At 70.3% G+C, this 115,092-nt stretch carries 106 protein-coding genes, 1 tRNA gene and 2 riboswitches (1 of these 109 only partly in view); of the genes, 50 read left to right on the top strand and 57 right to left on the bottom strand.

All coding sequences use genetic code 11. The features are described 5' to 3' along the window. On the bottom strand, window positions 1-869 hold the 5' portion of the coding sequence (locus ALI22I_RS37115) for an A/G-specific adenine glycosylase (RefSeq protein ID WP_077010279.1). 1 nt of this gene lie to the left of the window's left edge; 869 of the gene's 870 nt are visible here — the first part of the coding sequence; it begins with the start codon at window positions 867-869; only part of the stop codon is in view: it crosses the left edge, with 2 bases visible at window positions 1-2. A gap of 30 nt (window positions 870-899) precedes the next feature. After that, window positions 900-1,391 carry a beta-class carbonic anhydrase gene (locus ALI22I_RS37110; RefSeq protein ID WP_077010278.1) on the bottom strand — a complete coding sequence of 164 codons (492 nt, stop codon included), beginning with the start codon at window positions 1,389-1,391 and terminating at the stop codon, window positions 900-902. Window positions 1,392-1,529: 138 nt separating this feature from the next. On the opposite strand from ALI22I_RS37110, the gene ALI22I_RS37105 reads away from it, so the two are divergent. Further along, complete coding sequence (locus ALI22I_RS37105; RefSeq protein WP_143532639.1) at window positions 1,530-2,186, top strand: hypothetical protein; 657 nt, start codon at window positions 1,530-1,532, stop codon at window positions 2,184-2,186. 4 nt (window positions 2,187-2,190) lie between these two features. Here the strand turns inward: ALI22I_RS37105 and ALI22I_RS37100 are convergent, their stop codons facing one another. The 4 genes from ALI22I_RS37100 to ALI22I_RS37085 all read right to left on the bottom strand — a co-directional run bounded on the left by ALI22I_RS37100 (window position 2,191) and on the right by ALI22I_RS37085 (window position 6,191). Continuing rightward, window positions 2,191-2,811 carry an LLM class flavin-dependent oxidoreductase gene (locus ALI22I_RS37100; RefSeq protein ID WP_077010276.1) on the bottom strand — a complete coding sequence of 207 codons (621 nt, stop codon included), beginning with the start codon at window positions 2,809-2,811 and terminating at the stop codon, window positions 2,191-2,193. A gap of 57 nt (window positions 2,812-2,868) precedes the next feature. After that, window positions 2,869-3,753 carry an aminoglycoside phosphotransferase family protein gene (locus ALI22I_RS37095; protein ID WP_077010275.1) on the bottom strand — a complete coding sequence of 295 codons (885 nt, stop codon included), beginning with the start codon at window positions 3,751-3,753 and terminating at the stop codon, window positions 2,869-2,871. Window positions 3,754-3,930: 177 nt separating this feature from the next. Then, window positions 3,931-5,034 carry a LacI family DNA-binding transcriptional regulator gene (locus ALI22I_RS37090; RefSeq protein ID WP_077010274.1) on the bottom strand — a complete coding sequence of 368 codons (1,104 nt, stop codon included), beginning with the start codon at window positions 5,032-5,034 and terminating at the stop codon, window positions 3,931-3,933. A 107-nt stretch (window positions 5,035-5,141) separates the two neighbouring features. Next, window positions 5,142-6,191 carry a LacI family DNA-binding transcriptional regulator gene (locus tag ALI22I_RS37085; RefSeq protein ID WP_077010273.1) on the bottom strand — a complete coding sequence of 350 codons (1,050 nt, stop codon included), beginning with the start codon at window positions 6,189-6,191 and terminating at the stop codon, window positions 5,142-5,144. 224 nt (window positions 6,192-6,415) lie between these two features. Here ALI22I_RS37085 and ALI22I_RS37080 point away from each other — a divergent pair, with 224 nt between their 5' ends. From ALI22I_RS37080 to ALI22I_RS37070, 3 genes are read left to right on the top strand one after another with little or no spacing between them, the layout of a single operon-like run. Then, window positions 6,416-7,687 (top strand): extracellular solute-binding protein, encoded by a 1,272-nt coding sequence (locus ALI22I_RS37080; protein WP_077010272.1) that lies wholly within the window; start codon window positions 6,416-6,418, stop codon window positions 7,685-7,687. Beyond that, on the top strand, window positions 7,684-8,670 hold the full coding sequence (locus tag ALI22I_RS37075) for a carbohydrate ABC transporter permease (RefSeq protein WP_077011112.1): 987 nt from the start codon (window positions 7,684-7,686) through the stop codon (window positions 8,668-8,670). Before ALI22I_RS37080 ends, ALI22I_RS37075 begins: the two co-directional genes overlap by 4 nt. Beyond that, a complete protein-coding gene (locus tag ALI22I_RS37070) occupies window positions 8,670-9,572 on the top strand; it encodes a sugar ABC transporter permease (protein ID WP_077010271.1) in 903 nt (300 codons plus the stop codon). Before ALI22I_RS37075 ends, ALI22I_RS37070 begins: the two co-directional genes overlap by 1 nt. A gap of 34 nt (window positions 9,573-9,606) precedes the next feature. Here the strand turns inward: ALI22I_RS37070 and ALI22I_RS37065 are convergent, their stop codons facing one another. The 3 genes from ALI22I_RS37065 to ALI22I_RS37055 form a co-directional block, all read right to left on the bottom strand. Continuing rightward, complete coding sequence (locus ALI22I_RS37065) at window positions 9,607-10,011, bottom strand: type II toxin-antitoxin system VapC family toxin (RefSeq protein ID WP_077010270.1); 405 nt, start codon at window positions 10,009-10,011, stop codon at window positions 9,607-9,609. Then, the gene (locus ALI22I_RS37060; protein ID WP_077010269.1) at window positions 10,004-10,282 is read right to left on the bottom strand and encodes a type II toxin-antitoxin system Phd/YefM family antitoxin; all 279 of its coding nucleotides are present in this window, start codon (window positions 10,280-10,282) and stop codon (window positions 10,004-10,006) included. Before ALI22I_RS37060 ends, ALI22I_RS37065 begins: the two co-directional genes overlap by 8 nt. A 108-nt stretch (window positions 10,283-10,390) precedes the next feature. Next, window positions 10,391-11,107, bottom strand: coding sequence for a histidine phosphatase family protein (locus ALI22I_RS37055; RefSeq protein WP_077010268.1), 717 nt, complete (start codon window positions 11,105-11,107; stop codon window positions 10,391-10,393). A gap of 128 nt (window positions 11,108-11,235) precedes the next feature. Between ALI22I_RS37055 and ALI22I_RS37050 the strand changes: the two genes are divergently transcribed. From ALI22I_RS37050 to ALI22I_RS37035, 4 genes are all read left to right on the top strand, one after another. Next, on the top strand, window positions 11,236-12,336 hold the full coding sequence (locus ALI22I_RS37050; RefSeq protein WP_077010267.1) for an ABC transporter ATP-binding protein: 1,101 nt from the start codon (window positions 11,236-11,238) through the stop codon (window positions 12,334-12,336). A 172-nt stretch (window positions 12,337-12,508) separates the two neighbouring features. Further along, the gene (locus tag ALI22I_RS37045; protein ID WP_077010266.1) at window positions 12,509-13,453 is read left to right on the top strand and encodes a metal ABC transporter solute-binding protein, Zn/Mn family; all 945 of its coding nucleotides are present in this window, start codon (window positions 12,509-12,511) and stop codon (window positions 13,451-13,453) included. Continuing rightward, window positions 13,450-14,283 carry a metal ABC transporter ATP-binding protein gene (locus ALI22I_RS37040; RefSeq protein ID WP_077010265.1) on the top strand — a complete coding sequence of 278 codons (834 nt, stop codon included), beginning with the start codon at window positions 13,450-13,452 and terminating at the stop codon, window positions 14,281-14,283. Before ALI22I_RS37045 ends, ALI22I_RS37040 begins: the two co-directional genes overlap by 4 nt. Beyond that, the gene (locus ALI22I_RS37035; RefSeq protein ID WP_077010264.1) at window positions 14,283-15,113 is read left to right on the top strand and encodes a metal ABC transporter permease; all 831 of its coding nucleotides are present in this window, start codon (window positions 14,283-14,285) and stop codon (window positions 15,111-15,113) included. The genes ALI22I_RS37040 and ALI22I_RS37035 overlap by 1 nt, the downstream gene beginning before the upstream one ends. Window positions 15,114-15,317: 204 nt before the next feature. Here the strand turns inward: ALI22I_RS37035 and ALI22I_RS37030 are convergent, their stop codons facing one another. From ALI22I_RS37030 to ALI22I_RS36985, 10 genes are all read right to left on the bottom strand, one after another. After that, window positions 15,318-16,745, bottom strand: coding sequence for a GGDEF domain-containing protein (locus tag ALI22I_RS37030; protein WP_238598757.1), 1,428 nt, complete (start codon window positions 16,743-16,745; stop codon window positions 15,318-15,320). Window positions 16,746-17,038: 293 nt separating this feature from the next. Then, on the bottom strand, window positions 17,039-18,262 hold the full coding sequence (locus tag ALI22I_RS37025; RefSeq protein WP_077010263.1) for an MFS transporter: 1,224 nt from the start codon (window positions 18,260-18,262) through the stop codon (window positions 17,039-17,041). 364 nt (window positions 18,263-18,626) lie between these two features. After that, window positions 18,627-20,048, bottom strand: a complete 1,422-nt coding sequence (locus ALI22I_RS37020; protein ID WP_077010262.1) for an MBOAT family O-acyltransferase — start codon at window positions 20,046-20,048, stop codon at window positions 18,627-18,629. Between the two features lie 299 nt (window positions 20,049-20,347). Beyond that, on the bottom strand, window positions 20,348-21,319 hold the full coding sequence (rlmB, locus tag ALI22I_RS37015; protein ID WP_077010261.1) for a 23S rRNA (guanosine(2251)-2'-O)-methyltransferase RlmB: 972 nt from the start codon (window positions 21,317-21,319) through the stop codon (window positions 20,348-20,350). 4 nt (window positions 21,320-21,323) lie between these two features. Next, window positions 21,324-22,715: a cysteine--tRNA ligase gene (gene cysS, locus ALI22I_RS37010; RefSeq protein WP_077010260.1), complete on the bottom strand. Its 1,392-nt coding sequence runs from the start codon at window positions 22,713-22,715 to the stop codon at window positions 21,324-21,326. A 45-nt stretch (window positions 22,716-22,760) separates the two neighbouring features. Further along, entirely contained in the window at window positions 22,761-23,372 is a 612-nt protein-coding gene (locus ALI22I_RS37005; RefSeq protein WP_077011110.1) for an HAD family hydrolase, read from the bottom strand. A 165-nt stretch (window positions 23,373-23,537) separates the two neighbouring features. Further along, window positions 23,538-23,933: a PPOX class F420-dependent oxidoreductase gene (locus ALI22I_RS37000; protein ID WP_077010259.1), complete on the bottom strand. Its 396-nt coding sequence runs from the start codon at window positions 23,931-23,933 to the stop codon at window positions 23,538-23,540. A 5-nt stretch (window positions 23,934-23,938) separates the two neighbouring features. Continuing rightward, complete coding sequence (gene ispF / locus ALI22I_RS36995; protein ID WP_238598756.1) at window positions 23,939-24,412, bottom strand: 2-C-methyl-D-erythritol 2,4-cyclodiphosphate synthase; 474 nt, start codon at window positions 24,410-24,412, stop codon at window positions 23,939-23,941. Beyond that, window positions 24,409-25,125, bottom strand: coding sequence for a 2-C-methyl-D-erythritol 4-phosphate cytidylyltransferase (gene ispD, locus ALI22I_RS36990; protein WP_077010258.1), 717 nt, complete (start codon window positions 25,123-25,125; stop codon window positions 24,409-24,411). The genes ispF and ispD overlap by 4 nt, the downstream gene beginning before the upstream one ends. A gap of 30 nt (window positions 25,126-25,155) precedes the next feature. After that, window positions 25,156-25,644, bottom strand: coding sequence for a CarD family transcriptional regulator (locus tag ALI22I_RS36985; RefSeq protein ID WP_012782996.1), 489 nt, complete (start codon window positions 25,642-25,644; stop codon window positions 25,156-25,158). A 324-nt stretch (window positions 25,645-25,968) separates the two neighbouring features. On the opposite strand from ALI22I_RS36985, the gene ALI22I_RS36980 reads away from it, so the two are divergent. Continuing rightward, window positions 25,969-26,721, top strand: a complete 753-nt coding sequence (locus ALI22I_RS36980; RefSeq protein ID WP_077010257.1) for a hypothetical protein — start codon at window positions 25,969-25,971, stop codon at window positions 26,719-26,721. Window positions 26,722-26,995: 274 nt separating this feature from the next. Further along, the gene (radA, locus tag ALI22I_RS36975) at window positions 26,996-28,360 is read left to right on the top strand and encodes a DNA repair protein RadA (RefSeq protein ID WP_443216999.1); all 1,365 of its coding nucleotides are present in this window, start codon (window positions 26,996-26,998) and stop codon (window positions 28,358-28,360) included. A gap of 62 nt (window positions 28,361-28,422) precedes the next feature. On the opposite strand, the gene otsB is transcribed toward radA, so the two are convergent. The 3 genes from otsB to ALI22I_RS36960 form a co-directional block, all read right to left on the bottom strand. Further along, window positions 28,423-30,957 carry a trehalose-phosphatase gene (otsB, locus tag ALI22I_RS36970; RefSeq protein WP_077010255.1) on the bottom strand — a complete coding sequence of 845 codons (2,535 nt, stop codon included), beginning with the start codon at window positions 30,955-30,957 and terminating at the stop codon, window positions 28,423-28,425. Between the two features lie 66 nt (window positions 30,958-31,023). Beyond that, window positions 31,024-32,460 carry an alpha,alpha-trehalose-phosphate synthase (UDP-forming) gene (locus ALI22I_RS36965; RefSeq protein WP_077010254.1) on the bottom strand — a complete coding sequence of 479 codons (1,437 nt, stop codon included), beginning with the start codon at window positions 32,458-32,460 and terminating at the stop codon, window positions 31,024-31,026. Window positions 32,461-32,614: 154 nt separating this feature from the next. Beyond that, window positions 32,615-33,952, bottom strand: coding sequence for a threonine/serine ThrE exporter family protein (locus ALI22I_RS36960; RefSeq protein ID WP_077010253.1), 1,338 nt, complete (start codon window positions 33,950-33,952; stop codon window positions 32,615-32,617). 281 nt (window positions 33,953-34,233) lie between these two features. On the opposite strand from ALI22I_RS36960, the gene ALI22I_RS36955 reads away from it, so the two are divergent. The 3 genes from ALI22I_RS36955 to ALI22I_RS36945 all read left to right on the top strand — a co-directional run bounded on the left by ALI22I_RS36955 (window position 34,234) and on the right by ALI22I_RS36945 (window position 36,089). Next, a tRNA-Thr gene (locus ALI22I_RS36955) sits at window positions 34,234-34,309 on the top strand. 187 nt (window positions 34,310-34,496) lie between these two features. Continuing rightward, complete coding sequence (locus tag ALI22I_RS36950; RefSeq protein ID WP_077010252.1) at window positions 34,497-34,814, top strand: YciI family protein; 318 nt, start codon at window positions 34,497-34,499, stop codon at window positions 34,812-34,814. Between the two features lie 21 nt (window positions 34,815-34,835). Further along, window positions 34,836-36,089 carry an RNA polymerase sigma factor gene (locus ALI22I_RS36945; RefSeq protein WP_077010251.1) on the top strand — a complete coding sequence of 418 codons (1,254 nt, stop codon included), beginning with the start codon at window positions 34,836-34,838 and terminating at the stop codon, window positions 36,087-36,089. Window positions 36,090-36,195: 106 nt separating this feature from the next. On the opposite strand, the gene ALI22I_RS36940 is transcribed toward ALI22I_RS36945, so the two are convergent. From ALI22I_RS36940 to ALI22I_RS36930, 3 genes are all read right to left on the bottom strand, one after another. Beyond that, the gene (locus ALI22I_RS36940) at window positions 36,196-37,815 is read right to left on the bottom strand and encodes a vWA domain-containing protein (RefSeq protein WP_077010250.1); all 1,620 of its coding nucleotides are present in this window, start codon (window positions 37,813-37,815) and stop codon (window positions 36,196-36,198) included. 236 nt (window positions 37,816-38,051) lie between these two features. Beyond that, entirely contained in the window at window positions 38,052-39,449 is a 1,398-nt protein-coding gene (locus tag ALI22I_RS36935) for a sensor histidine kinase (protein ID WP_077010249.1), read from the bottom strand. After that, window positions 39,446-40,144 carry a response regulator transcription factor gene (locus ALI22I_RS36930; RefSeq protein ID WP_077010248.1) on the bottom strand — a complete coding sequence of 233 codons (699 nt, stop codon included), beginning with the start codon at window positions 40,142-40,144 and terminating at the stop codon, window positions 39,446-39,448. Before ALI22I_RS36930 ends, ALI22I_RS36935 begins: the two co-directional genes overlap by 4 nt. A gap of 169 nt (window positions 40,145-40,313) precedes the next feature. On the opposite strand from ALI22I_RS36930, the gene ALI22I_RS36925 reads away from it, so the two are divergent. From ALI22I_RS36925 to ALI22I_RS36915, 3 genes are read left to right on the top strand one after another with little or no spacing between them, the layout of a single operon-like run. Beyond that, entirely contained in the window at window positions 40,314-41,660 is a 1,347-nt protein-coding gene (locus ALI22I_RS36925) for a ferredoxin reductase family protein (RefSeq protein WP_077010247.1), read from the top strand. A 10-nt stretch (window positions 41,661-41,670) separates the two neighbouring features. Continuing rightward, window positions 41,671-42,114: an FMN-binding protein gene (locus tag ALI22I_RS36920; RefSeq protein ID WP_077011108.1), complete on the top strand. Its 444-nt coding sequence runs from the start codon at window positions 41,671-41,673 to the stop codon at window positions 42,112-42,114. After that, on the top strand, window positions 42,114-42,845 hold the full coding sequence (locus tag ALI22I_RS36915; RefSeq protein ID WP_077010246.1) for an FAD:protein FMN transferase: 732 nt from the start codon (window positions 42,114-42,116) through the stop codon (window positions 42,843-42,845). The genes ALI22I_RS36920 and ALI22I_RS36915 overlap by 1 nt, the downstream gene beginning before the upstream one ends. Before the next feature lie 105 nt (window positions 42,846-42,950). Here the strand turns inward: ALI22I_RS36915 and ALI22I_RS36910 are convergent, their stop codons facing one another. Together ALI22I_RS36910 and ALI22I_RS36905 are read right to left on the bottom strand one after the other, a co-directional pair. After that, window positions 42,951-43,721 carry a hypothetical protein gene (locus tag ALI22I_RS36910; protein ID WP_077010245.1) on the bottom strand — a complete coding sequence of 257 codons (771 nt, stop codon included), beginning with the start codon at window positions 43,719-43,721 and terminating at the stop codon, window positions 42,951-42,953. A gap of 337 nt (window positions 43,722-44,058) precedes the next feature. Continuing rightward, window positions 44,059-45,099: an ADP-ribosylglycohydrolase family protein gene (locus tag ALI22I_RS36905; RefSeq protein ID WP_077010244.1), complete on the bottom strand. Its 1,041-nt coding sequence runs from the start codon at window positions 45,097-45,099 to the stop codon at window positions 44,059-44,061. 202 nt (window positions 45,100-45,301) lie between these two features. On the opposite strand from ALI22I_RS36905, the gene ALI22I_RS36900 reads away from it, so the two are divergent. Next, window positions 45,302-48,100 (top strand): AfsR/SARP family transcriptional regulator, encoded by a 2,799-nt coding sequence (locus ALI22I_RS36900; RefSeq protein ID WP_077010243.1) that lies wholly within the window; start codon window positions 45,302-45,304, stop codon window positions 48,098-48,100. A gap of 342 nt (window positions 48,101-48,442) precedes the next feature. Here the strand turns inward: ALI22I_RS36900 and ALI22I_RS36895 are convergent, their stop codons facing one another. The 7 genes from ALI22I_RS36895 to ALI22I_RS36865 all read right to left on the bottom strand — a co-directional run bounded on the left by ALI22I_RS36895 (window position 48,443) and on the right by ALI22I_RS36865 (window position 56,207). Beyond that, on the bottom strand, window positions 48,443-49,213 hold the full coding sequence (locus ALI22I_RS36895; protein WP_077010242.1) for an SGNH/GDSL hydrolase family protein: 771 nt from the start codon (window positions 49,211-49,213) through the stop codon (window positions 48,443-48,445). Window positions 49,214-49,491: 278 nt separating this feature from the next. Beyond that, a complete protein-coding gene (locus ALI22I_RS36890) occupies window positions 49,492-50,487 on the bottom strand; it encodes an N-acetylglucosamine kinase (protein WP_143532636.1) in 996 nt (331 codons plus the stop codon). Beyond that, window positions 50,484-51,755, bottom strand: a complete 1,272-nt coding sequence (locus ALI22I_RS36885) for a 6-phospho-beta-glucosidase (protein ID WP_077010241.1) — start codon at window positions 51,753-51,755, stop codon at window positions 50,484-50,486. Before ALI22I_RS36885 ends, ALI22I_RS36890 begins: the two co-directional genes overlap by 4 nt. Further along, a complete protein-coding gene (locus tag ALI22I_RS36880; RefSeq protein ID WP_077010240.1) occupies window positions 51,752-52,642 on the bottom strand; it encodes a carbohydrate ABC transporter permease in 891 nt (296 codons plus the stop codon). The genes ALI22I_RS36885 and ALI22I_RS36880 overlap by 4 nt, the downstream gene beginning before the upstream one ends. Further along, window positions 52,639-53,631 carry a carbohydrate ABC transporter permease gene (locus ALI22I_RS36875; protein ID WP_077010239.1) on the bottom strand — a complete coding sequence of 331 codons (993 nt, stop codon included), beginning with the start codon at window positions 53,629-53,631 and terminating at the stop codon, window positions 52,639-52,641. Before ALI22I_RS36875 ends, ALI22I_RS36880 begins: the two co-directional genes overlap by 4 nt. A 2-nt stretch (window positions 53,632-53,633) precedes the next feature. Next, window positions 53,634-54,962: an ABC transporter substrate-binding protein gene (locus ALI22I_RS36870; protein ID WP_077010238.1), complete on the bottom strand. Its 1,329-nt coding sequence runs from the start codon at window positions 54,960-54,962 to the stop codon at window positions 53,634-53,636. Between the two features lie 15 nt (window positions 54,963-54,977). Continuing rightward, window positions 54,978-56,207, bottom strand: coding sequence for an ROK family transcriptional regulator (locus ALI22I_RS36865; RefSeq protein ID WP_077011106.1), 1,230 nt, complete (start codon window positions 56,205-56,207; stop codon window positions 54,978-54,980). Between the two features lie 134 nt (window positions 56,208-56,341). On the opposite strand from ALI22I_RS36865, the gene ALI22I_RS36860 reads away from it, so the two are divergent. Beyond that, complete coding sequence (locus ALI22I_RS36860) at window positions 56,342-56,974, top strand: DUF3159 domain-containing protein (RefSeq protein ID WP_077010237.1); 633 nt, start codon at window positions 56,342-56,344, stop codon at window positions 56,972-56,974. 198 nt (window positions 56,975-57,172) lie between these two features. On the opposite strand, the gene ALI22I_RS36855 is transcribed toward ALI22I_RS36860, so the two are convergent. Both ALI22I_RS36855 and ALI22I_RS36850 read right to left on the bottom strand, forming a co-directional pair. Further along, on the bottom strand, window positions 57,173-58,102 hold the full coding sequence (locus ALI22I_RS36855; RefSeq protein ID WP_077010236.1) for an N-acetylglucosamine kinase: 930 nt from the start codon (window positions 58,100-58,102) through the stop codon (window positions 57,173-57,175). Between the two features lie 135 nt (window positions 58,103-58,237). Continuing rightward, window positions 58,238-61,567: a S8 family peptidase gene (locus ALI22I_RS36850; protein WP_077010235.1), complete on the bottom strand. Its 3,330-nt coding sequence runs from the start codon at window positions 61,565-61,567 to the stop codon at window positions 58,238-58,240. A 115-nt stretch (window positions 61,568-61,682) separates the two neighbouring features. Between ALI22I_RS36850 and ALI22I_RS36845 the strand changes: the two genes are divergently transcribed. The 11 genes from ALI22I_RS36845 to ALI22I_RS36795 all read left to right on the top strand — a co-directional run bounded on the left by ALI22I_RS36845 (window position 61,683) and on the right by ALI22I_RS36795 (window position 71,393). Next, entirely contained in the window at window positions 61,683-62,537 is an 855-nt protein-coding gene (locus ALI22I_RS36845; RefSeq protein ID WP_077010234.1) for a fumarylacetoacetate hydrolase family protein, read from the top strand. Continuing rightward, window positions 62,537-63,886, top strand: a complete 1,350-nt coding sequence (locus tag ALI22I_RS36840) for an enolase C-terminal domain-like protein (RefSeq protein ID WP_077010233.1) — start codon at window positions 62,537-62,539, stop codon at window positions 63,884-63,886. The genes ALI22I_RS36845 and ALI22I_RS36840 overlap by 1 nt, the downstream gene beginning before the upstream one ends. Beyond that, on the top strand, window positions 63,883-64,635 hold the full coding sequence (locus ALI22I_RS36835) for an SDR family NAD(P)-dependent oxidoreductase (RefSeq protein WP_077010232.1): 753 nt from the start codon (window positions 63,883-63,885) through the stop codon (window positions 64,633-64,635). The genes ALI22I_RS36840 and ALI22I_RS36835 overlap by 4 nt, the downstream gene beginning before the upstream one ends. A gap of 23 nt (window positions 64,636-64,658) precedes the next feature. After that, on the top strand, window positions 64,659-65,693 hold the full coding sequence (locus ALI22I_RS36830) for a sugar ABC transporter substrate-binding protein (protein ID WP_077010231.1): 1,035 nt from the start codon (window positions 64,659-64,661) through the stop codon (window positions 65,691-65,693). Beyond that, window positions 65,693-67,147: a sugar ABC transporter ATP-binding protein gene (locus tag ALI22I_RS36825; protein ID WP_077010230.1), complete on the top strand. Its 1,455-nt coding sequence runs from the start codon at window positions 65,693-65,695 to the stop codon at window positions 67,145-67,147. Before ALI22I_RS36830 ends, ALI22I_RS36825 begins: the two co-directional genes overlap by 1 nt. Beyond that, entirely contained in the window at window positions 67,144-68,154 is a 1,011-nt protein-coding gene (locus tag ALI22I_RS36820) for an ABC transporter permease (RefSeq protein ID WP_077010229.1), read from the top strand. Before ALI22I_RS36825 ends, ALI22I_RS36820 begins: the two co-directional genes overlap by 4 nt. Further along, entirely contained in the window at window positions 68,151-69,077 is a 927-nt protein-coding gene (locus tag ALI22I_RS36815) for an aldo/keto reductase (RefSeq protein WP_077010228.1), read from the top strand. Before ALI22I_RS36820 ends, ALI22I_RS36815 begins: the two co-directional genes overlap by 4 nt. Next, window positions 69,074-69,304, top strand: coding sequence for a hypothetical protein (locus ALI22I_RS55185; protein ID WP_077010227.1), 231 nt, complete (start codon window positions 69,074-69,076; stop codon window positions 69,302-69,304). The genes ALI22I_RS36815 and ALI22I_RS55185 overlap by 4 nt, the downstream gene beginning before the upstream one ends. Further along, the gene (locus ALI22I_RS55180; protein ID WP_077010226.1) at window positions 69,274-69,567 is read left to right on the top strand and encodes an amidohydrolase family protein; all 294 of its coding nucleotides are present in this window, start codon (window positions 69,274-69,276) and stop codon (window positions 69,565-69,567) included. Before ALI22I_RS55185 ends, ALI22I_RS55180 begins: the two co-directional genes overlap by 31 nt. A gap of 92 nt (window positions 69,568-69,659) precedes the next feature. Further along, window positions 69,660-70,241, top strand: coding sequence for an L-2-amino-thiazoline-4-carboxylic acid hydrolase (locus tag ALI22I_RS36800; RefSeq protein WP_077010225.1), 582 nt, complete (start codon window positions 69,660-69,662; stop codon window positions 70,239-70,241). Window positions 70,242-70,265: 24 nt separating this feature from the next. Beyond that, on the top strand, window positions 70,266-71,393 hold the full coding sequence (locus ALI22I_RS36795; protein WP_077010224.1) for a serine hydrolase domain-containing protein: 1,128 nt from the start codon (window positions 70,266-70,268) through the stop codon (window positions 71,391-71,393). A gap of 255 nt (window positions 71,394-71,648) precedes the next feature. Here the strand turns inward: ALI22I_RS36795 and ALI22I_RS36790 are convergent, their stop codons facing one another. Further along, window positions 71,649-72,323 carry a FadR/GntR family transcriptional regulator gene (locus ALI22I_RS36790; protein ID WP_077010223.1) on the bottom strand — a complete coding sequence of 225 codons (675 nt, stop codon included), beginning with the start codon at window positions 72,321-72,323 and terminating at the stop codon, window positions 71,649-71,651. A gap of 191 nt (window positions 72,324-72,514) precedes the next feature. On the opposite strand from ALI22I_RS36790, the gene nagA reads away from it, so the two are divergent. After that, window positions 72,515-73,714, top strand: a complete 1,200-nt coding sequence (gene nagA / locus ALI22I_RS36785) for an N-acetylglucosamine-6-phosphate deacetylase (protein WP_077010222.1) — start codon at window positions 72,515-72,517, stop codon at window positions 73,712-73,714. Window positions 73,715-73,954: 240 nt separating this feature from the next. Here the strand turns inward: nagA and ALI22I_RS36780 are convergent, their stop codons facing one another. The 5 genes from ALI22I_RS36780 to ALI22I_RS36760 are packed head-to-tail and all read right to left on the bottom strand — an operon-like array spanning window position 73,955 to window position 79,532. Continuing rightward, window positions 73,955-74,998 carry an SIS domain-containing protein gene (locus ALI22I_RS36780; RefSeq protein ID WP_077010221.1) on the bottom strand — a complete coding sequence of 348 codons (1,044 nt, stop codon included), beginning with the start codon at window positions 74,996-74,998 and terminating at the stop codon, window positions 73,955-73,957. Window positions 74,999-75,011: 13 nt separating this feature from the next. Next, window positions 75,012-76,427 carry a glycoside hydrolase family 3 protein gene (locus tag ALI22I_RS36775; protein ID WP_077010220.1) on the bottom strand — a complete coding sequence of 472 codons (1,416 nt, stop codon included), beginning with the start codon at window positions 76,425-76,427 and terminating at the stop codon, window positions 75,012-75,014. Window positions 76,428-76,433: 6 nt separating this feature from the next. Beyond that, complete coding sequence (locus ALI22I_RS36770) at window positions 76,434-77,255, bottom strand: carbohydrate ABC transporter permease (RefSeq protein WP_077010219.1); 822 nt, start codon at window positions 77,253-77,255, stop codon at window positions 76,434-76,436. Further along, window positions 77,252-78,241 (bottom strand): carbohydrate ABC transporter permease, encoded by a 990-nt coding sequence (locus ALI22I_RS36765; protein ID WP_083752289.1) that lies wholly within the window; start codon window positions 78,239-78,241, stop codon window positions 77,252-77,254. Before ALI22I_RS36765 ends, ALI22I_RS36770 begins: the two co-directional genes overlap by 4 nt. A gap of 7 nt (window positions 78,242-78,248) precedes the next feature. Continuing rightward, the gene (locus ALI22I_RS36760; protein WP_077010218.1) at window positions 78,249-79,532 is read right to left on the bottom strand and encodes a sugar ABC transporter substrate-binding protein; all 1,284 of its coding nucleotides are present in this window, start codon (window positions 79,530-79,532) and stop codon (window positions 78,249-78,251) included. A gap of 226 nt (window positions 79,533-79,758) precedes the next feature. Between ALI22I_RS36760 and ALI22I_RS36755 the strand changes: the two genes are divergently transcribed. Together ALI22I_RS36755 and ALI22I_RS36750 are read left to right on the top strand one after the other, a co-directional pair. Next, complete coding sequence (locus ALI22I_RS36755; protein ID WP_077011104.1) at window positions 79,759-80,517, top strand: GntR family transcriptional regulator; 759 nt, start codon at window positions 79,759-79,761, stop codon at window positions 80,515-80,517. A 325-nt stretch (window positions 80,518-80,842) separates the two neighbouring features. After that, entirely contained in the window at window positions 80,843-82,228 is a 1,386-nt protein-coding gene (locus ALI22I_RS36750; RefSeq protein WP_443217016.1) for an MFS transporter, read from the top strand. Here the strand turns inward: ALI22I_RS36750 and ALI22I_RS36745 are convergent. Then, complete coding sequence (locus ALI22I_RS36745) at window positions 82,225-83,160, bottom strand: threonine ammonia-lyase (RefSeq protein WP_077010216.1); 936 nt, start codon at window positions 83,158-83,160, stop codon at window positions 82,225-82,227. The genes ALI22I_RS36750 and ALI22I_RS36745 overlap by 4 nt on opposite strands. A gap of 526 nt (window positions 83,161-83,686) precedes the next feature. Between ALI22I_RS36745 and ALI22I_RS49920 the strand changes: the two genes are divergently transcribed. Further along, window positions 83,687-84,025: a hypothetical protein gene (locus tag ALI22I_RS49920; protein WP_143532635.1), complete on the top strand. Its 339-nt coding sequence runs from the start codon at window positions 83,687-83,689 to the stop codon at window positions 84,023-84,025. A 161-nt stretch (window positions 84,026-84,186) separates the two neighbouring features. On the opposite strand, the gene thiE is transcribed toward ALI22I_RS49920, so the two are convergent. Next, the gene (gene thiE / locus ALI22I_RS36735) at window positions 84,187-84,846 is read right to left on the bottom strand and encodes a thiamine phosphate synthase (RefSeq protein ID WP_077011103.1); all 660 of its coding nucleotides are present in this window, start codon (window positions 84,844-84,846) and stop codon (window positions 84,187-84,189) included. Window positions 84,847-84,890: 44 nt separating this feature from the next. Continuing rightward, window positions 84,891-85,001, top strand: a riboswitch (TPP riboswitch). On the opposite strand from thiE, the gene thiO reads away from it, so the two are divergent. The 4 genes from thiO to ALI22I_RS36715 are packed head-to-tail and all read left to right on the top strand — an operon-like array spanning window position 85,002 to window position 87,438. After that, the gene (gene thiO, locus ALI22I_RS36730) at window positions 85,002-85,994 is read left to right on the top strand and encodes a glycine oxidase ThiO (protein ID WP_077010214.1); all 993 of its coding nucleotides are present in this window, start codon (window positions 85,002-85,004) and stop codon (window positions 85,992-85,994) included. It abuts the riboswitch before it with no gap. Then, window positions 85,991-86,191: a sulfur carrier protein ThiS gene (gene thiS / locus ALI22I_RS36725; protein WP_077010213.1), complete on the top strand. Its 201-nt coding sequence runs from the start codon at window positions 85,991-85,993 to the stop codon at window positions 86,189-86,191. Before thiO ends, thiS begins: the two co-directional genes overlap by 4 nt. 1 nt (window position 86,192) lies before the next feature. Then, window positions 86,193-86,948: a thiazole synthase gene (locus ALI22I_RS36720; RefSeq protein WP_077010212.1), complete on the top strand. Its 756-nt coding sequence runs from the start codon at window positions 86,193-86,195 to the stop codon at window positions 86,946-86,948. 58 nt (window positions 86,949-87,006) lie between these two features. Continuing rightward, window positions 87,007-87,438, top strand: a complete 432-nt coding sequence (locus ALI22I_RS36715) for a MarR family winged helix-turn-helix transcriptional regulator (protein ID WP_077010211.1) — start codon at window positions 87,007-87,009, stop codon at window positions 87,436-87,438. Window positions 87,439-87,706: 268 nt separating this feature from the next. Here ALI22I_RS36715 and ALI22I_RS36710 read toward each other — a convergent pair whose 3' ends face one another. From ALI22I_RS36710 to thiC, 4 genes are all read right to left on the bottom strand, one after another. Beyond that, entirely contained in the window at window positions 87,707-88,162 is a 456-nt protein-coding gene (locus ALI22I_RS36710; protein ID WP_077010210.1) for a VanZ family protein, read from the bottom strand. A 56-nt stretch (window positions 88,163-88,218) separates the two neighbouring features. Then, on the bottom strand, window positions 88,219-89,028 hold the full coding sequence (locus tag ALI22I_RS36705; protein WP_077010209.1) for a class I SAM-dependent methyltransferase: 810 nt from the start codon (window positions 89,026-89,028) through the stop codon (window positions 88,219-88,221). 10 nt (window positions 89,029-89,038) lie between these two features. Beyond that, window positions 89,039-89,842 (bottom strand): bifunctional hydroxymethylpyrimidine kinase/phosphomethylpyrimidine kinase, encoded by an 804-nt coding sequence (thiD, locus tag ALI22I_RS36700; RefSeq protein WP_077010208.1) that lies wholly within the window; start codon window positions 89,840-89,842, stop codon window positions 89,039-89,041. A gap of 13 nt (window positions 89,843-89,855) precedes the next feature. Next, window positions 89,856-91,505 carry a phosphomethylpyrimidine synthase ThiC gene (gene thiC / locus ALI22I_RS36695; protein ID WP_077010207.1) on the bottom strand — a complete coding sequence of 550 codons (1,650 nt, stop codon included), beginning with the start codon at window positions 91,503-91,505 and terminating at the stop codon, window positions 89,856-89,858. Continuing rightward, window positions 91,496-91,622, bottom strand: a riboswitch (TPP riboswitch). Its footprint overlaps the gene before it by 10 nt. 85 nt (window positions 91,623-91,707) lie before the next feature. On the opposite strand from thiC, the gene ALI22I_RS36690 reads away from it, so the two are divergent. Next, entirely contained in the window at window positions 91,708-92,469 is a 762-nt protein-coding gene (locus ALI22I_RS36690; protein ID WP_179118488.1) for a hypothetical protein, read from the top strand. A gap of 335 nt (window positions 92,470-92,804) precedes the next feature. On the opposite strand, the gene ALI22I_RS36685 is transcribed toward ALI22I_RS36690, so the two are convergent. Then, the gene (locus tag ALI22I_RS36685; protein WP_077010205.1) at window positions 92,805-93,392 is read right to left on the bottom strand and encodes a peptide deformylase; all 588 of its coding nucleotides are present in this window, start codon (window positions 93,390-93,392) and stop codon (window positions 92,805-92,807) included. Between the two features lie 111 nt (window positions 93,393-93,503). On the opposite strand from ALI22I_RS36685, the gene ALI22I_RS36680 reads away from it, so the two are divergent. Both ALI22I_RS36680 and ALI22I_RS36675 read left to right on the top strand, forming a co-directional pair. After that, entirely contained in the window at window positions 93,504-93,800 is a 297-nt protein-coding gene (locus ALI22I_RS36680) for a DUF3263 domain-containing protein (RefSeq protein ID WP_083752288.1), read from the top strand. Further along, the gene (locus tag ALI22I_RS36675; protein ID WP_077010203.1) at window positions 93,797-94,426 is read left to right on the top strand and encodes a LytR C-terminal domain-containing protein; all 630 of its coding nucleotides are present in this window, start codon (window positions 93,797-93,799) and stop codon (window positions 94,424-94,426) included. Before ALI22I_RS36680 ends, ALI22I_RS36675 begins: the two co-directional genes overlap by 4 nt. A gap of 13 nt (window positions 94,427-94,439) precedes the next feature. Here the strand turns inward: ALI22I_RS36675 and ALI22I_RS36670 are convergent, their stop codons facing one another. From ALI22I_RS36670 to moeA, 4 genes are all read right to left on the bottom strand, one after another. Then, window positions 94,440-96,782, bottom strand: coding sequence for an AAA family ATPase (locus ALI22I_RS36670; RefSeq protein ID WP_077010202.1), 2,343 nt, complete (start codon window positions 96,780-96,782; stop codon window positions 94,440-94,442). 182 nt (window positions 96,783-96,964) lie between these two features. Continuing rightward, the gene (gene pssA / locus ALI22I_RS36665; RefSeq protein WP_077010201.1) at window positions 96,965-97,936 is read right to left on the bottom strand and encodes a CDP-diacylglycerol--serine O-phosphatidyltransferase; all 972 of its coding nucleotides are present in this window, start codon (window positions 97,934-97,936) and stop codon (window positions 96,965-96,967) included. A 4-nt stretch (window positions 97,937-97,940) separates the two neighbouring features. Further along, window positions 97,941-98,651 (bottom strand): phosphatidylserine decarboxylase, encoded by a 711-nt coding sequence (locus ALI22I_RS36660; RefSeq protein ID WP_077010200.1) that lies wholly within the window; start codon window positions 98,649-98,651, stop codon window positions 97,941-97,943. A 176-nt stretch (window positions 98,652-98,827) separates the two neighbouring features. Next, window positions 98,828-100,060 (bottom strand): molybdopterin molybdotransferase MoeA, encoded by a 1,233-nt coding sequence (moeA, locus tag ALI22I_RS36655; RefSeq protein WP_077010199.1) that lies wholly within the window; start codon window positions 100,058-100,060, stop codon window positions 98,828-98,830. 54 nt (window positions 100,061-100,114) lie between these two features. Between moeA and ALI22I_RS36650 the strand changes: the two genes are divergently transcribed. The 5 genes from ALI22I_RS36650 to ALI22I_RS36630 all read left to right on the top strand — a co-directional run bounded on the left by ALI22I_RS36650 (window position 100,115) and on the right by ALI22I_RS36630 (window position 105,427). After that, the gene (locus tag ALI22I_RS36650; RefSeq protein WP_077010198.1) at window positions 100,115-100,759 is read left to right on the top strand and encodes an AIM24 family protein; all 645 of its coding nucleotides are present in this window, start codon (window positions 100,115-100,117) and stop codon (window positions 100,757-100,759) included. Window positions 100,760-100,850: 91 nt separating this feature from the next. After that, window positions 100,851-101,057, top strand: coding sequence for a cold-shock protein (locus ALI22I_RS36645; RefSeq protein ID WP_033432301.1), 207 nt, complete (start codon window positions 100,851-100,853; stop codon window positions 101,055-101,057). Window positions 101,058-101,171: 114 nt separating this feature from the next. Next, complete coding sequence (locus ALI22I_RS36640) at window positions 101,172-102,398, top strand: serine/threonine-protein kinase (RefSeq protein ID WP_077010197.1); 1,227 nt, start codon at window positions 101,172-101,174, stop codon at window positions 102,396-102,398. A gap of 216 nt (window positions 102,399-102,614) precedes the next feature. Then, on the top strand, window positions 102,615-104,237 hold the full coding sequence (groL, locus tag ALI22I_RS36635; protein WP_077010196.1) for a chaperonin GroEL: 1,623 nt from the start codon (window positions 102,615-102,617) through the stop codon (window positions 104,235-104,237). 410 nt (window positions 104,238-104,647) lie between these two features. Beyond that, the gene (locus ALI22I_RS36630; protein ID WP_077010195.1) at window positions 104,648-105,427 is read left to right on the top strand and encodes a phosphodiesterase; all 780 of its coding nucleotides are present in this window, start codon (window positions 104,648-104,650) and stop codon (window positions 105,425-105,427) included. Between the two features lie 359 nt (window positions 105,428-105,786). Here the strand turns inward: ALI22I_RS36630 and ALI22I_RS36625 are convergent, their stop codons facing one another. The 4 genes from ALI22I_RS36625 to ALI22I_RS36610 all read right to left on the bottom strand — a co-directional run bounded on the left by ALI22I_RS36625 (window position 105,787) and on the right by ALI22I_RS36610 (window position 110,067). Beyond that, window positions 105,787-108,375 carry a CHAT domain-containing protein gene (locus tag ALI22I_RS36625; RefSeq protein WP_238598754.1) on the bottom strand — a complete coding sequence of 863 codons (2,589 nt, stop codon included), beginning with the start codon at window positions 108,373-108,375 and terminating at the stop codon, window positions 105,787-105,789. 236 nt (window positions 108,376-108,611) lie between these two features. Next, a complete protein-coding gene (locus ALI22I_RS36620; RefSeq protein WP_443217015.1) occupies window positions 108,612-109,034 on the bottom strand; it encodes a carboxypeptidase regulatory-like domain-containing protein in 423 nt (140 codons plus the stop codon). Between the two features lie 59 nt (window positions 109,035-109,093). Further along, entirely contained in the window at window positions 109,094-109,699 is a 606-nt protein-coding gene (locus ALI22I_RS36615) for an RNA polymerase sigma factor (RefSeq protein WP_077010193.1), read from the bottom strand. A 173-nt stretch (window positions 109,700-109,872) separates the two neighbouring features. Further along, on the bottom strand, window positions 109,873-110,067 hold the full coding sequence (locus ALI22I_RS36610; protein ID WP_077010192.1) for a hypothetical protein: 195 nt from the start codon (window positions 110,065-110,067) through the stop codon (window positions 109,873-109,875). A gap of 288 nt (window positions 110,068-110,355) precedes the next feature. Between ALI22I_RS36610 and ALI22I_RS36605 the strand changes: the two genes are divergently transcribed. The 5 genes from ALI22I_RS36605 to ALI22I_RS36585 all read left to right on the top strand — a co-directional run. Continuing rightward, window positions 110,356-111,009 (top strand): copper homeostasis protein CutC, encoded by a 654-nt coding sequence (locus tag ALI22I_RS36605; RefSeq protein WP_077010191.1) that lies wholly within the window; start codon window positions 110,356-110,358, stop codon window positions 111,007-111,009. A gap of 120 nt (window positions 111,010-111,129) precedes the next feature. Further along, complete coding sequence (locus tag ALI22I_RS36600) at window positions 111,130-112,407, top strand: extracellular solute-binding protein (RefSeq protein ID WP_077010190.1); 1,278 nt, start codon at window positions 111,130-111,132, stop codon at window positions 112,405-112,407. Further along, entirely contained in the window at window positions 112,407-113,294 is an 888-nt protein-coding gene (locus ALI22I_RS36595) for a carbohydrate ABC transporter permease (RefSeq protein ID WP_077011101.1), read from the top strand. Before ALI22I_RS36600 ends, ALI22I_RS36595 begins: the two co-directional genes overlap by 1 nt. Continuing rightward, window positions 113,291-114,136, top strand: a complete 846-nt coding sequence (locus ALI22I_RS36590) for a carbohydrate ABC transporter permease (RefSeq protein ID WP_077005635.1) — start codon at window positions 113,291-113,293, stop codon at window positions 114,134-114,136. Before ALI22I_RS36595 ends, ALI22I_RS36590 begins: the two co-directional genes overlap by 4 nt. Further along, a partial coding sequence (locus ALI22I_RS36585) for a family 20 glycosylhydrolase (RefSeq protein WP_143532633.1) occupies window positions 114,133-115,092 on the top strand: 960 nt, incomplete at its 3' end. The genes ALI22I_RS36590 and ALI22I_RS36585, both read left to right, overlap by 4 nt.

Genomic DNA, 115,092 nt, shown 5'->3' with positions numbered 1-115,092 from the left:
CAGTGCTCCCCGGGCAGCGCGAACAGGCCTTCCCGCGTCTGCTCGACCAGGCCGTCGACCAGCAGCGAGTGCAGGCACCGGTCCCGCTGGCCCGCGTCCGACCAGACCAGGTCGAGCCGGGTCTTGGCCACCGGCTCGTCGGTGCCGCGCAGCACGTCCAGCAGCAGGCCACGCACCTGGCGGTCGGTGCCCGCGAACTTCTGGACCGCCTTGGCCGGGCCGTCGTAGGCGGGACGGCCGTTGAGCTGCCACGCGCACGCGTCGAACACCGGGCAGTCGGCGCACTTCGGTGCGCGGGCCGTGCAGACCAGGGCGCCCAGTTCCATCAACGCGGCCGAGTAGACAGCGGCGTCGTCGTCGGGGAGCAGGACTTCGACGTCGCGGAGGTCTTTCGTCGTGGACGGCGGGCCTGCGTCGCCCGCGCCGTGCACGGCCCGTGCCACGACCCGGCGGACGTTCGTGTCGACCACCGGGCACTTCTGGCCGTAGGCGAACGCCGCGACCGCCCGTGCCGTGTACGCGCCGATACCCGGCAGGGTGAGCAACGTGTCCACGTCCTGTGGGACGACGTCGTCGTGCTGCTCGGCGATGGCCTGCGCGGCGGCGTGCAGCCGGAGCGCGCGGCGCGGGTAGCCCAGCTTGCCCCAGGCGCGCAGGACATCGCCCTGGCTCGCCTCGGCCATCGCCGACGGGGTGGGCCAGCGGGCCAGCCACTCGTGCCAGATCGGCTCGACGCGGGCGACGGGGGTCTGCTGCAACATGATCTCGCTGACCAGCACACCCCACGCCGTGCACTCCGGCCGTCGCCAGGGCAGGTCGCGGGCGGTGTCGGCGAACCAGTCGAGGAGGAGCTCGGCGTCCAGACTCATAGCGCCGCACAGTGTCCCACGACCGAGCGGTCAGACGACCTCGGTCAGCTGTCCCGTGTGCACGTCGTAGACGAAACCGCGGACGTTGTCGCGGTGCGGCAGGAAGGCGCTGTGCCGGACCCGGTTCATCGAGCCGCGCACGCTGTCCTTGGCTTCGCGGAACGCCTCGACCGACCACGTCGGGCGCAGGCCGGAGTCCTGCTCCAACTCGTCCTTGAAAGCGTCCTCGGTGACCAGTTCGAGGCCGCAGTTGGTGTGGTGCACCAGCAGCACCTCGCGGGTGCCGAGCTTGCGCTGGCTCAACGCCAGCGAGCGGATCACGTCGTCGGTGACGACGCCGCCCGCGTTGCGCAGCACGTGCGCCTCACCCTGCTTGAGGCCGAAGATCTCGAACACCCGGATGCGCGAGTCCATGCAGGTCAGGATTGTCACGCTCATCGAGGGGCGGGGTGAGGAACGATCACCGGGGACGATGTTGCCCAGTTCGGCGTTACGGCGCAGCAGTTCGTCGATCGCGGTCATCGCGCACCTCCTGTGTCCCTGGGATTGGAACCCGCGTCCCGCATGTCGGGCAAGAGATTCCGGCGAGCATCACGTTCACCGCATCGGGCGAGGGGTGCCTGACTGGCGATGTGTGCCGACCCGGCTACCTTCTGTCACGTGATCGAGCCCACAGGCATGCACCCGTCGTCGGTGTACTGGCGACGGCGTGCCCTGGCCATGGGCGGGTCGTTGATCGCTTTAGTGCTGGCCGTGTGGCTGGTCGGCGCCCTGATCGGCCGCGGCGACCCCGTACCGGTCGCACCGCAGGCGGCGACTTCCAGCCCGCCCCCGCCGCGGGAGACGCCGGTCGTCTCGTCGTCCTCCTCGACCACGCCCCCTCCCGCGCCTGAGCCGCCGAAACCGACGTTGCCGCCCGGTCCGCCGCCGCCGTGCGACGACGCGCAGGTGGCCGTGGTGGCCGAGGTGGACCAGCCCTCGACGCCCGCCGGCCAACCGGTGGGGTTCACCATCGTCGTGTCCAACACCGGTCCGCTGCCGTGCGCCAAGGAGATCGGCCGCAAGGTGCGCGAACTGGTCGTGACGACCGCCGACGGCGCGACCCCGCTGTGGTCGAGCAACGACTGCTTCGCCACGGAGGGCTCGGAGGTGCGCGTGATGCAGCCGGCCGAGCGGTTCACCTACGGCCTGCGGTGGCCGGGCAGCACGTCGGAACCGGGCTGCGCGAAGCACACCCGGCTCGGCGCGGGCGACTACCTGCTGACCGCGCGGGTGGCGGGCAAGGCGAGCGACCCCGTGGTCTTCCGGCTGACGTGACCCGTCACGGCCGCCAGCCGAGCGCCGGGCCGAGGGCGGTGGCGATGTCGGTGAGGATCTGCACGTAGTCGTCGTGCTCGAACGTGAACGGCAGGGCGAACGCGACCTCGTCGACCTCGCGGAACGCGGCGTGGTCGTAGAGGCGTTCGGCGATCTCGTTCGCGGTGCCGACGAAATCGGGGGAGAAGAGCAGGCCGGCCGGTCCCTGCGGGGTGGTGGTGCGGGGCAGCCGCTTGGCCGCGTACTCCTCGTACCGCGCGCGTTGGTCGGCGGTGGCCGAGTCGGTCGGGATGACGACCAGGCCCTGGGATACGCGGGCGCGTTCGCCGTCGGGGTGGGCGGCGCGGAAGGCGTGGATGTGCGACTGCTGGATATCGGCGAAGTCGGTGCCGCCCTCGGCCTTCACGACGCTGCTGATCAGGAAGTTCATCCCGTGCTCGCCGGCCCACCGGGCGGAGCCGAGGCTGCCGCCGCCGTACCAGAGGCGTTCGCCGGGGCCTTCGGAGTGCTCGCCGAGCTGGATGATCTCCAACGTCGACTCGTGCCCGCGCCGGGGGTCGGTCTCGTCGAACAGTCCGATGGTCAGGAAGCCCAGCTTGCGCAGTGGCGCGGAGGGCAGCGGCATATCCCGATCCTCCCAGCCCGGAGCCGTTGATCCACCTGCTGGAACGCGGGTGCCGCCTCAGGTCAGCAGGGCGGCCAGGGCGTCGACGACCGCGGTGATCGGCTTCGGTTCGTGCAGGCTGCGTGACCACAGCGCGGACTCGGCCGCCCTGGCCTGCGTCCAGCGGCGGACCCGTTCCCGGTCCACCTCCGCAGCCTCGGCGAACTCCGCGATCCGCCGGTCCACCGCTCGACGCGGGTCCGGTTCGGCGGTGACGGCGGGCCAGTCGCCGCGCAGCAGCGGGAGCAGTTCGTAGGCCGGGTCACCGGTCAGCCCGGTCGGATCGACGACCCGCAGCCCTTCGTCGTCGCACATGATGTTGCCGAAGTGCAAGTCGCCGTGCACCAGGACGGCCGGCTGATCGACTGCCAGGTCACGCGCGTTGGCGACGGCGGCGTCGACCACCCGTGCCGGCAACGGTGAGCCGAGCCGTGCGGCGTGTGGGGGCATGTCCACCGCCCATCCGAGCGCCTTGTCGGCCAGCGTGGGCACTTCGGGCGGCGCGGTGATGGCGAGTCGACGGACGAGTCGGCCGACCGCGGTGAACGGCGCCGACTCGGGCTTGTCCAAGGGCCGCAAGCGTTCCAGCAGCATGGCGAACCGGCTGTCGTCGCGCTCCAGCAGACGCACCGCGCCGTTGCCGTTCCACGCCGCCAGCGCCGTTGGCTCCGCGGTGTTGTACGACAACGGAAACCCGAGCTTCAGCACCACCCGCGTCCCGTCCGCGCGGACCGCCGGGATCACCACCCCGACAAAGCCGTGCGCCACCGGTCCCGACACGGTGCAGGACCACCGGTCCAGGAACTCGGTGGCCAACGCGGGCAGCGACTCGACCCACCGCCTGCCCGCTTCACCCTCGCGACGGATCGTGGCCTCGGCGAACGCCGGCGGAACGGTCAACACACGGAACCCCTTGTGCTTGTGGCCCGCCCTACCGGTTGTCCACAGGTGTCGGGTCCGCCTGCCGGTTGTCCACAGGTGCCGAGTCTGGCGGCCGGGATTGTCAGACCGTTGTGGCAGGGTAAAAGCAGGGGTCCCCTTGGCGGGGACCCCCGCGCAGCGTTCGCGGTCAGTGCGCGGTCACGGGCCGAACCAGCGTTCCTCCGCCGTGCCGCGGGGCGGGGCGGCGGTGGAGCCGAGGACGAGTTCGGTGGACAGGGTCACGGCTCGGGGGCGGGTGCGTTCGGCCGAGTCGAGCAGGAGTTTGCCCGCGGCGCGGCCCTTTTCCAGGACCGGCTGCCGCACCGTCGTCAGGCCGGCCTGCTCGGCCTCGCGGATGCCGTCGAAACCGGTGACCGTGATGTCGGCCGGCACGCGCAGGCCGCGCTTCTGCACCTCGGCGAGAGCGCCCAGAGCCAGTATGTCCGACGTGCAGATCAACGCCGTGATCTCCGGGTCGCGCTCCAGCACCTGCGCCGCCGCCGACGCGCCCGACGCCATGGTGTGGTCGAACCGCTCCGCCACCGGCACGGTGACCCACTCCACGCCGACCGACGCGAACGCCTGCGCGAGCCCCGCCAACCGGGCCCGCTGCACGTGGAAGTGCGCCGCCTGCTGCCGTTCCGGCGTCACGAAATCGTCATTGCGATCACGGGCCAACCGCATGCACACCACGCCGATCCGCCGGTGCCCCAACGAGATCAGGTGCTGTGCCAACGAGTGCATGGCCGCCTGGTCGTCGATGCCGACGCGGTCGACGTTGTCGAGGTCGGGCTGGTCGCACACGACGGTCGGCACGGGCCGCTCCAGCACGGCGGCCAGGTGCGGGTCGTCGTCTGGCACCGAATACACCACGAACCCGTCCACCCCCGCCCGGTGCACGGCCGCCACGTCCTCGCGCTCCGGGTTCGCCGGCACGAGCAGCAGCCCGGTCCCGGCGTCCTCGCACGCGAGCGCCAACCCTTCGAGGAACCCGATCGCAGCCGGGTCGCGGAACGCGTAGGACAGGTTCTCGGTGAGCAACAGGCCCACCGCACCGGCCTTCCTGGTCCGCAGGGAGCGGGCAACCGGGTCGGGCCCCGGGTACCCGAGTCGTCTAGCTGTCTCCAACACCCGGCGTCGCAGCTCTGGCGAGAGCTGGTCGGGACGGTTGTACGCGTTGGACACCGTTGTCCGGGAAACACCCAGCTCCGCCGCCAATGAAGCCAGCGTTGCGGGGCGTCGCACATGCATCGACCGCGCCATGAAGTGACCGTAACGGTTCAGAACCAATTACAGAAGTGGGGGTGACAGGCATCCCTCTAAATCTCCATCAGTGCAGCTAGGACTACGTTACCTCGGGGTACATTGGTCTAAACCAATACGGGTGGCGCGGACGACTCGCGCACCACCAGCCTGGGTCGGAAAACGCGCGTGTAATTGCCGGCGGGACGCCTTCGCCGATCGGGGTCGAGGCGGTGCACCAACTCGTCCACGGCCGCCGCCGACATCTCCTCGATCGGCTGGGCCAACGTGGTCAACGACGGCGAGCAGTAGGACGCCAGCGGGATGTCGTCGAACCCCACCACCGACAGGTCGCCCGGCACGGACAGCCCGCGCCGGTGCGCCTCCCGCAGCACGCCGATCGCCATGTGGTCGGACGAGCAGATCACCGCCGAAGGCCGCACGGTGTCCAGCAACGCCGACACCGCCTCCGCTCCACCCTCGGGCCCGAACGGCGCGTGCGCCACGAAATCGGACGACGCCGGCAGTCCGTCCTCCTCCAACGCCGCCGCCCACCCGGCCCGCTTGAGCCGCGACGGCAACGACCGCGCCGGCCCCGACACGAACCCGACCCGCCGATGCCCCAACTCGACCAGGTGCCTGGTCGCCGCGTACCCCGCGTGCTGCTCGTCCACGGTCACGTCCGGCACGTCCAGCGACGGCGTGGCCCCGTTGAGGAACACCATGTGCACGCCGTCGGCCAGCAGTTTCGCGTAGTACGACGGCCGTGGCGCCTGGCCGAGCGGCACCTCGACGTTGGTGATCTCCGGTGACACGAACACCATGCCCTCGACGCCGCGCGCGAGGAGCATCCGCACGTACTCCTCCTCGCCCATCGCGCCCGCGCCGGTGGCCCGCGTGTTGCACAGCAACGACGAGTACCCCAGCCGCGCGGCCCGCACCTCCAGCGCCTCGGCGAACGCCGGGAACACCGGGTTGGACAGCTCCGGCACGAGCAGGCCGATCACACCGGTCCGCTGGAGGGCGCCCAACCCGCGCGGCGTGTAAGGCATTTCCGCCAGCACCGCGAGCACGCGCTGGCGCGTCTCGTCGTTCACGCCCGCCCGGCGGTTGAGCACCCGACTGACCGTGGAGATGCTCACCCCGGCTGCCCTGGCGATCTCGGACAGACCGGACACGGTTCCTCCTCGTATCAATTGGCTGACGTGAAGCCTGCCGCCAGCGGCAAATTTTTGCAACGCCCACCGGCGTTTCCGCCAGGTGGACGCGTCCGTTACGGCTTGGTTACGGCAAGTCCCTTGACCCCGCCCTGGTCGGCGCGATGAAATTCGCAGCAACATTTTCGCAAGTTCTTGCAAGAGCCTTCATCACGGTGGAGGCCACAGGAGGGACGACAGCAACGATGCGACGTACCACCCTCGTGACCGCAGTGGCGGCAGTCGGCGCCCTCGTCCTCACCGCGTGCGGTGGCGGCGACGGCGGATCCGCGTCCGGCGACTCCGGTGAGATCACCTTCTGGGACACCAGCGGCCCGAACGAGAGCCCGGTGTTCACCAAGATCGCGAACGACTGCGCGGCCAAGGGCGGCTACAAGGTCAAGACCGAGACCGTCCCCTTCGACCTGGCCCTCAACAACTACCGGACCGCCGCGCAGGGCGGTCAGGGCCCGGACGTGTTCCGCGCCGACGTCGCCTGGGTGTCGCAGTTGGCCAAGCTGGGCTATGTAGTCGAATTAACGAGCACCGACCTGACCGGCACCGAGTTGGCCACCGGCACGGCCGACTTCCTGGAGACGCCGCTCGGCTCCACCAAGTACGACGGCAAGTCGTACGGCGTCCCCCAGGTCACCGACTCGCTGGCGCTGTTCTACAACAAGAAGCTGCTGGCCGACGCGGGTGTCGAGCCGCCGAAGACGTGGGGCGAGCTGAAGACCGCCGCCGCCAAGCTCGGCGGCGAGAAGGCCGTCTTCATCAACAACGACGCGTACTACGCGCTGCCGTTCATCTACGGCGCGGGCGGAGACCTGGTCGACGCCGACGCGAAGAAGATCGTGGTCAACTCCGCGGAGAACGTGAAGGCGCTGGAGACCGCCAAGGGCCTGCTGGACGCCAAGGCCGCCTCCACCGCGCTGGACCCGGCGAACTCCTACAACAACATGCAGGCCGCGTTCACCTCCGGCGAGGTCGCCATGGTCGTCAACGGCCCGTGGTCGGTCGCCGACTACCTCAAGGGCCCCGCGTTCACCGACCCCGCCAACCTGGGCATCGCGCCCGTCCCCGGTGAGACCGCCGGCGAGGGCTCCGCGCCGGTCGGCGGCCACGACTACGTGATCCGCCAGGGCACCAAGGCCAAGAACTCGTCCGTCAAGTTCATCGCCTGCATGAGCAGCGTCGAGTCGCAGATTCAGATCGCCAAGGAACTCGGCCTGCTGCCCACCCGCAAGTCCGCCTACGACAACGCGGACGTGAAGGCCAACGCGGTCGTCTCCGCGTTCGAGCCGGTCGTCAACGCAGCCCACCCGCGCGCGTGGATTCCCGAGGGCAGCCAGCTGTTCGACCCGCTGAAGATCGCCTACGCCGACGTGCTGGCGGGCAAGAAGGACGCCAAGACGGCACTGGACGAGGTCGCCAAGGCCTACAAGGACACCGTCGTCCCCGAGTACACCGTCGGCTGACCGTGCCCTCGCGGGGGTCTCTCGCTGGAGAGGCCCCCGCGAGGACCGCTCGAAGGGAGACTTCGGTGCGCAGGTTCCTGGACCGGCACTGGTACGCGTACGCGATGGTGCTGCCGGTCGTGGTGGTCATCGCGGTGTTGGTGCTGTTCCCGCTCGCCCAGGGCGTGTTCTTCACCTTCACCAACATCAACGAGGGCAACATCGCCAACCCGATCCTCGACCGGCCGGCGACCTACGTCTCCGTCGGCCTGGGCAACTACCTGAAGGTGCTCTCCGGCGACGCCAGCTACGGCGCGTTCTGGTCCACGCTGGTGCGCACGCTGATCTGGACGTTCGGCTGCGTGTTCTTCCACTACACGATCGGCCTGGGCCTGGCCCTGCTGCTCAACCGGCAGGTGCGCGGCCGGGCGGTGTACCGGGTGCTGCTGATCCTGCCGTGGGCGGTGCCGGCGTTCATCAGCGCGTTCGCGTGGAAGTACATGTTCAACGCGCAGTACGGGATCATCAACCAGTTCCTGCGCTTGTTCGGGCTGCCCGACCCGGTGTGGCTGGGGCAGTCGGACTGGGCGCTGGTCGCGGTGATCATCGTGAACGTGTGGCTCGGCGTGCCGTTCATGATGGTGGCGCTGCTCGGCGGCCTCCAGTCCATCCCCGGTGACCTCTACGAGGCGGCCGAGGTGGACGGTGCTTCGGCGTGGCAGCGGTTCCGCGACGTGACGCTGCCCGGCCTGCGGTCGGTGTCGAGCACGGTGGTGCTGCTGGGCATCATCTGGACGTTCAACATGTTCGCGATCATCTACCTGATCACCGGGCCGAACCCGAACACCCGGATTCTGGTGACCTACGCGTTCGAGCGGTTCTTCTCCGGCGCGTCCCGCGACTTCGCGGTGGCGTCGACCTACGGAGTACTGATCCTGTCCGTGCTGCTCGTGTTCGCGGGCGTGTACCGGCGTGCGCTGCGCAAGCAAGGCGAGGTGTGGTGATGACGGTCGAAGCCGCTTCGTTGCGAGTGGTCGAGCCGGTCCAGCCGGTCCTCGGTCGGAAGCGCTCGGAACGGTCCGTGATCGCGAGTGTCGGCCTGCACTCGGCCTTGGTCGTGGCGTCGCTGATCGCGGTGTTCCCGGTGTTCTGGGTGCTGGTGACGTCGTTCAAGCCGGACGCGAAGGCCGTGGAGACCACGCCGAAGCTGGTCAACGACTCCAGCGTGGACAACTACGTGCGGATCCTGTCGGGGGAGAAGGGCGATTTCCTGGCGTGGTTCGGCAACTCGGTGCTGATCGCGCTGATGACCACGGTCCTGGCGGTGTTCCTGTCCGCGACGGCGGGGTACGCGGCCTCGCGGTTCCGGTTCCCCGGCAAGCGGTCGCTGATGCTGTCGTTCCTGGTCGTGCAGATGTTCCCGTTCGCGGTGCTGATCGTGCCGCTGTACAACATCCTGCTGGCCCTGGGGTTGCAGGGCACGTCCCTCGGCTTGGTCCTCGTCTACTGCACGACCGCCGTGCCGTTCTGCACGTACATGCTGAAGGGCTACTTCGACACCATCCCGACCGACATCGACGAGGCCGGGCGGGTGGACGGCCTGTCACCGTTCGGCGTCTTCTGGCGCCTGGTCCTGCCACTGGCCCGGCCGGGCCTGGCCGTCACCGCGTTCTACGCGTTCCTCACGGCGTGGGGCGAGGTGGCGTTCGCGTCGGCGTTCCTGTCGGCGGCGGACGAGTCGAAGACGCTCGCGGTCGGCCTGCAGGTCTTCGTGCAGCAGAACCGCACCGAGTGGGGCCATCTGGCGGCGGCGTCGATCCTGGTCGCGATCCCGGCGATCGTGGTGTTCTACCTGGTCCAACGCTTCCTGGTGACCGGCCTGTCGTCGGGCGCGGTGAAGGGCTGAGCCACGGGGCCTCCGCCCGGCGCGGAGGCCCCGCTCAGACCGCCACGATCTCGACCATCGACTCCAGGCCGATGAAGTCCTTCGGGTTTCGCGTGTACAGCGGCGTGCTGAGTGACGAGGCGATCGCGGCGATCATCAGGTCGAGTCGGCGGGGCCTCGGGTCGCGGTTGGCCGCGAGGGTCAGTGTGACCAGCGTGCCGTAGCGGGTAGCGGCGTGGCTGTCGAACGGCAGTGGGTCGAACGACAGGATCGCGGAACCCAGCTTCTCGGTGCGCGCGGCACGCGACGCCGGGTCCTTGGCCCTTGCCAAGCCGTGGTGCAGTTCGGCCAACGTCACCGCGGTGAGTTCGGGAATCTCGGGCAGGACGGTCGGGTCCAGCAGATCCAGGTCGATGTACACACAGGTGTCCAGCACGCCGGAGGCGTGGCGCTCAGCCACGACGGCGCTCCCATGGGTCGTCGTCACCGATGCGGTCTTCGGTGCCGAAGAACTCGTCGGCTTCCCTGCGCATCTCGGCGGCGTCCACTCGCGGCAGCCGCTTGTGTATCTCGACGAGCTCATCCGCGGTCAACCGACGCCTGCGCGACAGCGGACGCACCTCGGCGATCTCCACACCGTTGCGGGTGATGTGGAACGTCTCGCCTGCCTCGACGGCATCCATGACCGCGGCGGAGTTGTTGCGGAACTCCCGCTGACTGATGACCTTCACACCTCAAGCTTAATTGCCTGTAGCACGACGAGCTACATGGTGTACCAGTGGTCCCGTCGTCACGGAAGGGTGACCACGGCCACGTGACCGGCCTGTCGTCAGGCCCGCTCAGCCGCGGCCGCGCTTCCACGGGTCGTCGTCGCCGCCGGTGCGGTCTTCGGTGCCGAAGGACTCGTCGGCTTCCGTCCGCAATTGCACGTGGTCGACCCACGACAACCGCTTGTGCTGCTCGATCAGTTCCTCGGCGGTCCTCCCTTGGCGCAGGCCAGGGCCGCGGGCGTTGGTCGGGCGGCCGTTGTGCCACCGCAGGCGGTAGACCGCCGGCATCGGCATGTCCTTCAGGAACGGCCAGTCGACGGCGTGGCCCGCCGCGAGCAGGGTGCGAGCCGCGAACGTGCCATGCGTGCCGATCACCACCACTCCGCCGTCGTGCTCCTCGGCCACCTCCGTCAACGTCCGCGTGAGTCGGGCGTCGAACCGCGCCATGCTCTCGCCACCGGGTCGGGCTTCGTCCGGGTTCTCCCAGCTGTGCGCGAAGTGCCGGGCGTAGTCCGACGTGGGCGGTATCCCGGAGTCCCACTCCCGCAGGTCCCACCAGGTGTCGACGGTCAGGCCGAGCGCTTCGGCGGTGGGGCGGACCGTCTGCACGGCCCGCAGGTAGGGGCTCGACAGGAACGCGGTCGGCCGGAGGACGGCGAGGACGTCGACCAGGTCGCGGGCCTGCGCCAACCCCTCGTCGGTCAACGGCCTGGTCAGCTCGTCGGGACCGTCCGGCGTGGGGACGACTGAACGCGCGTGGCGAACGAGCACGAGGTCGGTGGCCATGCCCTTAGGAGTACCAGGCCCGCCGAACCGGTGTGGAACTAGACCAATGCACCCGTTCCCGTAAGCGCTTGCAATCCCTAGCGTTGCGGCAAAGCTCGGGTAGTGAGGGTAGGGAAAGGTGCGTTCGCATGGCTGAGGTCGCCTACGTCAAGGCTTCGCGGATCTTCTCCGGCAACCCGCCGGTCCGCGCGGTGGACGAGCTGTCGTTGGATGTCACCGACGGTGAGTTCCTGGTACTGGTCGGTCCGTCCGGCTCCGGCAAGTCGACCGCGCTGCGGATGCTCGCGGGTCTGGAGGACGTGGACGAGGGCGCCATCCACATCGGCGGCAAGGACGTCACCAACGTTCCGCCCAAGGGCCGTGACATCGCGATGGTGTTCCAGTCCTACGCGCTCTACCCGCACATGACGGTCGCGGAGAACATGGGCTTCGCGCTCAAGCTGCGCGGCGTCAACAAGGCCGAGATCAAGGAGAAGGTCGCCGAGGCGGCCAAGATGCTCGACCTGGGCAAGTACCTGGACCGCAAGCCGAAGGCGCTGTCCGGTGGTCAGCGGCAGCGTGTCGCGATGGGTCGCGCGATCGTGCGTGAGCCGAGTGTGTTCCTCATGGACGAGCCGCTGTCCAACCTGGACGCGAAGCTGCGCGTGGAGACCCGCGCGAACATCGCCGCCCTCCAGGCGCGGCTGGGCACCACCACGATCTACGTCACGCACGACCAGGTCGAGGCCATGACCATGGGCCACCGGGTCGCCGTGCTCAAGGACGGCCTGCTCCAGCAGTGCGACACCCCGCGCGCGCTGTACGACAAGCCGGCCAACGCGTTCGTCGCCGGGTTCATGGGCTCGCCCGCGATGAACCTCAAGACCGTGCCGCTGACGTCGGAGGGCGCGAAGCTCGACGGCATCGTGGTCCCGCTGGAGCGCCGCATGATGGACAAGGCGGCGGGCGAGGGCCTGTCCGAGGTGACGTTCGGCATCCGGCCCGAGTCGCTGGCGCTGGTCCCCTCCTCCGAGGAGGGCATCGACATGACCGTCGAGCTGGTCGAGGAGCTGGGCGCGGACGCGCTCATGCACGGCTCGGTCCGCATCGGCGACGTGCCCGAGCGGTTCGTGGTCCGCGTGGACGGCCGCACGCCGCCCACCCTGGGCCAGACGGTGAAGATCGCCGTGCGCGACGCCACCGAGGTCCACCTGTTCCACCCTGAGTCGGGTCTGCGCCTCACCGACTGACGGCTGACGGCTGACGTAACACACCACAAGGGGCCACCTCCGTTCCGGCGGGAGTGGCCCCTTGTGGTGTGTGAAACACCTGGTCGGTGGACACGGCGGTAGCTGAGCGTTCTAAACTGAACTCGACAACGGTTTCCATTGCCTGTCCGTCCGCCTGTCGAGGAGTGCCCTGATGACCGTCCGCAACGCGTTGCTCGGCGCGGTGGCCGCCGCGACCGCCGTAGTCCTCACCGCCTGCGGTGCCCAGGACACCCCCGCCGCGGCCGGCGGCACGATCAAGGTCGTCGCCTCCACCAACGTCTGGGGCAGCGTGGTCAAGGCCGTCGGCGGTGACGACGTCGAGGTCACCTCGATCATCAACGACCCGTCCGGCGACCCGCACTCCTACGAGAGCAAGCCCGCCGACCTGGCCGCGGTGCGCGACGCGAAGCTCGTCATCTTCAACGGCGGCGGCTACGACGACTTCTTCTCCACCCTGCTCGGCGAGGGCGGGAGCGCCAAGCAGATCGAGACGTTCGCGGTGTCCGGCAAGGCCGCCGAGGCGGAGCCGGAGACCAGCGCCGAGCCCGAGCCCACCGGCGAAGAGGCCCACGACCACGCGGTCAACGAGCACGTCTGGTACGACTTCGAGACCGTCCGCAAGGTCGCCGACCAGGCCGCCGCCGACCTCGGCGCGATCGCGCCGGACAAGAAGGCGACCTTCGAGACCAACGCCAAGGACTTCGGCACCAAGCTGACCGAGCTGGAGCAGCGCGTCGAGGGCAAGGGCGCGGGCAAGAAGGTCGTCGCGACCGAGCCGGTGGCGCACTACCTGCTCGACACCGCGGGCGTCGAGGACGTCACCCCCGAGTCGTTCAGCGAGGCCGTGGAGAACGAGACGGACATCCCCGCCGCCGCGCTCGCCGACGTCACCCAGCTGATCGAGCAGAAGCAGATCACCGCGCTGGTCAACAACACCCAGACCGAGAACGCCGGCACGCTCCAGGTCGTCGGCCAGGCCAAGACGGCGGGCGTGCCGATCGCCGAGGTGACCGAAACGCTGCCCGAGGGCGTCACGGGTTACCTTGACTGGATGACGAAGCAGGTCGACTCGCTGGTGGGGGCCCTCGGCGCATGACCGTTTGGGGCAAGACAGCTCAGGTGACGGACAGGTCGACGCGCGCCGCGGTCGCGTTGCGCGGCGCGCGACTGTCCTACGGCGACCGGGTGCTGTGGGACGGTTTGGACCTGGACGTCGCCCCCGGCGAGTTCGTGGCCGTGCTCGGGCCCAACGGTTCGGGCAAGACCAGCCTCATCCGGGTGCTGCTCGGCCTGCAACCGCTGTCCGCCGGCACCGTGCACGTCGCCGGCGGCAACCGGCGCATCGGCTACATCCCGCAGCAGCGGGCGATCGACGTCAGCCTCACCCTGCGCGGCCGGGACCTGGTCGGCTTCGGCCTGGACGGCCACGGCTGGGGCGTCGGCTGGCGCCACCGGCGCGAACGCCGGGCCGCGGTGGACGCGGCGCTGGAGTCCGTCGGCGCGATGCGGTACGCCGACGCGCCGATCGGCCTGCTCTCCGGCGGCGAGCAGCAGCGGCTGCGGGTGGCGCAGGCCCTGGTGGGCGACCCCGAGGTGCTGCTGTGCGACGAGCCGCTGCTCTCGCTCGACCTGGCGCACCAGCGCGTGGTGAGCGATCTGATCGACGCCCGGCGCCGTGCGGCGGACACCGCCGTGCTGTTCGTGACGCACGAGATCAACCCGATCCTGCCGCTGGTCGACCGGGTGCTGTACCTGGTGGACGGTCGGTTCCGGATCGGCGCCCCGGCCGAGGTGATGACCTCGCGGACGCTGACCGAGCTGTACCGCACGAACGTCGAGGTGGTCCGGGTGCGCGACCAGATCCACGTGGTCGGCGCGCAACACGTGTGCGAGGACGAGCCGCACCACGTGGCGGATGAGGGTTGATGGAGAACTTCTTCGACTTCCAACTGACCGTCGAGCTGCTGGGATACGTCCAGCCGATGCTCATCGCGGGCGCGGTGCTCGGTCTGGTGGCCGGTCTGCTCGGCCCGCTCGTCGTCACCCGCAAGATGGCGTTCGCCGTGCACGGCACCAGCGAGTTGGCGTTCACCGGCGGCGCGGCGGCCCTGCTGATCGGGATCGGCGTCGGGTACGGCGCGCTGGCCGGCTCCGTCATCGCGGCACTGCTGCTGGGGCTGCTGAGCAGGCGTGACTCGGACCGCGACTCGGTGATCGGCGCGATCCTCGCGTTCGGACTCGGCCTGGGCGTGCTGTTCCTGGCCCTCTACAAGGGACGGGCGGCGAACAAGTTCGGCCTGCTGACCGGCCAGGTGGTGAGCGTCGGGTCGACCGACCTGTGGCTGCTGATCGGCTCGTCGGTCGCGGTGCTGGCGGTGCTGGCGGTCATCTACCGGCCGCTGCACTTCGCCAGCGTGGACGCGGCGGTGGCGGTGGCGCGCGGTGTGCCGGTGCGGACGCTGTCGGTGGTGTTCGCGGTGCTGGTGGGCGTGGCCACGGCGTTGAGCGTGCAGCTCGTCGGCGCGCTGCTGGTGCTGTCGCTGATGATCACGCCCGCGGCGGCGGCGAGCCGGGTCACCGCGAGCCCGTTGCGGGCCACCCTGCTGGCCGTGGTGTTCGCCGAGGTGTCCGTGCTGGGCGGGATGCTGCTGTCACTCGCGCCCGGTATGCCGGTGAGCGCGTTCGTCACCGCCGTCTCGTTCTTCATCTACCTCGTCTGCCGGCTGATGAGCGGCAAGCGGGAAAGAGTTCAATAACACGTTTGGCTTCCGCTGAGAACGGGTACAGCCGTGGCAAGGGGGCACCAGGCCCGGCCACGGGGTGCGGGCGCGCGGGAGACAGGTGCCATGCGACGCACGACGAGGACGCCGGGAAACCCCCGCGGAGGCGGCTCAGGCCGTGCCCGTGGTGGCCGCCGTGAGCGCCGGGTCCGTGACCGTCGTGCCCGCGAACGCGGAGTCTTATGCGGACCGCGTGATGTCGGCGGTTTTCTGCCCGACGGACTCCTCCACCGACTGGTCCACGCGGGGCGCGGGCAGCAGCCGTCGGATCTCGCCGCCGGCGACCCGCACCTGGTTGCGGCCGTTCTCCTTGGCCGCGTAGAGCGCGGCGTCCGCGCAGTGCTGCGCGTCGCTCAGGCAGTCGCCGTTGTCCGGCAGCACGGCCACGCCGATGGACGCCGAGATCGCGCGCACCTCCGGTCCGTCCGGGCTCAACGGCAGGTTCCGACCGCGCAGGGTCACCATGTTGCGGTGCTTGTCGGTGGTCACCACGGACATCTCGCCGATCGCCTCGCGCACCCGTTCCGCGATGGCGGTGCCCTGCGCCAGGCCGGTGTCGGCGAGCACCACGACGAACTCCTCGCCGCCGTCGCGCCCGGCCACGTCGCCCGGCCGCAGCTTCTCCCGCAGTATCCGACCGACCTCGGCCAGCACCGCGTTGCCCGCCGGGTGGCCCCAGGTGTCGTTGATCCGCTTGAAGTGGTCCAGGTCGATGGCCAGCACGGTGACCGGCTGCCCGTCGTGGCGGCAGCGGTCGGTGAGCCTGCCCGCGTACTCGGCCAGGCCGTTGGTGTTGAACAGGCCGGTCCGGTAGTCGGTGTGGGCGTCCTTCGTCAGCTGCAGGTGCGCCTGGTGCTGCTCGGCGATGAGCCGTTCGAGGTGGGCCTGGCGCTCCGACGCCCGGTGCAGCAGGGCGTTGACCAGGATCACCGGCACGACGAGCACGAGCGGCGCGACCCAGTGCGTCGCGATCAGCATGCCGAGCATCGCGCCCACGCCCAGCGTGGTCATCTCCAGCATGTTGTCGTTGCGGGAGCCGAGCGAATCGACGAACCGGGTGGCCGGGTTGACGATCTTCAGCGCCACGGTCATCAGGAGCACCTGGACGAACCAGTAGAGCGTCGCGACGGCGACCAGCACCGCGAGCAGACCCAGGTCGGTCGACACGTTGCCCGAGGCCGCCAGGGAGAAGCCGGACAGCTGCACGGCGCCGCCCGCGAGGATCGTGCTGGCCACGATGTGGGCGGAGGTGAAGACGAAGCGGTACGGCTGCCTGCGGGCGATCGGCCAGATGACGATCCGCAGCCACACGGCGACCAACACGGCGAGGCCTCCCGGCAGCACGATGGCGGCGGCGAAAGTCCACACCGAAGTCAGGTCGAAGTAAGGCCCTGCGGATTCGTCGCGCCGGGATTCCTCCGCACGGCGCACGATGGTCAGGTGAACGGTGATGGCCAGAACCAGTGCGGCGAAACGGAGCCAATCCGTAGCCGGAACAGAACTGACGGTAGTCAGCAGCCAAATGGCGTAAATCGCCACGACCGCTTCCACCGAAAGGATGTAGGCGATCGCCGTGCGCCGCAGCGACCACAGGTCCCAGCTGCGCATCCGGTACCCCTTGGCGACTGTCGCGGATGGCCCGTGGTCAGGCAAACTGTTCTTCACCACGTCCCCCTAGACTCATGCCGCCGCCGCGCGGCACCTCGCCGGCGCTGCGCCGGCATTGCGGACCCCATCGGTACCCACGCGCGTAGAGGAGCATCTGCCATGCGTAACCGCGAGTGGTGACCTCATCGCTACCCTAGAGCCCGACTCGAAAATCTTCACCGTCCGTGCGCACACCCTCGCGGAGAGCGCACGAACGCTTTGTCATGGGAATCGTCATTCACGATGACTCCGTTTCATGTGATCACGGCGTTCGGGTCGGTCCTGGTTCGTGCCCGGTTCCAGGCTACGGTGGCTTGCGCCGCAAGGAGCAACCCGATGCCTCCCGCGCCGGCGATCGTCGCGGTCACCGAACCCACAGCGTGCGCCACCACGCCCGCCACGGCCATCCCGCCGCCCTGGCTGGACCGTAGTGCCGTACGGGCGATCCCGTAGGCCCGACCGCGGTAGGCGTCGGGCAGGTAGCGCATCCACGCCGACCGCGCCGGCGTGTGGTACGCACCGGCCATACCGGCGATGACCAGCAGTGTGATGGTCCAGGTCAGGTTCGGGTTGAAGGCGAACATGACCAGTGGCGCCAGGGACAGTATGGCGAGCGGACCGATGAGCCGCTCACGTTTCACGGGATCGCGGACCACCCGGAAGAGTACGGCCACGCCGAGGACGTTGGCGGCGGGTTCGATGGCCAGGATCAGGCCGACCGCCCACACCGCGTCCAGGCTCGCCGCCAGGGGCACCGCGAGCCCTTCGGGGACCATGGCGAGGCCGGCCAGCAGGCGCAGGCCCATCAGGCTGCGCAGCCGGGGTTCGGTGAGCAGGAGCGCGAGGGCGCCCCTCGGGCCGTCCGGGTCGCGGTGCGCGCCGAGCGGGTCGGCGGCCGGTCGGTGCCGGACCGAGAGCTGCACCAGGATCGCCACCCACACGAACGTGGCCGCGTCGATGGCGAGCGCCACGTTCGCGCCCGCGCCGGCGACGAGGAAGCCCGCGGCGGCCAGGCCGGCCATCTGGGCGATGTCCACCGACGTGCCGAACACCGCCACACCGTCGTCGTAGCGCTTCTCCGGCAGCACGTGGGGCAGGCTGGCCTCCTGGGCCGCCAGGAACGGTGACGAGACCATCAGGACGACGACCAGCAGCACGATCATGATCCACAACGGCATGCCCGGCACCGCCATGAGAGCGACCAGGGCCGCCTGGAGCCACGCGGAGCAGACCATCACCGTGCGGCGGGGGAACCGGTCCGCGACCCAGCCCAGCAGCGGGCCCGAGATCAGCGACGGGACCAGCGTCAACGACCAGGTGAGGGCGGTCCAGGCCGGTGAACCGGTGCGCTGGAACACCAGCAGCGACAGCGCGACCGCCGCGAGCTGGTCACCGAACGTGGACACCATCGAACCGATCCACATGCCGCGGAACTCGCGGTTGCCCACGAGCGCGCGGACGGTTCCCCCGGAAGTCACAACTCCTCCAGGTCGGTCGGTCCCGATGAGTGAGTCACGTTACCCCCACCCGAAGTAACAATTCCCTCGGTTAGCACGGTAGAAGCTGCCGGATGTGCAATCTCTAGTCCTACCACAGTGTGTACCTGAACGGAGCAGGTCGGTTACCCAAAGTAGTTACAATGGCGAAAAATCACGCTACTTATTCTTGACAGTTGACGGTAGGTTACCCAGCGCGAGCAATGCTCGCCTACCCTACGTCGACCGCGGCACCCATTGCGCGCGCGGTCGCTGGTCCGACCGGGTCAGCGCGTTCCCGCCGGGCGCCGGAACGGCTGCGATGGTTGGCTGCCTAATTGTTGACCGGGCACGGACTTGTCGATCATCAGAACTGGTAGTACAAGAACGGGCTGAACGTACCGCTCGCCACCAGGATCGCGGCATAGCCGACACCCACCGTCATCAGCGAGACCCGTGCCGCGGTGGCGACCTTGTCCCGGGAAGACTCCAGGTAGGGACCGGTCGCCGGGTGGTCGGGCATGACCACGATCACCAGGGCCAGCAGCAGCAGAACAATGCGCTGATTGGTCGCGGCCGCCGTGACGGCTTCGGTCAACCCGCTGAAATCCGGCAACAGCATGTGGCCGATGATTGTGAACGCCGTACCTAGATCGGCGGACCGGAAGAACACCCAGCCGATTACCACCAGCAACATCGTCAAGATCCGCCGCGCAATTCGGGTACGCATAGTGACGGGGGTCGAATCCCACCCGAATCGGCGCTCCAGCACGAGCAGGCCGCCGTGGAACAAACCCCACACCAGGAACGTCCAGTTGGCGCCGTGCCAGAAACCGGTGAGCACGAAAACGATCGACAGGTTGCGATAGGTCTGAACCATTCCGCCGCGGTTCCCGCCAAGTGGGATGTAGACGTAGTCGCGGAACCAGCGCGACAGCGACATGTGCCAGCGGCGCCAGAACTCGGTGATGGTGACCGACGAGTAGGGGCGGGCGAAGTTCTCCGGCAGCCGGAAGCCCAGCATGCGGCCCAGGCCGATGGCCATGTCCGAGTAGCCGGAGAAGTCGAAGTACAGCTGGAGCGTGTAGCCGACCGCGCCCAGCCACGCGATCGTCGTGGTCATCTCGTCGGCAGGGGTGGCGAAGCAGGCGTCCACCATCGGTGCGAGCGAGTCGGCGATGATCACCTTCTTGCACAGGCCGAGGGCGAACCGGGGGAAGCCGGCCGCGACGTCGTCCCAGCGGTGCATGCGCGGCTGCGGCAGCTGGTCGGCGATCTCCCGGAAGCGCACGATCGGGCCCGCGACGAGCTGAGGGAACATCGCGATGTAGGTGACGAACGCGACCGGGTCGCGCAGGGCCGGGCGCTCGCCCCGGTACACGTCGACCACGTAGGAGATGTGGTGGAACGTGTAGAAGGAGATGCCGATCGGCAGCGCGAGTTCGAGCACCGGCAGGTCGGCGCCCACGACGGAGGCGATGTCGTGCAGCTGGGCGGTGGCGAACCCGGCGTACTTCCAGACGATCAGGACGCCCAGGTTCACCGCGATCGCGCCGACCAGGACCAGCCGCCGGTCGCCCGACGTGCCCGGCTCCAGCCGCCGCCCGGCCAGGAAGTTGACCACCATGCAGGCGAGCAGCAGCAACGTCGTCCCGCCCGCGCCGGAGACGTAGAACAGCAGGCTCGCCACCGCGACCACGCCGTTGCGCCAGCTCCGGGGCGCGACAAGGACGGTCGCGAGCACGACCGGCAGGAAGAACCACAGGAACAACGGGCTGGCGAAGGACATCGCCGCAGACCTTATCCGCCGCTCACGCGCCCCGGACCCGATCACCCCACAAACCGGCCCACCTCACACCCACCCACCCGCCCCAACGCCCCAACTCGCGCGTCCCCAACGCAGAACACGCGCGTTCTGAGCGTTGGACACGCCGAGTGTCGTACGTTCAGAACGCGAGAGTCGAACACTCAGGTAGGCCGAGTTCAACGCTCAGGTCGGGTGTTGAACTCAGGGGTCCTGAGCGTTCGACTCTCGGGGTCTGAGGCTTCGACTCTCGCGACTTGGAGGTTCGACTCTCGCGGTGGGGGTTAGGGGTGGGTTAGGTCTAGGCGGCGTCGGCGGGCGACCTCGGCCAGGACTACGCCGGCGGCTACGGAGGCGTTGAGGGACTCGACGCCGGCGGCCATGGGGATCGAGACGGTTTGGTCGCAGGTTTCCTTCACCAGGCGGGAGAGGCCTCGGCCTTCGGAGCCGACGACTACCACCAGAGGACCGGTGGCCAGGTCCAGGCCGTCGATGTCTACGTCGCCGTCGGCGTCCAGGCCGACGATCATCAGGCCGGCCTCGGCCCACTCCTTGAGTTGGCGGGTCAGGTTGGTCGCCACGGCGATCGGCATCCGGGCCGCGGTGCCGGCACTGGTCCGCCACGCCACCGCGGTGATGCTCGCCGAACGGCGCTGCGGCAGCACGATGCCGTGCGCACCGAAGGCCGCCGCCGACCGCACGACCGCACCCAGGTTGCGAGGGTCGGTCACCCCGTCCAACGCCACCAGCAACGGCGGCCGGCCGGACTGGTTCGCGATCTTGAGCAGCTCACGCGGCTCGGCGTACTCGTACGGCGGCACCTGGAGCCCGAGCCCCTGGTGCATCGCGCCACCGGTGATCCGGTCCAGCTCACCGCGCTGCACCTCCAGCACCGAGATGCCACGCGTGGCAGCCAGCTGCACGGCCTCGGCGACGCGGTCGTCCGCGTCGATGCCCAGCGCCACGTACAGCGCCGTCGCCGGGATACCGGCCCGCAGGCACTCGACCACCGGGTTGCGCCCGGCCACGGTCTCCGGCCCGTTCTCCGCGGCCTTGCGCCGCTGCGTCCGGGCCTGGTCGGCCTTGGCCGCCGCGTTGGCCCGCTTGTACGCGGGGTGGTGGGGTCGTTCGACCGCCTTGGGCGTCGGGCCCTTGCCGTGCAGGCCCTTCGGCTTCTGCCCGCCGGAACCGACGACCGCGCCCTTCTTGGAGCCGGGGTTGCGCATGGCGCCCCGGCGCTTGGAGTTACCAGCCACGAGCTCAGTCGTCCTTCAAAGTCCACAACGGACCGTCGGGGGTGTCCTCGACGGCGATACCGGCCAGGAGCAGGTGATCGCGCAGCGCGTCCGCGCGCGCGAAATCCCGGTCCTTTCGGGCCTGCGACCGCTCTTCCAGCAGCCGCTCCACCAGCACGCCCAGCGCGCGTCTGCCCGCGCCGCCCGCCGCGGCGTCGTGCCACCGCGGTGACAGCGGGTCCAACCCGAGCACGTCGGTCATTGCCCGCACCGACTCTGCGGCCGCACGCGCGCCCAAGTCGTCACCGGACTCCAGCGCCGTGTTGCCCTCACGCAGCCGCTTGTGGATCGCGGCCAACGCGCCCGGCGTGCCCATGTCGTCATCCATCGAGGCCACGAACACGGCCGGCAGCTCGCCGTCCGCCCCGATCGCCCCGGTGCGCTCGACCACGCGCCGCAGGAACGACTCGATCCGCCGGTACGCCGACACCGACTCGTCCAACGCCTCGGGCGAGTACTCGATGTGCGACCGGTAGTGCGGCCCCACCAGGTAGTACCGCAGCTCCGGCGCCCGCACCTGCTCCAGCATCGCCGGGATGGACACCGTGTTGCCGAGCGACTTGGCCATCTTCTCGCCGCCCATGGTCACCCAGGCGTTGTGCATCCAGTACCGGGCGAACCCGTCACCCGCGGCCCGCGACTGCGCCTGCTCGTTCTCGTGGTGCGGGAAGATCAGGTCGATGCCGCCGCCGTGGATGTCGAACGTGCTGCCCAGGTACGTGGTCGCCATCGCCGAGCACTCCAGGTGCCAGCCCGGCCGGCCCGGACCCCACGGCGTCGGCCACGACGGCTCGCCCGGCTTCGCCGCCTTCCACAGCGTGAAGTCGCGCGGGTCGCGCTTGCCGGTCGCGGCGGACTCGCCCTGGTGCACCTCGTCCAGCTTCTGCCCGGACAGCGCGCCGTACTCGGGGAACGACGTCACCGAGAAGTACACGTCACCGTCGGACGCGTAGGCGTGGCCCTTCTCGATCAGCCGGTCCATCAGCTCGACCATCTGCGTGACGTGCCCCGTCGCACGCGGCGAGTACGAGGCGGGCAGGCAGCCCAGCGCCGCGTAGGCGTCGTCGAACGCCCGCTCGTGCTGGTAGGCCCACTCCCACCACTCGGCCTTGTGCTCGGCGGCCTTGGTCAGGATCTTGTCGTCGATGTCGGTGACGTTGCGCACCAGGTGCACGGTCGAGCCGTCACGGCCCAGCCAGCGGCGCAGCACGTCGAAGTTGAGGCCGCTGCGCACGTGCCCGATGTGCGGAACGCCCTGCACGGTGGCCCCACAGACGTAGATCGACGCCGTTCCGCTGACCTGCGGGACGAACTCCCGCATGGACCGGGTCGCGGTGTCGAAGAGGTGGAGGCTCACGTGAAGATGGTACGGGCGATGACCACCCGGGGTTGAATCGCCCGGTCAAATGTGCTTACGGAGCACCTGCAGCAGAGCGTCCGGCCTACTGCTGGTGGGGTGCGGTTGCACGATCTCCACCGCGCACCCGATGGCCGCCGCGCCGCCGTCTGCCTCGGGGCTGTCGCCGATCATCAGCGCCTCGCTGGGGTCCACACCGAGCCGGTCGCAGGCGATCTGGAAGAGCTTCGGGTCCGGCTTGATGAAGCCCTCCTGGTAGGAGAGCACGTACTCGTCCACCCGGTTCTCAATGCCGTGACGTGCGAAAACCGTGCGGATGTCCCAGGCGGTGTTGCTGACGACCGCGGTCGGCAACTCGGTGCCAAGCGCTTGCGCGGTATCCGGGTAGGCCTGCCAGAACGGCGGGCTGACCAGGTCGTCGTAGAACCGCGCCGGGTCCGCTGCGCCGGCCTTCGCCAGGACGGCGAGGTGCATCTCGCGGTGCGCGTCCGGGTCGAGGTCGCGGCGTTCCCACTGTGCGGGATCGATGTCCAGCCCGTCCGCCAGGCCGACGGGTGCGGTGAGCGCGCGCAGCAGTTCGGCGTGGGCGGCCAGCGAGTCGTGCTCCAAGCGGAACAGGGTGCCGGAGAAGTCGAAGAGCACGGCGCGGATCGTCACGGAGCGCACGGTACGTGGTCCGAACATCCGAGGTCTCCGGAAGGAGGACAACCGAGACCAGACTCACGGTGTTGGATTGCCGCTCCTCCGGAGACGGCGGGCGAGGTCGCGTCGTGGTCCGGGTGGTCCAAGGGGCCAGGAGCAGGGGGCCAGGGGGTCTTGGGGCTAGGCGGCGTTGCCGGTGACCTTGGTCGGGGTCAGGCGCAGCACCACTCGGACCTGGCCGGGCGCGTCGGCCGGGAAGTCCCCGCCGTAGTACTTGTGCGAGAGGGCGTTCGCCAGCACGCGGCCGGTGTCCTCGGTGATCGTCACGGTGCCGCGGATCTCCGCGTACACCTCCGGGTCAGCGGTGTTCCACACGCTCACGCTGGCCCGCGGGTCACGTCGGAGATTGCGTTCCTTGGCCCGGTCGCGCAGCGTCGAGAAGAGCAGGTCGTCGCCGTCCCGGGCGATCCACATCACCGCCGAGTGCGGGCTGCCGTCCCGGTTGAGTGTGGCCAGCGTGGCGTAGTTCCTGCCGTCGACCAGGGCACGCGTCGCCGCGCTGAGGGTGATCGCCATGTGGATCAGGCTAGTGGGATGAGCAGCGCGGTCGCCACGGCCGCGAGGCCTTCGCCGCGCCCGGTCAGGCCCAGGCCGTCGGTGGTCGTTCCGCTGACCGAAACCGGGCCGCCGACCGCCTCGGACAGCACCTTCTGCGCCTCGTCCCGGCGTTTGCCGATCTTGGGGGCGTTGCCGATCACCTGCACGGCGGCGTTGCCGACCTGGTAGCCGGCCTCTTCGACCAGCCGACGGGCTTCGGCCAGGAATTCCACGCCGTGCCGACCGGCCCACCGCGGGTCGCTCGTGCCGAACACCGCGCCCAGGTCGCCCAGGCCGGCGGCGGACAGCAGGGCGTCGCACAGCGCGTGCGCGGCCACGTCACCGTCCGAGTGACCGGCGCAGCCGTCCGCGTCGTCCCAGCGGAGACCGGCCAGCCAGCACTCGCGGCCTTGTTCCACCTGGTGGACGTCTGTGCCGATGCCCACCCTGGGGATCACGGTGCTCCTTCTACGGCGGTCCTGACCAGCAGCGCTTCGGCTACGGCCAGGTCGAACCGAGTGGTGATCTTCATGGCGTCCGGGTGGCCGGGGATCGTGACAACCGGCACACCGAGTCGTTCCACCAGGCCTGCGTCGTCCGTCGCACCCAGGCCCGCTTCGTGTGCGGCCTCGTGCGCGCGGACCAGCACGGACGCGTCGAAACCCTGGGGAGTTTGCACGATGCGCAGCGATGCCCGATCGGGTGTGGCGACAACCACGCCGCCCGGATCGACCTGCTTCACCGTGTCCGCGACCGGCAGCACCGGGATGACCGCCGGATGACCCGCGGCAACGGCGTCCACCACGGCCTTCACCACGGACGGCGGGGTGAACGCGCGGGCCGCGTCGTGCACCAGCACGATCGACGTGTCGGGGATCTCACGCAGCGCGTAGGTCAACGCCAGGCGCACCGAATCGGATCTCTCGGCGCCACCGGCCAACACGTGCACCGCCCCGTCGGCTGGGGCCAACGGGGCGGTGACGGTGTTCACAATGTCCACATCGGAGGCAGGCGCGGCGATCACCACGTGCTGCACGCAGCCGGAGTCCAACAGGCCGCGCACCGCACGCACGAGCAGCGGAACGCCGTCGACCGGCACAAGCGCTTTGGGCATCCCGTAGCCCAACCGCTCACCCCGGCCCGCCGCGGGCACGAGCGCGACCACACTCATGTTCGCGGTTTCCGAATGTCGGGTGGACGATCAGGACGCGGTAGCCAGGACCTCGTCGAGGAGGACCTCAGCCTTGTCCTCGTCGGTGCCCTCGGCCAGCGCCAGTTCGCTAACCAGTATCTGTCGAGCCTTCGCCAGCATCCGCTTCTCACCAGCGGACAGTCCACGATCCTTCTCGCGCCGCCAGAGGTCGCGCACCACTTCGGCCACCTTGTTCACGTCACCGGACGCGAGCTTTTCCAGGTTGGCCTTGTACCGCCGGGACCAGTTGGTCGGCTCCTCCGTGTGGGGAGCACGCAAGACCTCGAAGACCTTGTCAAGACCCTCCTGGCCGACGACGTCGCGAACGCCCACGATCTCGGCGTTGTCGGCGGGGACGCGAACCGTGAGGTCGCCCTGGGCGACCTTGAGAACGAGGTACTTCTTCTCCTCGCCCTTGATCACACGGGTCTCGATTGCTTCGATGAGAGCGGCACCGTGGTGCGGGTAGACGACGGTCTCTCCGACCTTGAAAACCATGTGTCCTCTGCCCCTTTCGCTAACCCCATACTAACACGCCGAGCAATCCCCTCTTCGGCGTCCGGAGATCAGTTAGCGCTGGTCAGGGCCGCGTGGGGGGTTGACAAATCACCCGGTCGCATGCAATGCCCGAGGTCGATCTTGCTCCACTGTGGACCCGGGTGGACCGGTCGCGACCCGGCCGCGGACCGTCTTCCGGCCGCTGTGGGGCACCGCGTGCCGCAGGTCCGAGGGCACCCCGTTAGGCTCCTCGACTGGTGGTCGTACCCGCTTCTACCGGGTACGACCCGCCTCGTCAGCACACCGGGAAGGATCCGAACAGCCGTGGGTCGCGCACTCCAGAAGTCCCCAGCGCCGCGCCGCCTGGCCGTCGTGGCCGCCCTGGCGACGGGCCTCGGCTTGGTCGCCGCGGGTTGCAGCGCAGGTCAAGTCACCCAGACGGACACCCAGGTGGCCGCCGTCAACGGGGCCAGCGGGCAAGCGGGAGACATCGCCGTCCGCGATGCGCAGTTCCTGTTCCCGGTCGAGCACGGCTCCTACGAGCAGGGCGACGACGCGCCGATCATGGTCGTGATCGCCAACAACGGCACGAGCCCGGACAAGCTGCTGGCCGTGACCAGCGAGTTCTCCGAGCCCGCCGAGCTCACCGGTGACGTGGAGCTGGAGAGCTCGTCGGCCATCGTCGGCGGCGCGGACCAGGACGACGCGGGCAGCCACACCACCACGACCACCACCACGCCGTCGGCGCCCTCGGGTTCGGCGACGACCACCACCACGCCGTCCGGCGCCACCACGACCACGGGTTCGGCGACCACGACGACGGGTTCGGCGACCACGACGACGGGCGACGACACGTCCATCTCGAACCCGCCGACGACGCCGACGAAGATCCCGTCGTCGGTCGACCCGACCGAGCCGGGCGTGGTGAAGATCGTGCTGAAGGGCCTGAAGAAGCCCTTGCGGCCGGGCGAGACGATCCGGGTGACGTTCCTGTTCCAGAACGCCGGCGAGGTGACCCTGGAGCTGCCGATCGGCGCCACCACGGAACCGCGCAAGGACGAGCCCTCCGAGCACTGAGCACCGCCGACGAACGCTTCCGCAGGGGTCCCCGCCAAGGGGGCCCCTGCTTTGATTCTGCTGGCCGATACCGACAGTTCGGGGTCGTCGGGCGCGGTCTGTGGATAACTGGGCGGACCTGCGGTGAACGCCGTCTGTGGGCCTCGGGGGGCGGGTTGGGGAACACCGCCTGCGGCGAGGGAGTGCTGTCGGCCGGGCGTGTCGCGCTGCGGCGCAGGGCGGAGTGGGTGGTCTTCGGCGGGGGTTGTCGGTGGTGGCGGATAGCCTCCGGGGCGTGGCGAAGACAGCACGGGTGGTCAGGCCGACGTACCGGTGTGCCGAGTGCGGGCACGAGGTGGCGAAGTGGGTCGGGCGGTGCCCGGAGTGCCAGGCCTGGGGCACGGTGGAGGAGCGGGGGGTCTCGGCTGCCCCCAGGTTCCTCGCGGGCGCGCCGAGCAGTGAGGCGCGGCCCATCGCGCAGGTCGATGTCGAGTCGGCCCGCGCGGTCTCGACCGGTGTGGGGGAGTTGGACCGGGTCTTGGGCGGCGGGCTGGTACCCGGGGCGGTGGTGTTGCTGGCCGGTGAGCCGGGGGTGGGCAAGTCGACCCTGTTGCTGGAGGTCGCGCACCAGTGGGCGTCCACGGTGGGCCGCTGCCTCTACGTCACGGGTGAGGAATCGGCGGGTCAGGTGCGGTTGCGGGCCGACCGGACCGGCAATCTGCACGAAGAGATCTACCTGGCCGCCGAGAGCGATATCTCCGCCGTCCTCGGCCAGGTGGACGTGGTCAAGCCGAGCATGCTGATCGTCGACTCCATCCAGACCATGTCCTCACCCGCCGTCGACGGCACGCCCGGCGGGGTCAGCCAGGTCCGCGCGGTCACCTCCGGGTTGATCGCCGTCGCCAAGGAACGCGGGCTGCCGGTCGTGCTGGTCGGCCACGTGACCAAGGAGGGCTCGGTCGCGGGCCCGCGAGTGCTGGAGCACCTGGTGGACGTGGTGCTCCAGTTCGAGGGTGACCGGCACTCCAGCCTGCGCCTGCTGCGCGGCGTGAAGAACCGGTTCGGGCCGGCGGACGAGGTCGGCTGCTTCGAGTTGCGTGACGACGGCATCGCGGGCGTGCCGGACCCGTCCGGGCTGTTCCTGCACCGCCGCGACCAGGCGGTGTCCGGCACCGCCGTGACGGTCGTCGTGGAGGGCAAGCGGCCGATGTTGGGCGAGGTGCAGGCGCTGGTCGCGCACACCGCCCTGCCCGCGCCCCGGCGCGCGGTGAGCGGGCTCGACTCGGCCCGTCTCGCCATGGTGCTCGCGGTGCTGGAGAAACGCGGCAAGGTCGGGTTGGGCAACAAGGACGTGTTCACCGCCACGGTCGGCGGGATGCGGCTCACCGAGCCCGCGGTCGACCTGGCGGTGGCGTTGGCGGTCGCCTCGGCGGCCACCGACCTGCCCCTGCCGCACGACCTGGTCGTGGTGGGCGAGGTGGGCCTGTCCGGTGAGCTGCGCCGCGTCAGCGGCGTCGGCCGCCGCCTCACCGAGGCCGCCCGGCTCGGCTACACCAAAGCCCTGGTGCCGCCGGACGCCGGGCCGCTGCCGCCCGACACACGTGCGCTGGTCGCGCACGACCTGCTGGAGGCGCTGCACCTGCTCAAACTCACCAAGTAGCCCAGGCAGACGAACGGCGCCCGGTCCCCAGGACAAGGAGACCGGGCGCCGTCCCAAAGCACCTACTTGGCAGCCGCCAGCAGCTGGGCGCAGCGGATCAGGCCCAGGTGGCTGTACGCCTGCGGGTGGTTGCCCAGGGAACGCTCCGCGATCGGGTCGTACTCCTCGGGCAGCAGACCGGTGGGCCCGGCCGCGTCCACCATCTGCGCGAACAGCTCCTCGGCCTCGGTGCGCCGCCCGGTGAGCAGGTAGGCCTCGATCATCCACGCCGCGCACAGGTGGAAGCCGCCCTCATCGCCCGGCAGACCGTCGTCACGCCGGTACCGGTACACCGTGGAACCGGACCGCAGCTCGGCCTCGATCGCGGTCACCGTGGCCTGGAACCGGTCGTCGGCCGGGTCGATCAGACCCGACAGCCCGACGTGCAGCGACGCCGCGTCCAGGTCGTCACCGTCGTACGCGGTGGTGAACGACTGCGCTTCCTCGCTCCACCCGTGCTTGAGCACGTCGTTGGAGATGGTGTCGCGCAGCACCGGCCACGACGGGTCGATCTCCCGCCCGTAAGCCTCGGCCAGCTTCACCGCCCGGTCGAGGGTCACCCAACACATCACCTTCGAGTACACGTGGTGACGGGGAGCGTGCCGTTCCTCCCAGATGCCGTGGTCGGGCTCGTGCCAACGGCGGGCGACCGCCTCGGCCATCGCCTGCACCATCAGCCAGTCCTTGTCGGTCAGCGAGCCGCGCGCGGACGCCAGCTGCACGACCAGGTCCACCACGGGCCCGAACACGTCCAGCTGCACCTGCTGGTTGGCCAGGTTGCCGACGCGCACCGGACGTGACCCGGCGTACCCGGGCAGCGTGTCGATGACGGCCTCGGCGCCCAGCATGGTGCCCTGCAACGTGTACAGCGGGTGCAGCCGCTCCGGGCCGGGCAGCGTCGCCAGGACGCCGTGCACCCACCCCAGGAACGCCTCCGCCTCGCCCATCGACCCGACCGACACCAGGGCCTGGGCGGTCAGTGCCGCGTCACGCAGCCAGCAGTACCGGTAGTCCCAGTTCCGGATGCCGCCCAGTTCCTCGGGCAGCGAGGTGGTGGCGGCGGCCATGATCGCGCCGCTGTCGTGGTGCACCAGGCCCTTCAACGTCAACGCCGACCGCAGCACCAGCTCCGACTCGACCGGCGGCAGCTTCAACGTCGCCGCCCAGTCCGACCAGTACGCGCCGGCCCGCGCGCGCCGTTCCGGCTCGCCCAGGGTGGTCTCGGACAGGTCGTCCGTGCCGCAGCGCAGCTCCAGCAGGATCGGCGCGCCCTCGCGGGGACGCACCACGGCCGTCGCCGTCTCCTGGATGCCGTCGGAGGTGATCTGCCAGTCCACGCCCGGTGAGCGCAGCACCATCGGGTCCGAGGTGCCGACGACCCGCAGGCCGTCGCGCTCGCGCAGCAGCCGCACCGGCACCTGGCCGAACTCCGGCCGCGGCGCGAAGGTGATCACCGCGTTGGTCGAGCCGGAGATGCGCCGCACCAGGTCGGTGCGGTGCGAGGCCAGGTCGTGGTCCAGGTAGTCGGTCACCAGCAGCCGCGACCAGCGGGTCTCCACGATCATCGTGCCGGGCACGTACCGCTGGCCCAGGGGCAGCGAGCCGTGCTCGGGCTTGATCGAGAAGTGGCCCGCGGCCGGTCCGCCGAGCAGGTCGGCGAACACCGCCGCCGAGTCCGGCTCCGGGTGGCACAGCCAGTTCAGCCGGGCGTCGGGGGTCAGCAGCGCCACCGAGCGCTCGTTGGCCAGCATGGTGAGCCGCTCGATCGGCACGGCCTGGTCGCCGTGCAGCCACGCCCGCCGCTCCTCCAGCAGGAACGCCAGCATGGTGGCCACGTCGAGGGTGTCGCCGACGTAGTACTGGGCCAGCGTCTCGCCCTCGCCGACCTTGATGCCGACGTCCGGTCCGCTCAGCCTGGCGAACGCCTTCTCGTCGGTCACGTCGTCACCGACGAACACGGCCGCGGTGGCCGCCGCGCGGTGCCGCAGGACGTCGAGGGCGTGGCCCTTGTCCGTCTGCACCACGGCCAGCTCGATCACGGCCTTGCCCTCGGTGACCTGCACCCCGTCCCATGTCGCCGGACCGGTGCGCACCGCGTCCAGAACCCGCTCCCCCACGGCGGGGTCGGCACGGCGGACGTGCACCGCGATGCTCGCGGGTTTCACTTCGAGGCCGACGCCGGGTTGGCCGTCGACGACTCCTTCCAGTTCTACCTCCAGGCGGCGGTGCAGTTGTTTGGCGTTCGCGTCCAGCGCGTGGACGAAACCGACGTCGAACTCGGATCCGTGCGAACCCACCAGGTGCACCTCGGACGGCAGCCGCGACAGTGTCGCCAGGTCGCGCAGAGCGCGCCCGGAGATCACCGCGGCCGTCGTCTCGTGCAGACCGGCCAGGGAGCGCAACGCGCCCACCGACTCGGGCAGCGGACGGGCGTCCTCTGGGTTGGCCACGATCGGAGCCAGTGTCCCGTCGTAGTCGCAGGCGACCAGCAGGCGCGGTGTGCGTGCCAGCTGCACGATCGCACGACGAAGTTCGGCGGGGAGGGCCTCGGCGGTCAACGCCCCTCCTCAATGCTCGGTGGGACAAGGTCGGTAAACTTGTGTCTGAACTGATTCAGAAGCTGATCAGACCGTGGTCTGCGTGCCCAAGGCATCAAGAAACGATCGAGCCCAGCGGTCGACGTCGTGCGTGAGGACTTGGCGGCGCAGCGCGCGCATCCTACGGCGGCCTTCTGCCGGATCCAGCGTGAGGGCTGCATCCAAGGCGTTTTTGACGCCGTCCAGGTCGTGCGGGTTGACCAGGAACGCGCTCGTGAGTTCGGCCGCCGCGCCGGCGAACTCGGAGAGCACCAGCGCGCCGCCGAGGTCGTAGCGGGTGGCGACGTACTCCTTGCAGACCAGGTTCATCCCGTCACGCACCGGAGTCACGACCATGACGTCCGCGGCGGTCATGAACGCGGTCAGCTCGCGCCGGTTCACCGATTGGTGCAGGTAGTGCACCACGGGGTGGCCGACGGTGGAGAACTCGCCGTTGATCCGGCCGACGGCCTGCTCGATCTCGCCGCGCATCTGCTTGTAGTGCTCGACGCGTTCCCGGCTGGGTGTGGCGAGCTGGACCATGGTGACTTCGCTCGGGTCGACGCGGCCGTCGGCCAGGAGCTCGTACAGCGCGCGCAGGCGCACGTCGATGCCCTTGGTGTAGTCGAGGCGGTCCACGCCGAGCAGGATCTTCTTCGGATTCCCGAGGTCTTCGCGAATTTGTTTCGCGTGTTTTTGGACCTCTTTGTCGCGGGCCAGCGCGTCGAGGCCGGCCGAGTCGATAGAGATCGGGAATGCCCCGACGCGGACAGTCCTATCGCCGACCTGGACCACACCGGGCCGGGTGCGCACGCCGACCGCGCCGCGGCTGGGTTCCAGGCCCACCAAGCGCCGGGCCAGCCACAGGAAGTTCTGCGCGCCGCCGGGCCGGTGGAAGCCGACCAGGTCCGCGCCCAGCAGGCCGCGGATGATCTCCGTGCGCCACGGCAGCTGCATGAACAGCTCCACCGGCGGGAACGGGATGTGCAGGAAGAAGCCGATCCGCAGGTCCGGGCGCAGCTCCCGCAGCATCGCCGGGACCAGCTGCAGCTGGTAGTCCTGCACCCACACCGTGGCGCCCTGCGCGGCCACCTTCGCGGTCACGTCGGCGAAGCGCTGGTTGACCCGCACGTAGGCGTTCCACCAGCGCCGGTGGAACGCGGGCGGCGCGACCACGTCGTGGTAGAGCGGCCAGAGGGTGCCGTTGGAGAAGCCCTCGTAGTAGTCGGCGACCTCGGTGGCGCTCAACGTCACCGGGTGTAGCTGGAGGCCGTCCTCCTCGAACGCGTCCACTTCGGCGTCCGCGACGCCGGGCCAGCCGATCCACGCGCCGCTGTGCGTGCGCAGGAACGGTTCCAGAGCGGTGACCAGGCCACCGGGGCTGTGCTTCCAGCGCTGGGTGCCGTCCGGCAGGCGCTCCAGGTCAACCGGTAGGCGGTTGGCCACGACCAGGAAATCCGCGCCGTTCTCGCCAATGCTGCTCACCGGGTAGCGCCTCCTAAGGGATTCGTCTCGCCCACCGTTGAGGTTAGTGGGAAACCGCAGGTTGAATGCCCTGTCGTCGCCCCCGTCACACAGTGTTGACTTGACGAAAGCTCGTCAGGTGGGCCATCTCACGTGGAAAGCCCGTGTTCAGAGGTCACCTCCGGGAACGGGCCCTGAGGCGGCCCAGGCCGGAGCGGACCGGACGTCCCAAATGTTCACCCAGTACGACGCCGCTCGCCAGCGCGAGCGCGGTGCCGGCGGCCAGCACGAGGGTGGACAGGCCGGCGGCGTCACCCTCCGCTGTCAGCTGGTAGAGGGCCCGGTACGTGGTCCAGCCGGGCAGCAGCGGCACCATGCCGGCCACCGCGACGAGCAACGGCGGCATCCGCAGCCGGCGGGACACGATCTTGCCGCCGAAACCGACCACGGTGGCCGCGACGGCGGCGCTGGTGATGGTGTTCATGCCGACCAGCGCGAGCAGGCCGTAGCTGGTCGTGCCGACCGCGCCCGCCGCCGCGGCCATCGGCAGGGCCCGCGGCGGCGCGTAACTGGCCAGGGCGAAGAACGCGGAGGTGGCCGCACCCGCCGCGAACTGCATCGGGACGTCCGAGATCAGCGGCGGCAGGGGATCGGTGACGTTCGTCCGCACGCCCAGCTGCACGCCGGCGCGCAGGGCCAGCGCGATGCCCGCGATGAGGCCCGCGGTGAGCAGGCCGACCTCCACCGTGCGGCCGGCGGCGGTGACGTTGTAGCCGGTGATGGCGTCCTGCACGGTGCCGACCAGCGACAGGCCGGACAGCAGCACCACGATCCCGGTGGCGATCAGCAGGGACGGCCGCACGCTGGGCAGCAGGTCGGTCGCGTACATCGCGACCGCGACGGAGGTGGCCAGGGCGCCGCCGACGACCTGCTGGAAGAAGAACGGCAGCCGACGCCGGTTCAGCAGCCGCCCGACCCGGTCGATCAACGCCGTGACGACGGCCGCCGTCGCGGCCAGCAGGGGCCCACCGCCGACCAGGAACGCCACCGCGCCCGCCATGCCCGCCCACGCCAGCGTCGCCACCCAGCGCGGGTACGGGTGGTCGGCACGGCTGATCCGGTCGATCTCGGCGTACGCCTCGGTGGCCGGGGTCTGGTCCGCGGTGATCCGCCGGATCAGCCGCTCCACGGCGGCGAGCCGGGTGTAGTCGACGCTGCGGCCGCGCACCACGCGCATCAACGTGACGGGCGGGGCGTCCGTGCCGCGGTGGCAGGAGACGGTGATCGACGTGTAGATCACGTCCACCTCGGTGTGCGGCAGTCCGTAGGCGTTCGTCACGGCCAGGATGGTGGCGGTCACGTCGGCCGCGCCCGCCCCGCCGGCCATCTGCGCCTCACCGACCCGCAGCGCCAGGTCGAGTACGAGGTGGACGGTCGAATCGTCCGGAAGGGACGGCCCTTCGACCGGTCGTGCCTGCTCGGTGTGTTCGTACCGCCGACGCCACAACCGCACCCGGCGCCACCTCCTCCGGTCGCATGGCCGCCACGCCCGACCGTTTCACATTCGAGGCTGTGTCATGCGCCACCCCCGGACGAGGTACCCAAACCAGGTGACTTGATCACTGTCCGTTCAGTACTGTTGATACCGTTGGCCAGCGGTTTACGGGTTCGCAGGGCCACCCGGACGGTACCGGTGACCTCCGGATGGACCAATGCGGGCGCACCAGGAGCAGACCGTTCGCCGCAGGAAGCATCCCGTGCGGGCGCTTACGATGTTCCAGGCCTCCGGGCCATGCCGGTGTAGCTCAATTGGCAGAGCACTCGCCTTGTAAGCGAAAGGTTGCGGGTTCAAGTCCCGCCACCGGCTCCACACCAACTATCCCTGGCCGGGAAAACCCTGGTCAGAGGATAGTTTCATGATCATAGCGGGTCTCGGTCCGGGCCTCGGCCGGCCGTCCACCGGTGGCCCCGACCTGTGTGGCGCTCAACGCGGGTGTCCTTCGGGGCGGTTCCCGTTCGTCGTAGTGGTGCAATGCACCGGACGACGGGAGTGACCGATGAAGTACATGCTGCTGATCTGCGTCGACGACACCATCGAGCCGACCGAGGGCGACCCGACGATCGAGCAGTGGCTGGACGAGGTCGAAGGCAAGCGGCTGGACGGATCGCAGTTGCGGTCGATCCAGGACGCCACGACCGTGCGCACGCGTGGTGACGAGGTGCTGCTGAGCGACGGGCCGTTCGCCGAGACCAAGGAGCACATCGTGGGCTACGACATCGTCGACTGCGCCGACCTGGACGAGGCGATCCGGATCGCGTCGCGGCACCCGTGCGCGCGGTTCGGGTCGGTCGAGATCCGGCCGTTCGCGGAGTGACCGGGTGACCGGGGTGACGGGGTGACCGGCGGGGCTCACGAGGCGAGGGTCGAGGCCGCCGTCGCGGAACTGTTCCGGGCCGAGCGGGGGCGGATCGTGGCCACGCTGATCCGCCTCACCGGTGACTGGGACCTTGCCGAGGAGTGCGTGCAGGACGCCTTCGCGCGGGCGCTGGAGCACTGGCCCTGCGAAGGCGTCCCCCGCCGTCCCGGCGCGTGGCTCACCACGACCGCCCGGAACCGGGCACTGGACCGGTTGCGGCGGTCGACCGTGGAGGCGGCGAAACTGCGCGAGGTGGTGACGGTGGCGGATGACGACGTCCACGTCGATGTCGATGTCGATCAGGACGACATCGGTGACGACCTGCTGCGGTTGATCTTCACGTGCTGCCACCCGGCGTTGACGTTGGAGGCCCGGGTCGCGCTCACCCTGCACACCGTCACCGGGTTGACCACGGCCGAGATCGCGCGGGCGTTCCTGGTGCCGGAGGCGACGATGGCGAAGCGGCTGGTGCGGGCGCGGCAGAAGATCCGCAACGCCCGCGTCCCGTACCGGGTGCCGCCCGCCCACCTGCTGCCCGAACGGACCGGTGGCGTGCTGGGAGTGCTGTACCTGCTGTTCAACGAGGGGTACTCGGCGAGCGGGGGCGCCGACCTGCTGCGGCCGGACCTGTGCGCGGAGGCGATCCGGCTCGCCCGCACGTTGGTCGACCTGATGCCCGACGAGCCGGAGGCGGTGGGGCTTCTCGCCCTGACGCTGTTGCAGGACTCACGTCGGGCGGCGCGGTTCGACGGTGCGGGTGACCTGGTGCCGTTGGCGGAGCAGGACCGGGCGCGGTGGGACGGCGAGCGGATCGAGGAGGGCGTCGCGCTGCTGGACGCGGCGTTGCGGCGGGGGCGGCCGGGTCCGTACCAGGTGCAGGCCGCGATCGCCGCGTGCCACGCCACGGCGGCGCGGGCGGCGGACACGGACTGGCCGCAGATCGCGCTGCTCTACGGCGAGTTGGCCAAGCTCGTGCCGTCACCGGTGGTGCGGCTCAACCGGGCGGTCGCCGTGGCGATGGCGGACGGTCCGGCGGCGGGCCTGGCGCTGGTGGACGGGCTCGCGCACGAGTCGAACGGTCATCTGCTCCCCGCGACCCGCGCCGACCTGCTGCGACGCCTGGGCCGGACCACCGAGGCGCTGGCCGCCTACGGGCAGGCGCGGGCACTGGCGCCCACCGAGGCCGAACGCCGCCACCTGACCCGCCGGATCACCGATCTGCGGGCGGACTGAAACGGCCGCGTGTGTCAGCCCGTTCCGCCTGGTCGCGTGGGGGAGGTTCGCCGGGGAGGTGGTCGCGGCCCGTGAGGGGGCACGGGCCGCGACCGGTGGCCGGGGACTAGCCCCGTTCCACGATCACCCGGTAGGCCACGCCGCCCAGGTCCTCACCGTCCGCGAACTGCACCACGTTCGTCACGAACTCGCCGCCCTCGGTGCCCTCGCCGGGCGTGAACGTCAGTTCTGTGGTGAACCGCTCACCGGGCTCGATGACCAGCCCGTGCAGCACGGCCCGCTGCGCGTCCACCTGCACCCGCGTCCCGCCCACCGGCTTCACGCCCTCACCGGCGCCACCGGTGGCCCGCCAGCGCTCGAACAGGCGCGGCCCGAGGTCGATCACCACGGTGCCGGGCAGCGGCTTCACTCCGGTCACCACCAGGTCCGACTTGATCGGCTTGCCGGTGGCGTTGCCCAGGGTGAACCACGACGTCGCGGGCAGGGTCGGCTTCGTCCGCACGGTCTGGACGTTGCGCCACGCGATGTTGTTGTTGTTCTTCGCGTTCAGGGCCGTGTTGAGGCCCTCGGCGAACGTCATCGGGTCGGTCGCCGAGACCCACCGCGCCAGCAGGCAGAAGTGCCCCGGACCGGGCACGTTCACCCACGGGATCTTCACCACGGTCACGCCCGCCGGCACCGTCAGCGACTGCTGGCCGATGGGGTTCCAGTCGGCCGGCCACTGGGCCGAGCCGCCGGCGGCCGTCCAGTAGACCTTCAACGTCCCCAGACCGGGCCCGCTGCCGTACGGGCCGGGGTTGTTCAGTCGCACGTGGACGTAGTTCGTCGCGGTGACGACCGGCTGGAACCCGGCGGCGCAGTCCGCGACACCGGGGCACACCTTGATGTCCGGGCTCTGCCAGATCGAGCCGTTCGGGTTGGGCTCGACGCCGGTGTCCGACGACTGGTCGTGCATGAACACGTCGGTCTGCTTGCAGTCGGCCAGGAACTGCCGGATGGCGGTCGCCGTGCCGGTGCCGTCGGACGCCGCCTGCACGTACGACCCACCGGTCGTGGTGGCGTAGTTCTGCATGATCGGGGTGATCGTGGCGCTGTAGGTCGGGGACGTCGGCACGTACACCGCCGAGATCTTGATCCCGGCCGTCACCGCGTTGTTCGCGCGGGCGGAGGCGTTCGCCACGTCGACGGCGGCGTGGACGTCGTCGAACCCGCCCGGCCTGGCGTCGGTCACCAGGACGACGAACTTCGTCGCGTTGGACCGCCACACGCCGTTGAAGTTCACGTTCTGCGGACGGCCGGCGGCGGGCAGGTTGTTGATCACGGTGTTCAGCGCCTCGTCGGACGCCTCGGGCTCGTTGCTGCCACCACTGGCGGCCAGGGTGTTGGTGATGTAGTTCGTCACCGGGCCCGCGTTGCCGGGGGCGAGGTTGTTGTGGATGGTGATGTTGTCCTTGAACGTCACCAGGGCCAACTGGTAGTCGCCGCCGGACGCGGTGACCACGTCGTTGACGATCGAGTTGACGCCGGCCTTCAGGTTGTTGATCGTGCCGCCCATGCTGCCGGTGTCGTCCAGGACGAACGCGACGTCGAGCGGGCCGCAACGGGTTTCGGCGGCCGGTGCGGGGGCGGGTGCGGGTGCCGCCGAGACGGCGGGGACGAGTTGGACGGCGGACGCGGCCAGTGCCGCGACGGCTAACAGCGCGCCGCGTCTGAGAAAGGGATGCATCAGTGGATCTCTTTCCGCTCGTGCTGCCGGACCAGGGTCCGGGTGCCCGGGACGGGGGATGTCCCGGGCACATCAGGCGGATGCGGACGTCCGGGCCCGAGTACGGTCCGAGCAGCCCAACTTCACACCGGATCACGTGCGGCGAACGGCTCATGACCGTGCCGGGGTGGGCGGATGGCCTAGGCGGATGCCCCGGGTGGACGGCCTTCCACCGGGGGCTCGCGGGGGTAGTGCGGCTAGCGGGGGAGCTGCACCGTGAAGACGGTCGAGCCCGGTCGGCTGGTCAGCTCCACCGTGCCGCCGTGCGCGACGACCAGCGAGTGCACCACCGCCAACCCGAGCCCGCTGCCACCGCGATCACGGGTGCGGGAGCCGTCCACCCGGTAGAAGCGGTCGAAGATGCGGGCCTGGTCGGCCTCCGGGATGCCGGGACCGGCGTCGCCGACCCGCAGCACGGCCGACTGCGCGTCCGCCGAGACCGACAGCGACACCGACGTGCCGGCCGGCGTGTGCACGGCGGCGTTGGTGAGCAGGTTGTCCATGACCTGCCGCAGCCGCAACGGGTCGAACGCCAGCAAAACCGGCTCGTCCGGCACGGTCACGGTCAGCGGGTGCGACGGGCGGGCCACGCGGAACGCGTCCGCCGCCTCCCGTGCCAACGCCGCCAGATCGCCCTCGGTCACCCGCAGCGGCGCCTCCACCTCGGCGGAGTCGAGCCGGGCGAGCAGCAGCAGGTCGTCCAGCAGCACGCTCATCCGCGACGCCTCCGACCGCAGCTTCTCCAGGTGCGCCTCGCGTTCCGCCGGCGCGTTCGCCGCCGCGTACCGGAACAGGTCCGCGTAACCCCGGATCGAGGTCAACGGGGTGCGCAGCTCGTGCGAGGCGTCCGCGATGAACCGCCGCAACCTCAGCTCGGCGGCGGTACGGGCGGCGAGCGACGTGTCGATGTGGTCCAGCATCGTGTTGAACGCGGTGCGCAGCTCCTCGACCTCCACGCCGCCGTTGCCGCCTTCGGCGCGCACCGGCAGCCGGGCCGAGTCGGTCAGGTCGTGCGACGTGATGTCGTGCGCGGTCCGGGCCATGTCGCTCAACGGCTGCAGCCCGCGCCGCAGCACCGCCCGCCCGATCGCCACGAACGCGATCAACGCGAGCAGGAACGTGGCCACCTCCACCAGCACCAGCTGCCGCACGGTGGTGGAGATGTCGTTCATCGGCGCCGCGGTGACCAGCACGACCCCGTCGGACACACCGCACCCGCGCAGCCGGTACGTGCCGTCGCCCTTCAGGTACTCGGTCTGGTACACCGGGTCGTACCCGTTGACCTGCAACGCCACCGCGGCGAAATCGTCGGCGTCCTCCGGCAGGTCGTCGGGGTTCTTGGGCTGCGCCTGCCCGTCGCGGATCTCGTAGATGACCGAGTACCAGCCGTAGGCGGCGCCCTTGATCGTGCCGGTGCCGGCGTAGTTCTTCTTCACTGAGACCTGGGTGGTCTCCATCTGCGCGTCCAGCCGGCGGGCCAGGTACTCCTCCATGCTCTGCGCCATCACCGTGCCGACGACCGCGAACACCGCCAACGCGAGCGCGCCCAGCCCCAGGGCCAGGCGGGTGCCCAGGCTCAGCTTCCGGAATCTCACTCCGCGGCTCGCCGCAGCACGTAGCCCACGCCGCGGACGGTGTGGATCAACGGCTCGGCGCCGTCGTCGAGCTTGCGCCGCAGGTGCGAGACGACCAGTTCGACCACGTTGGACCGGCCGCCGAAGTCGTACTCCCACACGTGGTCGAGGATCTGCGCCTTCGTCAACACCGCGGGCGAGCGGCGCATCAGGTAGCGCAGCAGCTCGTACTCGGTCGGCGTGAGCGTGACCAGCCGACTGCCCCGCCGCACCTCGCGGGTGTCCTCGTCCATCGCCAGATCGTGCACCTTGAGCACCGACCGCTTCCACGTCGGACCGGTCGACCGCCGCAGCACGGCCCGCAGCCGGGCCATCAGCTCCTCCACCGAGAACGGCTTGACCAGGTAGTCGTCACCGCCGCGGGTGAGGCCCGCGACCCGGTCGGCGGTGCCGTCGCGGGCGGTGAGGAACACCACCGGCACCATCGCGCCCGCCGACCGCAGCCGGTCCAGCACGGTGAAGCCGTCCAGGTCGGGCAGCATCAGGTCGAGCACCACGATGTCCGGGTGGAAGTCGGAGGCGGCTCGCAGCGCCGCCTCACCGCTGCCCGCGGTGACGGCCTGCCAGCCCTCGTACCGGGCAACGGTCGCCACCAGGTCCGCGATGTGCGGTTCGTCGTCCACCACGAGCAGTCGAACCGAAGTGCCCTTGTCCACGTGTCCATGGTGCGCTACCGGCCATCCGGCGGGCGAGGCGATCCACCGCCCCCGGACGCATCAACAGCGACTCGACAGGTTCGTGACAGGCCGCGCACAGGTCCACCCACCAGGCTCGACGACGGACACCCACCTCGATGTGGGCCCACATCGAGGAGGAGTGCCACCCGTGACAACAACCATCCAGGTTTCGGCGCCGGTCGAGCGCCGGCCGTCAGTGCGTCCCAAAGCGGCGGCCCGCGCCGGCCTGTTCGCCGCGTTGGCCGCGAACGTCTTGCTGGTCACCGTGCTGTTCTTCCAGGCCGGTCTCTCCGTCAACGCGTTGATCCTGATCGGCAGGCTCGCCGGGCTGTACGGGGCGCTGCTGATGGCGTTCCAGCTGCTCCTGGTGGCCCGGCTGCCGTGGCTGGACCGGCGGCTCGGCATGGACCGGCTGACGTCCTGGCACCGCTGGGTCGGCTTCTCGCTGCTGTGGACGCTGCTCACCCACGCCGTGTTCATCACGCTCGGGTACGCGCAGGTGACGGAACTGCCGCCGGTGGACGAGCTGGTGACGATGGCGACGACCATCGACGGCATCCTGCGGGCGATCGTGGCGCTGGCGCTGATCATCGTGGTCGGCGCGGTGTCGGCGCGGTTCGCCCGGCGGCGGATGGCCTACGAGACGTGGCACTTCGTCCACCTCTACACGTACGTGGCGGTGGTGCTGGCGTTCTCGCACCAGGTGGCGGTCGGGCCGACGTTCACCGCGTCGTCGTTCGCGACGGCCTACTGGTGGGGCGTGTGGGGTTTCGCGCTCGGCGCGGTGTTCGTCGGGCGGCTCGGGTTGCCGTTGTGGCGCAACCTCCGGCACCAGCTGCGGGTCGCGGCGGTCGTGCCGGAGTCGGGGAACGTGGTGTCGATCCACATCACCGGGAAGCACCTGGACAAGCTGCCCGCGCGGGCGGGGCAGTTCTTCCTGTGGCGGTTCCTGACCAAGGACCGGTGGTGGCAGGCGAACCCGTTCTCGCTGTCGGCGGCCCCGGACGGCCGGTCGCTGCGGTTGACCGCCAAGGCGTTGGGGCCGGGTAGCGCGGCGCTGCGGTCGGTGAAGGTCGGGACGCGGGTGTTCGCCGAGGGCCCGTACGGGGCGTTCACGACTCTGCACCAGACGCGACCGAACACGTTGCTGGTGGCCGGTGGGGTCGGGGTCACGCCGGTGCGGGCGCTGTTGGAGGAACTGCGCGGGCACGTCGTGGTGATCTACCGGGTGACGCGGCCGGAGGACGCGGTGTTGCTGCACGAGATGCGTGGGTTGGCGCACGCGCGGGGCGCGGTGCTGCACGTGGTGACCGGGCCGTCGGACCGGGCGCCGTTGGGGCCGGACGCTGTCGGGCGCGCGGTGCCGGACGTGCGGGACCGGGACGTGTACGTGTGCGGGCCGCCCGGGATGACGAACGCGGTGTTGAAGACCATGCGGGACCTGGGTGTGCCGAAGCACCAGGTGCACGCCGAGCGTTTCAGCCTGGCCGGTTGAGGGGGACGTGGTGAAGCGAGCTGTTCCGATCCTGTTGTTGACCATCGCCGGGGTGGTGCCGCTGTGGCGGTTCGAGGCCGAGCCGGAGACGGTGGCCGCTGCGGAAGCCCCGGCGGCTACCGAGGCTCCCGGGACGTCCGAAGCTCCCGCGACGTCGCAAGCGCCGGGCGCGACCGAGGCGCCCGCTGCCGCTGTCAAGACCGTGACCGGTTCCCTGGTCCGCACCAGCTACGGCGACGTGCAGGTGCAGTTGACGTTCGAGGGTGACGTGATCACCAAGGTGACCATGGTCAAGCAGCCCAACAGCGCGCCGACCAAGAAGGCCGTGCCGGTGCTGGTGCAGGAGACGCTGGACGCGCAGAGCGCCGACGTGGACACGGTGTCCGGCGCGACCACGACCAGCGGGGCGTACGTCCAGTCGCTCCAGGCCGCGATCGACGCGAAGGGCGACTAGTGCGCCGGGTCGAGCACGTCATGGGCTTCCCGATCTCGGTCGACCTGAGAGACGGGGACCCCGCTGCGGTGGACCGGGCCTTCGAGTGGCTGCGCGAGGCAGACGCCCGGTTCAGCCCGTTCCGGTCCGACAGCGAGGTGTCCCGACTGGACCGGGCTGAGCCCGCCCCGAACGGGCTCAGCCCGGATCTGGCCTATGTGCTGGACCTGTGCTCGTACTACGAGCGGGCCACCGGTGGTGCGTTCAGCGCCCGCATTCCGGGGCGGGGCCTCGACCCGTGCGCCGTGGTCAAGGGCTGGGCGGTGCAACGTGCGGCCGATTTGTTGACGGCCGCCGGTGTCACTCGGTTCGTGATCAACGCGGGTGGTGACGTGGTCACGGCGGGTGGGCCGTGGCGGGTGGGCGTGCGCCACCCGGTGGAAGCGGACCGGTTCTGCACGGTCTTGGAGGTGACGTCCCAAGCCGTGGCGACTTCCGCCCGGTACGAGCGGGGCGATCACATCCTCGACGGCCGCACCGGGCTGCCGGTCACCGACCTGCTGAGCCTGACCGTCGTCGCGCCGACCCTGACCGTCGCCGACGCCACCGCCACGGCGGCTTTCGCGATGGGTGTCGAGGGCATCGAGTGGGCCGCCACCCAGGAGGGCTGCGAGGTGTTCGCGGTGGACGCAGAACATGGAGTGCACCGGACCGCCGGGCTGCCGGTTGCCGGCGCACCGGTCGCGGGCTGATTCGGGCGTTGACGCCGGTTTGCGCTGAAGGCTGTAGCTCTTGGGTTGGTCCGGCTCGATTTGACATGGGGCCCTTACGGCCAGCCTATGGCACCCGAACCCATGTCAAATCGAGCCTCGTCGGCCGGTGGCGGGTCCGTCGGGGGCGGGTTGATGACGTGACGAGAGTTGAGCGGTTCGTCGGGCTCTCGGGCTGGTGAAGGTTGGTTGTGGGGCGGTCCATTCGCCCAGTGCGACGAGGGTGCGGAAGCGCATGGCTCTTACGACTTCCCGGAAGCGGGGGCCGGGGTTGTCGGGGAGCAGGGGGAGGGCTTCGGGTAGGCGGCCCAGGTTGGCCAGGACTGCGCCGTGGTGGGCCAGCAGTTCGCTCTCGTCGATCCACCATGCCCACGGTGGGGCCGATGGGTCGTCTTCCAGTGCTGCGCGGGATTGGTCCAGGGCGCGTAGGGCCGGTGAGGTCAGGCGCATTCGGGAGTAGGCGCGGGCCCGGCGGAGGGCGAACATGGCTCGGACGCGGGGCGAGGTGGTGGTGGATTCGCCGTGGTCGGCCAGGTGGAGGGCTTCGGTGAGTCTGCCGACGTGGGCGCGTTGCATCGACATGGTGAGCAGGGTGAGGGTTTCCAGGTCGCGGTTGCCTGCCGTGCGGGCCAGGGCTAGTGCGGTGAGGTTGTGGTGGTGGGCTTCGGGTTGGCGTTCCTCCTCGAAGAGGATCCAGCCCGCTACTTCGGACAGTTCGGCCAGGGCGTCGGCGGTGTCGGGGGTGGGCGGTGGTGCTTGGCGGACTGCTTGAACGGCCAGGTCGCCGACGTTGTGTGCGTTCGGGTCCGCGTCGAGGGCGATCAGTAGTTGGGTGACCGCTCGGATGCCGGCGGGCACTAGCCGAACCGGGACAGGCGCAGGCCGGACAGGACTCGGGCACCATCCCGGTACGTCCGCATGATCGCTTCCCGTCCGAGCGCCACTTGGACGATGGTGCACCACCGCTTCACGTTGTTAAGGGTGGGCCGCTTGTTAAGCATGGGCCGGTTGTTAAGGGTGGGCCGCCTGTGACCGCGCATATGCGCTCTGCTACGGTTCCGTCCACGGGTTTCCCGCTCTACGGCAGGTCAGCCGGGTTCCGCGCTCGGGGCGTGTCCCACCGCTGATCGCGTGGAGAGCCGGCCTCGGTCGCACGCATTCGGGAACGTGCGTGCCGAGGCCGGCTTCCGCCGTCTCACGAGTACCGGGCGAAGTCGAACTCCTGTCCCGTCACCGAACGTCCCAGGTCCGTGCCGAGCTGCGTGAGCAGGTCCACCAGCTCCAGCCCCGCCAGCCAGTCCCGGGGCAACGCCGCCGTGCCGTGCAGGGCGCCGAGGATGTTGCCGGTCAACGCCGCCGTCGCGTCACTGCCACCGGAGTGGTTGGCCGCCGCACGCAGCGCGTCCACGAACTGCGCCCGCTTCGGGTACACCAGCACCGTGTGCACGGCGATCGCCAGCGCCTCCGGCCCGGTCCACCCGCTGCCCAGCCGGTCGACCCGCACCGAGTCGAACCCGAGCGCCTTGTGCTCGTCGGCGAACACCACGGCCCGGTTCAGCGTGTTCGCCGTGTACGGGTCGTCGCGCAGCACCCGTCCGATGACCTGGTCCACGGCCTCCCGCATCGGCCGCCCCTTCACCGCCAGCAGGTGGATCAGCAGCGCGAACGCCCCACCGGACACCCAGCCACCGGTGCCGCCGTGCGTGAGCGCGGCGAACCGGCACCCCAGGTCGTAGGCGATCTCGGCGCTGGGCGCGAACCCGGCCGGCGCGGTCCGCGTCACGCCGTTGCAGCCGGAGGACTCGTTGTGCGGCGCCTCCGGCGTCGGCGGCGTGTCGGCGGCCAGCGCGCGCAGGCAGGTCAGGCCGGGGGACCGGCTGGAGTACAGCCGTTCGTCGCCGACCAGACCGGTCGCACCCGGTTCGGGCGCGGCCACCTGCTGGGTGATCAACCACCGCCGGTAGCTCCGCCACACCACCTCGACCGGGTCCCACTCGCCGGTGCGCTGCCCGCGCACCCACGCCCGCAGGTAGCCGTCCGCGGTGAACAGGGTGAGCTGCGTGTCGTCGGTGACCAAGGCGGGACGCGGCGGTTCCAGGACACCTTCGGGGCCGTGGTCTCGTTGGATATCGGTCCACCCGAGGTACTGGATGGGCGCGCCAAGGGCATCGCCGAGCGCACCGCCCAACAGGCAAGCGGCGCCACGGTCGACCACGTTCATCGGCTCGCGCGGCACTTGCCCTCCTGCACTAGCCCAGAAGCCGGCTGGGACTGTCCGGGGTCAGAACCCTAGCCGTCCCACGGCCGTCCGGTCATGGGAGCACGACTAGTTGAGTAAGCAACATTTACCCACAGGTATCTAACGGCACACCGGGCGCACCTGATCCAGTGACCAAGCCGTGAGGCCGACGGCGAAGCGCACGAGGCGGGGGAGGGGCATGGCTGACCGGAGCAAGAGCGGGCTGGAGTTCGGCGTCCTCGGACCGTTGCAGGTGCTCGCGGACGGCCGGCAGCTGGTGATCGGCCGCAAGGGGATGCGCGGCCTGCTCGCGATGCTGGTGCTGCAGGCCAACCGGGTCGTCCCGATCGACGAGATCGTGGACAGCCTCTGGGCCGACGAGCCACCCGCGACGGCCAGGACGATCGTGCACGGCTACGTGTCGCGACTGCGCCGAATGCTGGAGCAGGCCGATCCGGCCGGTTCGGCGCGGATACTCACCACCCCGCCCGGCTACCAGCTCTCGGTGGACCCGTGGCGGCTGGACTTCCACCGGGCCCGGCAGCTCCTGTCGAGCGCACGGGGCAAACCGGCGCCGATCCGGGCGCAGCTGCTGCGCGAATCGCTGGGCCTGTGGCGGGGCCAGGTGCTGGCCGACGTCCCCGGTGATCCCGTCACCACGGACCTGGAAGAGCTTCGGCTTGCCGCAGTGGAAGAACGCATCGAAGCCGAGCTGGAACTGGGCCGCCACCTCGAACTCGTCGGCGAACTGCGGCAACTGGTCAACGAGTACCCGTTCCGAGAACGACTCGTCGGCCACATGATGCGGGCGCTGTACCGGTCGGGCCAGCGGGCCGACGCGCTGGAGGCCTACCAGCGCTTCCACCGCCGCGTCGTGGACGAACTCGGCATCGACCCCGGCCCCGGCCTGCGGGTCCTGCACGAGCAGGTCTTGCGCGACGACCCGGCGCTCAGCTCGCCAGGCTTGGCCGAAGCGGCCTCAGTACCGCCCCGGCCAGGCATCGTCGTGCCCGCCCAATTGCCCGCCGCGGCCAGCGGTTTCATCGGTCGCGACGAGGAACTGGCCTGGCTGGACCGCCTGTGCGACTCACGCGACCTGGCCGCCACCACCATCGCGGTGGTCACCGGCGCGCCGGGCATCGGCAAGAGCGAGCTGGCCGTGACGTGGGGACACCGGAGGGCTGAGCAGTTCCCCGACGGCCTGCTGTTCGCCTCCCTCAACGGTTTCGCCCCCGACCGCGACCCGGTGGAACCAACCGAAGTACTGGCCAGGTTCCTCCTGGCCCTGGGCGTGCCCGCAGACGGCATGCCCCGAGACCTGGACGACCGAGTAGGCCTCTACCGCTCGGTGCTGGCCAAGCGCCGGGTGCTGGTCGTGCTGGACGACGCGTGGGACCCGGAGCACGTGCGGCAACTGCTGCCGCCCGGCGCAGGCTCCGTCGTGCTGGTCACCAGCCGCCGCCGCCTGGAATCCCTCGTAGTCAGCAACGGCGCCCGGATGCTCACACTGGACACGCTGTCCGAGGAGGAGTCCGTCCGCCTGGTGGACGAGGTAGTCGGCAAACCGCTGTCCGATCAGGAACCGGTGGCTACCCGAATGCTCGCCGAACTGTGCGGCAACCTCCCACTGGCATTGCGGATAGCCGCCGCGAAACTGGTCTTCAGTCCGGAATGGACAGCCGAGGCACTCGTCGCCCAACTCTCCGACGACGACACCCGCCTGCGCACCCTCGACCTACCCGATTCCGGCGTAGGCGTCGGCCGGGCACTGGCGGTCTCCTACCGCAACCTCCCACCGGAACTCGCGGAGACCTTCCGCGCGGCCGGCCTGGTACCCGGTCGGTGGGTGAGCCCGCACGCCATCGCCGCCGTGTGCGACATAGACCTGGGCACCGCCGCCGCCCGCTTGGCCGACCTGGCAGACGCCCACCTCCTGGTCGAGCAGTGGCGCGGCGGATTCGTACTACACGACCTGGTCCGCCTGTACGCCCGCGAACTCCTGAACGACCAGGAACACGACGGCGCACTACGCCGCCTGATGGACCACTACCTGGCCGCCTGCGACCACGCACGACGCCTGATCCGCCCGGTATCCGACGGCCTCGACTCCACCGACTCCACCACCGCACCCAGACCCGCCACGTCCAGCCAGGCCCTGTCCTGGTTCGACAAGGAATGGCCCAACCTCATCGCCCTGGTGCACGCCGCCTCGGAAGCCGGCCTCCACGAACAGGTCTGGCAACTCGTACGACTGGTCCACACCTACTGCGTGACCAGACTGGTCAGCCGCGAGTGGCACGGCATCGCCGAGTTCGGCCTGGCCTCCGCACGGATCAGCGGCGACCGACGCGGCGAGATGCTGGTGCTACACGCCATGCACGACATCAACAACCGGGCCGGAGCCCTGCGCGGCACCCTCGAACACGCCGAGTTGGCCCACCGCATCGCGGTGGAGCTGGGCGAATCCCGCTACCTGGTAATGACCCTGGACCAGTTGGCTTTAGCCCTCAACGCCGAAGGCCTGATGGAGGAAGCCCTGCGGCACTACCGCGAAGCCGTAGACCTGGCCCGCCGCGACGGCGACGCCCTGGGCGAGGCCACCGTGCTCAACAACCTAGCCCAAGTGGAGCAACGCCTCGGCCAGCGCGAAACCGCCGCCCAGCACCAGTTCCTGGCGATGGAGATCTACCACCGCAACGGCGACGAGCGGGCCTACGCGGTAGCCGTGAACAACCTGGCCGAGCTCTACGCCGAACTGGGCCTGCTACCCGAAGCCGAGGAACACGCCCGCCAGGGCGTGGAGCTCGCACGCGGCGGCTCCATGCAGTTCGAAGAGGCCTTCGGCCGCCAAGTCCTCGGCCAAGTGCTGGCCAGACGCGGAGAACGCGTTGCCGCGCAAGCAGAGCTAGCGGAATCACTACGGCTGTTCGAACGCCTGGGCTCCCCCAGATCGATGTTGGTCCGAACGGCCCTTGAAGCCTTGACCTCCGAGGTTTAGTCGCTGTTTAGCCCAACCACACGCAGTCGTGGGAACTTGTATGCAGCGCTGATCATGCGATCTGCGGTCAGCGCTGGGTGGCTCTTGGGAGGGGGACCCAGGGGGGAAGCCACCCAAACCCGCTGGGCCGGCGTTCGGGGGAGAGCGCCGGCCCAGCGGCTGTATTGGATTGCCGCTCCTCCGGAGACGGCGGGCGAGGTCGGGGTTGGCCACCAGCCGCACCAGACCACGACGGGCCGCACCGGCCGACGCGTGCACCAAATCCCACGTGGCCCACAACCCACCGCCGGGAGCCGGACCCAACCCCTGGGCCTGCACGAAGCCCAACCCAACCCCAACGCCTCAGCTCTCCGCGCAAACCGGCGTCAACTCAGGCCGTTTGGGCGCCAGCCCATCCCCCATCGACTCCCCACGCAACTGCCGCGCGATCCAAGGCATCACGTGCTCCCGCGCCCACTTCAAATCGTGCCGCCGCTGCGTCATCCAGTCCTCATCCTCCGGCGGCGGCCAGGGCGCGTTCCACTCCTCATCAGACTTGAACCCCAACACCTCGGCCGCCCGCAACGCCACCCGCTGATGCCCCTCAGGCGACAGGTGCAGCCGGTCCTGGCTCCACGCGCGCCGGTCGTGCAGCACCGTCATCGACCACAAATCCACCACCTTGCAGTGGTACCGCTCGGCAACCGACCACAGGTGGTTGTTGTAGATCGCGATCTTGCCGCGTAACGACCGCAGCACCGGCGTGTGCTTCGTGTCGAACCCGGTGAAGATCAGCACCTCCGCGCCGGCCGCCCGCAGGTCGGCCACCGCGATCTCGTACACCTCGGCCAACGCGTCCGCGTCACTGCCGGGCACCAGGATGTCGTTGCCGCCGCCGCACAACGTCACCAGCCTCGGCTTGAGCGACACCGCCAGCGGGATCTGCTCGTCCACGATCTCCTGGAGCGTCTTGCCCCGGATCGCCAAGTTGGCGTACCGGAAACCCTCCTGGTGGGTCGAGATCATCGCGGCCAGCCGGTCGGCCCACCCCACGTAGGTGCCGTTCGGCGCCGGATCGTCCATGCCCTCGGTGAAGCTGTCCCCCACCGCGACGAAGCTGTCCAGACCGTGCATCGTCCCTCCCTCTGCGCGGCACCCCCATGACCGCGCAGAACAGCATGCAACGCCACGGCCGCTCTACGCCACCGCGGGTTGGCAACCCTGTTACCAAGGTGTCACCCGTTGGTGTGAACAATGTCTGCATCGGGTGATTCACGAGGTTCCAGACCGCCGGGTGCGTCGCAAATCACTTCTGGGACCGCACAGAAAGGGCCGGTGCGTGGGAGGGGCCGCCGCCAGGAACCTCCCACGCACCGGTGTCTTTCAGCCGACCACCACCGGCCGGCCCGTCTTCACCCGGCCGCCGCCGAGACCGGCGTCTCGTACGCCGTGCGCAACCGCAGCTCAGCCCCCGCCGCCGCCCCCAACGCGTCCAGCCCCAGCAACGCCGCCCCCACGACCGGCGGCACGTCCACCACCCGCACCCGAGCCGCCGGCGCGTACGCCCGCAACCGGCTGTCAACGGCATCGACCACCACACCGTTCGTCCCGGTCAACACCCCACCCCCGAGCACCACGTCCACCGGCTCGCCCAACAGCGCCAACCGCGACAACGACACCCGCGCCAACAGCACGATCTCCTCCACGAGCCGGTCCACCACCGCCCGCGCCACCGCGTCCCCACCCGCCGCCACCTCGAACAACAGCGGGCACAGCGCGTGCGGATCGAACTCCACCTCCTCGAAGTGCAGCCGCTCCACCGCCTCGGCCAACGTCGCCGTCCCGTAGTGCGCGATCACCGCGTCCAACAACGCCGTCGGCTCACCCCGCCCGTCCTCCGCACGCACCGCCAGCCACAACGCCTCCGACCCGATGTGACCGCCGCCACCCCAGTCACCCGAGATCCGCCCCAACGCCGGGAACCGGTGCGTCCGGCCATCCGGCGCGACCGCCACGCAGTTGATCCCCGCCCCGCACACCACGGCGACACCGATGCCATCAGTCGTGCCCGCCCGCAACAACGCGAACGTGTCGTTCCCGACCACCGTCGTCTCCGACCACCCACGCGCCTCGATGGCCGCACGCAGGTCGTCTTCCTCCTTCGGCAGGTCCGCCCCCGCCAGGTACGCGGCGGTGTGCACGGCGATCCGCTCGCTCACGTCCAACCCGGCCAGCCGGGCCGCCTCACGCGCCAGCCCTTCGAACACGTCCATGCTTCGCTGGAGCCCCACCTGCTGCGGTGAAGCCCCAGGCCCGCGCACCTGCGCGAGCACCCGGCCGTCCAGATCGACCAACGCCATGGCCGTCTTGCTGTTCCCGCCGTCGATGGCGAGCACCCGGTCCGTCACACCGACCCCTTAGCCCACGGCAGGAAGTCCGCGTTGCGCGCCACCAACTCATCAGCCAGCCGATCGGCAACCGCGTACTGCCCGATCAACGGGTGCGCCAACAACGCGTCCGCCACCCGATCACGCCCACCATTAACGGCCGCGTCCAACGCCAGCTGCTCGTAGCTGGTCACGTGCGCTATCAACCCGCTGATCGACGCCGGCACAGAAGCCACCGGCAGCGGCGACGCGCCCTGACCGTCCACCACCGCCGGCACCTCGATCACCGCGTCATCAGGCAGGAACGGCAGCGTGCCGCCGTTGCGAACGTTCACCACGTGCTGCTCCGCCCCCACCCCACCCGTCAACGCGTGCACCAGCTGCACGGCAGCCTCCGAGTAGTACGCGCCCCCACGCTGCGACAACTGCGCCGGCTTGGTAACAACCCCCACATCCCCGTACAAATCCAGCAGTTCCTCCTCCACCCCAGCCACCACCTCGGCACGCGACGGCGAGGTCTTCTGCTTGCGCACCACGTCGTCGTGGTCGTAGAAGTACTTCAGGTAGTACGACGGCACCATCCCCAACCGCCGCATCAACGACGCCGGCACACCGATGTGCTCGGCCAGCGCGTCACCGTGGAGGTCCAGCAGCTCCGGCAGCCGGTCCACGCCGTCCACGAACACCCCGGTCTCCCAGGTGAGGTGGTTGAGCCCGACGTGCTCCAGCCGCACGTTCTCCGGGTGCACGCCGAGCAGCGCCGACGTCCAGCGCTGGAACGTGATCGCCACGTTGCACAGCCCGACCGCCCGGTGCCCGGCCTGCAACAACGCCCGCGTGACGATCCCGACCGGGTTGGTGAAGTTGACGATCCAGGTGTCCTCACCGGCCACCGCGCGCACCCGTTCGGCGATGTCCAGCACCACCGGCACCGTGCGCAACGCCTTGGCCAACCCGCCCGCGCCGGTCGTCTCCTGCCCGACGCAGTCGCACATCAGCGGGAACGTCTCGTCCGCCGCCCGCGCCGTCTGCCCACCCACCCGCAACTGGAGCAACACAGCGGACGCCCCGTCCACGCCCCGCTCCAGATCGGTCGTCGTCGTCACGACAGCAGGGTGCCCCGCGTGCTCCAACAGCCGCCGCGAAAACGCTCCCACCACCTCCAGCCGCGACACGTCCGGGTCCACCAGCACGATCTCGTCCACCGCGAGGCTCGTGCGCCGTCCCGCGATCCCGTCGACCAACTCCGGCGTGTAGGTCGACCCGCCCCCGACAACGGTGAGCTTCACCCTTTGACCCCCGTGAATGTGATGCCCTTGACGAACGAGCGCTGCGCGAACACGAACAGCACCACCGCCGGGACCATGATCAGCAACGTGACCGCCATCGCCAGGTTCCACTGCACGTGGTGCATGCCCTTGAACGACGACAGCGCCAGCGACAGCGTCCACTGGTCCGGCTTCTCGCTGGTGTACAGCAGCGGCCCGAAGTAGTCGTTCCACGTGTACAGGAAGCAGAACAGCGCAGTCGCCGCGATACCGGGCCGCGCCATCGGCACGACAATCCGCACCAACGCCTGGAACTCGGTGCACCCGTCCACCCGGGCTGCGTCCACATAGGACTGCGGAATCGTCAGGATGAACTGCCGCAGCAGAAAGATGCTGAACGCGTCGAACAGGAAGTACGGCGCGATCAACGGCCACAAAGTACCCGTCAACCCAAGACTCGACCACGTGTCGTACAACGGCACCGCGACCACCTGCGGCGGCAGCATCATCGCGCCGACCACCAGCAGGAACACCGTGTTGCGCCCACGCCACTTCATCTTCGCCAACGCGTACGCGGCCGGTATGGAGCTGAGCAACATCCCGACCGTCGCCGACAGCGAGTACAACAAACTGTTACCCAGGTACTTCAGCAACGGCGCCTTGTCGAACACCTCCAGGAAGTTCCCCCAGTGCCACTCACGCGGCCACAGATCCTTGGTGAACGCCTGGCTGTCCGACATCACCGCAGTCAGGAACACGAACAGGATCGGCAGCGCGAACATCAGCCCGAGCGCGAGGCCGAGGCTGTGCACGGCAACCCAGTCCAGCACCTTCCGCCAATCCCGCGGACGGCGCCGCGCCTCCACGCTGGAAGCCCTCGAAGGAGAGCCGAGCGTCGCTGTAGTCATGCGCCCGATCCCCCTTCCTCCTGGTGCGTGGCCTTGCGCATTCGCTGCACCAACACCGCCGTCGCAGCGAACGAAATGACGAACAACACGGTGGCCATCGCCGCCGCATAACCCATGTCGAAGTAGCGGAAGCCCTGCGTGTAGAGCCACACCGGAAACGTCAACGTCGAGTTCTCCGGAAAACCGAGCACTTTCGTCGACCCGGTGACATCAGCCGACCCGCTGGCCGCCGATCCCGCCACCACCGCTTGCGTGAACAGCTGCAACGCCAGGATGATCGAATTCACCACACCGAACATCAGCACCGGCGAAATGGTCGGCAGCGTGACGTGCCACCACCGCCGCACCGGCCCCGCGCCGTCCAGCTCGGCCGCCTCGTACTGCTCCTGCGGCACGTCCAGGATCGCCGCCAGAACAATGATCATCAAATCCCCGGACACCCACAGCATCACCGCCGCGATACCCGGCTTGGCCCACACCGGATCGGCGAACCACAACGGGCTCTCAATGCCGAACCAACCCAAAAATGCATCCAGCGGACCCTCGTTCGGCCGCATGACCAGGAAGAACACCAAAGTCGCGGCCACCGGCGGTGCCAACGAAGGCAGGTAGCACAAAGTGCGAACCAACCCCACACCCGTCTTCAACCGCGCGATAACCGACGCCACGCCCAACGCGAACACCACGCGGGCGATCGTCAGCACCACCACGAACCACAGCGTGTTGTAGACCGCGGTGCGGAACAGCTTGTCGGAGAACATGTAGGCGTAGTTCTCCAACCCGACCCACTCGGGCGGGTTGATCAGGTCGTACTTGGTGAACGAGAACCCGATCGTGGCGATCAGCGGGTAGCCGAAGAACAGGGCGAACCCGAGGATCGCGGGCGCCATGAACGCCAACACGGTGAGGCGGTGACGGGCCCGGGAGCGGGACCACCCCTTGGCGGGGGTGGTCCGCACCACGTCCACGCGTTCCAGCGTGGCCGTCATCCCTACTTGCCGCTCTTCGCGATCTGGTCGTCGATCTGCTGGTCGACTTCCTTCAGCCCGGCCATCAGGTCGGGCACCTTGCCCGCCTGCCACGACGTGGCGAAGTCGCCGATGGCCTTGATGTGCGCGTCACCGATCGGCGTCACCGGGTTGCCCTGGAGCTTGCCGGAGGTGGCCAGGTCGATGAACGTCTTGAAGTTCTCGTCCACTTCCAGGCGCGGGTCGGCCAGCGCCGCCTTCGTGCTCGGGATGTTCTTGATCCCGTTGGCCAGGGTCACGATCGTCTCGGTGTCGAACGACAGGTGCTTGACCAGCTCCCACGCCGCGCCGGGGTTCTTCGCGCCCTTCGGGATGCCCATGATCGTGCCGGTGGTGAACCCGATGCCGTACAGCTCCGGCGTGCTCGTCGGAAACGGCGCGGTGCCGAACTCGACGTCCGGCGCCTGGTCCTTGAGGAACGCCGTGCGGTACTCGCCGTCCATCATCATGGCGATCTTCTTCTGGTGGAACGCGTGGTCGTTGGAGTACTCCTGGCCGAGGCCCGCGCGGAACCGCTCCAGGTTCTCGTAGCCGTAGAAGTCCACGAGTTGCTTCTGGAACTCCAACATCCCGGCCCACTCCGGCGTCGCCAACGCGGACTTGCCGTCCGAGCCGGTCCACTTCGCGCCGAAGTTCGGCGCCCAGATGGGCGGCCGGTTGGCGTAGAACATCATGGTCGGCAGGAAACCCGCGACCTCGATCGTGCCGTCCGGTGCCTTCTTGGTGGTGCGCTTGGCGAAGTCCAGCAGTTCGGCCGTCGTCTTCGGCGGCGTGGTGATGCCCGCCTCGGCGAGCATGTCCTTGTTGTAGTACAGCCCGTACACGTCGCTGAGCATGGGCATCGCGCAGCGGTTGCCCTTGTACTCGGTGTAGGAGCGGACCGCGTCCGGGATCTGGCCGAGGTCGACGTCGTCGCGTTCGATGTAGGGCTTGAGCTCCTGGAACGAGCCGCTGGAGCAGAACTGCCCGATGTTGTCGGTGGTGAACGACAGGGCCACGTCCGGCGGGTTGCCACTGCGGATGCCCGCGGTGATCTTGTCGTCGTCCTGGCTGCCTTCGTGCTTGATCTCCGCGTTGGGGTACTGCTTCTTGAAGCTCTCCAGGGCCTTGGTGACCTCGTCCTGCTCACGTCCGGAGTAGTTGCTCCAGACGGTCAGGGAGAACTTGTCGTCCCGGCCGGGAGCCGCCGCTGGCCCCGACTGCTCGGTCGTGCTGCCCGAGCCTGCCGCACACGCGGTGAGTGACACCGTTGCGGCCACAAATAGCAACGCTGCGCGGTGGAGCTTGCGCATGTGCTCTCCTTCAGGTCAACGTGCGGACGGGGACGTTGGTGCGGCCCGCTCATCTCGTTGCGGGCCGCGGAAGGGTTCGGTCGTGGCGGCCGGAAGACCGAACACCTGTTCCCTGACGACCGACAGCGCGGAGTGCAGTGCGCCGGAACGCACCGGTTTCCCGGTCACCAGGGCGAGTTGGACGGGGGTGCGGGGCACCACCAGGTGACGCAGCTCGGCGGCGACCAGGTCGGCCAGCGTCGTGCCGCCCGCCTGCGCGACCTCGCCGGAGAGCAGCACCAGTTCGGGGTCGACCACGGCGATCACGTTCGCGACGCCGGTGGCGATGCGGCGGGCCAGGTCCACCAGGAACTCGCGGCCCGCGGGTCCTTCGCTCAACGCCTTCTCGACGGCGGACCGACCGGTGCGCGCGGACACGCCGTGCGCGCGGGCCAGGCGGGCGATCGCGGTGCTGTCGAGCAGGTCGCCGTAACGGCTGCCGGTGCGTTCGGTGCCCGTGTCGGCGTGCGCGTGGTCGGGGACCTGCAAGGCGTCGATCTCGCCCGCGCCGCCGGTCGCGCCGCGGAGGAGCACGCCGTTGACGACGACGGCCGCACCGACCGCGTCGGCGGGCCAGAGCAGGACGAAGTCCTTCACCCCGATCGCCCGGCCGGCGATCATCTCTTCGAGCGCGACGAGGTTGACGTCGTTCTCGACCGTGACCGAGGTGTCGAGGAGGGCTTCCAACTCCTCGGGGATGTTCTTGTTCTCCCAGCCCGGCATGTGCGGCGCGTAGTTCAACCGCCCGGTCGCCGGGTCCACCGCGCCGGGGCTGCCCACGACCACGTGGTGCAGGGCGTCGGGGGTGAGGCCGGCCTGGGCGGCGGTCTTGGTGATCGCGCTGTGGAACGCCTCCAGCACGTCGGTCTTCGGCATCGGGGCGCGGTGCTCGGTGAGCGTCGTGCCGGAGATGTCGGCGATGGCGATGTCGATCGTGTCGGGGGTGAGGTCGACTGCGGCGACGTGGGCCAGCGCGCCGTTGACCGTCCACAGCTGTGCCCGCGGACCGCGCCCGCCGCCGCGCAGGCCGTTGCGCAGGACCGTGCCCTCGGTTTCGAGGCGGGTGAGCAGCTGCGCGGTCGCCGGCTTCGACAGGCCGATGATCCCTTCCAGCTCCGCCCTGGTCAGCGGGCCGTTGCGGAGCAACGCCTCGATCGCGGCGCGGTCGTTGATCTCGCGCAGCAGCCTCGGGCTCCCGGCTCGCATCATCACTCCTGTCTGTTAACTTTCCAGACGATTTCGGGTGAGGTTAGTAAGGGCTCTTGCCGAGGTCAACGGCCGTCGGTGCTCCGAGACGGGTCCGTTACCTGAGTTAGGTTGGCCTAAGGCACCCTGGAGCCATGACCGACACGCGTCAGGAGTCGCTGGCCGCCCTGCTGGGCGGGCGGGGTGGGGCGTTGGACGCCTCGCTGCCGCCGTTGGCCTTCGTGTTGGGGTGGCTGCTGGGTGGGAACTCCATCGCCGCCGGTGCGATCGCCGCCATCGCGTGCGGTGTCGTCGTCGGCGTGGTGCGGGTCGTGCGGGGCGGCCGGCCGCGCGCGCTGCTCGTGTCCGTCGCGCTGGTGATGCTGGCGGCGTACATCGCGTTGCAGACCGGGCGCCCCGAGGACTTCTTCCTCGTGCAGATCTTCCTGAACGCCGCCTCGGCCCTCGTGTGGTCCGCCTCGATCGTCCTCCGCTGGCCCCTGCTAGGCGTAGTAGTCGGCCTGGTAACCGGCCAGAAGTTCCGCTGGCGCCGCGACCCCGACCTCCTGCGCGCCTACCGAATCGCCTCATGGCCCTGGGTAGGCCAATACGTCCTACGCGTAGTCCTATTCGGCGCCCTATGGCTAGCCGGCGAAGTAATCCTCCTGGGCATCATGCGAGTAGCCCTGACCTGGCCCCTCCAAGTCGCCTGCATCGCCATCAGCTGGTGGATCCTCCGCCGCACCCTCCCCACCGACCACCCCGGCCTACGCCACCCCCGCACCTAACCGCGTGTCCAACGTTCAGAACGCGCGTGTCCAACCTCCGGAATGCGCGTGTCCAACCTCCAGAACGCGCGAGTTGAACGTTCAGAACGCGTGCGTTCGACACTCGCGCCGGTCCGCTTCTGTTCTGAGCGTTCAACTCGGGGTACCTGAACGTTGGACACGCGCGTTCTGAACGTTGGACACGCGCGGGGGTGGGGGTTAGGTGGGGCGGGGGGCGGTTTCGCCTAGGAGGGTTACGGCTGCTAGCCAGGCTGCGCCGGCTGCGCCTTCGGTGGCTACGTGCACGGGGGCGGTGGTGCGGGTGGCTAGTTCGCGTTTTAGGCGTGCGCCCAGGGGGTGGGCGTGGATGAGGCTGCCCATTAGGACGATGGGGGATTGGTCGTGGGGTGGTCGTGTGCTCTCGGCCAGGTCGGCCAGGGCGTTTACGGCGGCGGTGATGATTCGGTCAGCTGATGGGGCGGTGGCGTGTGTGGTGACCAGGGGTGCGTAGGTCGCCAACTGGATCGGCGGGGCGTTGTTGGCGGCGGTGATCAGGCGTCGCCATTGGTCGCGGTGGGGTAGGGCGGGAATGCCCGCGTGGTTGAGGACGGCGATGGTGAGGGGGTCGAGGGTGTCCTGTTCTAGTGCGATCAGGGTTGCTCGGACGGCCTCGCGGCCCAGCCAGAACGCGGAACCCTCGTCGCCTAGGAGCCAGCCGTAGCCACCGGCGGTGGACACGAGTTCGTGGTTTTGGATTCTGGCGGCGATCGAGCCCGTGCCGGCCACCAGCACGGTGCCGTCGGGTGACGGGGAGCCGGTCGCGAACGCCGCCTCGCAGTCCGTGATCACCCGCATCGGGCACCGCAGGCCCGCGCCGGTCCACGCCGCCTCGAACAACGCCGCCACCGCCGGATCGGTCAGCTTGCTCGAACCGGCCATGCCGAGCACGCCCGACTCGACCTTCGCCGCGTCCAGCCCGTCCAACGCCGCCGTCAACGCCTGGCGGATGTGCGTGGCGGCCTGCGCCGGCGGGTGGGAGTTGGGGTTCGCGCCGCCCGCGACCCCGGCGCCCAGCCGGGTGCCGTCCAGGTCGAGCACCAACGCCCGGGTGCTCGTGCCGCCCGCGTCCAGACCCACCACGAAACCCATTCGCACGAGTATGCCCAGCACGCACCAGGTCCGGCACGCCCAACCGGGTTGTGCCGGACCTGGCTCTGCGTGATCAACCCCGTGATCAACCCCGTGGTCAACCCCGTGTGATCGATCTCGTGATCAACCCGAAGGTCAGCGCGGGGCGAGGACCTGGGCGCGGTCGCCGGACGCGTTGTGGTGGTGCAGCAGGAGCAGGCTGTCCGCCTTGTCCACCGCCAACGACTCCGGGTCGCGCCGCACCTCCAGCACCGCCCCCGACTCCGCCACGAACGACACCCCGCCGCCGAGCGCGAGCCCCGGCCGCAACGGGTCGAACGACATCGGCGTGTCGATCCGGTCCACGAACCCGTCCGTGTTCCCCGGCGCCGGGTACTGCCCGCACATCACCGCCGTGTAAGTGAGGCGCGCGCTGCCCGCCGCCGGATCGATCCCCAACGCGGTCAACGCCACCGGCAGCACCACCACGTTGCTGTCCATCACGTTCGTGTCCACGTCGCCGTACTGCCCGTTCAGCGGCTGCTCGTCGACGACCTGCTCATCGGCCACCCGCACGGTCCGCGCCAGCCACACGTCCGCCGTGACGCTGTCCGCCGTGTCGGTCGGCTTGACCGCCTGCACGGTGTAGTCGTGCGCGCCGTCGCCGGTGGTGTCGATGCGGATCTCCGGGCTGTTGGTGCTCCCCAGCGTCACCCAGTTGTGCCAGGTCACCACCCCGAACGCGAGCATCCCGTCGGCCGACGCCGCGCCCACGTACCGCAGGTCACCGCCCTTCGCCGACCCGTTCAACGCGCAGTCGACCTGCACCCCGTCCGTGCAGTCCGGCAACTCCGGGCTGCTGCCCTGCAACTCGAACCCGCTCAGCAGCGACCGGTACGCCTGATCACCCTCACCCTGGTCGAGCGCCCGCCCGCGCAACTCCACCGTGCCGTCACCCCGATCGACCGCCTCGACGTCCGCGACCGGCTTCGGCGCCGCGTACACCGGCACCCGCAGCGTGGCCCCGCCGGTCCGGACGAGCACCCGCCCGGACGCCTCGGCCAGGAACTGCCGGGCCACGTCCGCCTGCCGCTTCACCACCGTCGGATCGGCCACCTTCCGCAGCTCGTCGGGCGTGACGTGCAGCGTCACCCGCGCCGTCTTCGACCCGCCCGGAGGCATCAGGAGCACCGGCGGCGACACGTCGAACCGCGTGCCGGGCACGGTGGTCGCCGCCTGGTAGCTAAGCCCCGCCGTGCGCCACGCGGACGACTTGTTCACCACCTTCACCGTCTTCGTCACCGACATCGGCGCGGCGGCCTCGACCGGCCCGAACGTCACGCCGACCGTGCCCGGGTCGTCCTGCACCATGGCGAGCACGTCGACACCGACCGCGTCGAGCGCGTCCACCCGCCCCGCTCCGACCCGCATCGGGGCCTCGGGGATGCCGGTGGTGTGGTCGTCGCCGTCGGTCACCTCGCCGCCGGCGGTGTTCATCACGGCCGCCTTCACCTCTTCGACCGTCCACTCCGGGTGCGTCTCGCGGACCAGCGCGGCGATGCCGGCCACGTGCGGCGCGGACATCGACGTGCCGCCCATGCTCACCACCCCGACGCCGGTGCCGACGTCGGCGGACAGGATCGTGTCACCGGGCGCGGCCACGTCCGGCTTCGCGGCCGACGCGCCGCGCGCCCCGCGTGACGACGACGGCGTGATCGTGTCGGCGAGGTTCGGCGTGTTCGTCGGCACGGAGTTGCGCAGTGACCCGAGCATCCGCACCTGCAAAGTCCCGTCGGTCAACGCGGGCCGCACGGCCGAGGTCGCGGTGCCGGTGAACTGGAACACCGGGATGGTCGCGTTGCCCGCGATGCCGGCCTTGAAGTTGTCGCTGGTCGCGGTGAGCAGCACGCCTTCCGCACCCGCCGCCTCGGCGTTGTCGGTCCGACCGCCCGAGCCGCACTTGCGGGTCGTGTCGTCCTCGTCCCACTCCAGCCACACGAACTTGCCGTTCAGGTCCTCGGTGATCGGCGCGCAGCCGTCCAGGTTCGCCGGGTCGGACACCGGCACCACGGGCAGCGTCCGGTCCAGCGCCGGGTAGTCGGTGTAGCTCTTGCTGTACTGGCCGGACTGCGGCTCGCCGGCCACCTCGACACCGTCCAGGATCGCGAACGCGTCCCGCGTGTTGGCCACCGCCAACGCCTCCGGCGTGTTCGCGGGCGAGCCGCCGACGTCGTAGAAGTCGCCGCCGTTGCCCGCCGACGCGACCACCATCACGCCCTGCTCCACGACCTTGCGCACGAACAGGCTGTCCGGGTCGTCCTGGCCGCCGAAGTCGCTGCCCAGCGACAGGTTCACCACGTCGAGGTGGTCGCCGAAGTCGCCGTCGCCGTTCGGGTCGAGCGACCAGTCGAGGGCCTGGGCGACGAGTTCGGTCGACCCGGTGCAGCCGAACACCTTCAGCGCGTACAGCGACGCCTTCGGCGCGGTGCCGGGGCCGATCTTCATGCCGGCCAGCGCCTCCGGCGTCAACGCGCCGTAGTCGCCGGTGAACGTGGTGCCGTCGGCGTTCTCGCCGTACCCGGCGGCCGAGCCCGCGACGTGCGTGCCGTGGCTGTGGCAGTCCAGCGGGTTGGGGTCGGGCACCGGGGTGGCCTTCTCCGGCACGTACGCGTCGTAGTCGTCGCCCGCGAAGTCGTGACCGCCGACGACCTTCGCGGTCGGGGTCCACGGCGCGGTGCGGTCGACGGCGTCGTAGGCCTCGACGGTGCCGGGCCCGCCGAAGTCGGCGTGCGTGTAGTCGATGCCGGTGTCCACGATGCCGATGCGCAGGCCCTCGCCGTACCGCCCGGTGTCCCGCCACACCTGCGCGACCCGCGTCAGCTCCGCCGAACTCGCGTTCTGCACCACCTTCGGCACGGTCAGCCGCACGGCTTTGACCTCGGGCATCGTCGCCAGCTCGCGCAGGTTCCGCGCGTCGGCCGTGACGACCACACCGGGCACCGCGTTACGCGTCTTGGCGACTTCACGGGTGTCGGCGTCCTTGTCCCGCAACGCCTCCACCACCCGGTCGGCCTGCACGTCGGTGCGCTCCCGGGCCGCTCGCGCCGCCGCCGCCGGATCCCCCGCGCCACGCGCCTTCTCGTCGCCGTACACCTCGGCGGCCGAGGTCTCGGCCAGCTCGATGAACGCCGTGACCGGCCCGGAGGCGCGGGCCAGCGCGCCGGCCGTGCTTCGCAGAGGTCCCCGGCGGGGGGTCCCCTGTTCTTGATCCTGCCGGCCGGCACCGACGATTTCGCGCGTTGCGCCCGACCCTGTGGACAACTCCGGGCCGCCGATCCGCTCGGACGACCCGGTGCCCGCGTGGTCGGCGCGGTTGGGTGGCAGCGGTTCGGCCGCCTGCTCGGCGACGGCCGGTCTGCCGACGACGAGCAGGGCGAGCAGTGCGGCGGTGGTGGCGGACGCCCACACCGCACGGTGGAGTTTCATCGCAACCTTTCATAACGGGGATTCATCGGACCAATAACCGGGCAACCTCTAGACGGACCTCACGCAGGAGCGCTATACATCCGATCTATCGACCGGCTGCTGAGGAGGACCTGCCGTGCAGTTGCTGCGCCTGGGACCGTCGGGCTCCGAACGCCCCGCCGTCCGTGCCGAGGACGGCGTCACGTACGACCTGACCCCGGTGACCGACGACGTGACCGGCGCGTTCCTAGCCGCCGACGGCATCGCCCGCACGCGTGCCGCGCTCACCGCCGGCGAACTCCACCCGATCGTGGTTGACGACGTCCGGATCGGGCCGCCGATCGCGGGGGTCGGCAAGATCATCTGCATCGGTCTCAACTACCGCGACCACGCCGAGGAGACAGGCGCCCCGGTCCCGGCCGAGCCGGTGGTGTTCCTCAAGACCCCGGACACGATCGTGGGGCCGAACGACGAGGTCCTGGTGCCGCGCCGCTCGGTGAAGACCGACTGGGAGGTCGAGCTCGGCGTGGTCATCGGGCGCACCGCCCGGTACCTGGAGTCCACCGAGGAGGCCCTGACCTGCGTGGCGGGGTACACCCTGTCCCACGACGTCAGCGAGCGCGAGTTCCAGCTGGAGCGCGGCGGGCAGTGGGACAAGGGCAAGAACTGCGAGACGTTCAACCCGCTGGGCCCTTTCCTCGTGCCCGCCGACGAGGTCGACGACCCGCAGGCACTGGGTATGCGGCTGTGGGTCAACGGCGCGCCGCGGCAGGACTCCTCCACCAAGAACATGATCTTCCCGGTGGCCGAGCTGGTCCGCTACCTGAGCTGGTTCCTCGTCCTCCGACCGGGGGACGTCATCAACACCGGCACGCCCGCCGGCGTCGCGCTGGGCCAGCCGGAGCCGAAGCCGTACCTGCGGGCGGGCGACGTGGTGGAGCTGGAGATCGACGGACTCGGGCGGCAGCGGCAGACGTTCGGGCAGGCGTGATGACCGCGTCCCACGGCCCCGCGTCCCACGGCCCCACGCCCCCCGAAGCCCGGATCGTCGCGCTGGACGTGCTGGACATCCGGTTCCCGACCTCGCGTGAGCTGGACGGCTCGGACGCGATGAACCCCGACCCCGACTACTCCGCCGCCTACGTCGTGCTGCGCACGTCCGACGGGCCGGACGGGTACGGGTTGGCGTTCACCATCGGCCGCGGCAACGACGTGCAGGCCGCCGCGATCCGGTCGTTGGCGCACCACGTCGTCGGCCGGCCCGTTCCGGAGACCGCCGCCGACCTGGGCGCGCTGTACGCGGAGCTGGTCGGCGACTCGCAGTTGCGGTGGCTCGGCCCGGAGAAGGGCGTCGCGCACATGGCGCTGGGCGCGGTGGTCAACGCCGCGTGGGACCTGGCGTCCCGGCGCGCGAGCCTGCCGCTGTGGCGGTTCCTGTCGCGGATGACGCCGGAGGAGATCGTCGGCCTGGTCGACTTCCGGTACCTGTCCGACGCGCTCACCCCGGACGAGGCGCTGGAGATCCTGCGCCGCGCCGAACCCGGACGCGCCGAACGCGCCGAAATCCTGGTGCGGGACGGCTACCCGGCCTACACGACGTCACCGGGCTGGCTCGGCTACTCCGACGACAAGCTGGCGGGCCTGGCGCGGCAGGCGTTGGCCGACGGCTTCGACATGATCAAGCTGAAGGTCGGCGGCAGCCTGGACGACGACGTGCGCCGGATGAAGCTGGCCCGCGAGGTCGTCGGCCCCGGCGTGCGCATCGCGGTGGACGCCAACCAGCGGTGGGACGTGGACACGGCCATCGCGTGGATGCGCGAACTGGCCCCGTTCGACCCGTACTGGATCGAGGAGCCCACCTCGCCCGACGACGTGCTCGCGCACGGCGCGATCGCCAGGGCGTTGAGCCCGATCAAGGTCGCCACCGGTGAGCACGTGCAGAACCGGGTGATCTTCAAGCAGCTGCTCCAGGCCGGCGCGGTGGACGTGGTGCAGCTGGACGCGTGCCGGGTCGGCGGTGTCAACGAGAACGTGGCGATCCTGCTGCTGGCGGCCAAGTTCGGTGTCCCGGTGTGCCCGCACGCGGGCGGCGTCGGCCTGTGCGAGCTGGTCCGGCACCTGGCGATGGTCGATTTCGTCGCGGTGTCCGGCACGCTCGACGGCCGGGTCATCGAGTGGGTCGACCACCTGCACGAGCATTTCACCGACCCGGCCGTGGTGCGCGACGGCCGGTACCTCGCGCCCGCCGAGCCGGGTTTCTCGGCCCGGCTGCGCGACGAGACCCTGGTCGACTACCGGTACCCGGACGGTCCGGTGTGGACGGATTTGGAGGAGCGGTGAGCGAGTTCGAGGGCTTGGTCGCGGTGGTGACCGGTGGGGCGTCCGGTATCGGTCTGGCCACCGCGCGGCTGCTGGCCGCACGGGGTGCGACCGCGGTGGCGCTGGACCTGAACCCGCAGGTCGACCCGCCGCTGCACGGCATCGGGGTGGACGTCGCCGACGACGCGTCGGTGCGTGCCGCGATCGACGAGGTGGTCGAGCGGTTCGGCCGGCTCGACATCGTGGTGAACAACGCGGGTGTCGGCGCGCAGGGTGACGTGACCGCGAACCCGGACGACGAGTGGCACCGGGTGCTGGACGTGAACGTGGTCGGCATGGTCCGGGTCGCCCGCGCCGCGGTGCCGCACCTGCGGAAGTCGCCGTCGGCGGCGATCGTGAACACCGGCTCCATCGCGGCTTGGGCCGGTCTGCCGCAGCGCGCGCTGTACTCGGCGAGCAAGGGCGCGGTGCACGCATTGACGCTGGCCATGGCCGCGGACTACGTGCGCGAGGGCATCCGCGTGAACGCGGTGGCTCCTGGCACGGCGGACACCCCGTGGGTGGGCCGCCTGCTCGACTCGGCGCCTGACCCGGTCGCCGAGCGGGCCGCGTTGGAGGCCAGGCAGCCGCACGGCCGGCTGGTCTCGGCGGACGAGGTCGCGGGCGCCATCGCCTACCTGGCCGGTCCGCTCTCCGGTTCCACCGCCGGCACCGTCCTCGCGGTCGACGGCGGCATGTACGGGCTGCGCTTGCGCCCGACACAGTCTTAGAGATTTCGTAGAAACGAGGAACGATGAAGCGTCGCAGCATCCTCACCGCCGCGGTATGCCTAGCGCTCAGCACCACCGCCTGCGGTTCCGCGGGCACCACCGGGACCGGGGCTTCGGGCGTCGGCCCGATCGGCGTGGACTACCCGCGCGCCGACTCGGACTTCTGGAACTCCTACATCAAGTACACCCCGGAGAAGGCCAAGGCGCTGGGCATCAACCTGATGTCGCCCACCAACTCCCAGAACAAGGTCGAGAACCTGGTCGCCAACGCGCAGAGCCTGCAGAGCCAGGGCGCGAAGGCGATCGTGATGGCGCCGCAGGACACCGGCGCGATCACGTCCACCCTGGACCGGCTGGGCAAGGCGAAGATCCCGGTGATCACCGTGGACACCCGGCCGGACCGCGGCGGCGCCTACATGGTCGTGCGCGCGGACAACAAGGCGTACGGCGAGAAGGCGTGCAAGTTCCTCGGCGACAAGCTCGGCGGCAAGGGCAAGGTGGTCGAGTTCCAGGGCTCGCTGTCCTCGGTGAACGGCCGGGACCGGTCCGAGGCGTTCGCCGCGTGCATGAAGCGGGACTACCCGGGCATCACGGTGTTCGAGGAACCGACGGACTGGGAGGGCACGAAGGCCTCCGCCGCGTTGCAGACCCGGCTGACCCAGCACCCGGACATCAACGGCATCTACATGCAGGCCGGCGGCGTGTTCCTGGCGCCGACGCTGCAGGTGTTGCGGCAGAAGAACCTGCTGGTGCCGCCGACCGACCCGAAGCACGTGTTCATCGTGTCCAACGACGGCATCCCGCAGGAGCTGGAGGCGATCCGCAAGGGCGAGATCGACGCGACCGTGTCCCAGCCCGCCGACCTGTACGCGGAGTGGGCGCTGTTCTACGCCAAGGCCGCCGTGGAGGGCAAGACCTTCTCGCCGGGCAAGACCGATCACGGCAGCGAGATCGTGGACGTCGGCAACGGCCAGCTGGAGGACCAGCTGCCCGCGCCGCTGATCACCAAGGACAACGTCGACGACAAGGCCTTCTGGGGCAACCAGATCGGAGGGTGATGTTCGCGGTCGAGGCGGCGGGCGTCACGCAGCGGTTCGGCCGCACGGTGGCGTTGGACGACGTGGGCATCCGGGTGCGCGAGGGCGAGACGCACGCGCTGGTCGGCCGCAACGGCGCGGGCAAGTCGACGCTGGTGTCGGTGCTCACCGGGATGCGCGCGCCGGACGCGGGCGAGGTCACCTTCTTCGGTGAGGCCGCGCCGTCGATCGCGGACCGGGCGGCGTGGCGGGCGCGGGTGTCGTGCGTCTACCAGAAGTCGACGGTGGTGCCGGAGCTGTCGGTGGCGGAGAACCTGTTCCTCAACCGGCAGGGCGGCACGTTCGTGCGCTGGTCACGGCTGCGCCGGCGGGCGGTGGACCTGCTGGAGCAGTACGAGGTGTCGGTGCGGCCGGACGCGCGGGTGGCCGACCTGACCGTGGAGCAGCGGCAGCTGGTGGAGATCGCGCGGGCGCTGTCCACGGGCGCGCGGCTGATCATCCTCGACGAGCCGACCGCCCAGCTGGACGGGCCGGCCATCGAGCGGCTGTTCGAGCGGATGCGGTCGCTGCGGGACGCCGGGGTGGCGTTCCTGTTCATCTCGCACCACCTCCAGGAGGTCTACGAGGTGTGCCAGGCGGTGACGGTGTACCGGGACGCGCGGCACGTCGTCACCGCCCCGGTCGCCGAGATGTCCAAACCCCGGCTGATCGAGGCGATGACCGGCGAGCCGGGCGGGTTGGCCGTGCCCGGCGCGTCTGGTCGCGGCACGCCAGGGGGCGAGGTGCTGGCCGTGCGCGGGTTGTCCGGCGAGGCGTTCACCGACGTGTCGCTGACCGTGCGCGCGGGTGAGGTGGTCGGGTTCGCGGGCAGCGCGTCCAGCGGGAAGCACCAGCTCGCGGAGACCGTGTACGGGCTGCGCCGGGCGTCGGCCGGGTCGGTTTCCGTGCGGGGCGTGCGGGTGAAGGACGTGCCCAGCGCGCTGCGCGCCGGTATCGGGTGCGTGCCGCGTGACCGGCACCACCAGGGGCTGGTGCTCGACCTGAGCATCGCGGAGAACGCGCGGCTGAGCGTGCTGGACCGGGTGGTGCGGCGCAAGGCGCTGCACAGTGCGGGACGGGCCGCGATCGCGTCCTACGACATCAAGGCGGACGGTCCGGCGCAGCCGGTGTCCGATTTGTCCGGCGGCAACCAGCAGAAGGTCGTCATGGCGCGGGCGCTGGCCACGGACCCCGCGGTGTTGGTGCTGATCAACCCGACTGCCGGCGTGGACGTGAAGTCGAAGGAGTCGCTGCTCGGCGTGGTCGACACGCGGGCGCGTTCGGGGACGGCCGCCGTCGTCGTGTCCGATGAGCTGGACGACCTGCGGGTGTGCGACCGGGTGCTGGTGCTGTTCCACGGTCGGGTGGTGCGGGAATTCGGGCGCGGCTGGTCGGACCAGGAGCTGATCGCCGCCGTGGAAGGGATGAGCCGGTGACCACGACCGAAACCGAACCGGTGCCCCAGGCGTCGCCGCCGCGCCGGTTCTCGCTGGGCCGTTATCAGGACCTGGCTTTGGTGCCCGCGATCGTGGTGCTGCTGATCGTCGGCGCGATCGTCAGTCCGATCTTCCTCTCCGCCGACAACCTGATCGCCGTCGTGCAGCAGCAGAGCGAGCTGTCGCTGCTGGTGCTCGGGCAGGCGCTGATCCTCATCGTCGGCAAGATGGACCTGTCGCTGGAGTCGACCATCGGCATCGCGCCCGCGTTGGCGATCGCCCTGGTCATCCCGGCCGCGTCCAACGGGCTGGGGGTGGAGCTGGGCGCGTGGACGGCCATCCCGGTGTGCCTGCTGGTGGGCGCGGCGATCGGCGGGTTCAACGGGTTCCTGATCCTCAAGCTCGGCCTGTCCGGGTTCATGGTGACGCTCGGGATGCTCACCATGCTGCGCGGCCTGCAGGAGGCGCTGACCAAGGGGCAGACGCTGTTCGACGTGCCCGAATCGTTCCTGTACCTGGGCGCGGCGACGTGGCTGGGGCTGCCGGCGGCGGTGTGGATCTGCGTGCTGCTGTTCGCTCTCGGCATCTTCGCGTTGAGCTACCTGCGGCAGGGGCGCGCGCTGTACGCGGTGGGCGGCAACAAGGAGGCCGCACGTGCCGCCGGTATCCGGGTGGACCGGGTGGTGTGGGTCGTGCTGATCCTCGGCGGGCTGCTGGCGGCGGTGGCGGGCATCCTGATGACCGGGCGGTTGGGCACGGTGGCCGTCACCCAGGGCTCGGGGATGATCTTCAAGGTGTTCGCGGCGGCGGTGATCGGCGGCATCTCGTTGCAGGGCGGGCGGGGCACGTTGTTCGGCGCGCTGTCCGGTGTGCTGATGCTCGGGTTGGTGGAGAACATCCTGCGGTTGCTCAGCGTCAGCGGGTTCTACATCAACGCGTCGTACGGCGCGGTGATCATCGTCGCGCTGATCGTGACCCGGTTCGCCACGGGGAAGGTGCAGGAGTGATCCCGCTGTCGCGGCTGGGGTTCGGCGGCGCGCCGATCGGCAACCTGTACGCGGAGGTGTCCGATTCGGACGCTGTCGGTGCGCTGGAAGCCGCGTGGGACGCCGGAGTCCGGTACTTCGACACCGCGCCGCACTACGGGCTCGGGTTGTCGGAGCGGCGGATCGGTTCGTTCCTCGCTTCCCGGCCGCGTGACTCGTTCGTGGTGTCCACGAAGGTCGGCCGGGTGTTGGAGCCGTGCTCTTCCGGCGGTGACGACTTGGCGAACGGGTTCGCCGTGCCGGCTCGGGCCAGGCGCCGTTGGGACTTCAGCGCTGACGGCGTGCGGCGGTCGTTGGAGTCCTCTTTGGACCGGCTGGGGTTGGACCGGGTCGACGTGGCGTACGTGCACGATCCGGACTCGCATTTCGAGCAGGCTGTCTCGGAGGCGATACCCGCGTTGGTGTCGTTGCGGGCGGAGGGGTTGGTCGGGGCGGTCGGTATCGGCATGAACCAGTGGGAGATGCCCGCGCGGTTCGTGCGCGAGACCGACGTGGACGTGGTGCTGCTGGCCGGGCGGTACACGGTGCTGGAGCAGACCGGGGCTTCGCTGTTGGAGTTGTGCGCTTCGCGCGGGGTGTCGGTGGTGGCGGCCGGGGTGTTCAACTCCGGGTTGCTGGCCCGGCCCGAGGTCGGTTCCACGTACGACTACCAGGCCGCACCTGCGGCTTTGGTGGAACGGGCCCGGCGGATCGCTTCGGTGTGCACGCGGCACGGCGTGACGTTGCCGCAGGCGGCGGTGCAGTTCCCGTTCCGGCACCCGGCGGTGGCATCGGTGCTGGTGGGCGTGCGGACGGCGGCCGAGATGCGGGCCAACGCGTCGGCCCTGTCCGCTTCCGTGCCGGACGCGTTGTGGGAGGACCTGCGGGCGGAAGGGCTGCTGTGATCGTCGACGCGCACCACCACGTGTGGGACCTGGCCGTGCGGGATCAGGACTGGATCACCGACCCGCCGATGGGTGCGATCCGGCGTGACTTCTCGGTCGCGGACCTGGCGGCGGCAACCGACCCGTTGGCCGATTCCGTAGTGCGGACGGTGCTGGTGCAGACCGTTCCGGTGACTTCGGAACGTGGGCCGAGGGCGTGCGATCGTCGGCGGCCCACGAGAACGTGACGTGCAAGGTGTCCGGCCTGGTCACCGGGGCGGACTGGCAGCGGTGGACGGTGTCCGACCTGCGCCCGTACTTCGAGGTCGTACTGGACGCGTTCGGCCCGTCACGGCTGATGTTCGGCTCCGACTGGCCGGTATGCCTACTAGCCGCGTCGTACGCCGACGTCTTGGGGGCCGCGCGGGAGTTGACGGACTCGTGGTCCGCGTCGGAGCGGGAGAAGATCTTTTCCGGCACGGCGGCTCGGGTGTACGGTTTGGCGCTGTAAGAGCAAACCCTGGTCAGCGCCAGGTTGGTGGTTGGAGCGTGCTGGCCGTCCCGCGCATGCGCGGGTACGGACACCGTGAGGAACAACCACACATGAACGAACAGCTCATCTCCCTTTTTCGCGAGCACATCGCGTCTTCCGCCCCGTTGGACGAGATCGACGCGGCGGCCGCCCGGATCGCCGCCGCCGTCGGGGGCTCCAGCCCGCACCTCGCGTTGACCGCGTCGGTGGCGGGTGCCTACCAGGTGCTGCTGCGGCGTCTGCCCCGGGCGGAGGCTTTGTCGGTGGTGGCCAGGGCGTTCCACGAGCCCATCCGGCCGTACGTGCACGACGGCACTCGCGCCGCGTTGGACGCCGCCGACGACCCGTTCGCGGTGATCACCGGTTTCTCGAAGGACCGCGAGGAGAACTACTTCGGCGACGACTTCTCGTTCTCGCGGGTCGAGGACTCGTCGCGGTACCTCGTCGACGTGCGCCGATGCTTCTACGTGCGGGTGTTGGACGTGGCGGGCGTGCCCGAGCTGGGCACCGTGTTCTGCGAGTTCGACGCGGCGTGGATCAGCGCGATCGACCGCGACCGGCACGGCGTGGACTTCCAGCGGCCGACGACGATCGCGCGCGGCGGGGCCACGTGCCCGTTCCACTTCCGCAGGGTGACCCCCGAGTCACCCTGAGTCGGAGTTCAGGGTGCTGCCCGGATGATCTTCATCGGTCCGGGCAGCACCCTTCTCGGCATGAAGAAGTTCCTGTTGGTCCCCTTGATCGCCGCGTTGGCGTTCACCGCCGTGCCCGCCCATGCGGACACTGTGCCGTCTCTCGACCGTGACGCGTTGCGTACGGCGCTGACGTCGTTGGACCACGACGAGGTCAGCGGCGCGTTGGCGCGCGTGTCCGGCACGGCGGGGTCATGGCGTGGGTCCGGTGGGGTGGCGCGGATCGGTACTTCGCAGCCCGTGGACCCCAACGGCCGGTTCCGGATCGGCAGCATCACCAAGCTGTTCACCTCGACCGCCGCGCTGAAGCTCGCCGGCGACGGTGTCCTCGACCTCGACCAGACCGTGCAGCACTACCTGCCGGACCTGCTGACCCCCGACTTCAAGCCGATCACCGTGCGGCAGCTGCTCAACCACACGCACGGCATCGCCGGACACACGTTGCCGCACAAGGACCCCGCGTGGTTCCTCGCGCACCGATACGACACCTGGAACCCCCTTGACCTGGTGCGCTCGGGCGTGGCGCAGGGCCCGCGGTTCGATCCCGGCACGCGCCAGGAGTACGGCAACGCGGGATACCACGTGGCCGGCCTGGTAATCGAGAAAGTGACCGGGAAGCCTTACGCAGACACGATCCGCTCGCACATCATCCGGCCCCTGGCCCTCCACGACACCTACCTCCCCGGCACCGACCCCCGCATCAAGGGCCCGCACGCGCACGGCTACGAGCAGACCGCGTCGGGCTACGTGGACGTGTCCGAGGCCAACCCGACCCTGCAGTGGGCAGCAGCCGAAATGATCTCCAACGCTCCCGACCTCGACAAATTCCTGTCCGCCCTGCTGCGCGGCAACTTCCTGACTCCCACCCAGCGCACCGAACTCCTGACCGTCCCCTCCGCACCGAACGCCACCCACGCCCTGGGCATCACCCGCCTCCCCCTGGCCGCCGACCTCGTCGTCTGGGGCAAAAGCGGCGACCGCCCCGGCTACAACAGCGGCGTAGCCGGCACCCTCAACGGCTCCCGCACCCTCGTCTACTCCGTCAACACCCTCCACATGGGCGGCACCCAACCCACAACCGCCACCAAAATCATCACCGCCGCCTTCTCCTAACCCCCCACCCCCGAGAGCCGAACCCCCAGACCCCGTGAGTCCTACGTTCAGAACGCGCGTGTCCAACGTTCAGAACACCCGAGTTGAACGCTCAGAACGCGCGCGGGTCGCGCACTCGGGTGCCGTGGGCAGGCCGCTCAGGGCAGTTGTCCACAGGCAGCGCGCGAACGCCGTGGATTGTCAGACCGTTGTGGCAGGGTAAAAGCAGGGGTCCCCTTGGCGGGGACCCCTGCGGAGCGTGGGAAGCGTGCTGGGTCAGGCGAGGTCGGACAGCCACTGCTCGACGCCGGCCACGTGCACCGTGGACCAGGAGCGGGCCAGTTCGGGTTGGTGGGCGGCCAGGGCGTCGACGATGGCGCGGTGTTCGGCGACGGTCCGGTCCACCGCGCCGCCCTGGGTGATGCCGCGCCAGATGCGGACCCGGACGGTCGGGCCGGCGAGGGTGTCCAACAGTTGGGCCAGGTAGGCGTTGCCCGAACCCTGGGCGACGGCGCGGTGGAATTCCAGGTCGTGCTCGACCAACTCCTCCACCGACCGGGCGGACTCGGCGGCGTCGCACAGGGCACGCAACGAGGCGATCTCCTCGGGCCCGACCCGCTGTGCCGCCATCGCCGCGGCGGCCGGTTCGAGGATTCGCCGCACTTGCAGGACCTCCAGCACGGAGTCCTCACCGCGGTGCAGGTCGAGCACGAACGACAGCGCGCCGAGCAGGTCGTCGGCACGCAGGCTGGACACGTACGTGCCGTCACCCTGCCGCACGTCCAACACCCTGACCAGCGACAACGCCTTGACCGCCTCACGCAGGGAGTTCCGCGACAGCCCCAGTCGCTCGGCGAGATCCGCCTCGCGCGGCAGCCGGTCGCCCGGCTTCAGCTCGCCGGAGACGATCATATCCTTGACGCGCAGGATGGCGTCGTCGGTAACGGCCACGGCGGTCCTCGACTCGTCAGCTAGACCTCGGATGTCTGGCGCCAAGTATGGGCCACGACGGAGCGCCGCGCGGCGGAACCACCGCGCGGAGAAGCATTCACCTTAGACCATCCTATTCGGTTATCTTATAACCAGACGTGACGGCGTCCGCCACTTGCCGCCATAATGGTCTGGACCATTGAGGAGGGACCTTGGACACGGTTGTCGCAGCTCCGCGAGCACTGCTCGGTCGCACCATCACCGGTCCCGTCAGCCTGAGGTTCAGGGCGGGCCGGATCGTGGACGTCGTCGCGGGCTCACCGCCCGACGGCGCCGAGGTGCTGACCGACGGCCTGCTCACCCCGGGCCTGGTGGACGTGCAGGTGAACGGGGCGGTCGGGGTCGACTTCGCCGAGGTCGACCCCGAAGGCATGGCGGCGGTGGCCCGAGCGCTCCCGCGGACGGGCGTGACCCGTTTCCTGCCGACCCTGATCACCGCACCGGTGCCGGTCGCCGTGCGCCAGGCGCACGCCGTGCTGGCCGCGGCGGCGACCCTGCCGCGGCACGCGGGCGCCAAGCCGCTCGGCGTGCACCTGGAGGGGCCGTTCCTGTCGCCGAAACGCGCGGGCGTGCACGATCCGGCGCTGATGGTGGCGCCGGGCCCGGCCGAGATCGACATGCTCCTGCACGACGAGGTGCTGCGCCACGCCCTGCGCATGGTGACGTTGGCCCCTGAGCAGCCGGGCGGTCTGGAGGCCGTGCGCAGGCTGGCGGCGGCGGGCGTGCTGGTGGCCGTGGGCCACAGTGACGCCACGGGCGAGCAGACCAGGGCCGCCGCCGACGCGGGCGCCCGCATGGTGACGCATTTGTTCAACGCCCAACGCCCGCTCGGACACCGTGAACCGGGTGTGCCCGGCGTGGCGCTGGTGGACGACAGGTTCACGTTGGGCCTGATCGCAGACCTGGCGCACGTCGGCCCGGACGTCTGCCGGCTCGTGTTCAACGCCGCCGGCGACCGGGTGGCGCTGGTCACGGACGCCGTGGCCGCCGCGGGCATGCCGCCCGGCCGCTACCAGCTCGGCGGCGCGGACGTGCTGCTCACCGAGGACGGCGTGCCGCGTTCGCCCGAGGGCACGATCGCCGGCAGCGCGCTCACCCTGGACCGGGCCGTGCGCAACATCGTGTCGGTGGGCGTGGACCTGGCGGACGCGTTGACGTCCGCGACCACCGTCCCGGCCGACGCGATCGGCGAGCCCACGCTGGGCCGCCTGGAGTCCGGCGCCGTGGCCGACCTGGTCTGGTGGGACGACGACCTCCGTCCGCGCAAGGTGTGGGTCGACGGCGAGGTCGTGTTCGACAGCACGGCGGCGTACCAGAACGCACCGGTCGGCCTGGCCGCAGCCGGTCAGTAGCCGCACAACCACAACGCGAGAGACCCGAGGGTGTTCCCTCGGGCCTCTCGCGTGTGCGCTGGACCAGTCCTGAGCGTTGAACTCAGGGGTCCTGAACGTAGGACTCTCGCGACTTGAACGTACGACTCTCGCGTTCTGAGCGTTCGACTCTCGCGTCCCGAACGTAGGACACGCGTGTTCTGAAGGTTGGACACGCGTGTTCTGGGGGTTGGACACGCGGGGGTGTGGGGAGGTGGGGGGTTAGCGGGTGCGGGTTACTTTGTTTAGGCCGCGGGGGTTGTCAGGGTCGCCGCCGCGGGCCAGGGCCAGGCCGTGGGCCAGGCGTTGGACGGGGAGGATTTCGAGGATGGGGGCGACTTCCTCGGCGGTTTCGGTGACCGGGATGCGCAGGGCGGCGGAGACCTTGTCGGAGGCGGAACCTACGGCTAGGACGTCGGCGCCGCGGCCGTGGACGGCGTCGAGGACGTCGTGCATGGCGTGACCGCCCTTGCCGCTGCTCGTCACGGCCAGGACGGCGGTCTCGGCGTCGACCGCGGCCACGGGGCCGTGAAGGAGGTCGGCGCCGCTGTACGCCCGCGCCGCCAGGTACGACGTCTCGGCCAGCTTCAGCGCCGACTCCAGCGCCGTCGGCAGCGAGTACCCGCGCCCGGTCGTCAGCACCCGGTCCACGAACCGGTACCGCTGCACCGCCTCGGCCACCGCGTCCGCCGACAGGTCCAGCGTCGACTGCGCCAGGTCACCCAGACCCGAGGCGGCCGAACCGTCGCCACCGCGGATCGCGTCCACCAGCAGGTACAACGCCAGCAACGTCGCCGAGTACGTCTTGGTCGCCGCCACGGCCTGCTCGACACCCGCGCCGACGTCCACCGACAGCTCCGCGGCCCCGTTCAACGGCGACGACGCCGTGTTCGTCACCGCCACCGTCAACGCCCCGCGCGCCCGCGCCGACTCCGTCACCTCCAGCAGGTCCGGCGACCCACCCGACTGCGACACCGACACCACGAGCACGTCACGCAGGTCCGGCTGAGCCCCGTACAGCGTGGTCGTGGACGGCGACACCAGCCCGGCGGGCAGTTCCAGCAGCACCTCGGTCAGGTATTTCGCGTACAAAGCGGCGTGGTCGCTGGACCCGCGCGCCGCCAACAGCACGAAACGCGGCCGGCGCGCGGCGATCGCCGAAGCGACCGCCGCGATCTCGGCCCGCCGCGCGAGGAGGTCGGCGAAGATCCCGGGCTGCTGGCCGATCTCGGCCGCCATGTGCCTGCCGGGCTGGTGGTCGGTCATCGCAATCCCCTACTCAGATGCCGGCGGCGATGCGCTCTGCCGCGGCTCGAAGGCATACCCGTGAGCCGCCGTGGGTGTCGACGCGGGCGGCGGTGCCCAGGTCCGGTCCGGGCACGCCCGTCTCGACGTGGACAAGGTCTAGACCAATACTAACGAGCGACGACACCAGTTCGCGAGTCCAAGCATGGCGGTGTGCCTCACGTGTCACCACCACGACAGTGCGTCCGGAAGCCGACGAAGCGATGTCGGAAGCCGACCTGGAAGACACCACCGAGGTGCCCGGCAGCAGCTCCACCAGGTACGGCCCGAGCCCCCACGGCACGTCGCCGACCGCGATCGACGGCTCCACCGCGAGATCCACGACCACCGGCGGCCCGGACAGCGTCAGCGACCCCCGCACCTCCAGCGCCTCACGAGCCGCACGCAGCCCCAGCTCCGGATCGTGCCCGTCCACCGAAGTGGGAGGCGTGCCCAGGGCGGACGTCCGCCGTGCCGCCTCCTCCAGCCGCGCCACCGGCAGCTCGCCCGACTCCACGGCGGCCACGATGCTGTCGATCAGCCACTGCAGCCCGTCGTCGTCCAACGGCTCACCACCCAGGCACAACGCGTCCACACCGGCCACCAACGCCCGCACGGACCCCTGCGCGAGATCCCCGCCGACGGCCTTCATATCGAGCCCGTCGGTGATGACCGCCCCGGTGAACCCCAACTCCTCGCGCAGCACCCGAACCGCAAGCGGGTTCAACGTGGCCGGCGCGGAACCCCACTCCGGCACCACGAGGTGCCCGGTCATGATCGACCGCACCCCCGCCCGCACGGCGGAACGGAACGGCACGAACTCGACCGCCGTCAACTCCGCCACCGACCGCGGCAACACCGGCAGCGCCGCATGGGAGTCCACAGTGGACGCACCGTGCCCGGGGAAGTGCTTGGCACAAGCCGCAACCCCCACCGCCTGCATCCCCTCCACGAACGCCGCCACGTGCGCGCCCGCCGCCACCGGGTCCGACCCGAAGGACCGCACCCCGATCACCGGGTCGTCCAACGTCAGCACCAGGTCCGCCGACGGCGCCAGGTTCAGGCTCACCCCGCACGCCGCCAGCCGCGACCCGATCGACGCCGCCACCGACCGCGTCAACGCCAGGTCGTCCGCCGCGCCCAACGCGTGGTTGCCCGGCACCTCCGACCCGTGACCGGCGTCGAGCCGGGTGACGTCGCCACCCTCCTCGTCGATCCCGATCACGACATCCGCCCGCACACCCCGCAACTGCACGTTCAACGCCGTGACCTGGGCATCATCAACGACATTGCGCCCGAACAGCACGACACCGCCGAGCCCGTCGGCCACCCGCTTCAACAGCCAGTCCGGCGCCGTGGTCCCGTGGAACCCCGGCAGCAGCACACCCGACGCGAGCCGGTGCAACGACATGCCGCCCTACCCCTTCACCGCACCGGCGGTGACACCGGTGACCATCTTGCGCTGCACGATCAGGAAGAACACCAGCACCGGCAGGGTGAACAGCGCCGAAGCGGCCATCGCGCCACCCCAGTCGGTGCCGAAGTTGGTCTGGAACCCCGACAGCCACACCGGCAGGGTCTCCTTGGTCTGGTCCTTCATCAGCGACAACGCGAACAGGAACTCGTTCCACGCGGTCACGAACGCGAACACCGACGTGGCCACCAGGCCGGGCCCGAGCAGCGGCAGCGTGACCCGCCGGAACGCGCCCCACCGCCCGCAGCCGTCCACCATCGCCGCCTCCTCCAACTCCAGCGGGATGCCGTTGACGAACCCGCGCAGCGTCCACGCGCAGAACGGCAGCGTCACCGCGAAGTAGATCAGCGCCAACGCGGGCAGCCGGTCCAGCAGGTCCAGGTCGCGCATCATCAGGAACATCGGGATCAGCAGCGCCTCGAACGGCGCCATCTGCGCCACCAGCATCAGCATCACGAAGCTCTTGCGCCCCCGGAACCGCATCCGGGACAACGCCACCGCCGCCAGCAGACCCACCACGATCGCGGCGAGCACCGCGCCCAACGCCACCATCAGGCTGTTGCCCAGCGCGCTGAGGAACCCCGGCTTCGCCCACGCGGTGGCGAAGTTCGAGCCGGTCACCGAGAACGGCACCAGGTCGTAGCCGGTGGACAGCAGGTCCTTGCGCGGCTTCAACGCGGTCGAGACCATCCAGTAGGTCGGGAACGCGAAGAACAACGCCACGACCAGCGCGACCACGTTCGCGGAGATCTTTTTCGCGATCACAGCTCGCCCTCCTGGGACCGGACCAGCCTGCGCAGGTACTGGAACGTCAGCAGCGCCAGCAGCGCCACCATCACCACCGAAACGGCGGCAGCCACCCCGAAGTGGCTCTTCGAAATGCCCTCCAGGTACTGGTACACGGCCAGCGTGGTGCTGCCGCCGTCCGGGCCCCCCTTCTTCATCGCCCAGATCTGGGCGAAGACCTTGAAGTCCCACAGCAGCGACAGGAACGTCACCATCAGCAGCAGCGGCCGCAGCTCCGGCCACGTCACCGCGCGGAACGTCTGCCACCCCGACGCGCCGTCGATGCCGGCGGCCTCGTACTGGTCCTTCGGAATCCCGATCGCGCCCGCGTACAGCGAGAACGCCAGGAACGGGACGGCCTGCCACACGATCAGCAGCCCGATCACGGCCAGCGTCGACGTGCCGGTGGAGAACCACGAGTACCCGGTGAACGAGTCGAACCCGATCTTCACCAGCGTCTTGTTGAGGATGCCGTACTGCTGGTCGAAGATCCACTGGTAGACCGTGGTCGCCGCGAGCAGCGGCATCGCCCACGCCAGCAGCATCGCGACCTGGAGCACGATCCGGACGAACGGGCTGATCTGCCGCATCAGCAACGCGATCAGCAGGCCCGCGAGCACCGACACGGCCACCACGAGCGCGGTGAACACCACCGTGCGCGCCGCGATGCCCCAGAACGCCGGGTCGCCCAGGATCTCGACGTAGTTGTCCAGACCGGTCCACACGACCTCGCCGCGGGTCAGCTCGCGCAGGTTCAGCTTGCGGAAGCTGGTCACCACGACCGAGAGAACGGGCCAACCGATCATCCAGAGGATGGCCACCACGGCGGGGGCCAGCAGCAGGTAGGGCAGCGCCCGGTCGAAGGCGCCGGCCCGACGGCGCGGCGCGCCGTCCGGTGCGGCACGCCGCGGCGCCGACGAGGAGTTCGTCGGCACCGCGGCGTCGGTCGTGTGCACGGCCGTCATCCGATCGTCATCCGCCCAGGGTCTTCGACAGGGAGGAGTTGGCGTCGGCGGTGGCCTGGTCCAGCGACTTCGCGCCGGTCAGGTACGCGGTCAGCATGTCCTTGAGCGGGTTCTGGCCCGCTTCGACCGCGGCCCACGACGGCGTGGTCGGGGTGACCTTGCCGTTGGGGGCGGACTCGGCCAGCGCCTTGCCCAGCGGGGTCGTCGCCAGCTTCGCGGTGTCGGTCGAGGTGCCCGGCACGGCGCCGCCCTCGGCCAGCATGTCCTGGTACTTCTTCGAGCTGAGCAGCTTGAGGTACTCCTTGGCCAGGTCGGCGTTCTTGCTGCCGGCCGGGATGGCCAGGTTCGAGCCGCCGAGGAACACCGGGGCGGTCTTGCCCGAGGTCTTCGACGGGATCGGGAACGCCGAGGTGGTGTCCTTCAGCGCCGGGTTGGCCTTGACGGCGCCGCCCAGCTCCCACGGCAGACCGATCATCATGGCGACCTTGCCCGTGCCGAAGACCTCCATCTGCTGCGGCGTGGCCTCGTCGGCGTCCTTCGGGGCCTCGGTGCCGGAGGCGTCGACCAGCTTCTTGTAGAACTCCAGGCCGGCCTTGGCCTGCGGGGTGTCCAGCGCGCCGGTGAAGGCGGAGCCCTGCGACTTGGCCACGTCGCCGCCCTCGTCCCAGATGAACGACAGCAGCACGTACCAGGACTGGCCCGGCAGGTACAGCGGCTGGAACTCGGGGTCGGCCGCGTTCGCGGCCTTCAGCTTCTCGATCGCGGCCAGCCACTCGTCCCGCGACTTCGGCGGGCTGGTGATGCCCGCGGCCTGGAACAGGTCGGTCCGGTAGATGACCGTGCGGTTGGCGGCGTAGAACGGCAGGCCGTACTCCTTGCCGTCCCAGGTCAGCGAGTCCTTCAGGCCGCCGAGCCACTGGTCGCCGTTGAGACCGGAGACGTCGGCGCTGAGGTCGAGCAGCGTCTCCTCAGCCGCGAACTTCGCCGTCTGGGTGTTGCCCAGCTCGATCACGTCCGGCGGGTCGTTGCTGGTCAGCGCGGTGGTCAGCTTCTCCTGGATGCCGTTCCACTTCTGGACCTCGTACTTGACGGTGACGCCGGGGTGCGAGTCCTGGAACTCCTTGTTCAGCGCGTCGGTCAGGGTGGTCGGCGCGGAGCCGTCCATCAACCAGACCGTGAGCGTCTTGGGTTCTCCGGAGTTACCGCTGCCGCCGTCGGTGCTCGTGCCACATCCGGCCACGGCCACCGCTAGTGCGGCGGCACTTACGGCCAGTCCTCTCCAGCCCTTCACGTCTGCGCCCTTTCCCCATGCCCCGGCCCCGCGACCGGAACGACCAAGTGGTGTAGACCAATGCGGCCTAGAGTGTGCCTCGCCACTAGGCATGTCAAGGCTGTTGCTGGACCGTTGCAAAGTCATCGGATCAATTTCTCGGCCCTTGTCGGGGGTTCGGGCGCACGATCCGACGAGGACAAGGCATCCTGTGTCTGGGAGCGCCGGCAAGGTCGAGGAGGAAGGCATGCTCGAAACGAGCCCTGCGACTGGCGTGGACGCCAGGACTCGCGCTCAGCGCGAGCCGAAGTACTGGGGACTCAAGCGGCATCTGCTCGACCTCCTGCGCGCGTTGCCGCCCGGGTCGCCGATTCCGACGGAGCGATCACTGGCCGCGGAGTTCGACGTGTCGCGGACCACGGTTCGGCAAGCGCTTGCCGAGCTGACGGTCGAGGGTCGGCTGCTGCGCGTGCAGGGCAAGGGCACGTTCGCCGCGGAACCCAAGGTGGCGCAACGGCTTCAGCTGTCCTCGTACACAGAGGACATGAAGGCCCAGGGACGGCAGCCGTCGTCGCGGTTGATCGAGGCGTCGGAGATGCCCGCGGAGGCCGAGTTGGCCAGGCTGCTGGGCGTGCGGGCGGGCGCGAAAGTGCTCCGACTGCACCGGCTGCGCCTGGCCGACGGCGAGCCGATGGCGATCGAGACCACACACCTGGCCTTGGGCCGGTTCCGCGGTCTGCGGCGCTACCTCGCGCCGGGGGCATCGCTGTACCAGGTGCTGCGGGAACGGTTCGCCGTCGAGATGGGACACGCCGAGGAGACGATCGAGACGGCCCTGGCCTCACCGGAGGAGGCTGAGCTGTTGGGCGCCGACATCGGACTGCCCATGCTGCTGCTGTCACGGCACTCGTTCGACACGGAGGGCAACCCGGTCGAGTGGGTCCGCTCGGTGTACCGGGGCGACCGCTACAAGTTCGTGGCCACCCTGAACCGACCCGCCGGCTAACCGGCACCGAGCAGTCGACGCCGAGCAGTCCCCGCCGTCAGCCCGCGCCGGGCAGTCGGCATCGGGCTGTCCGCGCCGGGCAATCCGCGCCGGGCAGCCCACACCAGCGGCCCGCACCCGGCCGCGACACCGCCCGTCATGCTTCGCAGGGGTCCCCGCCAAGGGGACCCCTGCTTTGATCCTGCCGGCCGGGGCCGACGGTTTCGAGCGCTCCGCCAGACCTTGTGGATAACTCGGGGCGCAGAATGGCCGGGTGGCGGACACGGTGGTGTGGGGGACTGGGCGGGCCAAGGCTGTTCTCGCGACGACAATCCTCGGGTCGGGCATGGCGATGTTGGACAGCACGATCGTCAACGTCGCCCTGCCGCGCATCGGCGCCGAACTCGAAGCGTCCGTCGCGGGTCTCCAGTGGATCCTCGACGGCTACCTGCTGGCCCTCGCCTCGCTGATCCTGATCGCGGGCTCGTTGGGCGACCGCTACGGCCGCCGCCGCGTCTTCACCTTCGGTGTCATCTGGTTCGGCGCGGCGTCGCTGCTCTGCGGCTTGGCGCCGACAACGGAACTGCTGGTCGGCGCACGTGTCCTGCAAGGCATCGGGGGCGCGCTGCTCACGCCCGGCTCGTTGGCCATCCTCCAGTCGGTGTTCGTCAAAGCCGACCGGGGCCGCGCGATCGGCGCCTGGTCCGGCCTGTCCGGCGTGGCCACGGCGGTCGGGCCGCTGCTCGGCGGGCTGCTGGTGCAGGCCTGGTCGTGGCGGCTGGCGTTCCTGATCAACCTGCCGGTCGCGGCGGTGTGCGTGTGGCTGGCCCGCCGCCACGTGCCCGAGTCGCGTGACGAAGAACTCACCGGCCACCCCAACATCACCGAGTCGGTCGTCGGGGCACTGGGGCTGGCGGGCATCACCGGCGCGCTGGTGGAGGCGCCGGGCCGGGGCGCCGACCCGCTGGTCGTGACGGCGGCCGTGGTCGGTGTGGTCGGCTTGGTCGCGTTCGTCGTCATGCAACGCCGGGGCCGCGACCCGCTCGTGCCGCCCCAGCTGTTCGCCAACCGCACGTTCGTCCTGGCCAACGCCCTGACGTTCCTCGTCTACGCGGCACTGGGCGGCGTGATGGTGCTCATGGTGCTGCAACTGCAGGTGTCGCTGAACTACTCGCCGACCGCCGCCGGCCTGGCCGGCGTGCCCATCACGATCATCCTGCTGGTGCTGTCCGCACGCTCCGGGAATCTCGCCCAGAAGATCGGCCCCCGTGCCCAACTCGTCGGAGGGCCGGTCCTGATCGGGATCGGCATGCTGATGCTGCGGTGGGTCCAGCCGGGCGCCGGCTACTGGACCGGCGTCCTGCCCGGCCTGCTCGTGTTCGGCCTCGGCCTGGCGGCGGTGGTGGCGCCGGTGACGGCGACCGTGCTGGCCGCCGCCCCGGACCGGTACGCGGGTGTCGCGTCGGGCGTGAACAACGCCGTCGCCCGCACCGGCAGCCTGGTCGCGGTGGCCGTGCTGCCCGCCGTGGCGGGCCTGACCGGCGCCCAGTACGCCGACCCGACCGCGCTCACCGCCGGCTGGCAGACCGCGCTGCTGGTGTGCGCGGTGGCGTCGATCATCGGCGGCCTGCTGGCCATCGGCACCGACAACCGCGTCTTCGAGGCCACCCCGCCCGCTCCCGAGTGCCACAGCTGCGGTGTCGACGCGCCGCCCACGCACATGCGGACCTAGAGGAACCGGGCGAACACCTCCGGGTCGACGTTCCCGCCGGACAGCACGGCGACGGTCCTGCCCAAGGCGGTGCGCTCCGACGGCCGCGCGAGGTAGGCGGCGACGGTGACCGCGCCGCTGGGCTCCACCACCAGCCGCGCCTGCCGGGCCAGCCGGCCGACCGCCGCGCCGATCTCCTCCTCGGACACCGTCACGATGTCGTCCACGTAGGCCCGCATGTGCTCGAACGTCAGCTCGGACGGCTCGGCCCGCAGCCCGTCGGCGACGGTCCGGGCCCGCTCCTCGGCCGGCCACCGGATCAGCGTCCCGGCCCGCAGCGACTCGGCCGCGTCGCCCGCCAGCTCCGGCTCCACCCCGACGACCCGGGTCGACGGGCTGAGCGCCTTCACCGCCGTCGCCACCCCGGAGATCAGCCCGCCGCCGCTGACCGGCACCAGCACCGTGGCCACGTCCGGCAGGTCGGCCACCACCTCCAGCCCGATGGTGCCCTGACCGGCGATGACGTCGGGGTGGTCGAACGGCGGGATCAGCGTCGCCCCGCGCTGCACCACCAGCTCGGCGGCCAGCGATTCCCGTTGCGCCATCGGCACCTGGATCACCTCGGCGCCGTGCGAGCGGGTCGCGACCACCTTGACCTGCGGCGTGTCGTCCGGCACGACGATCACCGCGGGCACGCCGAACAGCTTCGCCGCGTACGCGACGGCCTGCGCGTGGTTGCCGCTGGAGTAGGCGACGACGCCGCGCGCCCGCACGTCCTGAGGCAGCCGCGCCAGCGCGTTGTAGGCGCCGCGGATCTTGAACGCGCCGACCGGCTGCAGGCTCTCCGGCTTGAGCCACAGGCCGTCGTCGAACCGCAGCAGCGGTGTGCGGACCGCCGCGTCCTTGATGAGGTCGGCGGCGGCTTCGATATCGGAGATGGTGACGAGTCCCATGCCGACGATCCTCGCCCGCGCGGCGGCGTGGTGCCTACACGGCCCGTTACCGGAACTCCTCCGGTTTCACACTGCCGGGGCAGGACAATTCACACGTCCGGGGCCGTTTGACGCCGGATCCCTTACTTCTGGCAAATCCGCCCGAATCGGTGATCGGCTCACTACCTTGGGTGAGAGTTAACAGTCAAACGCTACGCAGCGCAGTCATATAGGCGTGGTACATGACACACTTTGCCCCCGGATGACCTGAACCGTCATAGGTAACAGGGTCATAACGTCGCTCGAACGGGCGAGTACTGGCCGGTAGTGCCAGGAGTACTGGTCAGTAGAGACCGGGGAGGAGGGCCATGCGCGAGCCGCGAGCCCTGCCCTTGCCGTGTACGACCACGGCCTCGGAGACCCGAGCGACCACCCGGGCGAGAAGTAAAGGGGTGGGGCGACCCCTGCCGCCGCCCCACCACCCGTCCCCCTAGGGCCCCCGAGAGCGGTCCCTGCAACCAGGCTCTCGGGTTCCCTGCACCCGAAGATGAGGGAGACGCCTAATGGCCGCACGAGTGCGGCCCGCCTTGCCACGGCTGTCCTGCTGGCCAGTGGCACGGCTACAGCTCTCAGCGTACCGGCCACGGCGGACACCGCCGCCCCCTATGCGGCAAGCCCGGCCGATACGGAGAGCTACCCGGCCGAGTTGCCCCAAGCGGCGCAACGTGACCTGGGCCTGAACGCCGAGCAGGTCACCGCCCGTCTGGCGAGTGACGCCCGGTCGGGTGAGGTTGAGTCCGCCGCGAAGTCCGCGGTCGGCAGCGCGTACGCGGGTTCCTGGATCAACGGGTCGACCGGCAAGCTGGTCGTCGCGCCTACGGGTTGAGCCTGACCCGCGGCTGATCGCGGCTCCAGGCGCGCGGTCGTCCACCCTGCGGACCGCGCACCGCTTCGAGAACACCCTCTGGGCCGGCTCCTCGGCCCAGAGGGTGCTCCCCTTTCGCGTCGGCGTCGGCGTCGGCGTCGGCGTCACGCGGATCAGGGGCATCACACTGCGGACCGCACGCCGCTCAGCTGGCCTTTCAGCCAGGCCGCGGCCTCACGCGGGTCCGACGCCTCCGTGACGGCGCGCACGACGACCACCCGGTCCGCGCCCGCGGCCAGCACCTCCGGCAGCCGGTCCCGGTCGATGCCGCCGATCGCGAACCACGGCCGGTCGGTCGTGCCGGCGGTGGCGCGGACCAGGTCCAGGCCCGGCGCGGGACGTCCCGGCTTGGTCGGCGTGGGCCAGCACGGGCCGGTGCAGAAGTAGTCCACGCCCGGCTCGACCGCCGCCGCCCGCGCCTGGGCGACGTCGTGCGTGGACCGGCCGATCACCACGTCGTCGCCGAGGATGCGGCGGGCGTGTGGCACCGGCAGGTCGTCCTGCCCGAGGTGCAGCACGTCGGCGTCCACGGCGAGCGCCACGTCCGCCCGGTCGTTCACCGCCAGCAGCGCACCGTGCCGCGCGCACGCCTCGGCGAGCACTTCCAGCGCGGCGATCTCCTGCTTGGCTTCGAGGCCCTTGTCACGCAACTGCACGATGTCCACGCCGCCCGCGAGTGCGGCGTCCGCGAACTCCGCGAGGTCGGGGCGGGTGGGCGTGCAGAGGTAGAGCCGCGCGTCGGCGAGCCGCCGCCTGATCTGCGTTCCGTCGAGTCCTGGCACGGCCCGCACGGTAACCGCCGGGCCGATTCGTGCGCTACGGTGGAGATGGTCCGCACGGGAGCCTGGAAAGACCGGGCTGAGAGGGAGCGTGGTTCGCTCCGACCGTCGAACCTGATCCGGGTCATGCCGGCGCAGGGAGCGTGAGTGCCTTGGCAATGCGAGTGACCGTCCTCGGTGGCGGCGTCATCGGCCTGTCCGTGGCCTGGTACGCCGCGCGCGCCGGTTTCGCGGTCGAGGTGGTCGACCACGGTTCACCGCACGGTGGTTCGTGGGTGGCGGGCGGGATGCTCGCGCCGATCACCGAGGCGTGGCCGGGTGACGAGGACGTGCTGACCCTCGGTGTCGAATCCCTGGGGCTGTGGCCGGAGTTCGCCCGTGAGCTGGGCGTGGAGTTGAGCCCGGTGGGGACGTTGGCGGTGGCCGTCGACCGGGCGGACGTCGAGGTGCTGGACCAGCTGTGCGCCTACCTGGCCACGATGGGGCGGTCGGCGTCCCGGCTGACCGGGCGTGAGCTGCGCGCGCTGGAACCCGGTCTCGGGTCTGTCCGGAGTGGACTGTCGGTGCCGGGTGACCTGGCCGTGGACAACCGGACGTTGCTGGGCGCGTTGCGCGAGGCGTGCGTGGCGAGTGGGGTGGCGTTCGCGACGGAGTCCGCGGCCGTGTCGGACGTGGTGGTGATCGCGGCCGGCGCGTGGAGCCGCGACCTGCACCCGTTGCTGCGCGGCGTGATCCGGCCGGTGAAGGGCGAGATCCTGCGGCTGGCGGCGAGACCAGGCGCGTTGCCGCCGCCCCGGCACACGATCCGCGCCCAGGTGTCCGGGCGGCCGGTCTACCTGGTGCCGCGTGAGGGCGGGTTCGTGCTCGGCGCGACCCAGTACGAGGCCGGGTTCGACGGTGACGTGACCGTCGGCGGTGTGCGGGACCTGCTGCGCGACGCCGAGGTGGTGTGGCCCGGTATCGCCGAGTACGCGCTGGTCGAGGCCGCCGCCGGGTTCCGCGCGGGCAGCCCGGACAACGCGCCCGTGATCGACTGGCTCGAACCCGGTGTGCTGGCCGCCACCGGCCACCACCGCAACGGTCTGCTGCTCGCGCCCGTCACGGCGCGGCGGGTGCTCACCCTGCTCCGCGAGGGAGGAAACAGTCGGTGAAGGCGAAGGTCAACGGTCTGGAGCGGGAACTGGCGGACGGCTCGACCGTCGCCGCCGTGCTCGCACTGCTCGACGCACCGCCGAGCGGCGTCGCGGTCGCGGTGGACGGCGAAGTCGTGCCGCGCGCGGCGTGGGGGACGACCGTGGTGCCCGAAGGGGCCGCGGTCGAGGTGCTGACCGCCGTGCAGGGAGGCTGACGTGGACGACCCCTTGGTGATCGCCGGACGGGAGTTCGGCTCGCGCCTGGTCATGGGCACGGGCGGCGCGGCGAACCTGTCGGTGCTGGAACGCGCCCTGGTCGCGTCCGGCACGGAGTTGACGACGGTCGCGATGCGCCGCCTGGACGCGTCCGGCGGCGGCGTGCTCGACCTCCTGGGAAGGCTCGGCATCTCCGCGCTGCCCAACACCGCCGGCTGCCGCACCGCCGCCGAAGCCGTGCTGACCGCGCGGCTGGCGCGGGAGGCGTTGGACACGAACTGGGTGAAGCTGGAGGTCGTCGCGGACGACCAGACGTTGCTGCCCGACCCGGTGGAGTTGTTGGACGCGGCGGAGATGCTGGTCGACGACGGGTTCGTGGTGCTGCCCTACACCTCCGACGACCCGGTGCTGGCGCTGCGGCTGGAGCGGATCGGCTGCGCCGCCGTGATGCCGCTGGGTTCGCCCATCGGGACCGGCCTGGGCATCCGGAACCCGCACAACATCGAGCTGATCGTGTCGCGGGCGTCGGTGCCGGTGATCCTCGACGCGGGCGTCGGCACGGCGTCGGACGCGGCGTTGGCGATGGAGCTGGGCTGTTCGGCCGTGCTGCTGGCGACCGCCGTGACCAGGGCGCAGGACCCCGAGCGGATGGCGGCGGCCATGCGCGCCGGGGTGGAGGCGGGCCGGTTGGCGCGGCTCGCGGGACGCATCCCGAAGCGGTTCTGGGCGCACGCGTCGAGTCCGGCAGTGGGGTGATTGCGGGGCACGGCATGATGGACGCTCGCCCGTGTCCGTCTGCCCGAGGAGGAGTGCCGTGACGGCCGACCAGGTCGAGGACGCCACTGCCCGGCTGTACCTCGCGATCGGCAGGCTATCCCGGCTGCTGCGCCGCACCGGGTCACCCGGTCTCGGACCGGGCGCGGTGTCCGCGCTGGCCACGCTGGCGCGGTGCGGGCCGATGCGGTTGGGCGACCTCGCCGCCAAGGAGGGCGTCGCCCCGCCGACCCTGTCGCGGATCGTCGCGGCCCTGGTGGAGGCCGGGTACGTGCGACGCGAACCCGACCCGCAGGACGGCCGCGCCTGGCTGGCCACGCCGACACCGGAGGGCGTGACGATGGTGTCCGGCGTCCGGTCCGCGCGGGTGCGCGAGTTGCAGCGGCGCATCGAGGAGCTGTCCCCGGAACACCGCGACGCCCTGGTCAACGCCCTGCCCGCGTTGGAGGAACTGGTCGGCGAGACCACCTGACCCGCCGTCCGGGGCCCGGAATTGTCGGACCCCTCTGGCAGGGTAAAAGCAGGGGTCCCCCCGGCGGGGACGCCTGCGAAGCGTTCAGCCGTGGGCGCGGGACTCCGGAGCGTTCAGCCGTGGGCGCGGGCGTCCGCGAAGCGTTCATCCGGCGATGGCGGGTTCCCGGACGTCCGGCCGCCTTGATCACCCTGACCGCGGGTCGCGTCTGCGAGGGCGATGAGCAGCCACGCCAGCAGAACGACCCCGAACGCGCCGACGGTGTTGTTCAGGAAGTCCTGCGCCTCGCAGACCCCACCCCGGTCGCGGCCTGCACCAACTCGACCACGCCGCTGAACGCCGCCGACACGGCGAACACCGTGAACGGACGCCGGGAGGCGAAGGTGGCGGAGAACGCGAACGGCGCCATCATCACCAGGTTCAGCCGGGCCGGCGACCCGGTGAGCGAGAACTCGTTCTGCAGGCACATGCCGATCGAGTCGGTCGTGACGAGCGACCCGCCCGGTCTGGCCAGGGTCACCGCCAACGCCAACGCCAACGCCAGCGCCAGCCCGAACCCGGCCAGCACGGCGGGGACCGCCGGCCGGCCACGCCACCGTGCCACCACGAACCCGACCACGCCCAGCAGCACCGACCCGGCGAACATCGCCGCGCCGGCCCCGGGCCGGCTCAACACCAGTTCGGCGATGTACGCGTCCTGTTGTGCGCTCGCAAGTGCGCTCATGCTTTACAAGACACCCGAGTTCCGAACGGGTGGCTCAGAGCACGCTTAGAGGTTGCTTAGAACCGGTACCGCAGGATCCGCCCCACGTCCTTGATCCCCGGCAACCGGGCCATCACCCGCATCGCGACCCGCGACGGCAGCGGCTCGGCGGCGATCTCCGGCAACTCCACGCTCCGCACCGCGTCCACGCAGGTCAGCCCGTCGGCCCAGGCCTCGACGACGGCCGGGTCGCTCAGCCCCCAGTACAGCCTCGCGTGCGCGTTCCGCAGCGCCGGCACGAGCTTCTGCATCCGGATCCCCATCGGCCCGTACACGTCGAACAGCAGCTCACCGCTCGGGAACCGGCCGGTGATCCGCCGCACCAGGCCCCTGACCTCGTCCTCGGTCAAGTACATGGTCAGGCCCTCGAACACGGCGACCACCGGCCGGTCCGCCGGAACCTCGTCCCACCACCCGTCGGCCGTGACGGACGCGTGCACCAGCCGGTAGTCGCCACCGGGCACGTCCAGCAGCTGTTCGCGCAGCGTGGCGACCGCCGGGAAGTCCACGTCCACCCACCGCACACGGGGCCCGAACGCCATCCGCTGCGCCCGCGTGTCCAGCCCGCACGCCAGGTGCAGCACGGTCGCCGACCGGTGCCGCGCCAGGAACTCGGCGGTCCAGTCGTCCAACAGCTTCGCGCGCATCGCGACACCCGCCGCCGTGGACGCGTTGATGCCGGTGCGGCGGAAGTCGTACGAAATGCGGGAGACGGCATCGAGAGCAGCCGTGTCACCGAGGATCGGACGCTGCGCGCGGGCGTCGAGCGCCCGCGCGTACAGCGTGGCCAGCATGGTCTCCGGGGCACCGGTCAGATCGACCTCCACCCCCTCGAAGCTAGCCCTCCAACCGCCACAACGGCGACACCGGACCGACACCGCCGCCCAACGGATAAGCGGCGGCCACCGAACGGACGATGAACTCCTTGCCGAACCGCACCGCCGTCGGCACGTCCGCACCCCGTGCCAGCTGCGAGGCGATCGCGGACGCGAGCGTGTCGCCACTGCCGTGGGTGTGCCTGACGTCGTAACGCGGCCCGAGCAGGTCGATGAACTCCGCGCCGTCGTACAGCACGTCCAGGCACTCCGGGTCGTCCCACAGGTGCCCGCCCTTCACCAGCACCCACTCCGGACCCATCGCGTGCAGCGCCTCGGCGGCTTTGCGCTGGTCGGCACGGCTGCGCACCTCGATACCGGTGAGCAGCTGCACCTCGTCCAGGTTCGGCGTGACCAGCGTCGCCCGAGGGAACAGCAACGACCGCAACGCGTCCAGCGCGTCATCGGCCAGCAGCTGGTGCCCGTGCATCGACGCGGCCACCGGATCCACCACGAACGGGCCGACGTGCACCCGGTCCACCGCCGACGCGACCGCCTCGATGATCGCCGCCGACGCCAGCATGCCCGTCTTCGCCGCGTCCACGCCGATGTCGGTGGCCACCGCCTCGATCTGCGCCGCCACCACCTCCGGCGGGATCTCGGTGTACCCGGTGACACCCAGCGAGTTCTGCACGGTCACCGCCGTGACCGCCGTCATCCCGTGCACACCGCACGCGAACAACGTCCGCAGGTCGGCCTGCAGGCCCGCACCACCGCCGGAATCCGATCCGGCGATGGTGAGGACCCTCGGTGGCGTGGCCGCCATCAGTCGACCTCCATCAGTCGACCACCGGCAGGTAGACCTTGTTGCCGTGGTCGGTGAACTCGTGCGACTTCTCCGACATGCCCGCCTCGATCGCCTCCACAGTGGACAGACCGCGCTCCTCCGCGTACCGCCGCACGTCCTGGGTGATCTTCATCGAGCAGAACTTGGGCCCGCACATCGAGCAGAAGTGCGCAGTCTTCGCCGGTGACGCGGGCAGCGTCTCGTCGTGGAACGACCGCGCGGTGTCCGGGTCCAGCGACAGGTTGAACTGGTCCTCCCACCGGAACTCGAACCGCGCCTTCGACAGCGCGTCGTCCCAGTCCTGCACCCCCGGGTGGCCCTTGGCCAGGTCAGCGCTGTGCGCCGCGATCTTGTACGTGATCACACCGGTCTTCACGTCGTCCCGGTTCGGCAGGCCCAGGTGCTCCTTCGGCGTGACGTAGCAGAGCATCGCCGTGCCCAGCCACCCGATCTGCGCCGCCCCGATCGCCGACGTGATGTGGTCGTACGCGGGCGCGATGTCCGTGGCCAGCGGCCCGAGGGTGTAGAACGGCGCCTCACCGCACCACTCCTCCTCCAACCGCACGTTCTCCGCGATCTTGTGCATCGGCACGTGACCCGGACCCTCGATCATCACCTGCACGTCGTGCGCCCGCGCGATGTGCGTCAACTCGCCCAGCGTCCGCAGCTCGGCGAACTGCGCCTCGTCGTTGGCGTCCGCGATCGACCCCGGTCGCAGCCCGTCACCCAGCGAGAACGTCACGTCATAGGCCCGCAGGATCTCGCACAGCTCCTCGAAGTGCGTGTAGAGGAAGCTCTCCCGGTGATGCGCCAGACACCACGCGGCCATGATCGACCCGCCGCGCGAGACGATGCCCGTCACCCGGCGAGCCGTCAGCGGCACGTACCGCAGCAGCACGCCCGCGTGCACCGTCATGTAGTCGACGCCCTGCTCGGCCTGCTCGATCACCGTGTCGCGGTAGACCTCCCACGACAGCTTCGCCGGATCACCGTCCACCTTCTCCAACGCCTGGTAGATCGGCACCGTCCCGATCGGCACCGGCGAGTTCCGCATGATCCACTCGCGGGTCTCGTGGATCCGCTTGCCGGTCGAAAGGTCCATGATGGTGTCAGCGCCCCACCGCGACGCCCACACCATCTTCTCCACCTCCTCCTCGATCGAGGAGGTCACGGCCGAGTTGCCGATGTTGGCGTTGATCTTGACCAGGAACTTCTTGCCGATGATCATCGGCTCGGCCTCGGGGTGGTTGCGGTTGAGCGGGATCACCGCCCGCCCGATCGCCACCTCCTCGCGGACGAACTCGGCGCTCATGTTCTCGCGGGCCGCGATGAACCTCATCTCCGGCGTGACGATCCCCGCCTTGGCGTACGCCAACTGGGTCACCGCGCCGTTCACCGGCTCGCGGTCGGAGACCCAGCCCGCACGCAGTGCGGGAAGTCCACTGTGGACGTCAATGGTCACGTCGTCGTCGGTATACGGACCGGAAGTGTCGTACAGATCGACGTGATCGCCGTTGGTCAGCTCCACCCTGCGAAAGGGCACCCGCACGTCCCCGTCCACCTCTCGGTAGACCTTGTGCGAGCCGGAGATCGGCCCGGTGGTGACACTGGGCTTGACCGAACGGTCGTCAAGTGCCGTCACGACATTCCTCCCTACGCCGGCATTACCCGGTCAGGTTCAGGCGGTCGGCGGCACCGGAGCCCACAGCCCCAGCCGCCCTCTCAGCCCGCTGTGGCGCGAGCTCCCGCGTGTGTTGAGTTGTCCACCCGACCATAGCCACGGCCCGGTGCCGATGCCAAGGTGCGGATGCCAAGCGCCACCGTTTGCGCGTACCTTTCACCGCGTGGCTGATCACCAGCCGTTCCCGCCCGGCGCCCGGCGCGTGGCACGCCCCGCCGCGGTCTCGCCGTGCCCGTCGTGCGGCGACCTCGCGGGCCGCGGCTACCCCGAGTGCCGGTACTGCGCCGAACTGGTGGACCAGTACTGGCTGCTGGACTGGCAGGAGCTGCTGGCCGCCGAACAGCTCGCCGAAGGCGGCGCGGGGGAACGTGAGCTGGCCGAACTCGTGCTCGCCGACGAGGTCGGACTGCACCCGTGGACCTGCACCGACTGGGCGATGTCGCTGCTCGCGTGCTCACAGTGCGGCGAAGAACTGGGCACCGGACCGGTGGACTGCGTCAGGTGCGCCATGACCGACGGCCTGCGCTGGTCGTGGGACCACGCCGGAACCCCCACGTCCATGACCGCCGACGAGCACGCGCTGCGAGTGGCCCGGGCAACCCTGCGCGCACCACACCGACGCCGTGCCGCCGTGGTCGAGGCATGGCGGCTGCTGCTGCCGTTCCTGCTGGTGGGGGAGCTGCCCACGGTCGGCCAGGTGCAGCGCATCCGTGCCGCCGTACTCGCCGGCGCGTACCCCGAACTCGCGGGCTGCACGACGCACGTCGAGCTGGCGTCGTTCCCTGAGCTGCCGTGGCGCCGCCCCGAGGGCACAACGCGCGTCGAACACCAGCCGAAGACCCGCCGCGACGAGGACACCACCGCAGACCCCCTCCAAGACCCGACACCCAGCGCCCCGGGCGAACCGGCCACGGACCCGGCCTAGGGCACCCACCAGCCGCGCAGTCATCAACGGCCCACGCAGTTATCCACAGGCCGCGCGCACCGGCCGGATTCCGTCGGTGCCGTCTGGCAGCCTGAAAACTAGGGGGACCCCCAGCGGGGACCCCTGCGTACGCCTGGGCTGCGCACTTGCGCTGCGGGCCTGGGCTGTGGGCTTGGCTGCGCGCTTCCGCCGCGGTGCTTGCCGGGCAGCCCGTGCCAGCGGTTCTCGTCAGGGCCGGTTGGTGTCAGCCGTGCCAGCCGGTGCTCGTCAGGGCGCCGGCCGGTGTCAGCCCGTGTTGGCCGGTGTCGGACGGTGGTCGTCAGGCAGGCTGAGGGCTACTCGTCCTCGTCGTCGTCCGCGAACGGGTCCTCGGAGGTGGCCGGGTCCCACGACAGGCCGGGCACGCCCCAGCCGTTGGACTTGAGCATCTTCCGCGCCGCCCGCTTGTGCCGCCCCACCAGCCGGTCCAGGTAGATGAACCCGTCCAGGTGATCCGTCTCGTGCTGCAGGCAGCGCGCGAAGAACCCGGTGCCCTCGACCTCCACCGGCTTGCCGTCACCGTCGGAACCGGTCACCTTCGCCCACGACGCGCGGCCCGTCGGGTACGACTCGCCCGGCGCGGACAGGCAGCCCTCGAAATCGTCGTCCGGGTCCGGCATGCCCAGCGGCACGTCGGAGGTCTCCAACACCGGGTTCACCACCACACCCCGGTGGCGCACACCCTCGTCGTCCGGGCAGTCGTAGACGAACAACCGCAGGTCGATCCCGATCTGATTGGCCGCAAGCCCCACACCGTGCGCAGCCGCCATGGTCTCGTACATGTCCTCGATCAACGTGCGCAGCGCGTCGTCGAACACCTCGACCGGGCGGGTCGGGTTGTGGAGCACAGGATCTCCGGCGATCCGGATCGGGTGAACTGCCATGACACCCAGCCTATCGGCGTGCCGATCCGGACGCGCCGACCGATGAGCCGACCCTCGCGAAGATCACGTGATGTAATGGCACCCACGCACGGGACACGGCTGAGGAGCCAGATGGACGCCGCAGAGGCACTGGCGCCGGCGGAGGGGCCGGACGACGGTTTGAACGACCGGGAACGCGAGATCCTGGCCTTCGAACGCCAGTGGTGGAAGTACGCGGGTGCCAAGGAACAAGCCATCAAAGAGCTGTTCGACGTGTCCTCGACGCGGTACTACCAGCTGCTCAACGCGTTGATCGAGAAGGAAGAGGCGTTGGCCGCCGATCCGATGTTGATCAAGAGACTGCGCAGGTCCCGCTCCGGCAGGCAACGCGCCCGCGCGGCGAAGCGGCTGGGCGTCGAGCGCCGATGACGAACCCGGAACAGCCGGCGGGCCCCGCGCACCCGGCCCGCGCCTTGGGCTACGCGCTCATCGGCGTGGCCGTCATCGCCCTGGTGATCGGCTTGGTCAGCCTGTTCATCGGCGACTCGGACGACGACACGTCCACCGCCCAGTCGCAGTCGCAGTCACCGTCCGCCACGTCGTCGGACACGTCGCAGACCGGCGACCCGACGCCCCCGACTCCCGCGCCCTCCGAGACGTCCCCGACCACCCCGACCACGGGTGCCGCGCCGACGACGACGGCCAACCCGGGCGCGACGACCACCACGGACACCGCGCCGCCACCGGTGAGCACGAAGCCCCCGGTGCGCGTCTACAACAACAGCACCACCCGTGGCCTGGCCGCGGACGCGGCGCTGGACGTGCAGCAGGCCGGCTGGCAGGTCGCCGAAACGGGCAACTACTCGCAGGGCCTCATCCCGACCACCACGGTCTACTACCGCCCCGGCACCGACGAGGAAGCCTCGGCCCGCGACCTGGCCCGAGTCCTCAACGCCCGCGTCGAATCCCGCTTCGACGGCATCGAGGACGCACAGCCGGGCATCATCGTGATCGTCACCAACGACTACAAGGGCCCCTCACCCAAGGGCTCCTGACCGTCCCGCACGGTCACCGTTCGCGGGACTTGGCGTAGGCCGCGAGAGTCGCGAGCTGCGCCGGGTCCAACGACGGCCGAACAGCGGCGCGCGCCGCCGCGAGGTGAGCACCCGTCACCTCCGACGCCGCCAACGACTCCCGCATCGCGGTCAACGCCGCCTCGCGGATCAACGCCGCGCAGTCCGCCGCCGAATACCCGTCCAACTCCTCCGCCAACGCACCGAGATCCACATCCGACCCCAACGGCGTGTTCCGCGACGACGCCCGCAGGATCTCGGCCCGCGCCTCGGCGTCCGGCGGCGGCACGTACACCAGCCGCTCCAACCGGCCGGGCCGCAGCAGCGCCGGGTCCACCAGTTCGGGCCGGTTCGTCGCGCCCAGCACGATGACGTCCCGCAGCGGCTCGACCCCGTCCAGTTCGGTCAGCAGCGCCGCGACGACCCGGTCCGACACGCCGGAGTCCGACGACTGGCCACGCCGAGGCGCCAACGCGTCGACCTCATCCAGGAACACCAACGCCGGTGCGGCCTCGGCGGCACGCCGGAACAACTCGCGGACCGCCCGCTCGGACTCGCCGACGAACTTGTCCATCAGCTCGGCGCCCTTGACCGACAACACGTTCAACCGCCCGGTACCGGCCAACGCCCGCACCAGGAACGTCTTACCGCACCCGGGCGGCCCGTAGAGCAGCAAGCCGCGCGGCGGCTCGACCCCAAGGCGCGCGAACGAATCCGGGTACTGCAACGGCCACAGCGCGGCCTCCGTCAACGCCTGCTTGACCTCGGTCATGTCACCGACATCGGCCAACGTCAGCCCGCCGGTCCGCAAAGTGTCCGAAGTAGACATCGAAATCGGCCGGACGACCTCCAACGCCCCCAACAGATCCGCCTGCCCCACCCGCGGCTCGTCCACGTCCCGCTGCCGCAAAGCCGCCCGAACCGCCGCCTCCCGCCGCAACGCCACCAGATCCGCCGCGACGAACCCCGGCGTCCGATCCGCGACCACGCCCAAGTCCACATCGGACTCAACCGGCACGTCCCGCAGCAGCACCCGCAGCAATTCGGTCCGCACACCCCCATCGGGCAACGGCAGAACCAACTCGCGATCCACCAACTCCGGCACCCGCAACCGCGGGTCGATGGCCTCCGGATGCGCACTGGTGACCACCAACGCCACCCCGTCAGGCCGCCCCCGCAACGCGTCCAACACCACCGTCGCCACCGGCGGCGGCGTAGCCGCCGGCAACAACGCCTCCACGTCGGTCAACAGCAACACCGAAGGCGCCTGCGCGTGCGCCGCCGCAAGCGCATCCACCACCCGCTGCGCCGCCGCATTAGCCTCCAACACCGCAACACTCGGCGCCGCGACCTCCACAACCGCCGCCTCGGCCCCGTGCGCGACAGCCCGCACAAACGTCGTCTTGCCAACCCCCTCAGGCCCGCTCACCAACGCCGCCAACCGCGGCGTGGCACCAAGCCGAGCCAGCAACTCCGGATGGCTGAACGTCAAGTCCAACCACTCCGCCAACCGCTTAGCCGCCTCCCGCTGCCCCACCAAATCCACAACCGGCACAGCCGCCACCACAGGCCCCGCCGCCTCGAACGCCGCCACCCCCGACGACGCCCCACCCCCCAAACCCGCCGCCACCACACCCGCCGACCCCGAACCGGCAAATCCGGCAGATCCGACCCCCGCCGACCCCGCGCCGGCAAACCCACCCGCACCCGCACCCGCACCCGGACGCGCACCCGCGCCGGCAAATGCACCCGCCACGACCGTGGGCGCATCACCGGTGCGCGCGCCGTCACGCCAGCCGACCACCGTCGACGGCTGCACGGCCACCGGCCCACCGGCGGGGTCGGCGGACGTGATGGTCAGCAGCTCGTTGGTCCACGTCATGCCGATCGCGTTGGACAGCTTGCTCCGCGTGGCGCTCACGTCCGCGCCGGGCGGCGGGGCCAGGTCCTGGGGCAGCAGGGAGACCGCGTCGCCGACGGTCAGCACCTTGCCGGTGAGCGCCATGCGCAGCGTCTCGGGTGTCAGCGACGTGCTCGCCAACCGCGACCCGGCGACCGTCACGGTGCGGGCGGCGGCGACGTCGACCGGGGCCACGACCACCTCGGCGCCTTCGACGACGCCGAGGTTCGACAGCGTCACGTCGTCCACGAACACCACGCCGGGCGGGCCGTCGCCGGTGGTCGCGGCGGCCAGGGCGGCGCTGACCCGTGCGCCCGTCAGGCGTACCGCGTCCCACGCGCGCAGGCCGAGTGCGTCCAGCACCTCCGGGTGCAGGCGGACCACTCCGCGGCGGGTGTCCAGGGCCGAGGGGGACAGGCGGGCCGTCAGGGTGATCACGGGGTCGAGCGTAGTAGTCGGGGCGGGTTGTGGGTGGGGCGGTGGTCGGTCGCGGTCCTCGTTGTTCCAACCGACGTTTCAGGTCAAAGATAACGGGGTTTTTGTACATTCCCGGGTGATGATCACCCGATCGTGTATCCCGTGTCCATGCCAAAACGCCTGGTCAAAGCCAGGGTAGCGGGTTATGGGCGGTCGTGCCGGCGTAGGCCGATCTGCCGCCAGCCCCGGCGCTTGCCGGGGCGTGCGGCGCCGTCCGCTTCCGCCGCCACGTGCGTCGTGCCGACGGCCCGTCGGGGGCGACGGACGGCACGCATGGCCGCGCCGGCCACCCGGCCACCCAGTGGCTGCCGCAGCCCCAGCCGTCGCGCCGCGACACCGTGCGCCCGCCTGATCGCCCGCCGGTCCTTCCCCGCCACCGACCACGCCTCCGGGTGCTTGGCCAACCACCGGTACCGCCGCACCGAGTACGGCAGGTGCCCCAGGTACACCAGCATCGCCGCGATCAGCGCCACCAACGGGAACGTGATCACCGCCGCCGCCAGCAACCCGACCAGCACCAGCAACGGCGCCGCGAACCGCGGTGGCACCTTGATCGTCTTCACCGACAGCGTCGGGATCCGGCTCACCAGCAGCAGTGCGATCCCGACCGTCCACACCGCGACGACGATCTTCCCGGACCACCACCCGGACCGGTCCAGCTGCTCGTCCACGATCAACGGCAGCAGCAGCAACAACCCGCCCGCCGGCGCCGGCACGCCCACGAAGAACTCCTTCGCGAACGGCGGCTGCTCCACCTCCAGCAGCGTGTTGAACCGCGCCAACCGCAGCACCATGCACACCGCGAAGATCAACGCGACGACCCAGCCCTCACGGCTGGAATCGAACTTCCACACGTAGATCACCAGGGCGGGCGCGACGCCGAACGAGATGGCGTCGGCCAGCGAGTCCAGCTCCGCGCCCATCTTGCTGGTCGCGTCGAGCAGCCGGGCGATCCGCCCGTCCAGCCCGTCGAACACCGCCGCCGCCGCGATGGAGCCGATCGCCGCCCCGTACATCCCGATGATCGCGAAGTGCACGGCGGACAGCCCGGCGCACATCGCCAGCACCGTGATGGCGTTCGGCAGCAGCCTTATCCCCGGCCCACTGGGAGCCATCAGCTCAGCCCTCCGCGAGCTCGGCGAGCACGGTCTCGCCGCCGATGGTGCGCTGCCCGGCCTCGACCAGCACCCGGCTGCCGGAAGGCACGTACAGGTCGACCCGCGAGCCGAACCGGATCAGGCCGTAGGTCTGCCCGGCCTCCACCTTGTCGCCCTCGGCGACCTCGCACACGATCCGCCGCGCCACCAGGCCCGCGATCTGCACGACCACCACGTCCTGGCCCGACGGCGTGCTCAGCCAGACGGTGTTGCGCTCGTTGTCGTCGCTGGCCTTGTCCAGGTCCGCGGACAGGAACTTGCCGGGCCGGTACGACACCTGCCGCACCAGGCCGGGCACGGGCACCCGCTGCACGTGCACGTCGAACACCGACAGGAACACGCTGATCCGGGTCATCGGCGCGGTGCCGAGCCCGAGTTCGGCGGGCGGCGCGGCCTCGACGACGTGCGACACCGTGCCGTCGGCGGGCGCCACGGCGACGCCGGGCCGGGTGGGCGTGGTGCGCTTGGGCTCGCGGAAGAACCACGCCACCCACGCGGTCAGCAGCGCGCCGGCGACTCCGCCGCGCTTGGAGAACCGGCGCAGCAGCAGTGTCGCGACGGCGGCGCCGGCCACGAAGGGGCGGCCCGCGGGATGCATCGGGGGAACGATCCCCCGGGCGAGTTCGATGAAGTGGGAGACGGCACCACTGTGCTTGTCGCGATCGACGGTCATGGCTCTTCCGTGTCAGGGCGGTGCTTCCGGCGCGCCACACGCTACGCGGCGCCGCCGGCCCTTGTCCGACCTGCCCGTGCGTCCCCCGACGAACGCACGGACCGATCGGAACGAGGATTGCCGCGAGTGTAATCCGGGTGACACTCCGTGATGAACGGCGGAGTGTCAACCCCAAACTACTCTCCGTGCAGCAGGCGCACCGCCACCGCGGTCCCCGCCGCCAGCTCCGTGACGTCCTCGGGCACCTCGATCAGGCAGTTGCTGATCGCCAACGCCGACAGCAGGTGCGATCCCGGCCCGCCCACCGGCGTCACCACCTGTCCCGAAGCCGGGTCGTAAGCGCCGCGCCGGAACTGCGTGCGTCCCGCCGGCGAGCTGATCGGCGCGCTCAACCGCGCGACGGCCGTCGGCCGTTCCACGTTGGTGAAGCCCATGGCGGCCCGCAGCGCGGGCCGGATGAACACCTCGAACGACACCTGCGCGCTCACCGGGTTCCCGGGCAGCGTCGCCACCGCCACACCCTGGTAACGCCCCGCGCCCTGCGGCCCGCCCGGCTGCATCGCGACCTTCATGAACTCCACGCCACGGCCGGTGAACGCGTCCTTCACCACCTCGTACGCCCCCGCGCTCACCCCGCCGGAGGTGAGCAGCAGGTCGACCGACGCCAGCCGGGGCGCGATCGCCGCGTGGAACTCGTCCACGTCGTCCGGCACGAACCGCAGCAGTTCCGCCTCGCCGCCCGCCTCGCGCACCGCCGCGGCCAGCATCACGCCGTTGGACTCGTAGATCTGCCCCGGCTCCAACGCCACACCGGGCCCCACCAGCTCCGACCCGGTGGACAGCACCAGCACCCGCGGCCGGCGCCGGACCGGCAGTGAGCTGAACCCCAGTGCGGCCGCCAACCCCAGCTGTGCCGGACCGAGGACGGCACCGGCGCGCAGCACCGTCGTGCCGACGGCCACGTCGTCCGCCATCCGCCGCACGTTCGCGCCGACCGCCACCCCGCGGTCGACCCGCACCACCGACGTGCCGCCGTCCGTCCACTCCACCTGCACCACGGCGTCCGCACCCGGCGGCATCGGCGCGCCGGTCATGATCCGGTGCGCGGTACCGGGCTCCAACGGGGCCAGCGACGTCCGCCCGGCCGGGATGTCCTCGGTCACCGGCAACTCCACCGGCACCGACGCCACGTCCGCGGCGCGCACCGCGTAACCGTCCATCGCCGAGTTGTCGAACGGCGGCAACGGCACCGACGCGACCACGTCCGCCGCCAGCACCAGGCCCAGGCAGTGCTCTTCGTCTTTTCGGCCGGCCACCGGCAGCTCCGCCACCGGCATCAGTCCGACGAGCCCGGCGACACGGGCCTTGTGATCAGCGACTCGGCTCAGCGTGTTCGACACGCCCACCATCCTGCCGCGCCCATGGCAGACTGCCCCAACCGGCTGATCACGACAGGGGGAAAGTTGCAGGTCCGGACACGTCATACCCCCACGTTCGGGGTGGCCCGACTCGTCCTGGCACCCGGTGAACCGGTGGTGGTCGAGCGCTCTTCCGTGCTCGCGACCAGCTACGGCATCGGCGTCGACCACAAGACCAAGGCACCCGGCGTCGCCGCCGCGCTGTGCACCGCCGGCCCCGAAGGCGGCTGGGTGGACGTCGCCCCGCCCCTGCCCGGCGACCTGCACGTGCTCGAACTCGACGGCAAGACCGGCTGGTGCGTCAGCCGCAACAGCTGGCTGGCCTGCGCCGCCACCGCCCACCTGGACCCCACCGCGCCGCCCGTGCGCACCCTCCACGGCGGCGACAACGGCTTCCTCACCTACGCCTTCGGCACCGGCTCCGTCGTGCTCAGCTGCTACGGCACCCTCGACGTGGTCACCCTCGACCCGGGCGAGCTGGTCACGGTCAGCGGCGGGCACGTCGTCGCGTTCGCCGACACCGTCCAGTCCCGATTGCGCGCCGTTTCCCCGGACGCGCCGCAATCCGTGCGCAACGGCGAAGGACTCGTCCTCGACTTCGCCGGTCCCGGCCTCGTGCTCACCCGGACCCGCAGCCCGCGCGGACTTGTCAGTTGGTTGCGCGACAACGGATTCAGCGCCCGTTCGTGACGTGCGCATGACTCCATAAGGAGGTATCGGCGAACCCCTTCGTGCCTCTAGCGTGGCGGTTTGCTCAGGGTATTTCTCAAAGGAGGACGTCTTGGCTGTCGGCACGGTCAAGTGGTTCAACTCGGAGAAGGGGTACGGCTTCATCGCCGCCGACGGCGGGCCGGATGTCTTCGTGCACTACTCGGCGATCCAGATGGAAGGCTTCCGCACGCTGGCCGAGGGTGACCGCGTGGAGTTCGAGATCCAGGCGGGCCGCGACGGCCGCAGCCAGGCATCGGACGTCCGGAAGGCATCGTGACCTCCGCCCGACCCGCCGCGCGGCGGGTCGGGCCGCTTTCCCCACGCGCGTCCCGCTGTGAGATTGCCGGGAACCCGGCGCAAGCCGCTGTACGGGGACGTTAGGCTTCCCCGCGTGTCGGAGGACCTGAGCGGGCGACGGTTGGGCCACTACCGGATCGACGGGGTGCTCGGCCGCGGTGGCATGAGCGTGACCTACAAGGCCACGGACGTCAGGCTCGGTCGCAAGGTCGCCCTGAAGGTCATCGGCGAACACCTCACCGCGGACGCGGAGTTCCGCGAGCGGTTCGTCGACGAGGCCCGCAACACCTCGGCGATCGACCACGCCAACATCGTGCCGCTCTACGACTTCGACGAGGTCGACGGGCTGCTCTACATCGCCATGCGGCTGGTCGACGGCCAGGACCTGGCCGGCCACATCAAGGACGGCCCGCTCTCGCCCTCGCGCACCCTCACGCTGCTCGGCCAGGTCGCCGAGGCGCTGGACATGCTGCACGGCAAGGGCCTGGTCCACCTCGACGTGAAACCGGCCAACGTGCTGGTCACCACCAAGGAAGCCGCGGGCGAGCACGTCTACCTGGCCGACTTCGGCCTCACCCGGCGCGGCGCCACCGGGCACCGCACCCGCACCGGCGACTTCCTCGGCTCACCCACCTACGCCGCGCCCGAGCACCTGCGCGGCGAACCGCTCGACGGCCGCACCGACCAGTACGCGCTGGCGTGCATGGTGTTCGCGTGCCTGTCCGGGCGGCCGCCGTTCCAGGGGTCCGTGCAGGACGTCATCCAGGGCCACCTCGGCGCCGAGATCCCGTCGTTGACCTCGATGGTGGCGTTGCCGCCGGCCATCGACGACGTGCTGCGCAAGGGCACGTCCAAGGACCCGTCCCAGCGTTACGGGTCGTGCGTCGAGCTGATCGCGGCGGCGCGCGTCGCGCTGTCCGCCGCGCCCCAGAGCGCCCCGCCGCCCCGCCGCACCGACTCGGGCCCGGTGCCGATGGGGCCGCAGACCGGCGGCGTGCCCGCGCAGCAGGGCCAGTACCGGCCGCCCTACCAGCAGCAGCAGCCGGGTTTCCTCCAGGAACCGGTGCGGCTGCGGCCGCCGGCGCAGGTCGGCGCCAGCGCGTTCACCACCACCGCCAAGTCCCGGCCGGCGTGGTTCGCGCCCGTCGTCGCCGGCGTGGTGGCGATCGTGCTGATCGTCATCCTCGTGGTGATCCTCACCCCGAAGGACGAACCTCCGCGCCAGCCCGGCTCGACCGGCACCAGCCAGTCCATCGAGGTAGGCGGCACGACGAGCAGCAAACCGCTGCCCACGAGCGTGCCCGTGCGCACCTCCCGCTGACCAGCTCTTCTTGCACTCTCCCCGGTCGAGTGCTAAACACGTTATTGGCACTCGGACCACCTGAGTGCCAACACGCAGGCTGGGGCGGGTGAGGCAGGTCCCTCCGGGGGCAGGTCGTCCGTCGCGGGCACCGAGTCCTGGCCGAAGCACCGTGTTCCGCTGTGGGCGCGAGTCCGCAGTGGCCCCATTCGTAATCAGGCGGAGGAACACACCGCAATGGCCAAGATGATCGCGTTCGACGAGGATGCCCGCCGCGGCCTGGAGCGTGGCATGAACATTCTCGCCGACGCCGTCAAGGTGACGCTCGGCCCCAAGGGCCGCAACGTTGTGCTCGAGAAGAAGTGGGGCGCGCCGACCATCACCAACGACGGCGTCTCCATCGCCAAGGAGATCGAGCTCGAGGACCCGTGGGAGAAGATCGGGGCCGAGCTCGTCAAGGAAGTGGCGAAGAAGACCGACGACGTCGCGGGTGACGGCACCACCACGGCGACCGTGCTGGCCCAGGCCCTGGTCCGCGAGGGCCTGCGCAACGTGGCCGCCGGCGCCAACCCGCTGGGCCTCAAGCGCGGCATCGAGCAGGCCGTCGACGCCGTGATCGAGCAGCTGCACAAGTCCGCCAAGGAGGTCGAGACCAAGGAGCAGATCGCCGCCACGGCGTCCATCTCCGCGGGCGACACCACCATCGGCGAGCTCATCGCCGAGGCGATGGACAAGGTCGGCAAGGAAGGTGTCATCACCGTCGAGGAGAGCAACGCACTCGGGCTCGAGCTGGAGCTCACCGAGGGCATGCGCTTCGACAAGGGGTACATCTCCGGCTACTTCGTGACCGACCCGGAGCGGCAGGAAGCGGTCCTGGAGGACCCGTACATCCTGCTCTACGGCTCGAAGATCGCGACGGTCAAGGACCTGCTCCCGTTGCTGGAGAAGGTCATGCAGGGCGGCAAGCCGCTGCTGATCATCTCCGAGGACGTCGAGGGCGAGGCCCTGGCCACGCTGGTCGTCAACAAGATCCGCGGCACGTTCAAGTCCGTCGCCGTCAAGGCCCCGGGCTTCGGCGACCGCCGCAAGGCGATCCTGCAGGACATCGCCATCCTCACCGGTGGCCAGGTCATCACCGAGGACGTCGGCCTCAAGCTGGAGAACGCTGACCTGTCGCTGCTGGGCAAGGCCCGCAAGGTCGTCGTGACCAAGGACGAGACCACGGTCGTCGAGGGTGCGGGTGACGCCGAGCAGATCCAGGGCCGCGTCAACCAGATCCGCGCGGAGATCGACAAGTCGGACTCCGACTACGACCGCGAGAAGCTGCAGGAGCGCCTGGCGAAGCTGGCCGGCGGTGTCGCGGTCATCAAGGCCGGCGCCGCCACCGAGGTGGAGCTCAAGGAGCGCAAGCACCGCATCGAGGACGCGGTGCGCAACGCCAAGGCCGCCGTCGAGGAGGGCATCGTCGCCGGTGGTGGCGTCGCGCTGCTCCAGGCCGCCGAGATCGCGTTCGCGGGCCTGAAGCTCGAAGGCGACGAGGCCACTGGTGCCAACATCGTCAAGGTCGCCGTCGAGGCGCCGTTGAAGCAGATCGCCATCAACGCCGGCCTCGAGGGTGGCGTCGTGGTGGAGAAGGTCAAGGGCCTCCCCGTCGGCCACGGCCTCAACGCCGCGACCGGCGTGTACGAGGACCTGCTCGCGGCCGGCGTGCCGGACCCGACCAAGGTCACCCGCTCGGCGCTGCAGAACGCCGCGTCGATCGCCGCCCTGTTCCTCACCACGGAGGCCGTGGTGGCGGACAAGCCGGAGAAGGCGGGCGCTGCCCCGGCCATGCCCGAGGGCGGCGGCATGGACTTCTGATCCACCAGGTCCGTTGACCGGTGTGATCGGTTGAAGTCACGAAAGGGCCCGGTTCGCCTCTGGCGAACCGGGCCCTTCGCCGTGCGAGCATGGGCGGCGAACAGCCCGCGGCCACACGATCGAGTGAGATCAACCGAAATGTGTACGGAAACACCGTTACCGACACTCGGTTAAACCAGACCGAATCCCGAACCACCCCACCTGCCCAACCACCCACACCCACCCGCCCAACCCACTCCGCTCGCCACCCAACCCACTCCGCTCGCCACCCAACCCGCCCCGCTCGCCACCCAACCCGCCCACCGCCGACCCGACCCACCCGCCCGCCCGTCCGCGCGCGACCGTCCCGCCGTCCCGCCGTCTGTCACCGCAGCCCGCCTACTTGCCCCTCAAGGACTGGAGCCGACGACGTGCTCATCGCGCACCTGAGCGACCCGCACCTGCGGACCGACGCGCTGGCCGCTGAACCAGCCGCCTCCCTGCGCCGCGCGCTGGGCCGGGTCCTGGCTGTGGACCCGCGGCCCGACTGCGTGGTGATCACCGGTGATCTGACGGAGTACGGGCAAGTCGACGCCTACGCCCAGCTGCGCGAGGTCATCGGCGCGTTCCCCCTGCCGCTCCACCTGACCGCCGGCAACCACGACAATCCCGCGGCGCTGCTCGAAGTGTTCGGCGGCACGTCGTTCCTCGGCGGCGGCACGTCCACGCATTACGCCGTCGCGCACCCGGGCTTCACCGTCGTCGCCCTGGACTCGTGGCGGCCGAACGGCCCGGCCGGGCAGCTCGGCGACGAGCAGCTGACCTGGCTGGACGACGTGCTCGCCCAGCGCCCCGACGTGCCCGCCTTCGTGTGCCTGCACCACCCGCCGGTCGCGGTGGGTATCCCGTTCCTCGACGGGATGCGGCTGGAGAACGGGCCCGCGCTGGGTGCGGTTCTCGCCCGCCACCACAACGTGGCCCGCGTTCTCGCAGGTCACGTGCACCGTGCGATCAGTGTGCCGTTCGCCGGGACCTTGGTGTCCGTCGCGCCCAGCACCTACCGCCAGACGTCGCTCACCCTGCGCGCCGACCAGCCGGTCGGGGCCCTCGCCGAGCCGACCGGGTTCCTGCTGCACGTGGCCACCGAGTCCGGTTTCGCCACGCACACCGTGCCGGTTAGCGACGCGGGTGCGTTGATCGGCACGTTCTGATGGCTGACGGGCAGGTGACCGGCGGGCGGGTCCATCGGCATCTGGTGGACGTGCACGTGATGCTCGTGCGTGACGGCCGGGTGTTGTTGATCCGTCGGTGTGACCCCGATCCGCGGTTCGACGGGCGTGGCACCTGCCGGCCGGGAAGGTCGAGGCGCGGGAGTGGAGCGGTGAGCCGGCCGTGAGGGAACATAAGGAATCTTCAGGTTTGGGGTGGTTCGGGCTCGATGATCTGCCTGATGGCCTGATGGCCTGATGGCCTGATGGGGTACGCGGGCATCGGGTTGCGGAGCGAGGGGGCGGTCAGCGTCCACGGGTGGGATTAGCAGACACGGACCGATGCCGGGGCCACGGGTGGGTTAGGCGCCGAAGCACACGAACGGGCGACGTAGTGGGTCGACGGCGGTCGCCTCGGCCAGTGCGTGGGACGCCGATTTGCCCTCCGCCAGGAGCTTGTGGAACGTCTCCATGGTCATCGCGGCAGCCCGGTCACCCACCTTGTTCACCGCCGCCACCACCGTCCGCGACCCGCTGGCCAGCAGCGCCCCAGCGAAACCCAAGGCCTCGTCACCCGGCCGGATGTGGCTCAACGCCAACGAACACGCCGCCAGGACCACCTGCTCCGGCGCCCTCCGCAGCCGGGCCGTCTCGTGCGCGAACAGCGGACCGTCAGCCAACTCCAGCCGGGAGAACAGGGCGTTGTCGGCCACGTGCTCGCCGTGCGCCGCGATGTGCGCCAAACGCGCGCCGTCCAACGCCGACAGCACGTCACCCACCGCTTCCGCCATCACCGCATCGGGGTACGTGCCCCGCAGGTCGCTCACCTCGCCGACCGCCTCCGGCAGGCCCGGCCCACCCACCAGCACCACCCGCGACGCCGACGTCCGCGCCGACACCGCGTTCAGCCACGCCGTCGCCGAAGGAGCGACCACGACCGGCCGACCGTGCAGCGACGGCAAGGCGTTCCACGGCACCGCGTACAGCTCACCGGTCGGCACGACCACCAACTCACGCCCGCCGACCAACCCCTCCAACGGCCCGACCAGAGCCGAGTCCAACCGCTCCGCCCGCAGCGCCGCCGACGCCGTCACCGCCGAAGCCAACACCGGATCGAGGTGGTCGGGCGCGAGGACGTCCACGTCGGCGTGCAACTGCCGGACCAACTCGAACACCGCCGACGCACGCCCCAGTCGCACCAACGTCGCGTCACCCGCCACCAGCACCACGGCCGACAGCACGTCACCGTGCGCCACGAAACTCACCATCGCCCGCTCACCCAACGCGGCCCGCACATCGGCCACCCCGCACACCGGCCGCGGCCGACCCCACACGCTCGTGTGCCACCCGAGCCGCGCCACCTCGCGCTGCAACGCGTCCAGCCGCGCCGCCAACTCGACCACCGGCCGCCCGTCCAACCGCGCCTGCTGCACCGCCCGCGACAACGACCGCGACTCCGCCACCCGCCGCGCCAACACCGGGTCGTCGATCGCCGGCAACGGCTCGTACCGGTACACCTGCGCCCGCGTCCGCTCCAGCCAGTCGAACGTCGCCGCCGCGTCACCGTTGTGCTCCAACACCAACCCGACGGCCAGTTCACCCAGCTCACGCCCGTGCACGGCGGTGCCGCACAGCAGGTCCAGGCCACCCATCCGGTCCCGGACGCGGCCCAACTCGGCCAACCCCTCCTCGGCCTCGCGCAACGCCAGCCCCGGCTCGCCCACCGCCACCGCCAACTCGGCCCGGCACAGCCGCAGCAGCATCCGGTGGTCGATCGGCGCGATCGGGCCGGGCATCGGAACCTGGTCGAGCAACGCGCGGGCGGCCGTCGGGTCACCACGGCGGACCGCCATCCGCACCGCGAGGAGCGTCGCCACGGCGGCCTCGTCGGTCAGCCCCACGGCGTTGAGCCGCTTCGCCAACCGTGCCGCCCGAGCCGGGGTCGCACCCGCCGGCGTGCGCCTCGAAACAGCGGGCAGCGAGGCCGGGCGCGGTTGGGAGGCCGGGCGTGATCGGGAGGCCGGGCGTGATTGGGCGGGCACGAACAGCGTGCCGGCCTCAGGCGCGACCTCACCGTGGGACTCGGCACCGGCGGAAGCGAAGTCGGCGCGCATCCGCATCAACGCCGCCAACTCCGCCCACGACGTGCTGCCACGTCGCCGGAACCGCCGCCGCGCCTGCTCCGCCAACTCCCGCGCCGACCCCGGATCACCCCGCAACAACGCCGCGGCCGCCCGCGCCAACTCGGCCTCCGCCAAGTCCTGCCCCACCCGACGCCGCCGCAACACCACCAGCGCCTCGTCCAGGTGCTTGGCCGCCTCCTCCGCCAACCCCGCGGCCAGCATCACCCGCGCCCGGTCGATCTGCGTCCGCGCCACCAGGTCCGGCGCCAACAACCGGAACACCCGCTCGGCCTGCTCGTGGTACGCCAACGACCGGGGCACGTCACCGGTCAGGTGCGCGATGTCGCCGAGGTTCCCCAGCGCCTTCGCCTTCATCAACGGCAGCTCATCGGCCTCGGTCAGGTCGATCGTGCGGCGCATGTCCCGCTCCGCCGCGTCCGGCAGACCGAACGCGATGTTGGTCAACCCGCGGTTCATCAACGCCGTCGACAACGTCGCCGTGCCGACCGCCCCCGACGCCCGCCCGTCCTCCAACTGCCGCACCGACTCGTCGTACAGCGCGATCGCCTCGGCGGTCCGCCCGGCCCGGTGCAGGATCAGGGCGTGCTGGTCCTTCACGATCGCCCGCAACCCCACCGCGTCCGGCCCCTCGGGCAGCGTCGCGATCAGCTCACCGGCCGTCCCCAGGTGCGCCAAGCCGTGCTCGACCGAACCCGTCTCCGCCTCGCCGTAGGACAGCGTGATCAGAATCCGGATGCGGACCGTGGTCGCCTCGACGTTCGGCGATGTCACCGGCAGTGCACCCAGCGCACGGCGCAGCAACGTCACGGCATCCGCCGGACGGCCGGCCGACGCCGCGCGATAGGCCTGTTTGTGCAGGTCGGCAGCTACTTCGACACCGCTGGAAGCGGTCGGTGAAACCGGTAGGGCAGCACGAGACGCGGACACGTTCCTATGCCAGCACACAGAACGTGTCCGAGAAGCCGTCTTGTGGATGTTATGGCTGAGCCGAACGGGTTACTCTCCGTGAGTGCACCACCGGACGGCCCATCGTCACACCGCCCTCACAACATGATCGTCGGCGTCACGACCGTCCGTCCCGGCTCACCCCGGGAGTTCACCAGGTGCACCACGATCTGCGTGGTCCCAGCGGGCACGTCGGACAGCACGAACCGGCCACCGTCGTCGGCCGTGGTGGTGCTCGACTCGTGCTCGGCGACCCGGACCTCGACGGTGTGCTCACCCGCCGGCACGAGCCACCCGTCGATGCGGTGCCGTGCGCCGGTCGAGGTGAAGTTCACCATCAACGTCAGGTTGTCCACCGTGAACGTGATGGTGCCGGGGCTGCCACCACGCACACCCGCGAACGAGCCCGCGCGTTCCCAGCGGGCCACCTCGACGTCCAGGTTCTCCAATGCCACCGCGAACTGGATTCGTTCGACGAGCCCCGGTGGGGGCGCGTCCAACTCGTACACCAGGCGGTTCAGTTCAGTGAGGACAGCGGTGTCCTCTTGGCCTCTGCGGTCATCGCGCGGGTCGATGTCGTTCACCGCGATCCTCCTTCCGCGTCGAGATATGTGCGCAACAAGGTCAGACACCGGCCCCTGGTCGGGCCGATGCTGCCGCGTGGCATGGACAGTGCTTCGGCGACCGCGCGGTACTCCGCCCGCCCGGCCAGCACGGTGAGCCGCAGAAGCTCCTGACACCTCTGCGACAGCCGACCGAAGGCCCGCCACAACCGGTGGTCCCGGTCGTCGACCAGGGCGGCGTCCTCGGGCAGGCCGTACTCGCTTTCCAGTTGTTCCGCCAGCTCGTCGCTCAGCGCGGCTTCGCGACGGGCTGGCGTCCAGGTCCGTTGCGCCTCGCGGCGCGTGGTGACCACGAGCCACCCGGCCAGCGCACGCGGCTCGGCCAGGCGCTCGAGGTGGCGCAGCAGCGCGAGCCAGACCGTCTGCACCACGTCCTCCGCGGTGCTGCGGTCCAACCCGTGTCCGCGCGCGATGTGCCACACCAGCGGGGTCAGGTCGGCGACCAGCACGTCCAGGGCCCTGCGGTCGCCGTCGCGCGCGGCGACGACGCAAGCCGCGTGCCGGTCCGTGCCGTCCAGACCTTCCCACGGTGGGCGCTCACCGGCCGTGCGCAGTTCTCCCACGTCGTCACCTCCCTCTCGGCGTCCCCCAGCCGAAGCTGATCGTCACACACCACCGTCACCGGTGCGGCGGCGGTCCGCGGTGCCCCCCTCGCACCGCGGACCGCCTCCCCCCTGCGGATGACGTCCGATCGGCACCCCTCGAAGCCGACCGACCGCCACCCCATCCCCCAGAGTCAGTTCTCGCTCACCGGCACGCTGTCGACGTCCACCGGCACGCTGTGCGTCTGGTGGTGGCCGTCCGGCGAGGCGGGCGGCGTGTCCGTGTCCGGGTCCTGCGGTTCGTCCATCGGCTCGATCAGGCCGGTCGGCTCCTCGAAATCGAGCTGCACGGGATCGAGCTGGTCGACGCCAGGCGGATTGGCGCTCATGCGGGCCTCCTCAGTCGGGGTGAGGATCGGTCATCAGATAAGGAGTGAGTAGTTCTACGCTGGATACACAGGCGGGGATTAACAGTTCACTGTTAAGTTGGACTAGGCCGAACGGTCGCAGCCGGCGAGGTGCGGGGGAGGTGGGCCCGCGAGATCACCCGGACGAGCGAACTGATCGTCAGTGGAAGATCTGCGGAAACTTTCCGCGCACCATTGACGTTGCCGGGTTGGGAAGGAGGCGCGGCGCACGGCGGAGCGGTGTCACGGAAGCTCGGTATGGTCTAGACCATGCTGGAAGTCATCGCCCTGGACGCCACCGACGCCGAGGCCGCGCAGGCCGGCGGCGCGCACCGGCTGGAACTCACCGTCGACATGGCCGCCGACGGGTTGACCCCACCGGTCCCCGTGCTGCGCGACGTGCTGTCCGCGACCGACCTGCCGGTGCGGGTCATGTTGCGCGACGGTCCGGGCTTCGCGCCCGCCGACCTCGACCGCCTGCGGCGGGAGGCGGCGGCGCTGCGCGAGGCGGGGGCGTCGGAGTTCGTGTTCGGGTTCCTCGACGCCGACCGGTGGGTGGACGAGTCCGCGTGTGCGGCGCTGATCGAGGTGGTCGAGGGGTGCGCGTGGACGTTCCACCGCGCGCTCGACAACTCCGCCGACCCCGAGGCGGCGTGGACGGTGGTCGGGGGGCTGGGGTGCGACACGGTGCTCGCGGCCGGTAGTCCGCGGGGTGTCGCGGACGGGTTTTCGGTGTTGGAGCGGTTGGCCGCGCGGCAGGAGAAGGTGCGGTTGCTGGTTGGTGGTGGGCTCAAGGTGGAGCATGTCGGGCCGTTGAAGGCGGTCGGTGTCACGGGGTTCCACGTGGGCGGCGCTGTGCGGCCGGGTGGGTGGGGTGCGCCGTTGTCAGTCGAAGCGGTCCGGACCTGGGCAAATCTGGTCTAGACCGATTGCCGGTCCTGGGATTAGCATCCGCGTTGCTTCCTGTGAAATGGCCGTTGCAGAATGCGCAATAAGTTACAGGCAACGTCCTTCGGCGCAACAACACCTGAAGGGTGGGCGAGGATGCGGTTCGTAGTGGCGGCAGTCGTGGGCGCCGCTGTGCTGGCCGGGTGTGCCCCGGTCCAGTCCGGCGGCACGGCACCCACCGGCGTCGACGAGCAGACCGGACAGCTCCGGGTCTGGCTGTTCGACGAAGTCAACCGAGGCCCCAAGGAAGCGGTCGTCAAGGAGGCGATCACCGAGTTCCAGCAGGCCCACCAAGGCGTCACCGTCGATGTCCAGTACATCCAGGTCCAGACCCGCGCCGAGCGCTTCAAGGCCGCGTTCAGCGACCCCAAGAGCGCACCGGACGTCGCCGAGTTCGGCAACACCGACCTGGCCGGCTACGTCGCGGGCGGTGGGTTCGCCGAGCTCGACCTCGGCCAGTGGTCCGAGTCCAAGGACCTGCTCCCGGAAGTCCTCGACACCGGCACGGTGGACGGCAAGGTCTACGGCGTCCCCTGGTACGTCGGCGTGCGCGCGCTCTACTACCGCACCGACATCTTCCAGGAGCTGAACATCCAGCCCCCGGCCACGCTCGACGAGATCGCCCCGCTCGCCCGGAAGATCCGCGCCGCCAAGCCGGACCTGCTCGGCATCTCGGCCGGCGGCAAGTACACCTACGGCGCGATGCCGTTCGTGTGGGCCAACGGCGGCGACATCGCCAAGAAGGACGGCGACAATTACGTCTCCGCCATCGACAGCGCCGAGTCCAAAGCGGGCCTGAAGCAGTACACCGAACTCCTCGCCGACGACATCTGCCCGCCGGCCCAGTGCGCGGCCAACGGCGGTGACGCGAGCGTCGAGGCGTTCCGGGCGGGCAAGGCGGCGATGGTCGTCGGCGGCGACTTCAACCGCAAGTCGGTCGACGCCTCCACCGCCGCCGGCAAGTACGCGGTCGTGCCGCTGCCGGGCAAGAAGGCGGGCGAGATCGCGCCGGCGTTCGCGGGCGGCAACCTGCTCGGCGTCATGAAGGGCAGTGAGCGCAAGACGCTGGCCAACCAGTTCCTCCAGCTCCTGGGCGGCAAGGCGTACCAGCGCAAGATGTTCGACGCGATGGGCAACATGCCGACGTTCGGCGACGTGCAGGACGAGGTCGCGAAGGCCAACCCGGTGCTGGAGCCGTTCATCAAGACCCTGAACGCGGGCACGAAGTTCGTGCCGGTCACGCCGAACTGGGCCAAGGTCGACGCCCAGGCCGTGCTGCCGAACCTGCTGCAGAAGATCTCCGCCGCCGGGGAAGACGTCGACACGGCGGCCAAGGCCGCGGCCGACGAGATGAACGCCGCTTTCAGCTCGTGATGCCCACCAGGAGAGGTGACGGGCGGATCGCGTTCGCCTACCTCACCCCCGCGCTGCTGGTGCTGGTCGGGTTGATGGGTTACCCGATCTACCAGCTCGTGTTGATCTCCCTGTTCGACTACGGCCAGGAGCAGGTCAGCGGTGGCGCGCCGCTGACCTTCCTGGGGCTGGGGAACTACACGACGCTGCTGGCCAACGCCCGGTTCTGGGCCGTGCTCGGCCAGACGGTCGGCTTCGCGGCGGTGTGCGTGGTGGGGACCCTGCTGGTCGGGACCGCTCTGGCGGTCCTGGCCACCAGGGTCCGCACCTGGGCCCGGATGACGCTGTTCCTGGCCGCCCTCGGCGCCTGGGCGACGCCGGCGGTGGCCGGGTCGACGATCTGGCTGTTCCTGTTCGACGCCAACTTCGGGTTCGTCAACGAGGTCCTGGGCACCACCGGGTTCTCCTGGACCTACGACAAGTGGGTGGCGTTCGGGCTGGTCGCCGCGCAGGTGATCTGGTGCTCGTTCCCGTTCGTCATGGTGACGCTCTACGCGGGCATCAAGGCGATACCCGGCGAGGTGCTGGAGGCCGCCGCGCTGGACGGCGCGAGCACGACCAGGACCGCCACCAGCGTGATCCTGCCCCTGCTGCGACCCCTGCTGATCGTGGTGACCATCCAGTCGATCATCTGGGACTTCAAGGTGTTCACCCAGATCTACGTCATGACCAACGGCGGCGGTATCGCCGGGCGCAACCTGGTGCTCAACGTCTACGCCTACCAGCAGGCGTTCGCCGCCTCCGAGTACGGGCTGGGCGCGAGCATCGGCGTGGTGACCACCGTGCTGCTGCTGATCGTGACCGCCGCCTACCTGCGGGCGTTGCGGCGGAGCGGGGAGGCGCTGTGAACCGGCGTGTGTCGCGGGGTATCGCGGAAGGCGTCACGGTCGTCATCGCGGCCGTCGTGGCGTTCCCGCTGTACTGGATGGTGCTGACGGCGTTGAAACCGGACGCGGAGGTGATCTCGACCGATCCGCGGCCGTGGACCCTCGCGCCGACGCTGGACAGCTTCGTGCGGGCGCTGACCGTGCAGAGCTTCGGCCGCTACCTGCTCAACAGCATCGTGGTGGCGGTCGCGGTGGTGCTGCTGAGCCTGCTGATCTCGTTCCTCGCGGCCACCGCGCTGACCAGGTTCCGGTTCCGCAGCCGCACCACGTTGCTGATCATGCTGCTGGTGGTGCAGATGGTGCCGGTCGAGGCGTTGACCATCCCGCTGTTCTTCCTCATGCAGTCGGTGCGGGACGTGGCGCCGGTGTTCGGGCTCAACCACCTCGGTTCGCTGGTGCTGGTGCACCTGGCGTTCAGCCTGCCGTTCGCGATCTGGATGCTGCGCGGGTTCGTCGCGGCGGTGCCGGTGGAGTTGGAGGAGGCGGCCACGCTGGACGGCGCGTCCCGGTCCAGGTTCCTGTGGTCGGTGCTGTTCCCGCTGGTGGCGCCGGGGTTGGTGGCGACGAGCGTGTTGTCGTTCATCCACGCGTGGAACGACTTCCTGTTCGCGAAGACGTTCATCATCTCGGCGGCGGAGAACCAGACGCTGCCGCTGGCGTTGCAGGTGTTCGTGAAACCCGATCAGAACGACTGGGGGGCGATCATGGCCGGTTCGACGTTGATGACCATTCCGGTGCTGGTGTTCTTCATCCTGGTGCAGCGGCGCCTGGTCGCGGGGCTGGCCGGGGCGGTGAAGTCGTGATCCTGCCCCGTCCGGTGTCGTTCACCAGGGGTGACGGCGAGATCTCGTTCGACGGCACGGTCCACGTCGAGCGGGTGACAGGGCCTGCGGAGGGCTACCGGCTGTCGGTGACGCCCGACGGCGTGCGGGTGTGGGCTTCCGACGACGCGGGGGAGTTCTACGCGCGGCAGACGGTGCGGCAGCTGAGCGGGCCGGCGGCGTTCCGTTCCGTCGCGCCCGTGCGGGTGGCGTTGCCGGTGTGCGAGGTGGAGGACCACCCGCGGTTCGCGTGGCGCGGCGTGATGCTGGACGTGGCGCGGCACTTCCTGCCCAAGCACGACCTGCTGCGGTACGTCGACCTGCTGGCCGTGCACAAGCTCAACGTGCTGCACCTGCACCTGACCGACGACCAGGGCTGGCGGTTCGAGTCGCTGAAGTTCCCCCGGCTGCACGAGATCGGCGGCTGGCGGCCCGACTCGCGGTTCGGCGACCGGCGGTCCGGCGGCATGGCCGGGCGTCCGCACGGCGGCTACTACACCCAGGACGACCTGCGTGAAGTCGTCGCGTACGCGGCGCTGCGGCACATCACGGTGGTGCCGGAGATCGACGTGCCGGGGCACAGCCAGGCGGCCATCGCGGCGTACCCGGAGCTGGGCGTGTCGGGCGGGGAGGTGTGGACGGACTGGGGCATCAACCCCAACGTGCTCAAGGCCGACGAGTCCACTGTGGACTTCTACCGGCAGGTGTTCGACGAGGTGCTGGACGTCTTCCCCGGCGAGGTCGTCGGGTTGGGCGGTGACGAGGCGGAGGCCGGTGACGGTCGGTTCGTCCGTCGGATCGCCCAGTACCTGCGGCAACCTCTTCCTGCGCCTGTTCACCCCGGACGTCGGCGAGGACCCGCGATTCGCCACGGCCCCGTTCCCGACGGGCGGCATCTCGCTGCTGGACGGGATTCCGGCCATGGGCAACAAGTTCCA

The sequence above is a fragment of the Saccharothrix sp. ALI-22-I genome (assembly GCF_001984175.1).
Lineage (GTDB): Bacteria > Actinomycetota > Actinomycetes > Mycobacteriales > Pseudonocardiaceae > Actinosynnema.
This window is presented reverse-complemented; position numbering and strand designations above follow the sequence as displayed.

Bases quoted from the DNA above. Each gene is read 5' to 3' on its own strand.
- ALI22I_RS36610 (WP_077010192.1), bottom strand. From the start codon at position 110,067: ATGAGCGCCAATCCGCCTGGCGTCGACCAGCTCGATCCCGTGCAGCTC.
- ALI22I_RS36680 (WP_083752288.1), top strand. From the start codon at position 93,504: ATGGACGCCGCAGAGGCACTGGCGCCGGCGGAGGGGCCGGACGACGGT.
- ALI22I_RS36865 (WP_077011106.1), bottom strand. From the start codon at position 56,207: ATGCGAGCCGGGAGCCCGAGGCTGCTGCGCGAGATCAACGACCGCGCC.
- ALI22I_RS37110 (WP_077010278.1), bottom strand. From the start codon at position 1,391: ATGACCGCGATCGACGAACTGCTGCGCCGTAACGCCGAACTGGGCAAC.
- ALI22I_RS36675 (WP_077010203.1), top strand. From the start codon at position 93,797: ATGACGAACCCGGAACAGCCGGCGGGCCCCGCGCACCCGGCCCGCGCC.
- ALI22I_RS36745 (WP_077010216.1), bottom strand. From the start codon at position 83,160: ATGGGACTCGTCACCATCTCCGATATCGAAGCCGCCGCCGACCTCATC.
- ALI22I_RS37020 (WP_077010262.1), bottom strand. From the start codon at position 20,048: ATGTCCTTCGCCAGCCCGTTGTTCCTGTGGTTCTTCCTGCCGGTCGTG.
- ALI22I_RS36780 (WP_077010221.1), bottom strand. From the start codon at position 74,998: ATGACCGACCACCAGCCCGGCAGGCACATGGCGGCCGAGATCGGCCAG.
- ALI22I_RS36855 (WP_077010236.1), bottom strand. From the start codon at position 58,102: ATGGGTTTCGTGGTGGGTCTGGACGCGGGCGGCACGAGCACCCGGGCG.
- ALI22I_RS36840 (WP_077010233.1), top strand. From the start codon at position 62,537: ATGACCGCGTCCCACGGCCCCGCGTCCCACGGCCCCACGCCCCCCGAA.
- ALI22I_RS36860 (WP_077010237.1), top strand. From the start codon at position 56,342: ATGACCGACACGCGTCAGGAGTCGCTGGCCGCCCTGCTGGGCGGGCGG.
- ALI22I_RS36775 (WP_077010220.1), bottom strand. From the start codon at position 76,427: ATGTCGTTGCACCGGCTCGCGTCGGGTGTGCTGCTGCCGGGGTTCCAC.
- ALI22I_RS37000 (WP_077010259.1), bottom strand. From the start codon at position 23,933: ATGGCGATCACCCTCAGCGCGGCGACGCGTGCCCTGGTCGACGGCAGG.
- ALI22I_RS36750 (WP_443217016.1), top strand. From the start codon at position 80,843: ATGGCGATGTTGGACAGCACGATCGTCAACGTCGCCCTGCCGCGCATC.
- ALI22I_RS36895 (WP_077010242.1), bottom strand. From the start codon at position 49,213: ATGCACGGTCTGGACAGCTTCGTCGCGGTGGGGGACAGCTTCACCGAG.
- ALI22I_RS36950 (WP_077010252.1), top strand. From the start codon at position 34,497: ATGAAGTACATGCTGCTGATCTGCGTCGACGACACCATCGAGCCGACC.
- ALI22I_RS36765 (WP_083752289.1), bottom strand. From the start codon at position 78,241: ATGACGGCCGTGCACACGACCGACGCCGCGGTGCCGACGAACTCCTCG.
- ALI22I_RS37035 (WP_077010264.1), top strand. From the start codon at position 14,283: ATGGAGAACTTCTTCGACTTCCAACTGACCGTCGAGCTGCTGGGATAC.
- ALI22I_RS36710 (WP_077010210.1), bottom strand. From the start codon at position 88,162: ATGAGCGCACTTGCGAGCGCACAACAGGACGCGTACATCGCCGAACTG.
- ALI22I_RS37070 (WP_077010271.1), top strand. From the start codon at position 8,670: ATGACGGTCGAAGCCGCTTCGTTGCGAGTGGTCGAGCCGGTCCAGCCG.
- ALI22I_RS37090 (WP_077010274.1), bottom strand. From the start codon at position 5,034: ATGGCGCGGTCGATGCATGTGCGACGCCCCGCAACGCTGGCTTCATTG.
- ALI22I_RS36800 (WP_077010225.1), top strand. From the start codon at position 69,660: ATGAACGAACAGCTCATCTCCCTTTTTCGCGAGCACATCGCGTCTTCC.
- ALI22I_RS36600 (WP_077010190.1), top strand. From the start codon at position 111,130: ATGCGGTTCGTAGTGGCGGCAGTCGTGGGCGCCGCTGTGCTGGCCGGG.
- groL (WP_077010196.1), top strand. From the start codon at position 102,615: ATGGCCAAGATGATCGCGTTCGACGAGGATGCCCGCCGCGGCCTGGAG.
- ALI22I_RS36605 (WP_077010191.1), top strand. From the start codon at position 110,356: ATGCTGGAAGTCATCGCCCTGGACGCCACCGACGCCGAGGCCGCGCAG.
- ALI22I_RS37030 (WP_238598757.1), bottom strand. From the start codon at position 16,745: ATGCGCAGCTGGGACCTGTGGTCGCTGCGGCGCACGGCGATCGCCTAC.
- ALI22I_RS36825 (WP_077010230.1), top strand. From the start codon at position 65,693: ATGTTCGCGGTCGAGGCGGCGGGCGTCACGCAGCGGTTCGGCCGCACG.
- ALI22I_RS36880 (WP_077010240.1), bottom strand. From the start codon at position 52,642: ATGACTACAGCGACGCTCGGCTCTCCTTCGAGGGCTTCCAGCGTGGAG.
- ALI22I_RS36795 (WP_077010224.1), top strand. From the start codon at position 70,266: ATGATCTTCATCGGTCCGGGCAGCACCCTTCTCGGCATGAAGAAGTTC.
- ALI22I_RS37050 (WP_077010267.1), top strand. From the start codon at position 11,236: ATGGCTGAGGTCGCCTACGTCAAGGCTTCGCGGATCTTCTCCGGCAAC.
- ALI22I_RS36660 (WP_077010200.1), bottom strand. From the start codon at position 98,651: ATGACCGTCGATCGCGACAAGCACAGTGGTGCCGTCTCCCACTTCATC.
- ALI22I_RS37045 (WP_077010266.1), top strand. From the start codon at position 12,509: ATGACCGTCCGCAACGCGTTGCTCGGCGCGGTGGCCGCCGCGACCGCC.
- ALI22I_RS36755 (WP_077011104.1), top strand. From the start codon at position 79,759: ATGCTCGAAACGAGCCCTGCGACTGGCGTGGACGCCAGGACTCGCGCT.
- ALI22I_RS36940 (WP_077010250.1), bottom strand. From the start codon at position 37,815: ATGCATCCCTTTCTCAGACGCGGCGCGCTGTTAGCCGTCGCGGCACTG.
- ALI22I_RS36850 (WP_077010235.1), bottom strand. From the start codon at position 61,567: ATGAAACTCCACCGTGCGGTGTGGGCGTCCGCCACCACCGCCGCACTG.
- ispD (WP_077010258.1), bottom strand. From the start codon at position 25,125: ATGAGTGTGGTCGCGCTCGTGCCCGCGGCGGGCCGGGGTGAGCGGTTG.
- pssA (WP_077010201.1), bottom strand. From the start codon at position 97,936: ATGGCTCCCAGTGGGCCGGGGATAAGGCTGCTGCCGAACGCCATCACG.
- ALI22I_RS37100 (WP_077010276.1), bottom strand. From the start codon at position 2,811: ATGCCGCTGCCCTCCGCGCCACTGCGCAAGCTGGGCTTCCTGACCATC.
- thiO (WP_077010214.1), top strand. From the start codon at position 85,002: ATGCGAGTGACCGTCCTCGGTGGCGGCGTCATCGGCCTGTCCGTGGCC.
- ALI22I_RS36875 (WP_077010239.1), bottom strand. From the start codon at position 53,631: ATGACGGCCACGCTGGAACGCGTGGACGTGGTGCGGACCACCCCCGCC.
- ALI22I_RS37080 (WP_077010272.1), top strand. From the start codon at position 6,416: ATGCGACGTACCACCCTCGTGACCGCAGTGGCGGCAGTCGGCGCCCTC.
- moeA (WP_077010199.1), bottom strand. From the start codon at position 100,060: ATGGTGGGCGTGTCGAACACGCTGAGCCGAGTCGCTGATCACAAGGCC.
- ALI22I_RS36685 (WP_077010205.1), bottom strand. From the start codon at position 93,392: ATGGCAGTTCACCCGATCCGGATCGCCGGAGATCCTGTGCTCCACAAC.
- ALI22I_RS36595 (WP_077011101.1), top strand. From the start codon at position 112,407: ATGCCCACCAGGAGAGGTGACGGGCGGATCGCGTTCGCCTACCTCACC.
- ALI22I_RS49920 (WP_143532635.1), top strand. From the start codon at position 83,687: ATGAGGGAGACGCCTAATGGCCGCACGAGTGCGGCCCGCCTTGCCACG.
- ALI22I_RS36870 (WP_077010238.1), bottom strand. From the start codon at position 54,962: ATGCGCAAGCTCCACCGCGCAGCGTTGCTATTTGTGGCCGCAACGGTG.
- ALI22I_RS36830 (WP_077010231.1), top strand. From the start codon at position 64,659: ATGAAGCGTCGCAGCATCCTCACCGCCGCGGTATGCCTAGCGCTCAGC.
- ALI22I_RS36985 (WP_012782996.1), bottom strand. From the start codon at position 25,644: ATGGTTTTCAAGGTCGGAGAGACCGTCGTCTACCCGCACCACGGTGCC.
- ALI22I_RS36900 (WP_077010243.1), top strand. From the start codon at position 45,302: ATGGCTGACCGGAGCAAGAGCGGGCTGGAGTTCGGCGTCCTCGGACCG.
- thiD (WP_077010208.1), bottom strand. From the start codon at position 89,842: ATGGCGGCCACGCCACCGAGGGTCCTCACCATCGCCGGATCGGATTCC.
- ALI22I_RS37055 (WP_077010268.1), bottom strand. From the start codon at position 11,107: ATGGCCACCGACCTCGTGCTCGTTCGCCACGCGCGTTCAGTCGTCCCC.
- ALI22I_RS37040 (WP_077010265.1), top strand. From the start codon at position 13,450: ATGACCGTTTGGGGCAAGACAGCTCAGGTGACGGACAGGTCGACGCGC.